Annotated in this window: 85 protein-coding genes, 1 tRNA gene and 2 pseudogenes; 45 read left to right on the plus strand and 43 right to left on the minus strand. The window is 72.9% G+C overall.

Annotation, left to right across the window (positions count from 1 at the left end; translation table 11 throughout):
* Window positions 1-48: 48 nt before the first annotated feature.
* The 10 genes from MXD62_RS06575 to uvrC all read right to left on the minus strand — a co-directional run bounded on the left by MXD62_RS06575 (window position 49) and on the right by uvrC (window position 11369).
* Entirely contained in the window at window positions 49-390 is a 342-nt protein-coding gene (locus MXD62_RS06575; protein ID WP_020572567.1) for an RNA polymerase-binding protein RbpA, read from the minus strand.
* 265 nt (window positions 391-655) lie between these two features.
* Window positions 656-2458 (minus strand): ABC transporter substrate-binding protein, encoded by a 1803-nt coding sequence (locus tag MXD62_RS06580; protein WP_248828532.1) that lies wholly within the window; start codon window positions 2456-2458, stop codon window positions 656-658.
* The gene (secG, locus tag MXD62_RS06585; RefSeq protein ID WP_018503306.1) at window positions 2455-2685 is read right to left on the minus strand and encodes a preprotein translocase subunit SecG; all 231 of its coding nucleotides are present in this window, start codon (window positions 2683-2685) and stop codon (window positions 2455-2457) included. Before secG ends, MXD62_RS06580 begins: the two co-directional genes overlap by 4 nt.
* A 260-nt stretch (window positions 2686-2945) precedes the next feature.
* Window positions 2946-3758: a triose-phosphate isomerase gene (tpiA, locus tag MXD62_RS06590; protein WP_248828533.1), complete on the minus strand. Its 813-nt coding sequence runs from the start codon at window positions 3756-3758 to the stop codon at window positions 2946-2948.
* Window positions 3759-3809: 51 nt separating this feature from the next.
* The gene (pgk, locus tag MXD62_RS06595) at window positions 3810-5012 is read right to left on the minus strand and encodes a phosphoglycerate kinase (RefSeq protein ID WP_248828534.1); all 1203 of its coding nucleotides are present in this window, start codon (window positions 5010-5012) and stop codon (window positions 3810-3812) included.
* Window positions 5013-5066: 54 nt separating this feature from the next.
* A complete protein-coding gene (gene gap / locus MXD62_RS06600; RefSeq protein WP_020459667.1) occupies window positions 5067-6074 on the minus strand; it encodes a type I glyceraldehyde-3-phosphate dehydrogenase in 1008 nt (335 codons plus the stop codon).
* Between the two features lie 237 nt (window positions 6075-6311).
* A complete protein-coding gene (whiA, locus tag MXD62_RS06605) occupies window positions 6312-7298 on the minus strand; it encodes a DNA-binding protein WhiA (RefSeq protein WP_041255728.1) in 987 nt (328 codons plus the stop codon).
* A 5-nt stretch (window positions 7299-7303) separates the two neighbouring features.
* Window positions 7304-8410 carry a uridine diphosphate-N-acetylglucosamine-binding protein YvcK gene (yvcK, locus tag MXD62_RS06610; protein ID WP_248828535.1) on the minus strand — a complete coding sequence of 369 codons (1107 nt, stop codon included), beginning with the start codon at window positions 8408-8410 and terminating at the stop codon, window positions 7304-7306.
* Window positions 8407-9276 (minus strand): RNase adapter RapZ, encoded by an 870-nt coding sequence (gene rapZ, locus MXD62_RS06615; protein ID WP_020459664.1) that lies wholly within the window; start codon window positions 9274-9276, stop codon window positions 8407-8409. Before rapZ ends, yvcK begins: the two co-directional genes overlap by 4 nt.
* On the minus strand, window positions 9273-11369 hold the full coding sequence (gene uvrC / locus MXD62_RS06620) for an excinuclease ABC subunit UvrC (RefSeq protein ID WP_248828536.1): 2097 nt from the start codon (window positions 11367-11369) through the stop codon (window positions 9273-9275). Before uvrC ends, rapZ begins: the two co-directional genes overlap by 4 nt.
* Window positions 11370-11773: 404 nt before the next feature.
* On the opposite strand from uvrC, the gene MXD62_RS06625 reads away from it, so the two are divergent.
* Entirely contained in the window at window positions 11774-12193 is a 420-nt protein-coding gene (locus MXD62_RS06625; RefSeq protein WP_020459662.1) for an SsgA family sporulation/cell division regulator, read from the plus strand.
* 35 nt (window positions 12194-12228) lie between these two features.
* On the opposite strand, the gene uvrA is transcribed toward MXD62_RS06625, so the two are convergent.
* Complete coding sequence (gene uvrA, locus MXD62_RS06630; RefSeq protein ID WP_248828537.1) at window positions 12229-15126, minus strand: excinuclease ABC subunit UvrA; 2898 nt, start codon at window positions 15124-15126, stop codon at window positions 12229-12231.
* A 459-nt stretch (window positions 15127-15585) separates the two neighbouring features.
* Here uvrA and MXD62_RS06635 point away from each other — a divergent pair, with 459 nt between their 5' ends.
* Window positions 15586-16254 carry an MBL fold metallo-hydrolase gene (locus MXD62_RS06635; RefSeq protein WP_071065520.1) on the plus strand — a complete coding sequence of 223 codons (669 nt, stop codon included), beginning with the start codon at window positions 15586-15588 and terminating at the stop codon, window positions 16252-16254.
* Between the two features lie 64 nt (window positions 16255-16318).
* Here the strand turns inward: MXD62_RS06635 and MXD62_RS06640 are convergent, their stop codons facing one another.
* Window positions 16319-17368 carry a galactosyltransferase-related protein gene (locus MXD62_RS06640; RefSeq protein WP_248828538.1) on the minus strand — a complete coding sequence of 350 codons (1050 nt, stop codon included), beginning with the start codon at window positions 17366-17368 and terminating at the stop codon, window positions 16319-16321.
* A gap of 344 nt (window positions 17369-17712) precedes the next feature.
* Here MXD62_RS06640 and MXD62_RS06645 point away from each other — a divergent pair, with 344 nt between their 5' ends.
* The gene (locus tag MXD62_RS06645; RefSeq protein ID WP_248828602.1) at window positions 17713-18237 is read left to right on the plus strand and encodes a YafY family protein; all 525 of its coding nucleotides are present in this window, start codon (window positions 17713-17715) and stop codon (window positions 18235-18237) included.
* Between the two features lie 25 nt (window positions 18238-18262).
* On the opposite strand, the gene MXD62_RS06650 is transcribed toward MXD62_RS06645, so the two are convergent.
* Together MXD62_RS06650 and MXD62_RS06655 are read right to left on the minus strand one after the other, a co-directional pair.
* On the minus strand, window positions 18263-19375 hold the full coding sequence (locus MXD62_RS06650) for a TerC family protein (protein WP_248828539.1): 1113 nt from the start codon (window positions 19373-19375) through the stop codon (window positions 18263-18265).
* A gap of 239 nt (window positions 19376-19614) precedes the next feature.
* Entirely contained in the window at window positions 19615-20910 is a 1296-nt protein-coding gene (locus MXD62_RS06655; protein ID WP_248828540.1) for a peptidase M50, read from the minus strand.
* 304 nt (window positions 20911-21214) lie between these two features.
* Between MXD62_RS06655 and MXD62_RS06660 the strand changes: the two genes are divergently transcribed.
* Window positions 21215-22894 carry a helix-turn-helix domain-containing protein gene (locus MXD62_RS06660; protein ID WP_248828541.1) on the plus strand — a complete coding sequence of 560 codons (1680 nt, stop codon included), beginning with the start codon at window positions 21215-21217 and terminating at the stop codon, window positions 22892-22894.
* Window positions 22895-22989: 95 nt separating this feature from the next.
* On the plus strand, window positions 22990-25116 hold the full coding sequence (uvrB, locus tag MXD62_RS06665; RefSeq protein WP_248828542.1) for an excinuclease ABC subunit UvrB: 2127 nt from the start codon (window positions 22990-22992) through the stop codon (window positions 25114-25116).
* A 77-nt stretch (window positions 25117-25193) separates the two neighbouring features.
* On the opposite strand, the gene MXD62_RS06670 is transcribed toward uvrB, so the two are convergent.
* Together MXD62_RS06670 and coaE are read right to left on the minus strand one after the other, a co-directional pair.
* Entirely contained in the window at window positions 25194-25934 is a 741-nt protein-coding gene (locus MXD62_RS06670) for a class I SAM-dependent methyltransferase (RefSeq protein WP_248828603.1), read from the minus strand.
* A gap of 7 nt (window positions 25935-25941) precedes the next feature.
* A complete protein-coding gene (coaE, locus tag MXD62_RS06675) occupies window positions 25942-26562 on the minus strand; it encodes a dephospho-CoA kinase (protein ID WP_248828604.1) in 621 nt (206 codons plus the stop codon).
* Window positions 26563-26655: 93 nt separating this feature from the next.
* Between coaE and MXD62_RS06680 the strand changes: the two genes are divergently transcribed.
* The 4 genes from MXD62_RS06680 (at window position 26656) to MXD62_RS06695 (ending at window position 30524) form a co-directional block, all read left to right on the plus strand.
* Window positions 26656-27408: a hypothetical protein gene (locus tag MXD62_RS06680; RefSeq protein WP_248828543.1), complete on the plus strand. Its 753-nt coding sequence runs from the start codon at window positions 26656-26658 to the stop codon at window positions 27406-27408.
* A gap of 245 nt (window positions 27409-27653) precedes the next feature.
* Entirely contained in the window at window positions 27654-28940 is a 1287-nt protein-coding gene (locus tag MXD62_RS06685) for an ABC transporter substrate-binding protein (RefSeq protein ID WP_248828544.1), read from the plus strand.
* Between the two features lie 64 nt (window positions 28941-29004).
* Window positions 29005-30066, plus strand: a complete 1062-nt coding sequence (locus MXD62_RS06690; RefSeq protein ID WP_248828545.1) for a M4 family metallopeptidase — start codon at window positions 29005-29007, stop codon at window positions 30064-30066.
* A 29-nt stretch (window positions 30067-30095) separates the two neighbouring features.
* Window positions 30096-30524, plus strand: coding sequence for a protealysin inhibitor emfourin (locus MXD62_RS06695; RefSeq protein WP_248828546.1), 429 nt, complete (start codon window positions 30096-30098; stop codon window positions 30522-30524).
* Here MXD62_RS06695 and MXD62_RS06700 read toward each other — a convergent pair.
* The gene (locus MXD62_RS06700) at window positions 30424-34020 is read right to left on the minus strand and encodes an EAL domain-containing protein (protein ID WP_248828547.1); all 3597 of its coding nucleotides are present in this window, start codon (window positions 34018-34020) and stop codon (window positions 30424-30426) included. The two genes, MXD62_RS06695 and MXD62_RS06700, sit on opposite strands and share 101 nt — an antisense overlap.
* A gap of 335 nt (window positions 34021-34355) precedes the next feature.
* Window positions 34356-37091 carry a DNA polymerase I gene (gene polA, locus MXD62_RS06705; protein WP_248828548.1) on the minus strand — a complete coding sequence of 912 codons (2736 nt, stop codon included), beginning with the start codon at window positions 37089-37091 and terminating at the stop codon, window positions 34356-34358.
* Between the two features lie 286 nt (window positions 37092-37377).
* On the opposite strand from polA, the gene MXD62_RS06710 reads away from it, so the two are divergent.
* A complete protein-coding gene (locus MXD62_RS06710) occupies window positions 37378-37872 on the plus strand; it encodes a PaaI family thioesterase (protein WP_248828549.1) in 495 nt (164 codons plus the stop codon).
* 206 nt (window positions 37873-38078) lie between these two features.
* Here MXD62_RS06710 and MXD62_RS06715 read toward each other — a convergent pair whose 3' ends face one another.
* From MXD62_RS06715 to MXD62_RS06745, 7 genes are all read right to left on the minus strand, one after another.
* Entirely contained in the window at window positions 38079-39017 is a 939-nt protein-coding gene (locus tag MXD62_RS06715) for an ABC transporter ATP-binding protein (RefSeq protein WP_308301205.1), read from the minus strand.
* A gap of 170 nt (window positions 39018-39187) precedes the next feature.
* A complete protein-coding gene (locus MXD62_RS06720) occupies window positions 39188-40024 on the minus strand; it encodes an ABC transporter ATP-binding protein (RefSeq protein WP_248828550.1) in 837 nt (278 codons plus the stop codon).
* Window positions 40021-41457: a branched-chain amino acid ABC transporter permease gene (locus MXD62_RS06725; protein WP_248828551.1), complete on the minus strand. Its 1437-nt coding sequence runs from the start codon at window positions 41455-41457 to the stop codon at window positions 40021-40023. The genes MXD62_RS06720 and MXD62_RS06725 overlap by 4 nt, the downstream gene beginning before the upstream one ends.
* 107 nt (window positions 41458-41564) lie before the next feature.
* The gene (locus MXD62_RS06730) at window positions 41565-42494 is read right to left on the minus strand and encodes a branched-chain amino acid ABC transporter permease (protein WP_020459642.1); all 930 of its coding nucleotides are present in this window, start codon (window positions 42492-42494) and stop codon (window positions 41565-41567) included.
* Between the two features lie 93 nt (window positions 42495-42587).
* Entirely contained in the window at window positions 42588-43799 is a 1212-nt protein-coding gene (locus tag MXD62_RS06735) for a branched-chain amino acid ABC transporter substrate-binding protein (protein WP_248828552.1), read from the minus strand.
* A 155-nt stretch (window positions 43800-43954) separates the two neighbouring features.
* On the minus strand, window positions 43955-45652 hold the full coding sequence (locus tag MXD62_RS06740; RefSeq protein ID WP_248828553.1) for a branched-chain amino acid ABC transporter substrate-binding protein: 1698 nt from the start codon (window positions 45650-45652) through the stop codon (window positions 43955-43957).
* Window positions 45649-46248 (minus strand): ANTAR domain-containing response regulator, encoded by a 600-nt coding sequence (locus tag MXD62_RS06745; RefSeq protein WP_020459639.1) that lies wholly within the window; start codon window positions 46246-46248, stop codon window positions 45649-45651. Before MXD62_RS06745 ends, MXD62_RS06740 begins: the two co-directional genes overlap by 4 nt.
* A 165-nt stretch (window positions 46249-46413) precedes the next feature.
* Between MXD62_RS06745 and MXD62_RS06750 the strand changes: the two genes are divergently transcribed.
* Window positions 46414-46489: transfer RNA gene (locus MXD62_RS06750), tRNA-Leu, on the plus strand.
* Between the two features lie 74 nt (window positions 46490-46563).
* A complete protein-coding gene (locus MXD62_RS06755) occupies window positions 46564-46938 on the plus strand; it encodes a hypothetical protein (protein ID WP_248828554.1) in 375 nt (124 codons plus the stop codon).
* A gap of 6 nt (window positions 46939-46944) precedes the next feature.
* Here the strand turns inward: MXD62_RS06755 and MXD62_RS06760 are convergent, their stop codons facing one another.
* Together MXD62_RS06760 and MXD62_RS06765 are read right to left on the minus strand one after the other, a co-directional pair.
* Entirely contained in the window at window positions 46945-48156 is a 1212-nt protein-coding gene (locus tag MXD62_RS06760) for an SDR family NAD(P)-dependent oxidoreductase (RefSeq protein ID WP_248828555.1), read from the minus strand.
* The gene (locus MXD62_RS06765; RefSeq protein WP_083391226.1) at window positions 48156-48533 is read right to left on the minus strand and encodes a nitroreductase/quinone reductase family protein; all 378 of its coding nucleotides are present in this window, start codon (window positions 48531-48533) and stop codon (window positions 48156-48158) included. Before MXD62_RS06765 ends, MXD62_RS06760 begins: the two co-directional genes overlap by 1 nt.
* 627 nt (window positions 48534-49160) lie before the next feature.
* On the opposite strand from MXD62_RS06765, the gene MXD62_RS06770 reads away from it, so the two are divergent.
* The 4 genes from MXD62_RS06770 (at window position 49161) to MXD62_RS06785 (ending at window position 54732) form a co-directional block, all read left to right on the plus strand.
* Entirely contained in the window at window positions 49161-50699 is a 1539-nt protein-coding gene (locus MXD62_RS06770) for a kelch repeat-containing protein (protein ID WP_248828556.1), read from the plus strand.
* Window positions 50700-50892: 193 nt separating this feature from the next.
* Window positions 50893-51630, plus strand: coding sequence for a DUF6629 family protein (locus MXD62_RS06775; RefSeq protein ID WP_248828557.1), 738 nt, complete (start codon window positions 50893-50895; stop codon window positions 51628-51630).
* Window positions 51631-51721: 91 nt separating this feature from the next.
* A complete protein-coding gene (locus tag MXD62_RS06780) occupies window positions 51722-54259 on the plus strand; it encodes an alpha-amylase family glycosyl hydrolase (protein ID WP_248828558.1) in 2538 nt (845 codons plus the stop codon).
* Window positions 54260-54276: 17 nt separating this feature from the next.
* Window positions 54277-54732 carry an NUDIX hydrolase gene (locus tag MXD62_RS06785; RefSeq protein WP_248828559.1) on the plus strand — a complete coding sequence of 152 codons (456 nt, stop codon included), beginning with the start codon at window positions 54277-54279 and terminating at the stop codon, window positions 54730-54732.
* Between the two features lie 43 nt (window positions 54733-54775).
* Here the strand turns inward: MXD62_RS06785 and MXD62_RS06790 are convergent, their stop codons facing one another.
* The gene (locus tag MXD62_RS06790) at window positions 54776-56044 is read right to left on the minus strand and encodes an ABC transporter substrate-binding protein (protein WP_248828560.1); all 1269 of its coding nucleotides are present in this window, start codon (window positions 56042-56044) and stop codon (window positions 54776-54778) included.
* Between the two features lie 839 nt (window positions 56045-56883).
* Window positions 56884-57855, minus strand: coding sequence for an alpha/beta fold hydrolase (locus MXD62_RS06795; RefSeq protein WP_248828561.1), 972 nt, complete (start codon window positions 57853-57855; stop codon window positions 56884-56886).
* 144 nt (window positions 57856-57999) lie between these two features.
* On the opposite strand from MXD62_RS06795, the gene MXD62_RS06800 reads away from it, so the two are divergent.
* Window positions 58000-58437, plus strand: coding sequence for a nitroreductase family deazaflavin-dependent oxidoreductase (locus tag MXD62_RS06800; protein ID WP_248828562.1), 438 nt, complete (start codon window positions 58000-58002; stop codon window positions 58435-58437).
* A gap of 79 nt (window positions 58438-58516) precedes the next feature.
* Here MXD62_RS06800 and MXD62_RS06805 read toward each other — a convergent pair whose 3' ends face one another.
* Entirely contained in the window at window positions 58517-59398 is an 882-nt protein-coding gene (locus MXD62_RS06805; RefSeq protein WP_248828563.1) for a LysR family transcriptional regulator, read from the minus strand.
* 514 nt (window positions 59399-59912) lie between these two features.
* Between MXD62_RS06805 and MXD62_RS06810 the strand changes: the two genes are divergently transcribed.
* Genes MXD62_RS06810 through MXD62_RS06825 form a run of 4 tightly spaced genes read left to right on the plus strand, consistent with a single transcriptional unit; the run spans window position 59913 to window position 65359 of the window.
* Window positions 59913-60749, plus strand: a complete 837-nt coding sequence (locus MXD62_RS06810) for a lysophospholipase (RefSeq protein ID WP_248828564.1) — start codon at window positions 59913-59915, stop codon at window positions 60747-60749.
* Between the two features lie 58 nt (window positions 60750-60807).
* A complete protein-coding gene (locus tag MXD62_RS06815; RefSeq protein WP_248828565.1) occupies window positions 60808-61992 on the plus strand; it encodes an acyl-CoA dehydrogenase family protein in 1185 nt (394 codons plus the stop codon).
* A gap of 53 nt (window positions 61993-62045) precedes the next feature.
* Complete coding sequence (locus MXD62_RS06820) at window positions 62046-63929, plus strand: rhodanese-like domain-containing protein (RefSeq protein ID WP_248828566.1); 1884 nt, start codon at window positions 62046-62048, stop codon at window positions 63927-63929.
* A complete protein-coding gene (locus MXD62_RS06825; RefSeq protein ID WP_248828567.1) occupies window positions 63926-65359 on the plus strand; it encodes an FAD-binding oxidoreductase in 1434 nt (477 codons plus the stop codon). Before MXD62_RS06820 ends, MXD62_RS06825 begins: the two co-directional genes overlap by 4 nt.
* Window positions 65360-65463: 104 nt before the next feature.
* Here the strand turns inward: MXD62_RS06825 and MXD62_RS06830 are convergent, their stop codons facing one another.
* The 3 genes from MXD62_RS06830 to MXD62_RS06840 are packed head-to-tail and all read right to left on the minus strand — an operon-like array spanning window position 65464 to window position 69321.
* Complete coding sequence (locus tag MXD62_RS06830; protein WP_248828568.1) at window positions 65464-66831, minus strand: NtaA/DmoA family FMN-dependent monooxygenase; 1368 nt, start codon at window positions 66829-66831, stop codon at window positions 65464-65466.
* Window positions 66832-66859: 28 nt separating this feature from the next.
* Entirely contained in the window at window positions 66860-68056 is a 1197-nt protein-coding gene (locus tag MXD62_RS06835; RefSeq protein ID WP_248828569.1) for an LLM class flavin-dependent oxidoreductase, read from the minus strand.
* Between the two features lie 5 nt (window positions 68057-68061).
* Entirely contained in the window at window positions 68062-69321 is a 1260-nt protein-coding gene (locus MXD62_RS06840; protein WP_248828570.1) for an LLM class flavin-dependent oxidoreductase, read from the minus strand.
* A 533-nt stretch (window positions 69322-69854) separates the two neighbouring features.
* Here MXD62_RS06840 and MXD62_RS06845 point away from each other — a divergent pair.
* Window positions 69855-70181 carry a hypothetical protein gene (locus MXD62_RS06845; protein ID WP_248828571.1) on the plus strand — a complete coding sequence of 109 codons (327 nt, stop codon included), beginning with the start codon at window positions 69855-69857 and terminating at the stop codon, window positions 70179-70181.
* A gap of 92 nt (window positions 70182-70273) precedes the next feature.
* Here MXD62_RS06845 and MXD62_RS06850 read toward each other — a convergent pair whose 3' ends face one another.
* Window positions 70274-70420, minus strand: a complete 147-nt coding sequence (locus tag MXD62_RS06850; protein ID WP_165938603.1) for a hypothetical protein — start codon at window positions 70418-70420, stop codon at window positions 70274-70276.
* Between the two features lie 209 nt (window positions 70421-70629).
* A complete protein-coding gene (ddaH, locus tag MXD62_RS06855; RefSeq protein WP_368862325.1) occupies window positions 70630-71586 on the minus strand; it encodes a dimethylargininase in 957 nt (318 codons plus the stop codon).
* Window positions 71587-71668: 82 nt separating this feature from the next.
* Between ddaH and MXD62_RS06860 the strand changes: the two genes are divergently transcribed.
* The 3 genes from MXD62_RS06860 to MXD62_RS06870 all read left to right on the plus strand — a co-directional run bounded on the left by MXD62_RS06860 (window position 71669) and on the right by MXD62_RS06870 (window position 74727).
* Window positions 71669-72565: an alpha/beta fold hydrolase gene (locus tag MXD62_RS06860; RefSeq protein ID WP_248828573.1), complete on the plus strand. Its 897-nt coding sequence runs from the start codon at window positions 71669-71671 to the stop codon at window positions 72563-72565.
* A 93-nt stretch (window positions 72566-72658) separates the two neighbouring features.
* Window positions 72659-73984 (plus strand): DUF427 domain-containing protein, encoded by a 1326-nt coding sequence (locus MXD62_RS06865; protein ID WP_248828574.1) that lies wholly within the window; start codon window positions 72659-72661, stop codon window positions 73982-73984.
* Window positions 73981-74727: a DUF427 domain-containing protein gene (locus MXD62_RS06870; protein WP_368862326.1), complete on the plus strand. Its 747-nt coding sequence runs from the start codon at window positions 73981-73983 to the stop codon at window positions 74725-74727. Before MXD62_RS06865 ends, MXD62_RS06870 begins: the two co-directional genes overlap by 4 nt.
* Before the next feature lie 250 nt (window positions 74728-74977).
* Here the strand turns inward: MXD62_RS06870 and MXD62_RS06875 are convergent, their stop codons facing one another.
* The 3 genes from MXD62_RS06875 to MXD62_RS06885 all read right to left on the minus strand — a co-directional run bounded on the left by MXD62_RS06875 (window position 74978) and on the right by MXD62_RS06885 (window position 78025).
* Window positions 74978-75808: a crotonase/enoyl-CoA hydratase family protein gene (locus MXD62_RS06875; RefSeq protein WP_248828576.1), complete on the minus strand. Its 831-nt coding sequence runs from the start codon at window positions 75806-75808 to the stop codon at window positions 74978-74980.
* A gap of 78 nt (window positions 75809-75886) precedes the next feature.
* A complete protein-coding gene (locus MXD62_RS06880; protein WP_071065561.1) occupies window positions 75887-76933 on the minus strand; it encodes a DUF2889 domain-containing protein in 1047 nt (348 codons plus the stop codon).
* 84 nt (window positions 76934-77017) lie between these two features.
* Window positions 77018-78025 (minus strand): LLM class F420-dependent oxidoreductase, encoded by a 1008-nt coding sequence (locus MXD62_RS06885; protein ID WP_248828577.1) that lies wholly within the window; start codon window positions 78023-78025, stop codon window positions 77018-77020.
* Window positions 78026-78262: 237 nt separating this feature from the next.
* On the opposite strand from MXD62_RS06885, the gene MXD62_RS06890 reads away from it, so the two are divergent.
* Both MXD62_RS06890 and MXD62_RS06895 read left to right on the plus strand, forming a co-directional pair.
* On the plus strand, window positions 78263-79222 hold the full coding sequence (locus MXD62_RS06890; RefSeq protein WP_248828578.1) for an HdeD family acid-resistance protein: 960 nt from the start codon (window positions 78263-78265) through the stop codon (window positions 79220-79222).
* A 130-nt stretch (window positions 79223-79352) separates the two neighbouring features.
* Window positions 79353-80195 (plus strand): enoyl-CoA hydratase-related protein, encoded by an 843-nt coding sequence (locus MXD62_RS06895; protein ID WP_248828579.1) that lies wholly within the window; start codon window positions 79353-79355, stop codon window positions 80193-80195.
* Here the strand turns inward: MXD62_RS06895 and MXD62_RS06900 are convergent.
* Window positions 80179-81150 (minus strand): GlxA family transcriptional regulator, encoded by a 972-nt coding sequence (locus tag MXD62_RS06900; RefSeq protein WP_248828580.1) that lies wholly within the window; start codon window positions 81148-81150, stop codon window positions 80179-80181. The two genes, MXD62_RS06895 and MXD62_RS06900, sit on opposite strands and share 17 nt — an antisense overlap.
* A gap of 271 nt (window positions 81151-81421) precedes the next feature.
* On the opposite strand from MXD62_RS06900, the gene MXD62_RS06905 reads away from it, so the two are divergent.
* Window positions 81422-81922, plus strand: a complete 501-nt coding sequence (locus tag MXD62_RS06905) for a hypothetical protein (RefSeq protein ID WP_248828581.1) — start codon at window positions 81422-81424, stop codon at window positions 81920-81922.
* Between the two features lie 19 nt (window positions 81923-81941).
* Here MXD62_RS06905 and MXD62_RS06910 read toward each other — a convergent pair whose 3' ends face one another.
* A complete protein-coding gene (locus MXD62_RS06910) occupies window positions 81942-82535 on the minus strand; it encodes a MarR family winged helix-turn-helix transcriptional regulator (RefSeq protein WP_248828582.1) in 594 nt (197 codons plus the stop codon).
* A 362-nt stretch (window positions 82536-82897) separates the two neighbouring features.
* Between MXD62_RS06910 and MXD62_RS06915 the strand changes: the two genes are divergently transcribed.
* On the plus strand, window positions 82898-84670 hold the full coding sequence (locus tag MXD62_RS06915; RefSeq protein ID WP_248828583.1) for a serine/threonine-protein kinase: 1773 nt from the start codon (window positions 82898-82900) through the stop codon (window positions 84668-84670).
* A 5-nt stretch (window positions 84671-84675) separates the two neighbouring features.
* Here the strand turns inward: MXD62_RS06915 and MXD62_RS06920 are convergent, their stop codons facing one another.
* Window positions 84676-87276, minus strand: coding sequence for a helicase-associated domain-containing protein (locus MXD62_RS06920; RefSeq protein ID WP_248828584.1), 2601 nt, complete (start codon window positions 87274-87276; stop codon window positions 84676-84678).
* Between the two features lie 406 nt (window positions 87277-87682).
* Between MXD62_RS06920 and MXD62_RS06925 the strand changes: the two genes are divergently transcribed.
* From MXD62_RS06925 to MXD62_RS06945, 5 genes are all read left to right on the plus strand, one after another.
* Window positions 87683-88810: a transposase gene (locus MXD62_RS06925; RefSeq protein WP_248828585.1), complete on the plus strand. Its 1128-nt coding sequence runs from the start codon at window positions 87683-87685 to the stop codon at window positions 88808-88810.
* A 157-nt stretch (window positions 88811-88967) separates the two neighbouring features.
* Window positions 88968-91622, plus strand: a complete 2655-nt coding sequence (locus tag MXD62_RS06930) for an acetate--CoA ligase family protein (protein ID WP_248828606.1) — start codon at window positions 88968-88970, stop codon at window positions 91620-91622.
* Between the two features lie 24 nt (window positions 91623-91646).
* Window positions 91647-92267, plus strand: coding sequence for a TetR/AcrR family transcriptional regulator (locus MXD62_RS40105; protein ID WP_368862327.1), 621 nt, complete (start codon window positions 91647-91649; stop codon window positions 92265-92267).
* Between the two features lie 181 nt (window positions 92268-92448).
* Window positions 92449-92865: a DUF4180 domain-containing protein gene (locus MXD62_RS39120; RefSeq protein ID WP_248828587.1), complete on the plus strand. Its 417-nt coding sequence runs from the start codon at window positions 92449-92451 to the stop codon at window positions 92863-92865.
* Window positions 92866-93651: 786 nt separating this feature from the next.
* Entirely contained in the window at window positions 93652-94458 is an 807-nt protein-coding gene (locus tag MXD62_RS06945) for a FadR/GntR family transcriptional regulator (RefSeq protein WP_248828588.1), read from the plus strand.
* A gap of 6 nt (window positions 94459-94464) precedes the next feature.
* Here the strand turns inward: MXD62_RS06945 and MXD62_RS06950 are convergent, their stop codons facing one another.
* A complete protein-coding gene (locus MXD62_RS06950; protein WP_248828589.1) occupies window positions 94465-94734 on the minus strand; it encodes a hypothetical protein in 270 nt (89 codons plus the stop codon).
* Between the two features lie 211 nt (window positions 94735-94945).
* Window positions 94946-95128 (minus strand): annotated as a pseudogene (locus tag MXD62_RS40110) (hypothetical protein); the annotation flags it as partial.
* 685 nt (window positions 95129-95813) lie between these two features.
* Here MXD62_RS40110 and MXD62_RS06960 point away from each other — a divergent pair.
* The 11 genes and pseudogenes from MXD62_RS06960 to MXD62_RS07010 form a co-directional block, all read left to right on the plus strand.
* Complete coding sequence (locus tag MXD62_RS06960; protein ID WP_071065578.1) at window positions 95814-96602, plus strand: SDR family oxidoreductase; 789 nt, start codon at window positions 95814-95816, stop codon at window positions 96600-96602.
* Window positions 96603-96719: 117 nt separating this feature from the next.
* Entirely contained in the window at window positions 96720-96929 is a 210-nt protein-coding gene (locus MXD62_RS06965; protein WP_248828591.1) for a hypothetical protein, read from the plus strand.
* A gap of 254 nt (window positions 96930-97183) precedes the next feature.
* Window positions 97184-98461 carry a DNA repair exonuclease gene (locus MXD62_RS06970; RefSeq protein WP_248828592.1) on the plus strand — a complete coding sequence of 426 codons (1278 nt, stop codon included), beginning with the start codon at window positions 97184-97186 and terminating at the stop codon, window positions 98459-98461.
* Window positions 98461-102498 carry a histone-like nucleoid-structuring protein Lsr2 gene (locus MXD62_RS06975; RefSeq protein WP_248828593.1) on the plus strand — a complete coding sequence of 1346 codons (4038 nt, stop codon included), beginning with the start codon at window positions 98461-98463 and terminating at the stop codon, window positions 102496-102498. Before MXD62_RS06970 ends, MXD62_RS06975 begins: the two co-directional genes overlap by 1 nt.
* A 192-nt stretch (window positions 102499-102690) precedes the next feature.
* Window positions 102691-103554 (plus strand): prephenate dehydratase, encoded by an 864-nt coding sequence (locus MXD62_RS06980; protein WP_020459592.1) that lies wholly within the window; start codon window positions 102691-102693, stop codon window positions 103552-103554.
* 6 nt (window positions 103555-103560) lie between these two features.
* A complete protein-coding gene (locus tag MXD62_RS06985; protein WP_248828594.1) occupies window positions 103561-104391 on the plus strand; it encodes a PhzF family phenazine biosynthesis protein in 831 nt (276 codons plus the stop codon).
* Window positions 104392-104544: 153 nt separating this feature from the next.
* Window positions 104545-104808, plus strand: coding sequence for a DUF2277 domain-containing protein (locus tag MXD62_RS06990; protein WP_248828595.1), 264 nt, complete (start codon window positions 104545-104547; stop codon window positions 104806-104808).
* Between the two features lie 102 nt (window positions 104809-104910).
* Window positions 104911-105810, plus strand: a complete 900-nt coding sequence (locus tag MXD62_RS06995) for a neutral zinc metallopeptidase (RefSeq protein WP_248828596.1) — start codon at window positions 104911-104913, stop codon at window positions 105808-105810.
* Between the two features lie 147 nt (window positions 105811-105957).
* Window positions 105958-107937, plus strand: a complete 1980-nt coding sequence (gene ftsH, locus MXD62_RS07000; RefSeq protein ID WP_308301204.1) for an ATP-dependent zinc metalloprotease FtsH — start codon at window positions 105958-105960, stop codon at window positions 107935-107937.
* Window positions 107938-107985: 48 nt separating this feature from the next.
* Window positions 107986-108888, plus strand: a pseudogene (locus MXD62_RS07005) (FAD-dependent oxidoreductase); the annotation flags it as partial.
* 20 nt (window positions 108889-108908) lie between these two features.
* Window positions 108909-109109, plus strand: a 201-nt coding sequence (locus MXD62_RS07010; RefSeq protein WP_248828598.1) for a hypothetical protein, incomplete at its 3' end; no start/stop codon positions are given.

Below are 109109 nucleotides of genomic sequence, written 5' to 3' on the forward strand. Positions count from 1 at the left end.
ACCCGCGGGGGGGGGCCTCGGCGGGCCGGGGGCCGGGGGGGGCGCCGGTCAGTTGACCGGCGCGCCCCGCAGCTTCGCCAGCGCCTCGGCCAGGATCGCCTCGCCGTCCTTCTCGTTGCGACGCTCCCGCACGTAGGCGAGGTGCGTCTTGTACGGCTCCGTCTTCGGCGGGGCCGGCGTGTTCTCACGGTCCCGCCCGGCCGGGAAGCCGCAGCTCGGACAGTCCCACGTGTCCGGGATGGAGGCGTCGGCCGCGAAGGCCGGTTTCGTCTCGTGCTCGTTGGCGCACCAGAAGGAAATCCGCTGCCGAGGGGCGGTCTCGCCCCGCTCGGCCTCCCCCATCGGCCCTGCCCCGACCCGGCTCCCCCGGATGGCGTTGCCACCTGCCACGGCCCGCGTGCTCCTTCGTCTCGTCCCATGGGTGGTAGCTCGGCGGTCGGCCCCCCGCGGCCGGACCACCCACGTCCGAACCGCCACCGTAGACGTCCTCAGCACCCCCCGGCACTTGTCGAGCACGTCTGTTCCGGAGTGTAGGCCGGGAGGTCCACCACGGGTTGCACCGACCACCCTCACCGGGGCTTCCTAATGCGTGAGGGGGCCCCTAGGGGCCCCCTCACGGGTGTGCGGCTGGTCCCCGCCGCCGGTCCGGAGACCCTCAGGGACCGAGCGAAACCGCTGTGGGATCGGCGGTTCCCAGCGACGGCACGATCGTGAACGCCTGTACCGCCGAGCTACGCAGCCGCGACGTGTGGGTGACCGCGAGGGGCACGACCGCGGCGTCGTTCAGCACCGTTCGCTCCAGCCCGGCCCAGTCCGTGGCGGCGTCGTCCTCGGAGGAGGCCGTCACGGCGGACTCGTAGCGGGCGAGGAGGTCCGGACGGCGGTAGCCGCCGTCAGCCGGCCGGGCGCCCACCCAGGCCTCGTCCAGCAGCGGCTCGTAGACGGTGCGACCGGCGTCGCCGAACCAGTCCGGGGTGATCGTGGTCAGGGCGAGGTCCCAGAACTGCCCGCCCGGGCTCGACGCGGCCGCCGTGTACTGCGCGCCGGTGCGGATGCGCAGGTCGAGGCGGATTCCGGCGCGGGCGAACGCGGCGCGCAGCGCCTCGGCCACCGCCGTGTCGGTGGCGCTGTCCGTGGTCAGCAGGGACAGCGCCGTCACCCTCCCGCCCGGGTTGTTCGCGAGGCCGTCGGCGCAGCGCCGTGAGTCCCCGGAGCCGTCCCCGGCCGGGAAGGGGCTGTACGTCTCGTAGCCGGTCATCGGCGACTGCAGGAGCTGGGCCGTCGCCGTGGCGAGCGTGGGGCCGCCCAGCGCGGCGGCCACCGCCGTTCGGTCGATGCAGTAGGCCAGCGCCTCCCGGGCCTGCTGGTCGCGCAGGGCCGCCGCGGACGGCCCGTTGAGTCCGACGACGAGGACGACGACCGGGCCGGTCGGAGCGACCACGAGCTTCTTGTCGGCACTCTCGACCAGTCGGGCCAGGTCGTCGGCGGGGATGTCGCCACCCAGGGCCATGTCCGCGTCACCGGCCTCGATGCGCGCCGTGATGGTCGCCGGGTCGAGCCCGTCGGTGACGGTGATGTGGTCGGGCAGCGCCCGCCGGATGCCGTCCGAGGAGCCGCTCCAGGCCGGGTTGCGGGACAGCCGGTAGCCACCGCCGGGCTCCGACACGAACCGGTACGGCCCGTCGGAGATCAGGTTGTCGAGGTACTGCTGGGAGTCCGGCGGGTAGGCCAGGGCCTCCAGCGGCACCGGCGAGCTGGCCGGCAGGGCCAGGACGTCCACGAAGTCGTTGACCGGCTTGATCAGGTGGAAGGCGAGGGTGTCGTCGCCGATGACCTCGATCCCGGGGACGGTGCCGCTCTCGATCAGCGCGGGGGCGTCGGCCACCGGCGCCGCGGCGAGCTCGGCGCAGTACTCGGCGAAGCCGACGACCGTCGCCGCGTAGTACCCGCGCAGCGGGGAGGGCGACGGCGGCGCGCACATCCGCTTGAGGCCGCGGGCGACGTCCGTCGCGGTGATCCGGCGCTGGTTCGGGGTGTTCCACCGGGCCGCCGAGCGCAGCCGCACGGTGTAGACGGTGCCGCCCATGGTCACCACGGGGGCGCCGGCCGCGAGGTCGGGGCGCGGGATCGTCGACCTGGCGGTGTCGGCGTCGGCGGGGTAGCTGTAGAGCTGGCGGGTCACCAGCCGGGCGAACGCCCGCTCCCCCGGCTCGTCGGCCCACCCGGGGTCGCCGGTGGGCATCCGCCCGGTCAGCAGGCGCAGCGTGCCGCCGGGCTTCTCGAGCGGGTAGGCGGTCGTCGGCGGCGTGGTCGGGCTCGCCGCCATCGGGCCCGGTGTCGGGTCCGACTCGCCGCTGCATCCCGCGACAGTGAGCAGTGCGACCGTGGTCAGGAGGGCGGTGAGCAGGGCGGCGATCCCTCGGGCATGACCGAGCCGCCGCCCCGGAGAGGCGTTCAATTCTTCAGGAGCAGACCGAGACCGATAATGCAGGTGATCCACAAGAGGGCCACCGCGACGGTGAGGCGGTCGAGATTCTTCTCGACCACGGACGATCCCCCCAGTGACGAGGAGACACCGCCCCCGAACAGTGTCGACAGACCGCCGCCCTTGGCCCGGTGCAGCAACACCAGCAGCACCAGCAGCACACTCGCGACAATCAGGGCGATCGACAGACCGACCGTCATCTAGACCAGCTCCCGCTCCTCGGGGACGTGGCAGGCGACCCGGTGGCCGGGTCGAGCCTCCCAGCGGAGCCTCGCCACCGTCCTACGCACCTCCTCCGCCTTTCCAGCAACGTGTGGTGGGCCCGTATCGTCGCACCCGATCGGGCTACTCGACGATCGTGCAAACGTACATGACGCCGCCCCGGTCGCCGATGTGGCACACCCCGGGACGGCTCGTGCGCGGCCGGCCGCGGGCGCGCACCGGTGGCGGACAGCCCCCGCTACGCCGCCGGACCGCTGCGGATGATGCCGACGAACTCCTCGGCGACCAGGCTCGCACCGCCGACCAGACCGCCGTCCACGTCGGGCATGGTGAACAGCTCGGCCGCGTTGGCGGCCTTCACCGAGCCGCCGTAGAGGACCCGGATGCCGGCCGCGATCGGCTCGCCGTACAGCTTCGTCAGCTGGCCGCGGACGGCGGCGCACATGTCCTGCGCGTCCTGGGCGGAGGCGGTGCGCCCGGTACCGATCGCCCAGACCGGCTCGTAGGCGACGACGAGCGTGGCCGCCTGCTCCGCGCTCACCCCGGCCAGCGAGCCCTCGAGCTGCGCCAGGACGTGTTCGACGTGGGTTCCCGCGGCGCGGATGTCCTCGTGCTCGCCGACACACAGGATCGGCGTGATGCCGTGTTTGTAGGCCGCCAGGACCTTCGAGGCGACCAGCGCGTCGTCCTCGTGGTGGTACGTGCGCCGCTCGGAGTGCCCGACGACGACGTACGAGCAGCCGAGCCTGGCCAGCATCGGCCCGCTGATGTCGCCGGTGTAGGCGCCCGAGCCGTGCGGGGAGAGATCCTGGCCGCCGTAGCCGACGGCGAGCTTGTCGCCGTCGATCAGCGTCTGGACGCTGCGCAGGTCGGTGAACGGCGGCAGGAAGACGACCTCGACCCGCTCGAGCTCGGCGGGCTTGAGGTCGAAGGCGACCTTCTGCACCAGCGCGATGGCCTCGAGGTGGTTGAGGTTCATCTTCCAGTTGCCGGCGACCAGCGTCCGCCGGCCGGTTCCGGCCGACCCGCGGGCGGGTGCCCCCTTCGCCACGTCCCTGCTTCCCTTCCTCGGTGAAAGTGTGGAGATCAGACTCGGTGGTGCTCAGACGTCGAGCGCGGCGAGGCCCGGGAGCGTCTTGCCCTCCAGGTACTCCAGGCTCGCGCCGCCGCCGGTGGAGATGTGGCTGAAGTCGTCCTCCGGGATGCCGAGGGTGCGCACCGCGGCGGCCGAGTCGCCGCCACCGACGACCGAGAAGCCGCCGCCGGCCGCGACCGCCTCGGCGACCCCGCGGGTACCCTCCGCGAACGGCGCGAACTCGAACACGCCCATCGGGCCGTTCCAGAAGATCGTCGCCGCACCGGCGGCCACGCGCGCGAACGCGGCGGTGGATGCCGGCCCGATGTCGAGGCCGAGCCAGCCGTCCGGGATCGCGTCGGCGGCGACGACGGCGGTCTCCGCGTCGGCGGCGAACCGGTCGGCGACCACCACGTCGGTGGGCAGCACGAGCCGGTCACCGGCCTCGGCCAGCAGGTCCTTGCAGGTGTCGATCATCTCGCTCTCCAGGAGCGAGGCGCCGACCGGGTGCCCGAGGGCCGCCAGGAAGGTGAAGCACATGCCGCCGCCGACGAGGAGCGCGTCCACCTTCGGCAGCAGGGCCCGGATGACGCCGAGCTTGTCCGACACCTTCGACCCGCCGAGCACGACGGCGTACGGCCGGGCCGGCGCCGCGGTCAGCGCCCGCAGCACCTCGAGCTCGGTCAGCACCAGCCGGCCGGCGGCGTGCGGGAGGCGCTTGGGCACCTCCGACACGCTCGCGTGGGCCCGGTGCACCGCGCCGAACGCGTCGCCGACGTAGAACTCGGCGAGCGCCGAGAGCTCGTCGGCGAAGGTCGCGCGGGCGACGGTGTCCTTGCTGGTCTCGCCCGGGTGGAAGCGCAGGTTCTCCAGCAGGGCCACCTGGCCCTCGGCGAGCTGCCCGACCACCTCCCGGGCCCGGTCACCGGCGATGTCGCCGCCGCCGTCCCCGGCGAACGCCACCGGGATGCCGAGCAGCTCGGCGAGCCGCTCGGCGACCGGGGCGAGGGAGTACTTCTCCTCCGGGGCCCCCTTGGGACGTCCCAGATGTGAGCAGACGATCACCTTCGCGTTCCGGTCCAGAAGGGCCTGGATGGTCGGCACGCTCGCGCGCACCCGGCCGTCGTCGGTGATGCGCGGCGCGCCCTTGGAATGGTCCAGGGGCACGTTGAGATCACTGCGGACAAGTACGCGGTGACCGGTGACCTGCAGGTCGTCGATCGTCCTCACGCTGGGCTGCTCCGGGGTGGGCGAAGGTGCGATGGACGGGCCGGTTCGCCGGTGTCAGATCCGGGCGGCGACGAGCCCGGTCAGGTCGACGAGCCGGTTGGAGTAACCCCACTCGTTGTCGTACCAGCCGACGACCTTCACCTGGCTGCCGCTGGACATCGTGAGCAGCGAGTCGAAGGTGCACGACGCCGGGGTGCCCACGATGTCGGAGGACACGATCGGGTCCTCCGTGTAGACGAGGTAGCCCTTCAGCGGGCCTTCCGCCGCCGCCTTGTACGCGGCGTTGATCTCGTCCTTCGAAGCGGGACGGGCCAGGTTCACGACAAGGTCGGTGACCGAGCCGTCAAGGACCGGAACACGCATCGCGATGCCGTCGAGCTTGCCCTTGAGGTGCGGGAGCACGAGAGCGGTCGCCTTCGCGGCACCGGTGGTGGTGGGAATGATGTTCTGCGCCGCCGCCCGCGCCCGACGCAGGTCGGAATGCGGGAAGTCAAGGATGACCTGGTCATTGGTGTAAGCGTGGATCGTGGTCATCAGACCACGCTCGATACCGAACGCCTCGTCGAGAACCTTCGCCAATGGCGCGACACAGTTCGTCGTGCAGGAAGCGTTCGAGAGGATATGGTGCTTCGCCGGGTCGTAGACGTCGTCGTTCACGCCCATGACGACCGTGAGGTCCTCGCCCTTGGCCGGCGCCGAGATGATGACCTTCTTCGCCCCGGCGGTCAGGTGCTTGCCGGCCGTCTCGGCCGTGGTGAAGCGGCCGGTCGACTCGATCACCACGTCGACGCCCAGGTCAGCCCAGGGCAGGGCGGCCGGGTCACGCTCCGCGAGCACCTTGATCGTGCTGTCGCCGACGCGGATGCCGTCCTCGCCGACAGAGACCGACTCGGGCAGTGTGCCCAGAGTCGTGTCGTACTTCAGCAGGTGCGCGAGCGTCTTGTTGTCCGTCAGGTCGTTGACGGCGACGATCTCCAGATCACTACGCCGGCTGGCTGCGAGCGCCCGCCAGAAGTTACGACCGATTCGCCCGAAGCCGTTGACACCCACCCGCGTAGCCACGTCCAGGACTCCCCTATGCTCGTGTGCCGTCGTGTGCCAGGAGCCTAGCGAGTCGGGACATCATCGGCGGGAATCCGAACCGATCCATGTCGGTCTCCTCACACCGAGCGACCCGGCACACTCGGCATTTGGTTGAATGCCTCGCCGTTTCGACAATCACCCTATCCCATGGGCTTCCACGGCCACGCCGCGTGCCGGGTCTCTCGCTGTGCCCCGTCCGTGGTAGCGATTGCGTGCTCAGGCGTTCTCGAACAGCTCCGGCGACACACTCGCCTCGGTGTTGGGGATGCCCAGCGCGTTGGCCCGTTTGTCCGCCAGCGCGAGGAGCCGGCGGATCCGCCCGGCGACGGCGTCCTTGGTGAGCGGCGGGTCCGCGAGCGCGCCGAGCTCCTCCAGCGACGCCTGCGCGTGCTCCAGGCGCAGGCGCCCGGCCGCGAGCAGGTGGTCGGGGGCGTCGTCCCCGAGGATGCGCATCGCCGCCTGCACCCGCGCTCCGGCGGCCACCGCGGCGCGCGCCGAGCGGCGCAGGTTCGCGTCGTCGAAGTTCGCCAGCCGGTTCGCCGTGGCCCGGACCTCGCGGCGCATCCGCCGCTCCTCCCAGGCCATCAGGCTGTCATGCGCACCGATCTTGGTCAGCAGGGCGCCGATGGCGTCGCCGTCCCGGACGACCACGCGGTCGACGCCGCGGACGTCCCGGCTCTTGGCCTGCACGCCCATCCGCCGGGCGGCGCCGACCAGCGCCAGTGCCGCCTCCGGGCCGGGCGAGGTGACCTCCATCGAGCAGGACCGGCCGGGCTCGGTCAGCGAGCCGTGTGCGAGGAACGCGCCCCGCCAGGCCGCCGCCGCGTCGCACGCCGAACCGGTCACCACCTGCGGCGGCAGGCCGCGCACCGGCCGGCCGCGCTGGTCGAGCAGGCCCGTCGACCGGGCGAGCTGTTCCCCGTCCCGCTCGACGCGGACGATGTAGCGCACCGACCGCCGCAGGCCGCCGGCCGCGAGCACGGCCACCGACGACGGGAAGCCGAAGACCTCGGCGATCTCACGCCGCAGCCGGCGCGCGGTGGCGCCGGTGTCGAGCTCGGCCTCCACCACGATGCGGCCGCCGACGATGTGCAGGCCGCCGGCGAACCGCAGCATCGCCGCCATCTCGGCCCGCCGGCAACAGGGCTTGGCCACTCGCAGCCTGCTCAGTTCGTCCTTGACGGTGGCCGTCATCGCCGCCACACCGATCACTCCTTGCATTCGCCGGAGGGGATCCGGTGGCCGGAGCCACCGGTGGATGAGCACCCGACACCCGAGGAGTCGGCACAGGCCGCTCCCGGCTGCCGGCCAGGCCAGGCCCGCTGGCCGTCCATCGGACGGGCCGCCGACGGCACCGCCACGGCGCCGTCCTGCGCGAAGACGGCGCGGAACGCGGCCGCGAGACGTTCGGGGTCGTGCAGCGCGGGTTCACCGGGAACCCGCACGGGTGCGAGGTGGAGCCGGGCGCCCAGGTCCGCGGCCGCGCGGGCCAGCGGGTCCGGGTCGCCGACCGCGGCCGGGTCCGCGATCACCACGTCGAGGCGCAGCCCCGGGACGTGCGTGGCCAGGGCGTGCAGGTGGGCTTCGGGGGTGTAGCCGGCCGTCTCGCCCGGCTGCGCCACGAGGTTGAGCACCATCACCCTGCGGGCGTCGGCGCCCGTGATCGCCGCGCGCATGTCAGGCACGAGCAGGTGCGGCAGCACGCTCGTGTAGAGCGAGCCCGGACCGAGGACGATCCAGTCAGCGGCGGCGGCGGCCGCGAGGGCGGCACCGCAGGCCGCCGGCTCCGCCGGGGCCAGGCGTACCCCGGCCACCCGGCCGGGGGTCGTCGCGACGGCCGCCTGGCCGCGGACCTCCGCGGACTCCCCGGCCCGGTTCGGGTCGAGGCCGGTCACATCCGCGACGATGTCGATGCCGGCGCATGACAGTGGCAGCACCCGGCCGTCGACGCCGAGCAGCGACGCCGCCAGGTCGAGCGCGGCCACCGGGGAGCCCGCACGCTCCGCCAGCGCCGTCAGCACGAGGTTGCCGACCGCGTGGCCGGCGAGCGCCCCGCCGCCGCCGAACCGGTACTGGAAGAGGTCGGCCCACGTCTGGGACCACTCGTCGGCGCCGGCCAGCGCGGCGAGGGCCATCCGCAGGTCGCCCATGGGCAGGGCGCCGAGCTCGGCGCGCAGCCGGCCCGACGAACCACCATCGTCACCCACGGTAACCACCGCGGTCAGGTGGCGGGTGATCCGGCGCAGCGCGGCCAGCGACACGGCCAGGCCGTGCCCGCCGCCGAACGCGACGATCGCGGGAGCGTCGGCGGTCACTCGCGGCCCAGATCCCGGTGCACGACCCGGACGCCGACGCCGTCGGCGGCGAGCCGGGCCCCGAGCTGCTCGGCGACGGCGACGCTGCGGTGCTTGCCCCCGGTACAGCCCACCGCCAGGGTCAGGTACCGCTTGCCCTCCCGCACGTACCCCTCACCGACCAGCCTGAGCAACGCCGTGTACTGGTCGACGAACTCCGTCGCGCCGGGCTGCGCCAGCACGTAATCACGGACCTGCGAGTCCCGCCCCGTGTAGGGGCGCAACGCCTCGACCCAGTGCGGGTTGGGCAGGAACCTGCAGTCGGCGACGAGGTCGGCGTCCAGCGGCAGGCCGTACTTGTAGCCGAACGAGATCACGGTGGCGTTGAGCCGGTTGGCGCGCGGCTGGCCGAAGGCGGCGTCGATCTTGGCCCTCAGCTCGTGCACGTTGAGGTCGGTCGTGTCGAGGACGAGGTCGGCCTCGCCGCGCAACTCCGCGAGCAGCGTCCGCTCCCGGTTGATGCCGTCCACGACCCGCTCGTCGCCCTGCAGCGGGTGCGGGCGGCGGACATGGTCGAAGCGGCGCACCAGCGCGTCGTCGGACGCTTCCAGGAAGAGCATCCGCGGGTGCATGCCGCGCGAGTCCAGAGCCTCCACCGCCGCGCGCAGGTCGGAGAAGAACGCCCGCCCGCGCACGTCGACGACGACGGCGATCCGGCTCACCGCCCCGCCGGAACGGTGCCCGAGCTCGGCCATCGTCGACAGCAGCGCCGGGGGCAGGTTGTCGACGACGAACCAGCCGAGGTCCTCGAGGCACTTAGCCGCCGTGCTGCGGCCGGCGCCGGACAGCCCCGTGATGATCGCGAGGTCGAGCGTCGCCGCTGTCACCGGGTCACCCCCGCCGAGTCGATGATCTCACCGGTCAGCGGGTCGACGGCGGGCGCCGGCGCCGCTTCCGTGCCCGGGGCCGACCGCGCCAGAGCGGCGACGATCGCCTCCGCCGTGCGCGGGCCGATGCCCGGCACCTGCGCGATCTCCTCGGCGCCCGCGGCCCGCACCTTCGCCACCGAGCCGAAGTGCCGCAGCAGCGCCTTGCGCCGAGTCTCCCCGAGCCCCGGGACGTCGTCGAGCGCCGAGGCGACCATCGACGTCGACCGCTTCTGCCGGTGGTAGGTGATCGCGAACCGGTGCGCCTCGTCCCGCACCCGCTGGAGCAGGTAGAGGGACTCGCTCGTCCGCGGGAGGATCACCGGCTCGTCCTGGTCGGGCAGCCAGACCTCCTCCAGGCGCTTGGCCAGCCCGCACAGTGCCACCCCGCCGGGCCCGGACTCGATGCCGAGCTCGTCGAGCGCGCGCGCGGCGGCGGCGACCTGCGGCGGCCCGCCGTCGACGACGACGAGGTTGGGCGGGTAGGCGAACCGCCGGGGCCGGCCGGTCTCGGGAGCCTCGTCGTCGCCGGTGGGGGCGCCCGGGTACTCCTCGAGCTCGCCGGTGCGGGCCCGCTCCGCCAGATAACGGGAGAAGCGCCGGTGGACGGTCTCGCGCATGCTCGCCACGTCGTCCTGGCCGTCGACCCCGCGGATGGAGAACCGGCGGTACTCCGACTTGCGGGGCAGTCCGTCCTCGAAGACCACCATGCTGGCCACGACGTCGGTGCCCTGGGTGTTCGACACGTCGAAGCACTCGATCCGCAGCGGGGCGTCAGGGAGCTCCAGCGCCTCCTGGAGGTCGGCCAGCGCGCGGCTGCGCGCGGTGAGGTCGCCGGCGCGCTTCGTCCGGTGCAGGGTGAACGCCTGCTTTGCGTTGCGTTCGACGGTCTCCATCAGGGTGCGTTTGTCCCCCCGGCGGGGGACGCGCAGGTCGACGCGGGCCCCACGGGCCCGTTCGAGGAGCTCGGCGACGGCCTCGGCGTCCGGCGGCAGCTCGGGCACGAGGATCTCGCGGGGGATCTGCGCGGCCGGCGCCGGGTCGGCGGTATCGGCGGTGCCGGAGGTATCAGCGGTGCCGGGGGTATCAGCGGTGCCAGCGGTGCCGGCCGGGCGCACGCCGTCGAGGTACTCCTGGGTCAGGAACTGTTCGACGAGGTCGGCGGTGGTGACGTCCTCGAGCTTGTCGACGACCCAGCCCCGCTGGCCGCGGACCCGACCGCCGCGCACGTAGAAGATCTGGACCGCGGCCTCCAGCTCGTCCTGGGCGAAGGCGATCACGTCGGCGTCGGTGCCGTCGGGCAGGACGACGGCCTGCTTCTCGACCGCGCGGCGCAGCGCCCCGATGTCGTCACGCAGCCGCGCGGCGCGCTCGTACTCCTGCGCCTCGGCCGCGGCCCGCATCTCGCGCTCGAGCCGGCGCAGGTAGCGGCCGGTCTGCCCGGACATGAAGTCGCAGAAGTCGTCGACGATCTGGCGGTGGGCGTCGGCATCGACCCGCCCGACGCAGGGGGCCGAGCAGCGGTCGATGTACCCGAGCAGGCAGGGACGGCCCACCTGGCCAGCCCGCTTGAAGACCCCGGAGCTGCAGGTGCGCGCGGGGAAGACCCGCAGCAGCAGGTCCAGGGTCTCCCTGATGGCCCACGCGTGCGCGTAGGGGCCGAAGTAGCGCACGCCGCGCCGCTTGGGCCCACGCATCACCTGGAGCCGCGGGAACTCCTCGTACAGCGTCACCGCGAGACTCGGATAGCTCTTGTCATCGCGGTAGCGGACGTTGAAGCGCGGATCGAACTCCTTGATCCAGGTGTACTCGAGCTGGAGCGCCTCGACCTCGGTGGACACCACGGTCCACTCCACGGAACCGGCCGTGGTGACCATGTGCTGGGTCCGGGGGTGCAGCGTGTGGATGTCGGCGAAGTAGTTGGCCAGCCGGGCGCGCAGACTCTTGGCCTTGCCCACGTAAATGACCCGGCCATGTTCGTCGCGGAAGCGATACACGCCCGGGGTCTCGGGGATCGAGCCCGGCGGGGGCCGGTAGGACGCCGGATCAGCCATGAGCCGAGCCTACGGCGACCGTCATCCGGCCTGAGCAGTGCCTGCACGTAGCTATTTCATCACGCTGAGCTTCCATGCTGTCGAGGGCCCCCGTCGCTCGCCGATTCCGGCCGTGCGCCGGCGCCGCTCCCGAGGAGCGCCGGGCGGCCGGCGGCGCCCGCGCGGAAGGCCCGCCGACCGGCCCGTCCGGGCGGGCCGGCACCCACCGACGGGCCGCTACCAGGGCCCGGACGGCGCCGTGTGGCCAATTTGTCGCCGGGCCGATCTCCCGTCCGCCTTCGGTCAGCGCCCGGTCGCCGTATGCTGAAGCGCGTCCACTCGGGTGGCGTCACGAGCGAACTGCTGCGACGGTGTAAACCTGCGAGGCAGTTGAACCGGGGAGATCGGGCCGAGGGAGCCGACGCGTGCAGGTGGAGGACGTCACGACGGAGTTCGTCGTTGACGACGCCCCCAGCCGCGGCAGGATCACCGTTCTGCAGATCACCTGGCGCAGCTGTGACCCGCTGGCGGTCGCGCTGGTACTCGTCTCCCGGCCGGATCATCCCGCGCTCCCGCAGGGCCACTGGGTGGCTCCCCGGGACGCGCTGCGGGCCGGCCTGGACGGCCCGGCACCCGTCGGCGACGGGGACGTCCGCATCACGCCCGAGCCGACCCGGGACGGCATCCGCCTCGAGCTGGCCGACGGCGAGCGCCGGTCGGTGGTCGTCCTGGACGCCGCGCCCGTCCGCCGCTTCCTCGAACGCACCGAGCGGGTCGTGCCCGCCGGCGAGGAGCACCCCGAGGTCGCTCTGGACGCCGTCCTCGACGACCTCCTCCAGACCTGACTCCTCCGGACCTGACCGGGCACGGCCGCACGCCGTCACAGCGCGGCCGCGCCGGCGAGCTTCGGCCGTGACTTCGGACGGGCGTCGACCCGATCGCCGAGGATCTCCCGCAGGAAGGCGCCGGTGTGGCTCTCGGGCACCGCGGCGACCGTCTCGGGAGCTCCCTCGGCGACCACCCGCCCGCCGCCCGTCCCGCCCTCCGGGCCCATGTCGATGATCCAGTCGGCGGTCTTGATGACGTCGAGGTTGTGCTCGATGACGATCACCGTGTTGCCGGCGTCGACGAGCCGGCCGAGCACGCCGAGCAGTTTCCGGATGTCCTCGAAGTGCAGGCCGGTGGTGGGCTCGTCCAGCACGTAGACGGTCCGCCCGGTGGAACGTCGCTGCAGCTCCGAGGCGAGCTTCACCCGCTGCGCCTCACCGCCGGAGAGGGTGGGCGCCGACTGGCCCAGCCGGACGTAGCCGAGGCCGACGTCGTTGAGCGTGCGCAGGTGCCGGGCGATCGCCGGGACCGCCGCGAAGAACTCGGCGGCCTCCTCGATCGGCATGTCGAGCACCTCGGCGATGTTGCGGCCCTTGAAGTGCACCTCCAGCGTCTCCCGGTTGTACCGGGCGCCCGCGCAGACCTCGCACGGGACGTAGACGTCCGGCAGGAAGTTCATCTCGATCTTGATGGTGCCGTCGCCGGAGCAGGCCTCGCACCGGCCGCCCTTGACGTTGAACGAGAACCGGCCCGGCAGGTACCCGTGGACCTTCGCCTCGGTCGTCTCCGCGAACAGCCGGCGGATGTGGTCGAACACGCCCGTGTACGTCGCCGGGTTGGACCGCGGGGTCCGGCCGATCGGTGACTGGTCGACCCGCACCGCCTTGTCGAGGTGCTCGAGGCCGGACACCGTGCGGTGCCGGCCCGGCACCTCGCGCGCGCCGTTGAGATGGTTCGCGAGCACGCTGGCGAGGATGTCGTTGACCAGCGTCGACTTGCCCGAGCCGGAGACGCCGGTGACCGCCACCAGGCAGCCGAGCGGGAACGACACCGTCACGTCCCGGAGGTTGTGCTCCCGGGCGCCGTGCACGGTCAGTGAGCGCGACTTCGTCGGCGCGCGGCGGATGTCGGGCACCGGGATCTGCCGCCGACCGGAGAGGTAGGCGCCGGTCATCGACTCCTCGCTGCTCAGCAGCTCCTCGACCGGGCCGGAGACGACCACCCGGCCGCCGTGCTCACCGGCGCCGGGGCCGATGTCCACCACCCAGTCCGCGGCACGGATCGTGTCCTCGTCGTGTTCCACGACGATCAGCGTGTTGCCGAGATCGCGCAGCCGGACGAGGGTCTGGATGAGACGGCGGTTGTCCCGCTGGTGGAGGCCGATCGACGGCTCGTCGAGCACGTAGAGCACGCCGACCAGCCCCGAGCCGATCTGGGTGGCGAGGCGGATCCGCTGGGCCTCCCCACCGGCGAGCGTGCCGGCGGAACGGTTCAGGGACAGGTAGTCGAGGCCGACGTCCAGCAGGAAGGCGAGCCGTGCGTCGATCTCCTTGAGGACCCGCCCGGCGATGGCCTGCTCCCGCTCGCTGAGCTCGACGCCGCGCAGGAATGCCGCGCACTCCCCGATCGACATCCCGGAGACCTCGGCGATGGAGCGGCCGCCGAGCGTGACGGCCAGCGACTCCGGTTTGAGCCGGGCGCCCCGGCACGCCGGGCAGGGCACGTCGCGCATGTAGCCCTCGTAGCGCTCGCGGCTGCTGTCGGACTCGGCGTCCGAGTGGCGGCGGCGCAGGAAGGCCATCACGCCTTCGAAGGACGTGTAGTAGGAGCGCTTGCGGCCGTAGCGGTTCGTGTAGCCGACGTGGATCTCGGTCTCGCCGCTGCCGTGCAGGATCGCCTTGCGGGCGCGCTCCGGCAGCCCCTCCCACGGGGTGTCCATCCGAAAGCTGAGGTCCTCGCTGAGCGCCGTCAGCAGCCGCTCGAAGTACTCCTTGTTGTGCCCGCCGGCCCACGGTTGGATCGCGCCCTCGGCGAGCGAGAGCGTCGGGTCGGGCACGACGAGGTCGGGGTCAACCTCCTTGCGGGTTCCCAGACCCGAACACTCCTGGCAGGCCCCGAAGGGCGAGTTGAACGAGAACGACCTCGGCTCCATCTCCTCGAAGGAGAGGTCGTCGTACATGCAGGCCAGGTGCTCGGAGTACATCCGCTCCCGGTCGGGGTCGGCCGGATCCCGGTCGACGAAGTCGAGCAGCACCAGGCCGCTGCCGAGCTTGAGCGCCGTCTCGATCGAGTCGGTGAGGCGGCGCTTGGCCGACTCCTTCACCGCGAGCCGGTCGACCACGACCTCGATCGTGTGCTTGCGCTGCTTCTCGAGCTTGGGGCGCTCGGTGAGAGCGACGACGGTGCCGTCCACCCGGACCCGGGCGAAGCCGGAGCTCTGCAGCTCGGCGAAGAGGTCGGCGTACTCGCCCTTGCGGCCACGGACGACCGGCGCCAGGACCTGGAAGCGGGTGCCCTCGGGGAGCTCCAGGAGCCGGTCGACGATCTGCTGCGGGGTCTGCCGGGCGATCGGGCGGCCGCACTTCGGGCAGTGCGGGTGGCCGACCCGCGCATACAGCAGCCGCAGGTAGTCGTAGACCTCGGTGATCGTGCCCACCGTCGAGCGCGGGTTGCGCGAGGTCGACTTCTGGTCGATCGAGACCGCGGGTGACAGGCCCTCGATGAAGTCGACGTCCGGCTTGTCCATCTGGCCGAGGAACTGGCGGGCGTAGGCCGAAAGCGACTCGACGTACCGGCGCTGCCCCTCGGCGAAGATCGTGTCGAAGGCGAGGCTCGACTTGCCCGAGCCCGACAGCCCGGTGAAGACCACCAGGCCGTCCCTGGGCAGGTCGAGATCGACGTCACGAAGGTTGTGCTCACGTGCTCCGCGGACGACAAGACGGTCAGCCATCGTCAGGTCCCTCGTGGTCTTCGGTCGGGTGTGGGTGACAGTCGGATACAGGTGACAGTCAGGTTTGGGTGACATCAGGTTTGGGTGACATCAGGTGTGGGTGACAACTGTCGCGGCCTGCGGCAGGCATGCTACGGACGGATTTGCGGCCCGTTACGCGGCCCCGCGGGCAGGCGCCGCGCCCCGGGCCCGGCTCCGCAGCGGCACCGGATCAAACGCGCGTTCGAACACGACCGACGCTACACGCCCGGGCCGACATGCCCGCACCGGCGGTGCCCGGCTCCGCGCAGGGGAACCCCGCGGGCCACATCCTTGTTCCGTCGAGGGCACACGGCGGTCACGCCGATCAGAATGGATGCGCTCCGCGGATCATTCCACGTCACCCGGCCGCCATCACGGCGGTCCGGCCACGGACGGATCCGCGCGGACCAGTCCACGGAGAGATCGAGGAGAACCGTGATGAACATCGGCGCCGGATACACGGGCGAGGTCACCGTCGGCGGGCCGGCGGACACCCGCGAGCTCCCGGACCTCACGATCACCAAGGTGGCGGTCGGCCCGTTCGACAACAACTGCTATCTCCTGCGCTGCGCCGCGACCGGCGAGCAGCTGCTCGTCGACGCGGCGAACGAGACCGACACGCTGCTACGCCTCGTCGGCGACAGCGGGTTGGCCACCGTGGTGACGACCCACCGGCACGCCGACCACGTCCAGGCGCTCGAGGAGGTCGTCGCCGCGACCGGGGCCCGCACCGTGGCGCACCCGCTCGACGCGCCCGCCATCCCGGTCCCGACGATGGACCCGGTCGTCGACGGCGACGAGGTGCACGTCGGCGAGGTCACGCTGCGGGTCGTGCACCTCGTCGGGCACACGCCCGGCTCCGTGGCCCTGCTCTACGACCAGGACGGCGACGCCCCGCACCTGTTCACCGGCGACTGTCTGTTCCCCGGCGGCCCAGGGAACACCTTCGGGGACGCCGCCGCCTTCGCCACCCTGATGGACGGCCTCGAGGCCAAGGTGTTCGGTCCGCTGCCCGACCGGACATGGATCTACCCGGGCCACGGAAAGGACACAACACTCGGCGCCGAGCGCCCGCACCTGGCCGAGTGGCGCTCCCGCGGCTGGTGAGACGGCGATCAGCCGCACCCTGCCCGGCGGTCGGCTGTACCTGACAGTCGGCTGTACCTGACGGTCAGCGGTACCCGGCGGTCACCTGTGGCGACTGGTCCGCGCGGGACACCCGGGGCGCCCGGGGCGCCGGCACCTGCCCGGGCGCGGCGGTGTCCATCCGGCCCAGGTCACGGCGGGTGGCGACCGGAACGGCCCGCCAGCGGGACCGGGTGGCGGGCTCCCAGCGAGGCTGGACCAGTCCCGTCGCGACGCCGGACAGGATCCTCGACGCGCGCAGCGCGTCGTGGATCCGGCCGGTCGCGAGCTTGCGCAGCGCCAGCGCCGCCAGCTGCGCCACGTGGACGGCGAGCCAGCCCCGCCCGAGCGTGTCGCCGTGGCGCCGCGCGTAGATGGCGGCCGAACGGCCGAGTTCGGCGTACATCAGGCCCGCGCGGCCGACGGTCCCGCCGCCGACGTGGGTGACATGGCAGCAGTCGTCGATCCACGCGATGCGGCCACCGGACGCGTGCAGCCGGGCGAAAAGGTCCGTTTCCTCGTAGTACATCCAGTAGGACGGGTCGAAACCGCCCATCCGGAGGAACGCCTGGGTACGGATCGCGAAGAACGCCCCGACGGGATAGCAGAGCTCGGGCCAGCGTTCCACCGCGGCGACCTCACCGCGCACCGCCGTGTACGCATTCGTACGGATACTCGGAAGCACCGCCGCGCTCCGGCCGGAGAGGCCGGTCTCGGCCCGCACCGGGAAACCCACCACGTCCGCGTCGGCGGGTATCGAGCCGAGGATATCGGGAAGCAGGTCCCTGGTCCGCTCAGGCATGGTCACGTCGCTGTTCACGACGAGCAGCCACTCGGGCGGGGACGCGGGCCGCGGTTCCTGCGCCGGGCCGGGCCGCAGCGCACGGAGCACGGCGATGTTCACAGCCGTGCCATATCCGACATTCCCGTGCCCCTCGTACAGCTCAACGCCCGCGGGCAGGTCTTCGTGCACCGTGCCGGGCCGGTTCTCGACCAGCGCGACCCGGCAGCCGGTAGCCCCGGCCAGGGTCGCCAGAAGACAGTGGAGCTGGGGTGATCCACCATAGGAGACAACAACGGCCAGAAGGTTGTGCATAGTCCGCCTTGAAGGAGAAACAGAGGGATTCGGGAAGCTCGGATGATCCCGGCAGCCTCAAAACACTAACGTGAGCGCCACACTGTCGCCCACATGACAATCGGCGCGTCGCCGAGTCATAAATTCGTATTAATAATAGGTAGCTCTCGCCGGCCGGTACGCCGCCGCCGGACCATGTCCGAGCGGGGCGGCCGGCGCTCCGCCCTGAAGCGTGTTGCGCCAGCAGCGCATGGGCTGGCTCAGCCGACTCGCTTCGATGGTCCGCGGACCCGGGCCGGGTCGACCTCGCCCCGGATCGGGTGATCGGCGGGCAACGGAGACATCGCCGTGGCACCGTGTTTGCCATGGTCCGCGCCCTGCTGCCGCCGGTGGCCCTCACCGAGAAGCAGGCCGCGGCAGTGATGGCGGCGCTGGCCGCGCTCCAGGACGGCCCGTTCGCCGCCGACGCCGCCGACGCGCTGGGCGCCGTCCTCGACGCGCTGGGCGTGACCGGCACGGCCGCCCGCGAGGAGCTCACCGAAAAGGCACGGCGGATCGGCACGGACCCGGTCCGCGCCCTGCGGGGGCCGGTGGCCACCGTTGTCGAGGCGGCTCTGCTCGACGGAGTCGTCATCACGATCGACTACGTCGACGCCGCCGGCGCGGTCAGCGAGGGACGTCCGGTGGAGCCCCGGCTGATCGGTTTCACCGGAGGCCACTGGTACCTGTTCGCGTGGTGCCTGCGCCGGAGCGGCCCACGCTGCTTCCGGTGGGACCGGATCACGCGCGCGGAGGCGACGCGGACCCCGGTCCAGGAACGCGACACGATCGCGGTTTTCGGGATCCCGCCCACCGGGACCCACCCCGCGCCCGCCCGTCGACCCGCCTGAACCAGGTCCGCCTCGCCGGCGGCGGCTAGCGTCCCGAGTCCGCCGCGTTGGCCGCCGGTGCGTCGGCCCGGGTGTCCGTGCCGGTCACCAGATGACCGCCATCGCCGGCCCCGCTGACTCCGACGGCCCCACTGAGCCCGCCGACCCCACTGAGCCCGCCGGCCTCGCTGGACCCGCTGAGGCCGCCGACCCCACCCTCGTGGCCGTCCTGGCCGCCGTCGCCGTTCTCGGCGGGCGGCTCCGTCGTCAGCGACCAGACGATCGCCCCGGCCAGCACGACCGCGATCACCGTGAGGGACAGCCAGATCGGCATGTGCCAGACGTCGGTGAGCAGCATCTTCACCCCGATGAAGGCAAGGATCGCGGCGAGCCCGGTCGCCAGGTGGTGGAACTTCTCCATCAGCCCGGAGAGGAGGAAGAACAGCGACCGCAGGCCGAGGATGGCCAGCGCGTTGGCGGTGTAGACGAGGAAGGTCTCGTTCGTCACGCCGAGCGCCGCGGGCACCGAGTCGAAGGCGAACAGAACGTCCGCGGTCTCGACCGCCACCAGCACGGCGAGCAGCGGCGTGGCGATCAGCTTGCCCGCGCGCCGCAGGACGAAGTGCTGCCCCTCGTAGGCGTCGGTCACCGGGATCACCCGGCGCAACAGCCGGACGGCCCTGCTCTGCCCGGGGTCCATGTCGACGCCGTCGTCGCGGACCATCTTGAACGCCGTGTACAGCAGGAAGGCGCCGAAGATGTAGATCACGAAGCTGAAGTTCTCGAGCAGCGCGATGCCGGCCGCGATGAACAGGAAGCGCAGCACCAGAGCGCCCAGCACGCCGTAGAACAGCACGCGGTGCTGGTACTCCCGCGGGACCTTGAAGTACGAGAAGATCAGCGCGAAGACGAACAGGTTGTCGACCGAGAGGCTCTTCTCGAGCAGGTAGGCCGCCGCGTACTCGCCGGCCGCGCCGGGGCCCTGCCAAGCCCAGAGGACGAAGGCGAAGGCCACACCGAGCGACACCCAGCCGACGCTCCACCACGCGGCCTCCTTGAAGCCGATGACGTGCGCTCTGCGGTGCGCGAGCAGGTCGATGGCGAGCAACAGGAGCAGGCCGCCAATGAAGGCGGCCCAGGCCCAGGCGGGCACATCCACGGAATCTCCTTCGGGTGGTACGGGGGGGCGCGGCCGGTGGCCGCGGTCACCGGCGGGGCTCACGGGCCCCGCCGGGAATGCTGTGCTCTGGTCCGCCGGGCGCCGTTGCCAGCAGCGTGACCAGAGCGGGTTCAGGACGGGCCGCCGAGCCCGCGCCGCGCGGGCCGCTCAGGCCCGGCGGCGGTGGGGACGTCCGCCGGGAACCCGGCGGGACCGGGCTCTCGGCGCGACCGGTGAGCTCACCGGCGACGGCGGCCGAAGCTGGCCGGGGTGACCACCCGGCCGTGCAGCGGCGCGGTCTCCAGCGCCCGGGCCAGTTCGCCCGGGCCCACGGTGCCCACCATCCCGGGCAGGCCGTCCGGGCCGTCAGCGACGACGACGATCACGCCCGCGGCGGGCCGGTGCGCCAGCCGCGACGCGACCACGGCGAGCGGCTCCTCCGGACGGGCGGTGGCGACCCGGTCCAGCGGGATGGTCACCCGGGCCACCCGGGCCAGGTCGCGGTCGTCCGCGGGCACCGCGGCCAGATCACGCAGCAGGGTGACGCCGATCAGCGGCCCGGCGAAGTCCCGGACCCCGAACACCGAGGCGCGGGACGGGAGCACGGTCTCGTCCAGCGCGGCGGCGACCGTCTTCCAGGACGGCAGCGCCTCCGGGGCGGGGATCATCACGTCACGGACGAAGACCCCGCGCAGCGCGGCGGAGGTGCGCTCCTGCGTCTGCGCGAGCCGGGACGTCCCGAGCGCGAGCCAGCCGAGGAGGATCGCCCACAGGCCGACCAGCCCGACCAGGAAGGTGGCCGCCGCACCGAAGACGATCAGGGTCCACCCGGTGATGACACCCGCGCGGGCCACGGCCGCACCCGCGGCCGCCTCGTCACCGGTGCGGCGCAGGACCCGGGCGGCGAGGATCCGCCCGCCGGCGCTGCGCGGTGCGGGCAGCAGGTCGACGACGGTGATGAGCAGGGCGAACGTGCCGACCCAGAGCGCCAGCTCGCCGACCAGGGCGAGCGTTCCGCCGGGGGCGAGCGCGCCGGCGGCGACCAGCACCATCCCGGCGAGGGCCGTCACCGTCAGGCCCGCACGGGCGACGGCGGCGTCGGCGAGTGCGTCACCGCTGGCCGGGGCGAGCGGGTCACCGGAACCGGCCGGGCCGGTACCGCCCAACGGGGCGCTACCGCCCAACGGGCCGGTACCGCTCAGCGGGCTGCCGTCGCCCCGGTCCGTCGAGCGGTCGCGTGCGGGTGCGAGGCCCAGCCGGCTCCCGAAGGCGCCGAGGGTGATCCCGGTGACCGTGATCCCGGCCCTGCGCGCGGCGGCGGCCCGGGCCAGGTCGGCCCCGAGCAGGATCGCGACGAGCAGACCCGCGCCGAGCACGCCCCCGCTGAAGTAGGCGAAGCCCGGACGGCCCGGCACGGTGGCGGGGAGGGTTAGCGCGCCGAGCAGCACCGTCACGACCGCCACGGACACGAACAGGCCTGGGCGCACCGCGATCGGCGGCAGCGCCGTGGGGCGGGAGCCGTCCTTCGTGGACATGTCTCGGGTAGATCCTTTGCCTTTCACCGTCAGTCACTTCCGTCGGGGGCTTCGTGTTGCCGTGGTGGCACCTGGACGGGGCGATGATCGCGGCGCCGGGCGGCCGACGGGCGGTGCGGGGATCGTCCCCGCGAGGGGCCGGATCCGCTCCGCGTCGGCCTGCCGTGGGCGCCCCGCAGGGCCCCGTACCAGGCTCAACGCTCAGCCTGCCCTTCGGTGTCCCGGCAGACACCGTCCGGAGTCCGCGACTTTGTCTACGATTTCCTTGCCGATACTCGGCAGCCGAGCGGGGGGAGATCATGAGGTGACGAAACGGGATCAAACACCCAGGCCGGTCTTCCCGGACGACGACCAGCCAGCCGGGCTGCCCGGTACCAGCCTCACCCGGCTCCCCCGGGCCGCCGTGCTCGCGGCGGCCGACGCCCGCCTGCACGCCGGCCTGCTGGGCAACTATCTGGAGGTGCTCGCCTCCGCGGCCGACAGCGGCCGGCGGCTGTCCCGCGCCGAGCTCGACGTCTTCCGGGCGCTCGGCCAGGCCGCCGCCGAGTCCGGCGCCTCGCTGCCGGCGCTCGTCGACCTCTACCTCTCCGCGACCTGGCGGATCTGGCCGTCGCTGCCCGTCGTCCGCCAGGCCGACCGGGACGCGCGCGACCTGGGACGGACGCTGCCGGCGGTCCTGGACGGGCGGGTGCCGGCCGTCGCCCACGCCGAGCACTCCCAGCACACCGAGGACGGCGGTGATCCCACCGATCTCAGCGGGCTGACCGTCGGGGCGGTCTCTCGAACCCGCGCGGCGGCGTCGGCCGTCCTGCGGGCCAGCGACGACGCGGTCGCGGCGGTGTGCGAGGGCTACGAACGGGCCCGCGCGGCGCGGGCGCGCTCGGAGGAGGCGATGCGCCGCGAGCTGGTGGACGACCTGCTCACCGGCACCTCCGAGCTCGGGCCGCTGCTCGAGCGGGCGGCTGCCTTCGGGCTCCGGCTGGAGGCGCCGCACGTCGTCCTCATCGCGGCGGGCGGGCGGCGCTTCCTGGACGGGCGGGCGGTCGTGCGCGGAATCGAGGAGGCGCTGCGCGCGCAGTGCGCCACGGAGCCCCTCGTCGCGACCAAGGACGGGCTGCTCGTCTGCGTCGTCCCGCAGGAGACCGACCTGATCCTGCCCGTCCCGCCCACGGCGGCGATCACGCCGGACGACGGCGCCGCACCGGACCGCCGCCCCGCCGCCGGCCCGACGGCCGGGTCGGCCAGGGCCGGGGTGACCAGCGTGAGCGATCCCGCGTCGGGACGCCACCATCCTGTGCATCACCCCGTGCACGCCCGGCCGGACGGCGGCTCCGGGCACCCGAGGGCCGACCGGCCGACCCTCGACCGGGAGATCGCACGCCCACGGGCCACGGCGCCGCGGGGCCGGCGCCGGATGGACCCGCCCGGCCCGGGCGACGCCGGGTTCGCGCCGCTGCCGGCGTTCTCCCCCGCGGACGCGGCGCCGTCCACCGCCATCAGGGCGGTCACCGGGCGGCTGGGGGTGGAACCGGAGCTCGTGTGGCGGCTCGGGGTCAGCCGGCCCCGCAGCGGCGTCGCCGGCGTGCGCATCGGCTATGAGGAGGCCCGCAACGCCGTCGAGCTGGCCGGGCGGATGCGGCTGGACGGGCAGGTCGTGCACGCCGACGACCTGCTCATCTACAAGGTGCTGCTCCGCGACCGGGAACCGCTGGAGGAGCTCGTCGAGGCGGTGCTCAGCCCGCTGCGGGCGGCGCGGGGCGGCGCTGGGCCGCTGATCGAGACGCTCGACGCCTACTTCGCGACCGGCGGCGTGGCGCTCGCGGCAGCCCGCCGGTTACACCTGTCGGTGCGCGCGCTCACCTACCGGCTCGACCGCATCCACGCCCTGACCAGGCATGACCCGACCTCTCCGACGGACCGGTACGTCCTGCAGACCGCGGTGCTCGGCGCCCGGCTGCTCGGCTGGGAGGGCACCTCGCGCTGAGGGACACCGCCGCGTGGGGCCGCCGGGTGCCACCGCCGAGGTGGCCGGGAACCGCCGCCGGGAAACTGTCGGAGGCGTGTGGTGTTCTGGAACTCGTGAGCACAACGTTCGAACGCCCCACCACGGACTTCCAGCGCTCGGCCGCGCCGTTCGAGGTCGTCTCGGATTTCGCCCCCTCAGGCGACCAGCCGGCGGCGATCGAGGAGCTGGCCCGCCGCGTGCGGGCCGGCGAGAAGGACGTCGTGCTCCTGGGCGCGACGGGCACCGGCAAGTCGGCCACCACCGCCTGGCTCGTGGAACGCCTGCAGCGCCCGACCCTGGTGATGGCGCCCAACAAGACACTGGCCGCCCAGCTCGCGAACGAGTTCCGTGAGCTGCTGCCGAACAACGCCGTCGAGTACTTCGTCTCCTACTACGACTACTACCAGCCCGAGGCGTACATCGCGCAGACCGACACCTACATCGAGAAGGACTCCTCCATCAACGAGGAGGTCGAGCGGCTGCGCCACTCGGCGACGATGAACCTCCTCACCCGGCGTGATGTGGTCGTCGTCGCCAGCGTGAGCTGCATCTACGGTCTGGGCACCCCCCAGGAGTACATCGACCGGATGGTCCGGCTGCGCGTCGGCGACGAGATCGAGCGCGACCGCCTGCTGCGCCGCTTCGTCGACGTCCAGTACGCCCGCAACGACCTCGCCTTCACCCGCGGAACGTTCCGCGTGCGCGGCGACACCGTCGAGGTGTTCCCGGTCTACGAGGAGCTCGCGGTCCGGATCGAGATGTTCGGCGACGAGATCGAGCGCCTGACCTACCTGCACCCGCTCACCGGGGAGATCGTCCGGGAGTCCCAGGAGGTCTTCGTCTTCCCCGCCACCCACTACGTCGCCGGGCCGGAGCGGATGGAGCGGGCGATCGCCGGCATCGAGGCGGAGCTCACCGACCGGCTGGCCGAGCTGGAGGGCCAGGGCAAGCTGCTGGAGGCGCAGCGGCTGCGGATGCGCACCACGTACGACATCGAGATGATGCGCCAGGTCGGCTTCTGCTCCGGCATCGAGAACTACTCCCGGCACATCGACGGCCGGGCCGCCGGCACGGCCCCGCACACCCTGCTCGACTACTTCCCGGACGACTTCCTGCTGGTCATCGACGAGTCGCACGTCACCGTGCCGCAGATCGGCGGCATGTACGAGGGCGACATGTCCCGCAAGCGGAACCTGGTCGACCACGGCTTCCGGCTGCCGAGCGCCATCGACAACCGGCCGCTGCGCTGGGAGGAGTTCCTGGAGCGCATCGGCCAGACGGTGTACCTCTCGGCGACCCCGGGCCCCTACGAGCTGGGGCGCGGGGACGGCGTCGTCGAACAGATCATCCGGCCGACCGGCCTGCTCGACCCGGAGATCGTGCTGAAGCCGACCAAGGGCCAGATCGACGATCTCGTGCACGAGATCCGGATCCGCGCGGAACGCGACGAGCGGATCCTGGTCACCACGCTGACCAAGAAGATGTCCGAGGATCTCACCGACTACCTGCTCGAGCTCGGCATCCGGGTGCGCTACCTGCACAGCGAGGTCGACACCCTGCGCCGGGTCGAGCTGCTGACCGAGCTGCGCCGCGGCGAGTTCGACGTGCTCGTCGGCATCAACCTGCTCCGCGAGGGCCTCGACCTGCCCGAGGTGTCGCTGGTGGCCATCCTCGACGCCGACAAGGAGGGCTTCCTGCGCTCGGACAAGTCCCTGATCCAGACCATCGGCCGGGCCGCCCGCAACGTCTCCGGCCAGGTCCACATGTACGCGGACAAGATCACTCCGTCGATGAGCAAGGCCATCGAGGAGACGAACCGGCGCCGGGAGAAGCAGATCGCCTACAACACCGAGCGCGGTCTCGACCCGCAGCCGCTACGCAAGAAGGTCGTCGACATTCTCGAGGACATGGTCCGCGAGTCGGCGGGCGAGGAGATGATCGGTGGCGGTGGCCGGGCGCAGTCCCGTGGCAAGGCCCCGGTACCCGGGATGAAGTCGAAGGCGGGGGACGCGGTCGGCCGGTACGCGGCGGAGCTCGCCGGCATGCCGCGCCATGAGCTCGCCCAGCTCATCCGCCAGCTCGACGACCAGATGCACGAGGCCGCCAAGGAACTGCAGTTCGAGCTGGCGGCCCGGCTGCGCGACGAGGTCAACGAGCTGAAGAAGGAGCTGCGCGGGATGGACGCCGCGAACGTCCGGTAGCCGCGCGAACGCCCGGCGCCGAAACCGGGCCGGGGGCCGGGCCACCGGCGGAACCCGGGCGCCTGGCCGGGCCGGGGTCAGGCCGCGCGGCGGGCGTGTACCTCGAGGCGGACGTAGTCGACGGCGGGCCGGGGCAGCCGCTCGGCGACCGCCCGGACGAAGGCCGCGCGCTCGTCGGCGCCCAGCCTGACCAGGTGCGCGCCGAGCACGACCGTCTCCAGGTAGTCGTGCAACGCAGCCGGACCGTCGAACTGGGCGGTCTCGGCGCGCAGCCGGGCCTCGATGTCGACGAAGCCGGCCGCGGCGAGACGCCGCTCCGTCTCAGCCGGCGCCGCGAAGTTCCACACCTGCGGAACCTCTCCGAGCACCGCCGCCAGGGCCGCCTGGACGGAGGCGATGTTGCCGTGGCCGCCGCAGTCGACCGAGAGCCGGCCCCCCGGCCGCAGGATCGCCGCGAGGTTGTCGAACACCCGCTGGTGATCGGCTATCCAGTGCAGGACGGCCACGCTCAGCACGGCGTCGACCGGCTCGGCGATCGGCAGCGGGTCGAGCAGGTCCGCCGCGAGAATGGTGAGCCGTCCGGTCTCAGGCAGCCGTGCGCGGAGCTGGTCGAGCATGCTCGCCGATGCGTCGACGGCGATGACCCGGCCGCGCGGGAGCGCCTCGAGCAGCGCCGCGGTGTCCCGCCCGGTGCCGCAGCCGGCGTCCAGCACGGTCTCGCTGCCGGTCAGCGCGAGCCGGGCGAGCGTGCGCTGTCCCCACAGCTCGTGCGGCAGCCGCAGCCGGCCGTAGGCGGCCGCGTCCCACTCCCAGGCCACGGCGCGCTCAGGAGCCGGGGCGGGCGGAGGGCTCGGCCAGCCCGGCGTCACGCCGGCGCAGCAGCTCCTCCCACACCTCGCCCACGCGTTTCCGCAGGTCGTCGAGCGACCCGCTGTTGTCGACCAGGATGTCGGCGACCGCCCGCCGCTGCTCGTCGGTGGCCTGGGCGGCCATCCGGGCCTCGGCCTGGTCGCGGGCGAGACCTCGCCGGGCGAGCCGCTCCAGACGCAGCTCGCGTGGTGTCTCGACGACCACGATCGCGTCGTAGCCGGGGCGCGGTCCGCCCTCGACCAGCAGCGGGATGTCGTGGATCACGACGGCGTCCGGCGGCGCGGACGCGATCCGGGCCGCCATCTCCGCCCGGATCAGCGGATGGGTGATCGACTCGAGCCGCCGCCGGCTCGCCTCGTCGGCGAACACCACGCGCCCCAGCGCCTCCCGGTCGAGGGCGCCGTCCGCCAGCAGCACGGACGGCCCGAACGCCTCGGCGACGGCGGCGAGGCCGGGCGTCCCGGGGGCGACTACCTCGCGGGCGATCCGGTCGGCGTCCACCAGATGGGCGCCGTGTTCCACCAGGAGTTCCGACACTGCGCTCTTGCCCGACCCGATTCCGCCCGTGAGGCCCACAATCAGCACCAGCCGAGTCTGCCAGGAGCCCCCCGTGCCCGCGACGGGTCCGCGCGGCGCCGGGCCGGCCGCGCGGGTTGGCACACTGGACGGGTGGCGCCCACCCGCAGCGAGCCCGGCCGTGCCGGGCCTGACCGCGCCGGGCCTGACCGCGTCAGGCCCGGCCGGGCAGAGTGGACGCGGGCGGCGATTGCCCGGGGCTGGCCGGCGCTGCTCACCGGCAGCCTGCTCGCCGCCGGCACGGTGGGCCTGGTGCTGCTGCCCACGCTCGCGAGTTCCGCTCCCCTGCTACTCATCGCGCTGCGGCCGACGGTCTCCGTCCTCATACTGGTCGGCGGCGACGTCGCGTTCCTGCCCGCACTGCTGATCGCCACGGTGCTCCGGACCCTGCTCGACCTCGGGTACTTCGGCCTGGCCCGCTACAACGTCCGGTCGCTCCTGCTGCGCCGGGTCGGCACCAGCCGGCTGGTCACCGTCCTGTCGCGGCACGGCGCGCAGCGGGGCCTGCTGTGGTTCTGCCTGATCAACACGAACGTGGCCGTCGACGCGGCGCTGGGCACCGGGTCGGTGTCGATGCGCCGGTTCCTGCGGTTCCTCGTCCCCGGTTCGATGACCTCCTCGGCGCTCTACCTGTCGGCGGGCAGCGCCCTCGGGCCGTGGACCAGCGACCTGGTCCGCTGGCTCGACAACCACGCGAGCCTGCTCATCATCGGCGGCATCGCGCTGGCCTGCGCCCACGCCGCGGTGGTCATGGTGACCCGCCGGGTGCGCGCCGGGCGACGTCCGGCCCCGGCCACCAGCCCGCCGGTCAGCAGCCCGCCGGTGAGCGTCGAGGACGTCCACTAGAAAAGGCCGGACAGGCACGAGGGACGGTTCGGCGACGGCGTATATCCGCGCCGATTTTCTCATTTTCTCCGGCGCCGGACGGATTTCCCGCGAGCACCACCTGAGCGGCGTCCGGGCGCGAATTTCCTCGCTGTGATCTAACACGGTTTTTACAGGCCGGACGACCATCCCGGGCGTAAGACGTCGTGACTGCCCGAGAACCCCGCGGCCTGTCGCGTGCCGGATCGGAGAGGTGGATCGTCCTGGTGTTTCGTTCGAAGTTGATCGGCACGGCGCTCGCGACGGCGGCGCTGGTGAGCGCCTGTGGCGCAGGAGGATCCACCCAGAGCGGAACGGCGACCTGGACCTGCGCGCCGGGTGTCACTGACGACGAGATCACGGTCGGCGTCCTCTACCCGGACAGCGGCGCGATGTCGGCCCAGTACACCGGATACCGCTCCGGTGTCGAGGCCCGCATGGCGGAGCAGAATGCCGCCGGCGGGGTCGGCGGCCGCCGGATCACGACGATCTGGCGTGATGACGAGTCCAACGCGGGCGTCAACCTGCGCGCGGCGAAGGATCTCGTGACCGCGGGCGCGTTCGCGATCCTCGAGCACACGGCGTACTCGGAACAGTCCGCGCCCTGGCTCGACCAGCAGCACATTCCAGTGGTGGGCGTGGCCGACCAGCCCCTGTGGGCGGACCACCCGAACATGTTCACGTACACGTACGTCACCGACGACACCGAGGCGACGACCACCCTGGGGCAGTTCGTCCAGTCCCGCGGCGGAACCCGGGCGGCACTGATCATCACCTCGGCGACCCGGGCTTCCCTGCTCTACGCCGAGAGCGCGCGACGCAGCCTGGCGGCGGCGGGCATCCCGGTCGTGTTCGAGGAGCCGATCGACGGCATCACCATGCCCGACGTCGTCGGGCGGATCGTCCGGACCGGAGCGGACACCCTGGTCGCGGCCACCTCGCTCGACATCTACATCGGCGCCCTGATCACCGCCGCCGAGCGGGGCCACCCGTTCGGGACGGCGGTCTCCCCCGCCGGCTACGACATGCGCGTGCTGGCCTCCGGACTGCGGCAGGCCCTGGCCGGCACCTACACGCCGCTGCCCTTCACCGCGCTGGAGCGGGGCCTGCCCGCCCACCGCGACTACCTGTCCGCGATGACCCGGCACGCCCCCGAGATCCAGCCGCCGAGCCAACAGAGCGCCGTCAACGGGTGGATCAGTGCCGACCTGTTCCTGCGCGGCCTGCGGACCCAGGGGCACTGCCCGACCCGCGACTCCTACATCCGCGGGCTGCGCGGAGTGACCGACTACGACGCCGGCGGCCTGCTCACCCAGAAGATCAACTTCTCGGCCGGACAGGGCCAGCTGGACCGCTGCGCCGACTTCGTCCGCGTCTCCGCGACCGGTGACGTGTTCGAGGTCGTCGAGCCGCAGCCGCGGTGCGGCGAGCTCGTCCCGGCGGCTCCGGCCGTCACCGCGGCGACGGCCGCGGCCCAGGACGGCGCAGGCCGGTCTGGACATCTACTCACGTAGCGGCCAAGGTCGGTGGCCCCGGGTCAGATCCGCCCGGGACGGCCCATACCTGGAGGAGTCGCCGATGACCGGTCACCGACGCTGCGCGCCCTGTGCCGTGCCGCCGCACATCCTCGAGCGCATCGCCCGGAACGGGAACGACGAGCAGCGCGCCCGCGCGCTGTCCACCATGGCCCAGGACTCCTCGCACCGCAGCGTGCGGGTGCACAACGCCCTGATGCGCTCCGTGCAGCGCCCGGCGACCCCGCCGCGGCTGGCCCCGACCAGCGGCCCGCGCCGCACGATCGGCGACGCGAAGGAGTCCGAGGACCTGCCGGGCACGACCGTGCGTGCCGAGGGCGACGCCCCGGTGGCCGACGTCGCCGCGAACGAGGCGTACGACGGCCTCGGCGCCACGTTCGCGTTCTTCCTCGACGCCTACGGCCGGGACTCCGTCGATGACGACGGGATGGGCCTGCTCGCGACCGTGCACTACGGCGATCATTACGAAAATGCCTTCTGGAACGGCCGGCAGATGGTCTTCGGCGACGGTGACGGCGAGCTGTTCAACCGGTTCACGGTCTCGCTGGACATCATCGGCCACGAGCTCGCGCACGGCGTCACCGAGGACGAGGCGCAGCTGATGTACCTGAACCAGTCGGGCGCGCTGAACGAGTCGCTGAGCGACGTCTTCGGCTCGCTGGTGAAGCAGCACCTGCGCGGCCAGACCGCCGAGGAGGCCGACTGGCTGATCGGCGAGGGCCTGCTCACCGACGCCGTGCAGGGCGTGGCGCTGCGGTCGATGAAGGAGCCCGGCACGGCCTACGACGACCCGGTGCTCGGCGACGACATTCAGCCCGCGCACATGGACGGCTACGTCCGCACGACGACCGACAACGGCGGGGTGCACATCAACTCGGGCATCCCGAACAAGGCTTTCTACACGCTCGCGGTGGCCCTCGGTGGCCACGCCTGGGAGCGCGCGGGCCGGATCTGGTACGAGGCGCTGCGCGCCCCCCAGCTCCGACCGAACGCGACGTTCCGGTCGTTCGCCGCCGCCACCTCACGCCAGGCCCAGGTGCTGTTCGGGCCCGAGGAGACCCAGGCCGTGCGGGACGCCTGGGCCTCGGTCGGCGTTCCGGTCTGACGCCCCGGCCGGGCGGGGAGAATCAAAGGGTGACCGGCGACCGGAACACCGAGTCCCGCCCGGACGACGGCGGGCCCGCCGACCTGGCCGGGCGCATCCGGGTGATCCTGGAACGCTCTGGCGGGATCATCGGCCGGCCGGTCCGGCGCGGGCTCGACACCGCCCAGCTCCCGGCCGACCAGGCGGCCACGCTGCGGTCGCTGGCGGCCTCGCTCACCGCCGGGCCGAACGGTACCGCCGGGCCAGGCGGCACCGGCGGCGGCCCGGCGGGGGCGGATCGCTTCGTCTACGTGATCGAGGTGGAGTTCCAGGGCGGCCGGGTGGAGCGGACGTTCCACGAGCCGGTACCCGAAGGGGTCAGACCCCTGCTGACGTTGCTGTCACGCGCGCCGCGGCTACCCGCTCGGCCCGGATCACCACCGCCATCGTCTCCAGCAGGCGGTTCTCCGCGTCGATGAGCGCGGCGCTCGACGGCTCGTGGCTCCTGGTCACCGAGATGCCGACGACGATCGGCACCGCCGACTCCCGGGCCCAGGAGCGGCGGACCTCGTCGACCATCGCCTCGGCCCGTTCCCGCCCGCCGGTCGGGACGGCCACCGCGAACCGGCTGTCCGACCAGCGGGCGAGATACGCGGACTCGTCGCAGACGGCCCGCAGGAGCTCGGCGAACCGCCTGGTCGACCTGTCCCGGCCCGCCTGGACGTCGAACAGGCACACCGCGGCGCCCGGCGACAGCCCCTGCAGGGTGGAGAGGAAGGCCGCCCGGCCGGTCAGCCCGGCCGTGCCGTCCGGACGGCGCTCCCGAGCCGAGGCGGCCCGCAGCCGGCCGAGGCCGTGCCCCGCCTGCCCGACCAGCAGCGCCATCGCGCGGTACAGCGACGGGTCGATCGCGGCCACCGGGGCCGGCCAGCGGGCGCACATGACGCCGAGCGCACCGCCCTCCCCCGGGATCGGGACGAGGAACGCGGAGGCCACACCGCTGGCACGGACGATGTCCAGGTTGAAGCCGGGGAAGGTCGGCGCGTCCGGGACGAACAGCGGGCTCTGTGTCCGCAGGACCTCACCGATGACCGTCTCGTCGTTCGAGCTGAACCGCTGCCCCGGCTTGATGAGGGAGGTGGCCCCGGGCGCGAGGGAAGCCCCGACGGAGCTGTAGACCGTCGAGCCGGGCGTGTCGGACATCAGGACGGTGACGACGTCGCCGCCCAGCATGTGCCGCGCGGCGTCACTGGCCAGGGACGCGGCCGCCGGGAGATCATCCGGGTAACAGAGCTGGTCCAGCGCCCGGGCGGTGTCGGTGACCACGGCGAGCAGCACGGCCTCCCGGCGGACGTCCATCATGACCGCGGCGTGCTGGGCGAGGCTCTCCAGCGCCTCGCGCTGGCCCGGGGTGAGCCGCCGCGGGATCCGGTCGCTGATCGTGACCGCGCCGATGGCGTGGCCGTCGGAGGTCCGCACCGGGACGGCTGCGATGAAACGGATCTGCCGGCCGGGGAACGCCCTGGTCCCGTGCGCGAACCGGGTGTCGAGTTTCGCGTCCGGGATCTCCAGCAGCTCGCCCGCCGCGACGGCGTGCGAGGCCACGCCGACCCGGGCCGGCACGTCCTTCAGTTCGTGGCCGTGGCGGCCCAGGTAGGTCTCCGAGTCGGCGCCGACCAGGAGCACCGACCCCACGTTGCAGCCGGTCATCGCGGCCGCGAGGGCCGCCATGTCGTCCAGGGGGTAGGTCCGCGGCCGGAACGCGATCTCGTAGCGCCGGGTCGCGGCGACCCGCGCCGCCTCGTCCGCCACCGGCGGGGCCAGGACACCGAACCGCCGCGTCTGCGACACCGTGAAGGGGGCATCCGGGCCGACGATCGGCTCGGAACGCGCCGCGTCCACCGCGTCGGCCACCGACCCGGCGCCGCCCACCGGCGCGCCGCTGCCGGCCGGCACAACACCACCAGCCGGCACAGCGCCAGCCGGCACAGCGCCATCAGCCGGCACAGCACCATCAGCCGGCAGGGCGGCAGGGGCCGCCGCACCGGCGGCGCCGGGGCGGTCGGCGGGTGCGGCCCGCTCCACCAGCAGGTCCTCGAGATGCGACGGCGGGCGCGGCCGCGAGATCGCGTCGCCCTGCAGGATGTCGCAGCCGAGCTCGGTCATCATCCGCAGCGTCCGGTCGTCCTCGACGCCCTCGCCGACGACCCGCAGGCCGAGCCGGTGGCCGAGGTCCAGCACCGAACGCACGATCGCCGCGTCCAGCAGGCTGCCGCGGACGTCCGCGACGAACCCGCGGTCGATCTTGACCTCGTCGAACGGCAGCGCCTTGAGGATCTCCATCGAGCTGTAACCGGTGCCGAAGTCGTCCAGGGCGAGCTTGACGCCCTTGCTGCGCAGCTCCCGGAGCATGGCGGCGGCCCGGCCGGGCTGGGTCACCAGGGCGCTCTCGGTGATCTCGAGGGTCAGTACGTCCGGGGGGAGCTGGTGGCGGGCCAGGCTCCCGGTCACCAGGCTGGGCAGGTCGTCCAGGACGAGCATGCGGGCGGAGAGGTTCACCGAGACGGGCACGTGCAGCCCACGGGCGGCCCACGCGGCGCACTGCCGCAGCGCCTCGTCCAGCACCCACCTCGTGACGTCGACGATGAGCGCCGAACGCTCCGCCATCGGCAGGAACGCGCCGGGCGGCAACAGCCCGCGGGTCGGATGGCTCCAGCGCACGAGAGCCTCGACGCCGACGATCTGCCCGGTCGCCGCCGCCTGGAGTGGCTGGTAGAAGACGATGAGCTCGTCCCTGGCGATGGCCGCGCGCAGCTCCGCGTACAGCGCGATCTCCCAGGAGCGCACGCCCGCGATGCCCGCGTCCCACAGCCCGACCCGCTCGCCCTCGCGCTTGGCCCGGGACAGCGCCGCGTCCGCGCAGGGCAGCAACGACCCGATCGTCTCCCCGTCGCGCGGGGCGACCGCCAGCCCGGCGCTCGCCTCGACCTCGACCTCGACGCCGTGCACGGTGAACGGCCCCTCGATCTGGCGCAGCACCGACTGGCCGAGCTCGCGCAGGTCGCTCTCCCGACTCGCCGCCGTCGACACGGACCCGCCCTGGTGCGGGCCGCCGTGTGCGGACCCGCCGCGGTCCGGATCTCCGCGGCTGGCATCACCACCGCCCAGCTCGTCGTCGTCACGCCGGTCCGCGCCGGGCGGGCCGGGGATGACGAGCGCGAACTCGTCGCTGCCGAGCCGGCCGACGAAGGACGGCCGCGGCGTCACCGTGGGAAGAGCGCGGGCCAGCTGGCGCAGCAGCTCGTCACCGGCCTCGTGCCCCAGCGCGTCGTTGACCTCCCGGAACCGGTTGATGTCGAGCAGGAGCAGGACCGCCTCGCGGTCCTTCTTGACCGCCCGTGCGATCGCCGGGTCCGCGGCGCGGGTCAGCCCGCTGCGTGCCACCAGGGACGTCAGCGGATCGGAGTAGGCCTGCTCCCCGCGCCACTGGAACAGCACGTACATCACCAGGCAGCCGCCTGCCGAGCTGACGGCCGCCGTGATCAGCAGCGCCGGCGAGCCGGCGAGAGCGGAGTTGACCGACGCCGCCAGCAGCAGTGTCAGGGCCACCCAGGCCGCCATGGCCAGGCTCCAGCCGAGCCTGAGCACACCGCAGTAGCTGGCGATCCAGGGGAACCACAGCAGGAACAGCTGGCTTTCCTCGCCGGGTATGGCGTCCGCGGCCGCGGCTCCCATCCCGGCCGCCATCGAGGCGGCGGCGAGCGCGGCCAGCCACGGCCGCCGCTCGTGGGCGGTGACGAGCCGCTGGATGAGCGCCAGGTTGACCAGTGCGATGGCCAGTGCGATCCACGTCCCGGCACGCAGCCGCCCCGGGGATCCGGGGACGGTCAGGACCAACAGGAAGAACCCCACCATCCCGACGGTGAGGACCACTAGCAGGCGGCGGCGGTCGACGACTACGGGACCGCTGGTCACGACCCGTCCCCCTCTCCCTGGCCGCGGCAGGTCCCCGGCGCTGGGCGCTGACCGGCGCCGTTGTGGCGGCCAGTGGCCGACGGGGCCCGGGCGCGCCGGACCACCCACACGGACGACAGAGACCTGACGTAGTCAGAACATAACCAAAAACCGAATGAATCTAACGTCCGCGACGATGCTTTACCAACCACATTTCGGACAGGCAGCGTAAATTCCGGACGATTCAACACCGACGACGATGACCACGGCCAGGATTGTCGACTCCATCGCCGGAAAGGCGAAAAAGAGGTGGGAAAGAGGCGGAAAGCAGGGAAGCCGGGCTCCGGTCGCCGGTGTCAGTGACCGGCTTCGTCCCAGGTCCGGCCGGCGCCGACGCTCACCTCGAGCGGCACGGACATCTCGTACGCGCCGCCCATCTCGGCTCGGACCAGCGCCTCGACCTCAGCCCGCTCGCCGGGGGCGATCTCCAGGACGAGTTCGTCGTGCACCTGCAGCAGCAGCCTGGAGCTCAGGTCACGCGAGCGCAGCGCCCGCCCCACGCCCAACATCGCGATCTTGATGATGTCGGCCGCCGATCCCTGGATGGGGGCGTTCAGCGCCATCCGCTCGGCCATCTGCCGGCGCTGGGTGTTGTCGCTGGTCAGATCGGGCAGGTAACGGCGGCGGCCCATGATGGTCTCGGTGTAACCATCACGGCGGGCCTGGTCGACGACCCCGCGCAGAAAGTCCCGAACGCCGCCGAAACGGGCGAAATAGGCGTCCATCTGCTCGCGTGCCTCATCGGGGGCGATTCCGAGTTGGCCGGCGAGCCCGAAGGCGGACAGGCCGTAGGCCAGCCCGTAGGACATCGCCTTGATACGCCGGCGCAGCTCGGGATCGACCTCGGAGACCGGCAGCCCGAACGCCTGCGCGGCCACGAAGGAATGGAGGTCCTCGCCCGACGCGAACGCCTCGATGAGGCCGGCATCACCGGACAGGTGCGCCATCAGCCGCATCTCGATCTGCGAGTAGTCGGCCGTCAGCAGTGTCTCGTACCCCTGGCCGACCACGAACGCCTGCCGGATCTGCCGGCCCTGCGGGGTGCGGATCGGGATGTTCTGCAGGTTCGGGTCGGTGGACGACAGCCGGCCGGTCGCCGCGATCATCTGGTTGAACGTGGTGTGGATCCGGCCGGCGTCGTCGATCATCGGGATGAGCGAGTCGACGACGGTCTTGAGCCGGGCGACGTCGCGGTGGTGCAGCAGCACGGGGATCAGCGGGTGGTCGGACTGGGTGGCCAGCCACGCCAGCGCGTCGGCGTCGGTCGTGTAGCCGGTCTTGATGCGCTTGGTCTTCGGGAGCGCGAGCTCGTCGAACAGGATCTGCTGGAGCTGCTTGGGTGAGCCGAGGTTGAAGGTGCGCCCGACGATGCCGTGCGCCTGCGCGGCGACGTCGGCCACCTCGCCGCCGTAGTGCTTCTGCAGCTCGAGAAGATGATCCTCGTCGGCCGCGATGCCCGCGCGCTCCATCGTCGCCAGGACGGTCACCAGCGGGAGTTCCATCTCCCGCAGCAGGCGGGCCGCGGACCTGCGCTCCAGGTCGCCGTCGAGGGCGTCGGCCAGCTCGAGCGCGGCCCGGGCGCGGATCGCGTCGGCCTCCGCCTCGTCGGCCTCGCCGGAGCCGTCGAGGGTGAGCTGGCCGTTGCTCGGGGCGTCCGACTTCAGCTCGCGGTGCAGGTAGCGCAGGGCCAGGTCGGCGAGGTCGAAGGAGCGCTGGCCGGGCAGCGCCAGGTAGGCCGCGAGCGCGGTGTCGCTGGTGACACCGGCCAGGGTGAAACCGGCCTCGGCCAGCGCCAGCATCGGGCCCTTGAGGTCGTGGCCGGCCTTCGCCCTGTCCGGGTCGGCCAACCAGTCGCCGAGGGCCGCGGAGTCGCCGGCGGTGAGCTGGGTCGGGTCGATCCAGGCGGCGGCGCCGTCGGCGGCGGCGAGGGCCACCGAGACGATCACCCCGGTGCCCCGGCCCCAGGTGCCGCGCAGGTGCAGGCCCGTGCGGCCGGCGCCGGAGGCGTGCTCGGCGAGCCACGAGGCGAGTTCGTCCGGCCCGAGCATGCTCAGCTCGATCTCGAAGCCCTCGTCGGCGGCCGGCGGCGCCACCGACAGCGCCGCGTACAGCCGCTCCCGCAGCACCCGGAACTGCAGCGTGTCGAAGAGCTGGTGGACGGCCTCGCGATCCCAGGGGTGCAGGCGCAGGTCTGCCGGCGTCAGCTCCAGCGGCACCTCACGGGCCAGCTCGGTCAGCGAACGGTTACGGATGACGTTGGACAGGTGCTCCCGCAGCGACGCGCCGGTCTTGCCGCCGATCTCGTCGGCCCGGTCGACCAGCTCGGCCAGCGAGCCGAACTGCTGGATCCACTTGGTGGCCGTCTTCTCCCCCACCCCGGGCACCGAGGGCAGGTTGTCGGACGGGTCGCCGCGCAGCGCGGCGAAGTCGGGGTACTGCGCCGGGGACAGGCCGTACTTGGCCTGCACCTCGTCGGGGGTGAAACGCGTCATGTCGCTGATGCCCTTGCGGGTCATCAGCACCGTCACCCGCTCGTTCACCAGCTGCAGCGCGTCGCGGTCGCCGGTCACGACCAGGACGTCCATCCCCTCCGCGGACGCCTGGGTGGCGAGGGTGGCGATCACGTCGTCGGCCTCGTACCCGGCGGCGCTCACCCCTGGCACCGCCAGCGCGTCGCAGACCTGGTGGATCAGCGCGACCTGGCCGACGAAGTCCGCCGGCGTCTCCGAGCGACCGGCCTTGTACTCGGCGTACTGCGTGTGCCGGAACGTCGGGGTGGGCAGATCCCACGCGACGGCGACGTGTGTGGGCGTCTCGTCGCGCAGAACGTTGATCAGCATCGAGGTGAAGCCGTAGACGGCGTTCGTCGGCTGGCCGGTGGTGGTCGAGAAGTTCTCCACCGGAAGCGCGAAGAAGGCGCGGTAGGCCAGCGAGTGCCCGTCGAGCAGCAGCAGCCGCGGACGGCCCGCGGACGTCGACGGGACGCCGGACGCCGACGAACCGCGGGACGGGGACGAGGTAGTCGCAGGCACGCGGCGAGTCTAGGCCGTGGGTACGACAGGTCCGCGCATGTCCGGCGGAGGGCCAGGAGGAGATACAACCGGGACGCGCCACGAGCCCTACGCCGAGCTGTTCGTGGTGGTCGCGGTTTGTCGGAGTTCCGAGGTTCCGCGGAACTCCGTGATCGGCCGTGGCCCGCGGCGGCCGCGCGGTCGAGCCGGCGGCGTGCGCAGGCCCTGCACCGCCCTGGCCAGCCCCAGCCCCGTGCCTGCGCCGGACGCCGACCGCGCCCGATGACCAATGAGGAATTGAACTAATGTGCTCGACGTGTCCAGAACGGCGACGAGTACGGACGATCAGATCAACATGCTCAATGAGCTCAACGAGCACCGCGGTGAGCTCGGCGAACGTCTGGGGATCGTGCTGACGGAGGCGAGCGCGCAGCGCGTGGTCGCCACGATGCCGGTCGCCGGGAACCGCCAGCCCTACGGCCTGCTGCACGGCGGTGCCTCGGTGGCGCTCGCGGAGACCGTCGGCTCGGTCGCCTCGATGCTCTCGGCCGGGGCCGACCGGGTCGCCGTCGGGATCGAGATCAACGCCACCCACCACCGCGCGGTCACCGACGGCGTCGTGACGGCGGTCGCGACTCAGGTGCACGGGGGGTCGACGCTGGCCACCTACGACATCCGGGTCACTGACGAGGCCGGCCGGGCGGTGTGCACCTGCCGGCTGACCTGCATGCTGCGCGACCGCCCACCGGCCGGCGGGAAGGTCCCGGCGCCGGGATCGGGCGACGCGGACCGCAAGCCGTGACCGGTACGCGGTGAACGGCGCGCGCAGCCGCCCTGCTACCGTCGACTGCAGGTGGACGCCCGGGGCGGACGAGTAGAAAACGCCGGGCACGGGGAAGGTTCGGACGGCACCAAAGTCCACCCCGGGCATTCGCCAAAGCGCCGGTCACAGGCCCCGCGAGCCACATCCCCGGCACTGGTGCCACTTCGGTGCCACGGCGTCGGAATCTAGGGTGCCACGGCGTCGGAATCGCTCGGGCTGCCCAGGTAGGCGTCGCGCACCCGGGGGTCGCGGGCCAGCTCGTCAGCACTGCCCGCGAGTGCCACCTGGCCGGTGTCCAGGACGTAGCCCCGGTGCGCGATCCGCAGCGCCGCCGCCGCGTTCTGCTCCACCAGCAGGACGGTCACCCCGTCCGCGTTGATCTCCTCGATCACTTCGAAGATCGTCGCAACCAGTTTCGGGGCCAGCCCGAGAGAGGGCTCGTCCAGCAGGACCAGCCGGGGCCGGGCCATCAGCGCCCGCCCGATCGCCAGCATCTGCTGCTCCCCGCCGGAGAGCGTGCCCGCGGGCTGGCGGTCCCGCTCGGCGAGGCGTGGGAACAGCGCGTGCACGCGGTCGAGGCCACGGCGGACGTCCCGGCGGGCTTCTCGGCGGGTGTCGCGGCCGGCACGGCTCCAGGCCCGGCGACGGTCGGTGTAGGCGCCCATCGCGAGGTTCTCGGCCACCGTCATCGCCGGGAAGATCCGCCGTCCCTCGGGCACGTGGCTGATGCCGAGCGCGGCTACCCGGTGCACCGGCAGCCCCGGTGAGTCCCGCGTGCCGTCGGACCAGGCACCGGCGCCGCCGTTCCCACTGGTACCGCCGTTCCCGCTGGTACCGCCGCCGGTGCCAGCGCCGCCGAGCCCGGTGCCGCTGCCGGGGCCAGCCAGGCGGGTGCCGTCGAACCAGACCGAGCCGCGAGTGGGCGGGAGGAGTCCGGAGATCATCCGCAGGGTGGTGGTCTTCCCGGCTCCGTTCGCGCCGAGCAGGGCCACCACCTCGCCCGGGTCCACCCGCAGCGAGATCCCCCGCAGCGCGGTGACGGCTCCGTAGGACACCTCGGCGTCTCGCACGTCCAACAGCGGCCGCTCGGGGACGGTCAGGTCGACCAACGTCCCGGCCGGAATCGTGCTCCTGAACGCCGAGACGCTCCCGACCCGCGGCGCGCTCCCGACCCGCGAGGCACTCCCGGTCGGCGGCGTGCTGTCGACCGGCGGCGTGCTGTCGACCGGCGAGATGTTCTCCAGCGGCGCGATGTTCTCGAGTGGCGATCCGTCGAGGGGGTTCCCGTCCGGTGTCACGGCCCGTCCCGCCTCTCGTCCGGTTCGCCGAGGTAGGCCTCGACGACGGCGGGGTCGGCCCGAACCTCGTCGGGACGTCCCGCGGCGATCACCCGGCCGAAGTTGAGCACGACGATCGCGCGGGCGACCGCGGCCACCAGCCGGATGTCGTGCTCGATGAGGAGCACCGAGATCCCCCGCCCCGCGATGGCGCGGATGAGCGTGACGAGGTCCGTGCGCTCCGCGGCGGTGGCACCGGCGGCCGGCTCGTCGAGCAGAAGCAGCGAGGGGGACGTGCCGAGCGCGCGGGCGATCTCCAGCCGTCGCTGCTCCCCGTAGGCCAGGGCGGCCGCCGGCCGCTCGGCACGGTGGCCCAGCCCGACGAAGTCGAGCAGCCCATGGCAGCGCTCGAGGGTCTCCCGTTCCTCCCGTCGCACGGCCCTGGTCGGCAGCAGCCCGCGCAGCGCCCCCGTCCGGGCCCGCACCTCGACGCCGACCTGCACGTTCTCCACCGCCGACATCTCGGGAAACAGGCGGATGTTCTGGAACGTCCGGGCCACGCCGAGCCGCGCGACCCGGTGCGGGGACCGCCCGACCAGCTCGACGCCGTCCTCCGCCGGCCAGAAGCGTGCGCTGCCCCGCTGCGGCCGGTAGGCACCGGTCAGGCAGTTGAACAGGGACGTCTTCCCGGCCCCGTTCGGGCCGATGACGGCCAGCACACTTCCCCGGTCCTGGCGCAGCGAGACGCCGTCCAGGCTGGTCAGCCCGCCGAAGCGCAGGGTGACGTCGCGGACGTCCAGGACCGGCCCGAGGGTCGTCGACGGCCGCGGGCCGGGGATGGGCCGGTCGGTCACCGCGCCGCCTCGGTCGACGCTGCGGGCCCGGCTGGTCCCGGGGCTCCGGCGCGCTCGGTGGGAACCGCCGGGTGCTCCGGGGCGGCGGCCGGGCCGGGGCTGGCGGGTGCCCGCGGGCCCCGCGGCGGCAGCAGGCCCTGCGGACGGAAGATCATCATCAGGATCACCACTGCGCCGAAGTAGATGTAGCGGTCCGCGGGCGGGACCGTGTCACGCAGGAGGAAGGCCGTCCCCTGCAGGACCAGCGCCCCGAGCACCACGCCGAGCCGCGAGCCCATACCACCGAAGATCACGATGGTCAGCACGAGGAGGGAGGACTGCAGGCCGAACGTCTGCGGGTTGAAGAACTGCTTGGTCGCCAGGACCACGCCGGCGAAGCCCGACACGGACGCGCCGACGGCGAAGGCCAGCAGCTTCATCCGCATCGTCGCCACGCCCGTGGCCTCGGCGGCCACCTCGTCCTGGCGGATCGCCGTCCAGGCCCGGCCGGTCCGGGAGCGCTCCCACCGGCCGAAGACCACCATGACGAGCACGATCAGGACGACGAGGAGGTAGTAGTAGGGCAACGGCCTCAGGCCCCAGGAGTAGTGCACACCCGGCAGGTCGACCGACAGCGGCGGCAGGCCGAACACGCCGCGCGGGCCGCCGGTGACGCCGTCGGCGTTGTTCGCGAGCAACTGGACGATCTCGCCGAACCCGAGGGTGACGATGGCCAGGTAGTCCCCGCGCAGGCGCAGCGTGGGGCCGCCCAGGACGACACCCGCGACGGCCGCCACGACCAGTGCGACGGGTAGCGCGAAGAACGGGTTGACCTGCCAGAGCGCGTGCCAGGGCATCGCGTCCGCGGACGTCACGTAGGCCGTGGTGTAGGCGCCGATCGCGAAGAAGGCGATGTAGCCGAGATCAAGCAGTCCGGCGTAGCCGACGACGACGTTCAGGCCGAGGGCGAGCAGGGCGTAGATCCCGATCTCGCTCACCAGCGCCTGCTGGGCCGCCGTGGACAGCAGCGGCGGGACCGCCACGGCGACGGCGAGCAGCGCCAGGTTGCCCGCCGGCGCCGCCCAACGGCCGCGGCGGAACGACGCCCACGCGGCACCGGCCGGCGCCACCCGCGCCCCGCCGCCCAGCGCGGCCAGGCGACCGCCGCCCAGCACGGCGCCGTGGCCGGCGGACCGGAGCCGGGTCGTCAGCCGGTCGGCACCGATCGACAGCGCCCACAGCGCGAGTCCCCCGGCAGCGAACCCGGCCGCCCGCGCGGGCGTGAACGAGCCTTCGATCCCCGCCAGTGGGCGGTCGGCGTCCCCGGACGGGCCCGTCACCACCGCGGCGATCACGGCCAGGAACAGGCAGGCACCCAGCCGCCGGGCCGCCGGCGACCTGGCCACGACCGGCCAGGGCACACCCCCCGGCCGGGCCGCCCACGGCCGGGCCATCCGCGACCGCAGTTCTCGCAGCTGGGCCCGCCGCGACTGGGCCTTCCGTGCCCGGACGGAATGCGACCGGACCGCGGGCGACCGCCGCGGCGCGGGCCGGCGGAGCTTCACGCCGGCCGCCCCAGCCTGGTCCCGAGCAGACCGGACGGGCGCACCAGCAGCACCAGCACCAGCACCGTGAAGGCGATGACGTTCTTGTAGGAGGCGTCGAACAGGTAGCCGCCGAAGCTCTCGACCAGGCCGAGCAGCAGCCCGCCGAGGACCGCGCCGCGCACGTTGCCGATCCCGCCGAGCACCGCCGCGGTGAAGGCCTTGATCCCCGGGACGAACCCCATCGTGTACGAGGCGTTGAAGGTCATCGCGTAGAGGAACCCGCCCGCGCCGGCCAGCAGCCCGCCGAGCACGAACGTCACGACGATGACCTTCTGGACGTCCACGCCCATCAGGCCGGCGCACTCGGCGTCCTGGGCCACCGCGCGCACGGACTGCCCCAGCCGGGTTCCGGCCACGAGGTGGTCCACGGCGAGCAGCATCGCCAGCGCCGTGCAGGCGATGACCAGCGACTGCGTGGAGATCTCCGCGCCGAACACCGTCACCACGGTCCCGTTGGTGAACAGGTCGGGCACCGGGATGCTCTGCCGGCCGAACTCCTTGCCGGCCAGGTTGAAGGCGAACAGCGAGGCCCCGATCGCGCTGATCAGGTAGGCGAGCCGGGGCGCGCCGCGACGGCGCAGCGGCCGGTAGGCGCAGCGTTCCAGCGCGTACGCGGCCGCGGCGCCGGCCAGCGCGCCTGCCACCAGCCCGAACAGCACCAGCCCGGCCGACGTGAGACCGGACGGGGTGGCGCCCGCCGGGACCAGCGCCCGGCTGGCGAAGAGCCCGCCGAACGCGCCGAGCATGAACACCTCGCTGTGCGCGAAGTTGATCAGCTGCAGAACCCCGTAGACGAGCGTGTACCCCAGGGCGATCACCGCGTAGAGCGCGCCCACCATGAGACCGTCGATCGTGAGCTGGCTGATCTGCTCAGCCGAGCCCATGCCCCACCCTCCGCCGCGGCTCCGGCCGGACCAGGCCCCGCGGGCTCCGAACCCGCCGGGCCCGGCCCCGCCGGGAAGGTGCTCGCCGGCCGGTCACGGCTTGACGAGCGAGCTGACCGGCCCGAGCACCACTCGCTGGCCGTCCTTCACCTGGTACACGTAGACGGTCGAGCCCTGGACGTCACCGTTGCGCTCGAAGCGGATCCGCTTGGTCACCCCGGGGAGGTCGACCGAGCCGAAGTCGGCGAGCACCGACTCGCGGCTGGCGCCGGTCCCGAGCTTGCGCAGCACCGAGATGATGGCGTTGGTGGCGTCGTAGGCCTCGCCGGAGTACGTGCCCGGCTTCAGGCCGCTGTTGACCTTCTTGTACTCGCTGACGAAGCCGGTGGCGGCCGGGTCGGTGTTGGCGTCCGAGCATGGGCAGGTGATGAGCGTGCCCTCGGCGTTCGCCGCGCCGGCCTGGCGGATGTACTGGTCGTCGTTCGAGCCGTCGCCGCTGAGGATCGCCCCGTCGTACCCCTTGCTGCGCAGCGCCTTCGTGAGGAGCGCGAAGTCGGAGTAGTACCCGGAGTAGTAGACGGCGTCGGCGCCGTCCGCCATGATCTTCGTCGCCTGGGAGGTGTAGTCCTTCGTCGGGTTGATCCCGTCGTGGGTGTAGGCGACGCCCGCCTGCTTCAGGCCGCGCTCGACGGCGCCGGAGAGGCCGGTGCCGTACTCGCTGCGGTCGTCCAGCGAGTAGACGCGCCTGGCCTTCACGACCTTGGCGAGGTACTCGGCGGCGCCGGCGCCCTGCACGGTGTCCGGCGCGATCACCCGGTAGAAGCTGGTGAACCCGAGGTCGGTGAGCACCGGGGCGGTCGCCGACGGGCTGACCGACAGCAGGCCTGTCTGGCTGTACAGCGGCTCGCTGGCCTTCGTCGGCGCGGAGAACACCGGGCCGACGACCGCGACGACGTCCGGGTTGTCGATGAGCTTCTGGGCGGCGGTCGGCCCCTGCTCGGGCACGCCCTGGTCGTCGGAGGCGACGATCCGCAGGGTGAACGGCAGGCCGCCGGTGCGGTTGGCCAGGTCGACGGCGGTCAGCACGCCGTTGTAGGCGTTGATGCCGAGCTGCTGGTTCTCCCCGGACAGCGGCCCCTGGAAGCCGATGAGGAACTCCTTGGTACCGGCCTCGTTCGAGTCACCACCGCCGCAGGCGGTCAACGCCGCGCCGACCATCGCCAGGCCCGCGACCACCCCGGCGACCGGCCGCAGGACCCCGGCCCGTCTGGTCCTGGGTCGAGGGGTGCGTGGGCTGCCCGTCATGCCACGTCCTTCCGCTGCTTTCCACCGGCGCGCGGGCGCGCTCCGCGCAGCGGAAACCTAGCGGCTCCACCCGAGCGATGAAAGCTGAAAGTGAGCGTGTCGTGACTTCAAGTGGCACTAGGCGTGCTTTGGCACCCAGACGTCACGGGAAGCAATCAGGGTGAGTCGACCTGCAACGGGACGAAGTTTCCACCGAGCACCGAGTACAGCACCACGCGCGGATCGATGACGTCGCCCTTCGTGTCGAAGGCGACCTGGCCGGTGACTCCGGCGAAGTCCCCGGCACCGACCGCGCGGACCAGCGCCTGGCGGGTCGCCACGTCCACCTCCGTCCGGCCGGGCAGGACCGCCGCCGCCGCCCGGATCAGCGCCCGCGCGGCGTCGTAGGCGTAGGCCGCCACCGGCGGGATCGCCGCCTCCCGCAGATCCGTCAGGGCGGCGTCCCGGGCGCGGCGCACCTCCAGCTCACGCTCCGAGGGGCTCGCCGTACCGGCCTCGCTCGCGCCGGATCTGCTCGCGCCCGACTCGTCGGCCGCGGACCCGGAACCGGACGTGTGGCTCGGGTCCACGGACGCGGACGTGGCCGTGGCGCGACCCGGAGCGCCGGAAGCCGTCGGCTCCGGCTCCGGCTCGGTGGACGTCCCGTCGGGCAGGAGCCCGTCCGCGCCCACCGTTGGCCCGCCGAACCGCTCCGAGTAGGCCGTCACGAACGCACCGGCCGCCGGGAGGCGCGACAGCGGCACCGACAGGTCCGCGACGACGTCACCGTCCGCCACGGAGTCCGAGCGCTCCACGTAGTCGCGGTCGAGCAGACCGTCCGCGCCCATCACCTGGACGGCCACCCCCTCGTCCGCGAGCGCTCCACGCAGCTCGCCGGCGAAGCCGGCACCCGTCGCCAGGTACACCAGATCGGGCGCCTCGTCCTGGATGGCCTTCGCCGTCTCGCGGACCTGCTCGCCGGCGGTCGACGCGCCGTCGACCCGGTGCACCGTCGGCACGGTCGCCCCCGCGTCCCGCGCGTGCCGGGCGAACCGGTCCGCGAGCGTGATCGTGCCGTAGTCCGGGCCGCCGTCGACGACGCTGATCCGCGAGCGCCCCAGCGTGTTCACGGCGTAGTCGGCCGTCACCTGGGCGAGCAGTTCGTCGGTGCCGCTGAGCCGGAAGTAGGTGGGATACGGGCGGGTGTTCGACGCGGTCTCCGGCGCCGTCAGCGTCGGCTCCGCGTTGGACGGCGAGATCACCGGGATGCCCGCGCTGCTCAGCCCGTCCAGGGACACCATCGCCACGCTGGAGCTGAGCGGGCCGACGACCCCGATCACCCGGCTGTCGTCGGCGAACAGATCCGCCCCGGCCGCGCCGCCGTCGGGGCGGGCGAGGTCGTCGTGGGCGGCCACCTCGAGCTTCCAGCCCGGGACGGCCCCCTGCCGGTTGGCCTCCTCGACCGCGAGGGTGACCGCGTCGCGCACACTCACGCCCGCGTCGGCCGACCCCCCCGACAGGGGCGCCATCACGCCGATCGTGGCGACCTTCGTCGCCGACGCTCCAGAACCAGCACCGCCCAGCACCGCGGCGAGCCCCAGGCCGAGCCCGGTCGGGACAGCGAGCACCAGCACCAGCACCGCGGCGAGAATGACCCGCCCCCGGGTGTCACGCGCCGACCTGCGGGCCCAGTGGTCCAGCCGGCGCGCGGCGGACGGCACCGCCCGCGACACCGGACGCACCCACCCGGCGAGTGTCACCCCGGCAGCCGGCCGCGCCGGCTCCGGACCGGTGGCCGCGTCCGGACCGGTAACCGCGTCCGGACCGGTGGCCCGCTCCGGCCTGGTGGCCGGGTCCGGGTCGCGCGGGCTCACGAGCTGGGCAGCGCCTCACCGGAGAGCACAGCCTCCGCGACGGCGCGCATCGTCCGGCGCTGGTTCATCGACGTCCGCTGGATCCAGCGGAACGCGTCCGGCTCGGTCATCCCGTGCTCGGTCTGCAGTACGCCCTTCGCCCGCTCAATGATCTTGCGAGCCTCCAGGCGCCCCTGCAGATCCTCGACCTCGGCCTCGAGGCTGACGATCTCGGTGAACCGGCTCATCGCCATCTCGATGGTCGGGAGCAGGTCCTTCTTCTGGAACGGCTTGACCACGTAGGCCATGGCCCCCGCCTCGCGCGCCCGCTCCACGAGCTCGCGCTGGCTGAACGCGGTGAGGATGACCACCGGGGCGATGCGTTCCTTGGCGATCCGCGCGCCCGCGTCGATGCCGTCCATCTTCGGCATCTTGACGTCCAGGATCACGAGGTCGGGGCGCAGCTTCCCCGCGAGGGCCACGGCGGTCTCGCCGTCCCCCGCCTCACCGACGACCTCGTAGCCCTCCTCCTGGAGCATCTCCCTGAGGTCCAACCGGATCAACGCTTCGTCCTCAGCGATCAACACCCGACGCGGCGTCGAGGAAGGCTGGCTCATCGAGTTGAACTCCTGGATTGTGCGGTCGTCACGTTCGGGTGGCTGACGCGGGCTGCGACCGGCCGGCCCGTAATCTGACCGGGCCGGGAGGTCGAATCGCACCCTACCCGGCTAGAGTCGTCCACGAGAGGTTCCGCATCGGTTCTCCCCGCGCGGACCAGGCCGGCCCCGGTACTCCAACGGCAGAGAGACGGTGCTCAAACCACCGACAGTGTGGGTTCGAATCCCACCCGGGGTACCACAAGATCATCATGTGCACCATTCCCATCCTCGGGAACCCCTGGTGACCACGAACTTTCCACCCCGCCATCGCACATGCGTTCGAACACCTCCAAAGGCCGCACGCTGGTCCGAGCCCCAGGGCCGACAGACCGCTCGCCCGAGGTATCCAGCACTTCCTCGGCCGCCGCATTGCCGGACGCCTCGCTCCGCAACGCGGCAATCACCTCCACCGCCGACCTCCGCCAGCAACGCCGCGAACAGCTCGGCCAGTGTCGCCCGCTCCACGCCGCCATCACCACCGATGAACAACTTCGCAAAGAACCCTTGGTCGATCAACCGCCGTACCGCCGGTGGCGCCACCGGATCGGGACGTTCGACCTCGTCGGCGCGATCGGGGCCGCGGTCGGCGCTCTCGTGGTGTTCGTCGGGTCGATACCGACCCTCGGCGGCCTCAGCCTCGGCCTTTGAGGGTCGTCAGGCCCGCGACGGCGACGGCCGTTCGAGACTGCGGTGGAAGTCGTAGCTGACCCCGGTGAGCCGCTCGGACTCCACCCACAGCCGGTGCTGCAGATGGGTGTCGCGCGAGTGGGCACTGGAGCGCACGGCGACGGGCAGGCCCGTGCTGTGGAAGAGGCCCGCCGGCCCGTAGTAGTCACCGGCGCGCGCCGCAGGGTCGAGGGCGGCCCGGACGGTGGCGAGCGCGCCGATCTCCGGGTTCTGGACCAGCCACGACATCAGCGGCGCCAGGCGCTGGCCCATGAACACCCGCGCCGGGGGCATGAGGTTGCGGGTGAGCCCGGTCCGGGCGATTCCCGGGTGCGCGGCCACCGCGATCGTCGACGCGCCGGTGGCCGCGAGCCGGCGCTGCAACTCGAAGGTGAACATCAGGTTCGCCAGCTTGGATGTCGGATACGGCAGGCGCTGCCGGGGCAGCCGCCGACCCATGCCCCGCATGCCCGGCATGCCCGGCGAGCGCCGCAGCCGCTGGTGGGCCGGGCGCCCGCCGTCCAGGGCGGCGCTGTCCAGGGCGGCGCTGTCCAGGGCGGCGCTGTCCAGGGCGGCGCTGTCACGCTCGCCGCGCGCGGGTACACGCGGCCCGGACGACGACCCGGCGCGCTGGTCGGGCACGACCACCGGTCGGCTGTCCCCCGGTCGGTCAGCGCGCGGCGGGAGGCGGCGCAGCTGCTCGAGGTCGAGGCGGCCGACCAGGTGGGCGAGGCTGCTGACCGTGACGATCCGCGAGTGCGGCGTCGCCAGGATGCGGTCGAGCAGCAGGCCCGTCAGCGCGAAGTGCCCCAGGTGGTTGACCCCGAACGTCGGCTCGATGCCGTCGCCGCTCGGGCCGGGTGGGGGCAGCATCACCCCGGCGTTGTTGACGAGCAGGTCAAGCCGCGGGTGGGCGGCCCGGATCCGTTCGGCGGCCGCGCGCACGGAGGTCATCGAGATCAGGTCGAGCGGCTCGACGTGGACGTCCGCCCGCGGCGCGGCGGCCCGGATGCGCGCCGCGGCCTGCTCGGCCCGGGCAGGCTCGCGGCAGGCCAGGACGACAGTCGCGCCGCGCTCGGCGAGCGCCTTCGCCGCCTCGAAGCCGATGCCGCTGTTCGCACCGGTGACGACGGCGGTTCGTCCCCGCTGGTCCGGCACGTCGGCCAGGCTCCAGCCCGCGTCCCGGGCGCCGGGCCGCATCAGCGCGGCTCGAGCAGGACGAGCGGGATCACCCGCTTCGACTTGGCCTGATAGCTCTCGTACCAGCGGCTGTCCGCCACCACGCGGGGCCACAGCCGCTCCCGTTCCGGCGGTGTCGCCACCCGCGCGCGCATCGGCCGCCACGACCCGCCCCTGACCCGGACCTCGACGTCCGCGGTGGCGCAGATGTTCAGGTACCAGTCGGGATGTCGGTCGTCGCCGGCCCGCGACGCCACCAGGACGATGGCGTCGCCATCCCGCAGCGGGGAGGTGAGCATGACGGTGTGTGCCCGGCCGCTGCGCCGCCCGGTCGTGGTGAGCTCCAGGACGGGCATGCCGCCGGCCCGCCATCCGAGCCGGCCGCGGGTCAGTCTCATCAGGCGCCTGTGCGTGGCGTTCAAGGTCTTCAGACTGCGGTCGCTCACCATGGCTTCGCCCCCGATCCCCTGCTGCTCCGCCGCGCGCCGACCCGTCCCGAGGCCGGCCCGCGGATCGCGACGCGGGCACCGGCACCACCCGGCGCCGGTACGTGGGCGGGCCACCGCCATGCCGGTCCGGCGACGGCCGGACGGCGTCCCGCGGAGCAAGACTACGGGTGTTCGCCGGCCCTGCCCTGGTCAGGTCGCCGACACCCGGTGACGGCCGCGGAGCGTCTGGACCCGGCGACGGCCCGGCGACGGCCCGGCGACGGCGCGGCCCGGCGCGGTGCGGTGCGGCGAGGTGCGGCGAAGCAGGTGAGGGCCGGCAGCCGGGCGACCGACGGCACCGCGGCCGTGGACACCTCGACCGGGTGACCCAGCGATGTCACCCACAGCGATGACTACTCTGCGAAGCAGCGGGAAGACAGTGCGTGCCCATCGCTACCACCGGCATGGCCTCGACCCAGACCTCGACCGAGACCCTCGAGCACCGACCGCCGCCGCGCGCCAGCACTCGCGGTGGTGGTCGCCCACGCCCGTCCACCCAGTGGTCCGGTCCCAGCCGGGGCCGCGGAGGGGGAACCCATGAGTTGGTCACGAACGTCCCGCAGATGCGCCTCACGCGCGTTGGTCCTGAGCACCGCGCTGGCGGCGGCTCTGGCGACACCGGCGCTGCTCGCGCCGGGCGCCGAGGCCCTGCCGACCGGTACGCCCAGCCCCACAAGCCCGACCAGCACGTCCCCACAGCCGTCCGCGGGCGCGGCCGGTGCCTGCCCGGCGCTGCCCAACATCGCCGGCCCGCTGCGCACCTGGGAGACCGCCGCCGACCTTCCGGCGCCGCGCGCCCATGTCGCGGCCACCACGGGATGCGACGGCCGGATCTACCTCCTCGGCGGCGAGGCGACCGCCGCGGGCGGTGGTGGGGTCGGCGGGGGCGTGCCCGCGACGCCGTCCGCGACGCCCACCACCCGCTCACCGGCGACGTCGACGCCCAGCGGCTCGGCGACCCCCAGCAGGACAGCCACCCCGACGCCGACCCCGACGCCGACCACAACCGGGTCACCCGGCAACGAGGGCGGTTCGACGCCGAGCCCGGGGGTGCGGCTGACCCCGGCCGCCTTCAACAACGGGGCTGTGCCGACCAGCACGCCTGGCGAGCTCAGCCCCCTGTCCCCGACCGGGTCCGCCACGGACGAGCCCACGACGACGCCGACGACACCGAGCACGCCAACGACACCCACGACGTCCCGCACGCCGACCGCCTCGCCGACCTCGCCGGCCGGCGGCGGCACGCCGACCGCCACGCCGACCGGCGCGACGGGCGGCGGGACGACTGGCGGTACGACTGTGGCGGGCGCCCCGGTTGACACCGTCCAGGTCTACGACCCGAAGCGGGACGCCTGGTCGAACGCCCCGGCCCTGCCGACCGCGCGCGACCACCTGGCCGCCGCGACCGACACCGACGGCCGGATCTACGCGATCGGCGGCCAGACCGGTGGCGGCACCCCGACCGACACCGTCGAGGTGTACACGCCGTCGAGCGGTGACTGGACGGAGGGCCCGTCGCTGCCGCGCCCGATGGGCACGCCGAGCGCCACCCGCGGCACCGACGGGAAGATCTACGTCCTCGACGCGACGACCCTGGCGGTCTACGACCCCGACTCCGGTGACTGGACGACGGGCGGTGCGCCGCCGTCCGGTGCCGGCGCACCGGTGCTGGTCGGCCTGCCGGACGGGCGGATTCTCGCCGCGGGCGGCAGCGACGGCAGCTCCGGTTCCGAGGCGTCGTCCGACGCCTACGCCTACACGCCGGGCTCGGGTTCGGCGAACGGCTCCTGGACGAAGGTCGCCGACCTGCCGACGGGTGTCTCCGAGGCCGCGGGCGCGACCGGGCCGGACGGCCGGGTCTACGTCGTCGGCGGGCGGGACAGCGACGGCGACACCGTCGGCTCCACCCAGGTGTTCACCCCGGACGACGACCGCTGGTCCGCGGGTGCGAGCAGCGCCCTCACCGCGCGCTCCGGCCACGGCGCGGCCACCGGTGGGGACGGCCGCGTCTACGTGGCGGGCGGGACGTCCGGTTCCGGCGCCCCGCTCGACTCGGCCGCGGCCCTGGGCGAGTAGCGACCGCGCCAACCAGGCGTCACGTGACGTGACGTCGATCTGATCAGCACCAGCCGTCGGCGCTGTTCCCCGTGGAGATCCACGGGGAACAGCGCCGACGCGTGCGCGCACAACCGTTCCCGGGACAGCGGCGGGCCGGACCTGGTAATAGCCGTTCAAGAGCGGACAAACACCGGCCTTCCGGCCGGACCGGATGAGCGGGGGCCCGATGTGCTTCTCACCCGAGGCGGACGTGGCGGCGGCGGCGATCATCGGAGCGGTGGGGGTGGACGCCCTGCGCCACGTCCCCGAGCGCGCCGCCTGGCCGATGGCGGCACTCCCCGTGCTGTTCGCGGCGCACACGCTGACGGAGGCGTTCGTCTGGTGGGGCGTGCGCGGTGAGCTCGGTGGCGCCGAGACGAACGCGGCGGCGCTGACGGCGGCGACCGCGGTATACCTCGCGTTCGCGTTCGTGATCCTTCCCTTGTACGTCCCGGTGGCGGTGCTGGCGCTGGAGCGGGTGCCCGCCCGCCGCCGCGCCGGGGCGGCGGTGCTCGCGGCGGGCGCGGTGTGCGCCGGCTGGCTGGCGTTCGCGCTGGTCACCGGCCCGGTCCGGGCCCACGCCGACGAACGCCACATCACCTACACGGTGCACCTGTGGAGGGGCTCGGTGCCGATCGCGCTCTACCTGGTGAGCACCTGCGGGGTGCTGCTGCTCTCCGGGCGGCCGTTCCTGCGCTGGTTCGGCGCGGCGAACCTGTTCGCGGTCGCCGTCCTCGCCTGGGTCTCGACCGAGGCGGTGACCTCGCTGTGGTGCGCGTGGGCGGCGGTGACCAGCGTCGCGATCGCCGCCCACCTGCGCGGGCGGACCCCGGCAGGCGCACCGGCGGACGCTCCGGCCGGCGCCCCCCGGCCCGGCCACCAGATGACGCCGCGTCATCCGGACGGGTGAACCCGCCACGCCGTTTTCGGCACGAAACGTGACATTCTTGGGCAGACATGGCAGGCCGCGAGCGCCGGCCGAGGTCTACCGATGGGACGACGTGACGACAGAGCATGGCGCCGACCGGCATGTGGGCCCGTCACCCGCCACCGGCGCCGTCCGCGTGGACGTCGTCTACCACACCGGCGTCGGCCGGCGGATCACGAACGGGGCCCGGCTGGTCGGGAGCTGGGACGAGCACGGGCTGCAGGCGGGGAGCTGGTCGTCCACGCCGATGGAGGAGTTCACCGCCGAGGACGGCTGCGCCGCCTACTGGGCCACCGTCACGGTGGACGCGAGCGTCTCCCGGACCTTCGACTGGGGCGTCTGGCTGACCCGTCCCGACGGCTCGCAGGTGTGGGGGATCCCCGCCGAGGTCCCGGATCCCGGGGCGACGGAGCAGGTCCGGCGGTTCGAGGTCGGCCCGGGGTGCGGGCCGGTGGTGCGCGCGGAGTTCCGCCTGGCCGCCCACCGGCACAACGGCGCCCGGCGCGTCCTGCCCATCGGCTCGAGAGACCCGGTCAGCACGGGCGGCGGCTCAGGCACCGCCGTCAGCTCGGACGCCCGGGAACGGATCCGGTTCCGGGTCTGGGCGCCGCACGCGCTCGCCGTCGAGGTGGCCTTCGCCGGGCCCGGCGGCTACATCGCCGACGACGGCCACGGTGAGGACGAGCTGATCACCAGGCTGCCGATGCGCCAGGTCGGCGGCGGCTGGTGGGAGGCGGCCGCACCCGGCTTCGCCGACTGGGTCGGACGGCGCTACCTCTACCGCGTCACCCGCGACGACGGGTCCGTCGCCTGGCGCTCGGACATGTACTCGGCGCAGCAGTGCGGCACCGGGGACGTCGACCCCTGCGGCGCCCACCACGACGGCCCGGCCGAGGACCTTGACGGCTCGGTGAGCTGCTCGGTCGTCGTCGACACCCGGGACGACGAGCGGTTCTGGACCGACGAGTTCGACCCGGCCCGGCCCGTCCCCCGGCGGGTCGAGGACCTGGTCATCTACGAGCTACACGTGGGCGCGCTGGGCTTCGGGCACACCGGGGCCGGCACGTTCGCCGACGCGCTCGCGTTCGTCGACCACCTCACCGACCTCGGGGTGAACGCCGTCGAGCTGCTGCCCATGTTCGAGTTCGCCGGGACGAGGTCCTGGGGTTACGGCAGCTCGCACTTCCTGGCGGTGAAGCAGAGCGCGGGCGGGCGGGCGGCGCTGCGCCGGTTCGTGCGGGCCTGCCACCAGCGGGGCGTGGCCGTCCTGATGGACGTCGTCTACAACCACTACACGCCGAACGCGCAGCGTTCCGCGTGGCAGTACGACAGCACCGCGCCGAGCCGCAACATCTACTACTGGTACGAGGGCGCCGAGGACGACCACCCGCACCCGGACGGCGGATACCTCGACAACGTCTCCTCGGGCTGGGCGCCGCGCTACTCCGACGAGAACGTACGTGCGCTGTTCGTCGCGAGCGCGGTGGCGCTGCTCGACGAGTTCCACATCGACGGGCTGCGGGTGGACCAGACGACGTCCATCCACGCCTACAACAGCCTGCACGCCGACGGGCGGCCCGTTGCGGCGGCGAACATCGCCGGCCGCAAGTTCCTGCGGGAGCTGTGCCAGACGCTGCGCCTGGTCGACCCGGACGTGATCCTCATCGCCGAGGACCACTCCGGCTGGGCGGAGGTCACCCGCCCCGCCGAGTCCGGCGGCCTCGGCTTCGACGCCCACTGGTACGTCGACTTCTACCACCACCTCGTCGGCGACAAGGGCGAGGGACCGGAGTACGCCAAGCTGCTGCACACCGCGGGGCGCGACCCCGCCGGCCCGCTGGCCATGAGCCTGTTCGCCAAGGCGTTCACCGCCGCCGCGGACCGCACGGTCGTCTACACCGAAAGCCACGACGAGGCCGGCAACTCCGAGCACTCGGCCCGCAACATCCTCGTCGCCGTCGACCACGCGCCGCTGCACGGGGACACGGCCTGGTTCGCGTTCGCGCGGCTGCGCTGCGCCGCGGCGCTGACCCTGCTTTCGCCCGGCACGCCGATGTTCCTCATGGGCGACGAGGTGGGAGCCCGGCGGGCCTACACCCACGACGGGTTCGCCGAGGCCAAGGAGGACCTCGCCGGGCTGCGCGCGGGCGAGGGCGCCGAGCTGTTCGCCTGCTATCGGGCGCTCGTCACGCTGCGGCTGGGCAGCCCGGCGCTGCGCTCGCGCGCGGTCGAACTGGTCGGCGCCGACGACACCGCGCGGGTGCTGGCGTTCCGCCGCTGGGACCGCGGCGAGGAGATCCTGGTCGTGGTCAGCCTGAACAACGATCCGCTGCCCAGGTTCGGGCTGTCGCATCCGTCGCTGGCCGGCCGGCGGTGGAAGCCGGTGCTGGACACCGACGCGCCACGGTTCGGCGGACGGGCGGGCGGCTCGCGCCGGTCGCTGTCCCCACGGGGCGACAGCGTGCGGGTCGATCTGCCGGCCGCCGGTGCCGTGGTGTTCCGCCGCCGCCGCCGCCGGCGCGGCGCCGGCCTGGCCGACGGGCCGTCGGACGTCCCGGCCCGCCCCCGCCGCCTGCGCCTGCCCGGCGTGCGCCGACGAGGCGGGCGCTGACGAGGCAAGCTTGGGCGATGGAACGCTTTGTCTTCTGCTCGCGCGGCTGCGAGCACTGGGGCGCGCTCGGCGCCGCGGGAGTACTGCTGCGTGCCGCCGCCGACGGCGATCCGCGTTACCTGCTCGTACTGCGCCATCCCCGGTCGCACCAGGGCGGCACCTGGGCACTGCCCGGCGGGGCGCTGCATCCCGGGGAGTCCGCCCTGGCCGGGGCGCTGCGGGAGGCCGAGGAGGAGCTCGGGCCGCTGCCCGCCGGCGTCTCCCGTGAGGCCGTCCCGGCCCACGAGTACGTCGACGACCACGGCGAGTGGTCCTACACGACGCTGGTCCTGAACGTGGTGGACACGTTCGAGCCGGCGGCCGCCAACTGGGAGACCGCCGGCTGGCGCTGGGTGTCGGCGAGCCAGGCGCTCACGCTGCCGCTACTCCCGGCGCTACGCGCCGCCTGGGCCGCACTGACCGGAACGAGCTGACCGGCAGGGGCTCACCGGCAGGGGCTCACCGTCGCCGCGGGAGTCACCGCCCCCGGGCTGGCACGGACGCCCCGGCGCCTCCCTGGGCCGCGCCGCTGATCACCTGGCCGCACAGCGGCTTCGCGCCGACGGGCTCGAAGGCGTTCCCGGCGGCGGAGACCCGGACGAAGTCCGTGCACAGGTCGACCGTGCGCCTGCCGGCGGACAGGTCGACCGGCTGGTTGAGCAGCCCGCCCCCGTCGTAGTCGGTCACCCCACGCAGCCCGCGGATGTACGACTCGCGGGTGGGGCAGCCCTGCTGCGCCTGCAGGCCCCGCAGGAACAGGTCCGCGGTGATGTAGCCGTAGATGGAGCTCAGCTGCGTCGGCGGCTGGATCTCCGGCGCGTAGGTGGTCATCGCGGCCAGGTAGGCGCGGTGCGCGGGCAGGTTCCGCTCGATCGCGCTGAAGCCCACGGTCGAGTAGGTGCCGGCCAGAGCACGCGCGATCGGCGTGTTGAGCAGGTGCGCGTCGTAGGTGATGGGCGAGAGCGCCACCTTGAACGGCCTGTTCGCCGCGGCCGCCGCCGTCACCGCGCCGGAGTAGAGGTCGAGCGAGGCGAGCGAGATCAGCGTGTCGGCGCCGCTGCCGACGATCCGCTGCACGGCCTCCGGTGAGCTCGCCGTGGCGTTCGTGTCCGCGAAGACGACCGGGATGCCGGCGGCCTCCAGGCTCCGGCGGGCGTTCTGGGCGTACATGACCGAAGACTCGGTGATCGTCGTCGTGATGAGGGCCGCGCGGGTGCCGCCCTGGGCCCGGACGAAATCCCCGAGAGTGCTGGTCGCGTCGGTGTCGTCGACCTGATACGCGAGCGGGAACATGTTGTCGTTGTCGCCCCACGCGGCCTGGTCCGCGACGCCCACCACCGGAATTCCCTTGTCATGCAACAGCGGCGTGGACTGTTCGGAATGCGCGGTGTACTCGAGAACCGCGAACACATTCTCGCGGAGAAGCTCGCGGGCCGCCTGCAGGTTGCCGGCGGAGTCGAACTCGTCGTCCCGCCAGATCGTCGAGATCTGCCGGCCACCGACGCCACCGGCGGCGTTCGCCTCGGCGAACCGGGCCTCGACGCCGAACCGGTAGCCGGTGAACTGTGCCGAGAGCACACCGGTGTCCGGGTAGACAATACCGACGTTGACCTCGTCGTCCGTGACTCCGGGAGCGCAGGGCGACGCCGCCGCGTCCACGCCGGAGGACTCGCTGGAGCCGCAGGCCGCCGCCAGGGCGGCCGTCACGAGCGCCGCGGCGAGCAACCTCGTACGAAATACCAGCACAAAGCCACCTTCCAGATTCCACGACATTCGGCGACATGGCGACAATCGGTGGCCGCATGCCCAGGCACGCCCGCGCCGCCCACAGGCGGCTGAACCGGGTCACTCGTGTTCCGGCGACAACCATGCCGCCGCCGATCAACACCCGAAACAGGTATCGATCAGGACGAAGCACCGATCCGGAACGCAAAGGCCGAACGGATGACATGGCGAACATACCGACCACTGGACTGCCCCCGGACGGGCCTGGCCGCCTAGCCGACCGGCCGGCTAGGTGACCTACCGAAGCACACCGGAGCAAGGTGGCCGACACACAGCGGGAAGCGATGAACCAACTTCGTCAGGACAATTTATGGCCAACCATAGCTCTTGATGAATCTATCCACGCGAACCAGGAGGCCTTACGTAGTCAAAGACTACATACGAACAATGATCACATCTTCTCGACCCCCCGACGGTCACGTTCCGTGACAGATGCGAGGAGGACACCGGCCGCACACGGGCGCGCGACTCAGAGCCTGTCACCGTTGTGTCTGCACACCAGCACATCCCGCCAAACTTCCCGCCACGCCTCCGCGCGGGCCGATGGTAACCCGCCGTGCCATCCGGAAGATCCGATGATTGTCTCTCCGTTGCTTCAAAGCGGTCGAGACAGTGATCGCTACAGGTCACCGGGCCCGACTCGAGGCGCTGATTACCAGCCGCCACAGGGGAAGATGCGACCGGCATCACGTCACCGGGCCCGGCGGCGCCGGGCGGAACAGCCGGGGCGATGGGAGAAAACCCACACGACAACCCCTCGGCCGGCCAGACCCGATCCTCGGCCCGTCAGTTCCGCGGCTTCACGCCACTGCTTTCCGCGCGCCGCCGCCGGCGTCCCGCGTCTGCTCCCACCATCCCGTCAGGAGCTCGGCTGTCCCGGCCGCGTCCTCGAGCTGGGGCAGGTGCCCGCAGCCGGCGACGACCGCCAGCCGCCAGTCGGGACGCAGGCCGGCGGCGTCCCGGGCCAGCGCCACCGGGATGAGCCGGTCGTCCGACCCGTGCACGAGCAGCGTCGGGACGTCCACCTGGCGGATCAGCCGCCGCAGCGGGCCGCCGCGGACGACCCGGCGCACCACGGACCGGGCGGCGGCGACATAGGCGCGCTCGACCCCGTCCATGCCCGCCCGCTCGTGGCCGAGGTCGACCAGTGCCTCGACCGCGACGGACGGGATCCGGGCGGGATCCGTCGTGCAGAGGCGCAGGGTCTGGGCCACGATGCCGGCAGGGCCGACCCGGGCGCGGCGCCGGGCGAGCGCCCACGCCCCGAGTCCCGGGAGGACCACGGCGGCGAACGACGCGACGACCAGCGGCTCCGGCCAGCCGCCGCGGCGCAGCGGCAGCGCGGGATCCAGCAGGACCAGCCCGCACACCGACTCCGGGCGACGGACCGCCTGCAGCATGCTGATCAGACCGCCCATCGAGTTCCCGACGAGGATCACCGGCTCCCCCACGACCTCGGCCAGGAAGCGGTCCAGCAGGAGGTGGTTCGCCGACACGTCGGCACCGCGGTTGCCGAGCGGGGTGCGGCCGTGGCCGGCGAGGTCGGGCGCGAGCACGCGGGACGTCGAGGCGAGCAGGGGTGCCAGCGCGAGCCAGTTGGTGTACGACCCGCCGAGGCCGTGGACGCACACCACCGGCGGGCTCCCGCCGATGGTTCCGGGCGCGCCGAACTCCGCGTAGTGCACGGGGCCGTCCAGGTCGACCCACTTCGAGACCATGCCAGCCTCGCCGCTCGCGCCCGCGTTTTCACCTGTGCCCGTGCTGTCGCTCATGCCTCGGCAAGCCCCCATGCTCGATCACCGGTCGGAACGACGTTAGGCGCCTCGTGCGCCGTCCGGACCCGGAACCGGCATCGCCGGTGGACGACACCCGCCGCCTCGGGCATGGCGCCGGGCCCACTGGTGTTGACTCGCGGCATGCCTCTCATTGGTGAATACGAACCGAGCCCGGCCGAATGGGTCCGCAAGCAGGTCGAGGAGTACGAGAGCTCCGGCGGGACCAAGGGCACCGAGCTGCGCGGTGTGCCCGTGGTCATCGTCACCACCCTGGGCGCGAAGTCGGGCAAGATCCGAAAGAGCCCGGTGATGCGGGTCGAGCACGACGGCCGCTATGCCATCATCGCCTCGCTCGGCGGTGCGCCCAAGCATCCCGTCTGGTATCACAACGTCCTCGCCCACCCCCGGGTCGAGCTACGGGACGGCACGGTCAGCCAGGACATGATCGCCCGCGAGGTGACCGGTGACGAGAAGGCGCTGTGGTGGGAACGCGCCATAGCGGTCTGGCCCGATTATGCGGACTACCAGAAAAAGACCGACCGGGTGATCCCCGTCTTCGTTCTGGAACCGGTTTCCTAGCAGTCGCTTCCACCACCCCGGCCCCTCTACCTGGCGGATTCGCCATCCCGCTGCGACCGTGAGCGGCCCGCGGGGGTGGTCAGGCGGGGGCGCGGCCGGCGGCGAGGGTGCATGCGACCGCGTCGGCGATGAGGCTGGCCAGCCGTGGGGAGGCTCCGCGGCGTAGCCGGACCTGCATGGGCTCGGGGTCGACCGCGGGAAGGTCAGCCCGCCGCTCGAGACCCTGCGGCGGCGGGCCGACGTCCGCCAGCAGGGCGACTCCGACGCCGGCCCGCGCCGCGTGCAGGACCCCGGCCAGGTAGCCGGACTCGCCGACGACCGACGCGACCCGGCCGGCGCGGGCGAGGGTCGTCAGGGCCTGGGTGCGGATCGTGCACGGGTCGTCGACCGCGACCAGGGGCAGCGGGCGGTCCGGCGGCGGGACGAGCCAGCCGGGGGCCGAGTACCACGCGAGCGGGAGCAGCCCGGCCGGGCGCCCCGCGGGGCTGCCGCCCGTCCCGACCAGGACGGCGACGTCCAGCGTGCCGCGGTCGAGGGCGTGGGCGAGCCGGGCGCCGCGGTCGAGGCGGAACCTGACCTCGACGTCCGGGAACTGCTCGGTGAGCACGGCCATCACCCGGGGGATCAGGTGGTCGGCGGCGTGCTCGGTCGAGCCGACGGTGATCAGGCGCTGTAGGACGGACGCACCCACTCCAAGCAGCTCCAGCGCGTCGTCGTGGGTGGCGAGGATGCGCCGCCCGGCGGAGAGCAGCAGCTCGCCGTCGGGGGTGAACCGGGAGCCGCGGCCGACCAGCTCGACCAGGGGGCGGCCCACCACCTTCTCCAGCCGGCGCACGTGCTGGCTCACCGCCGACTGGGAGATGCACAACGCCTCGGCCGCGCGGCGGAATCCACCGCAGTCGGCGATGGCCACGAGACTGCGCAGCGCCGTCAGATCCAGCGTGTTGGACACGGCAGCCATTCTATGTGATCTATCATGTTTTGCGATCGGTTTGATCGCTCGGGGCGGCTTTACACTGCCCGATTTTCCAACCATCCTGATGCACATGCTGGGGAATGTGGGCGGGAGCGCGCCGGGACGAGCGAGTGCCACCGGCCGACACCCGGCAGGCGTCGCGGCAGCGCCGCGGGTCCTCACCCGCCGACGTTTCGTCGACTACGGAACCCTCGCCTCGGCCTGCTGTCGCGCTCACTGACCGGCCGCGCGTCCGCGCCGCGCCGGTCGGGACGGCGGCAGACCGGGGCCGGTCCCGGCGGGCCGGTTCCTGCCTCTCGGCCCGGCACCGAGGCCCCGCGGCCGCCCGGCCCCGGCCGCCCGACGTACCTCTCGGGGCACAGGCCGGCGCCCCGGTATCCACCCCGCGCCGTCAGATCCGGCTGCGTGGGCGGGGCATGCCCCAACTCACCACGCCACGCGCCGCCCGCGGATCGACGTCCGTGGCGGCCACCCGACCGCACACGACAGGACTTCAGCGATGACCTCCTTCCAAGCCGTCCAGGACGCCCCGGCCAACGCGGTGGCCGGGTGGGACAACCCGCAGCCCGTGGCCCCGCGCGGCACGGTGATCCTGGTCGCCGGCCGCGGCGAGCACCCTGGTGTCTACGAGCGGTTCGGCACCCGGATCGCGGCCGACGGGTACAAGGTCAGGGTGGTCGCCGACGCGACCAGCGACGAGGACGGGGCCCGGGCCCGCGTCCGCGAGCTGCTCGACGACCCGGACCTGCCCGGCCCGCGGGTGCTCGCCGGCTCCGACGCCGGTGCCGCGTTCGTCGCGGCCCTCGCCGCGACCGGAACCGGCGCGCGCAACGAGGTCGACGGCGTCATCCTGGCCGGCCTGCCCACCGCCGGCGAGCCGGCGGACAGCAGCGCCGGGGACAGCGCGCCGGTCCGGGCGGACTCCTGGGAGAACGAGCTGGCCGAGCGCACCGCCTGCCCCACCCACCAGTCGCGGCTGAGCAACGACCCGCGGGTTCGGCGCGGCGCGCTGCTGGACCCGGTGCCCGCCGGCTGGCTCGCCGCCGCCGACCTGGGCCTGGTAAGGGTGCCGGTGCTCGCCGTCCACGGTGAAGCCGACCTGGTCAGCCCGGTGCGGGCGGCCCGGGCGAGCGTCGCGAAGGCGCCGTCCGCGGAGTTCGTGACCATCGCCGGCGGCCGACACGACGCGCTCAACGACGCCACGCACCGCACCGCCGCGGCCGTCATCGTCCTGTTCCTCGAGCGGCTTCGGGCCCTTCCTCCGGCGGAGAGTGGCCCGGCCGGGCTCGCCGCCCCGGCCGCCGCGCTCCCCCGGATCGCCGAGTGGACGAGCTGAGCATGATGACTCCCACGTCCACGCCGATGATGCCCGTCCCGCGCCGCGGAGGAACGCCATGACCGTCGAGCTCGGTACGACGACGCCGACCGTCGACGCGCGGTCGGCCCTCCCGCCGGTGGACGTTACCGACGACGCCCTCGCCACGGTGACCGCCCAGCTCGCCGCCACCGCGGAGGAACACGACCGCTCGGCCGAGTTCCCCTGGCGGGGCCTGCGGGTGGTCCACGACGCGGGCCTGCTGCGCCTCGGCATCGCCCCGCGCTACGGCGGCGCCGACCTGAGCGCCGTCGACAGCATCCGGGTGTTCGGGGCGTTGGGGCAGGGCGACCCGTCCGTCGCCCTGATCACCGCGATGACCGTGTTCCAGCACGTCCTGCAGAGCAAGGACCCGTGGTGGCCCGACGAGCTCTACCGCACGGTCGTCCGCGGCTCCCTCGAGCGGCCGGTGCTGGTCAACGCGATCCGCGCCGAGCACGAGCTGGGCGCGCCGGCCCGCGGCGGGCTGCCGGCCACGACGATCCGGCGGACGGCGTCCGGCTGGGTCCTCAACGGGCACAAGGCGTACGCGACAGGCTCGGAAGGGCTGAGCTACCACCTGGTGTGGGCGGCGACCGAGGACGCCGATCCACTTCAGGGCCACGCGATCGTCCCCGGGGACTCCCCCGGGATCAGGATCGTGCGCACCTGGGACCATCTCGGGCTGCGGGCCAGCAGCACCCACGACGCGATCTACACCGACGTGGAGATCCCGGCCGAGAACTTCCAGGGGGCGCCGGCGTCGGAGCACCGGGGCGACGCGGCGTTCGCCGGCGTGGCGCTGGGAGCGTCCGCCCTGTACGTCGGGGTCGCCCGGGCCGCGCGGGACTTCTTCGCCCGGTTCGCCCAGGAGCGCGTCCCGACCGGGCTGGGACGTCCGATCGCCACCACCGAGCGCATCCAGGCCGTGGCCGGGGAGATCGAGGCCCAGCTCGTCCTGGCCGAGGAGCTCGCCTTCGGGCTGGGCCGCCGCATCGACGCCGGTGAGTCGATTCCCCCGCAGCGTCTGGTGCTCGCGAAGCCGCTCATCGTCCGGGCCGCCGTCACGGCGGTGCAGACGGCCGTCGCCGCGATCGGAAATCCCGGGCTGACCAGGCACAACCCGCTCGAGCGCCACCTTCGGGACGTGCTGTGCGCCCGGGTCCACCCGCCGCAGGAGGACACCGCGCTGCTGGTGGCCGGCCGCCGCGCGCTCGGCCTCTGAGAGCAGGCACTCGCCACGTGATCCCGGCCGCCCAAACAATCTACGGAGACCGCATGACCGCCAGATACGTGATCATCGGAGCGGGTGCCGTCGGGGGGACCGTCGCCGCCCAGCTGCACGATGCCGGTGTCGACGTCGTCCTCGTCGCCCGCGGGGCGAACCTGGCGGCGCTGCGCGCCGACGGCCTGCGCTACCTCCGTCCCGACGCCGACCGTCCCGACTGGGACCGGCGCCTCCCCCTGCCGGTGGCCGGCGGCCCCGACGAGGTCGACCTGCGCCCCGGCGACGTGCTGGTGCTCTCCGCCAAGTCCCAGGACACCGAGGCGCTCGTCGCCCAGTGGGCGTGGCGGCCGGTGCACCCGGGCGGCACCGCCGCCGAACAGCTGCCGATCCTGCTGCTGCAGAACGGGGTGGAGAACGCCCGGGCCGCGCTGCGCCGGTTCGACACCGTCATCGACGCGGTCGTGATCATCCCGTCATCCCATTCGACGCCCGGAACGGTGGTCTCGCCGGGCGCCCCGCTGGCGGGCGCCTTCTACCTGGGACGTGCCCCGCGCGGCGAGAGCGAGGCGGCCGAGCGGATCGCCGCCGACCTGCGGCGCGCGCAGTTCGCGGTGAAGGTCGTTCCGGATGTCGAACGGTGGAAGGTCGGCAAGCTGCTCGGGAACCTCGCCTACAACCTCGACGCCGTCTACCCGCCCAGCGCGGCCCGCGACCGGCTCGGCGCGGCGCTGGTCACCGAGGCCCGCACGGTGCTGGCCGCCGCCGGGGTCGAGGTGACCGACGTGCTCACCGGCGACACCGGTCTCGACCTGTCCGGCCTGGTCCTGCACGACATCCCCGGCCACTCCCGCCAGGGCAGCTCGACGTGGCAGAGCCTGGCCCGCGGCGCCACGGTCGAGTCCGACTTCCTCAACGGCGAGATCGCGCTCCTCGCCCGCCTGCACGGGACGTCCGCGCCGCTGAACGCGGGCGTTCAGCGGCGCATCGCCCTCGCCGCTCTGGGCGGGTCGAGCCCCGGCGGCCTCGGCGAGGACGACCTCACCGCCCTGCTCGCGTCCGCGTCACCCGCCGACGGCGACAGTCTCCGTGAGGTGCTCGTCGACGCCAAGCGGCTGCACGACCTAGTGGCGACGGGGCCGGCGCCGGTGCTGCTCGACGTCCGCTGGGCGCTCGGCGACCCGCACGGGCGGGAGCACTACCTGGCCGGTCACCTCCCGGGCGCCGTCTACGTCGACCTGGACACCGAGCTGGCCGCCGCGCCGGGCGGGACCGCGGGGCGCCACCCGCTGCCCGCCGTCGAGGACCTGCAGCGGGCGGCCCGACGCTGGGGTGTGTCGGCCGGCCGGCCCGTCGTCGTGTACGACGACAACGGCGGGCTGGCCGCCGCGCGGGCCTGGTGGCTGCTGCGCTGGGCAGGCCTCTCGGACGTCCGCATCCTCGACGGTGCGCTCGGTGCCTGGCGCGAGGCCGGGTTCCCGCTCGCCACCGGCGACGTCGTCCCCGCCCCGGGCGACGTGGTGCTCAGTGCCGGTCACCTGCCCACCCTCGACGCGGACGGCGCGGCCCGAACCGCCCGCGACGGCGTGCTGCTGGACGCGCGCGCCGCGGAGCGCTTCCGCGGCGAGGTGGAGCCGGTCGACCCGCGCGCGGGCCACATCCCCGGGGCGGTCAGCGCGCCCACCGGCGACAACCTGGACGAACACGGCCGTTTCCTCACCCCGGACCGGCTGCGGGAGCGCTTCGCCGCCCTCGGGACGTCCGCCGGCGGCCAGCCGGTCGGTGGCCAGCCCGTCGGCGTGTACTGCGGCTCCGGGGTGACCGCCGCGCACGAGATCGCGGCCCTGGCCACCGCCGGCATCGAGGCCGCGCTCTACCCGGGCTCGTGGTCGGCCTGGTCCGCCGACCCGCAGCGCCCCGCCGCCACCGGGTCATGACCGGCGGGACGGCGGGCGCGGCGGCCGCGGGCGCGGGCGCGGCGTTCGCCTCGGCGCTGCCGGCCGGGCGGTGGAGCCAGGACGGCGCGGTCGTCGACGCCCACCGGCTCGACCGCTCCGGGTGGCGGCCGCCGGGGCGTCCCCTCGGCGTGGCGTTCGCCGGCGGCGTCGACGACGTGCGGGCCGTCCTGCGCACGGCGCTCGCGTCGGGCACCCCGGTGACGGTCCGGGGCGCCGGGACGGGGCTGGCCGGCGGCGCGGCCGCCCCGGACGGCGCGGTGATCCTCGACGTCAGCAGCATGAACCGCATCCGCGAGCTGTCGGTGCCCGATGCCGTCGCCGTCGTCGAGCCCGGGGTGATCACCGACGATCTCGACCGGGCCGCCCGGGAGGTCGGGCTGAGCTACTCCCCCGACCCGGCCAGCTCGGCGATCTCCACGATCGGCGGGAACATCGCGACCAACGCGGGTGGCCTGCGGTGCGCCAAGTACGGCGTGACCCGGGAGTCCGTGCTCGGCCTCGACGTGGTCCTCGCTGACGGGGAGCTGGTCAGCACCGGGCGGCGCACTGTGAAGGGCGTCGCCGGCTACGACCTGACCGGCCTGTTCGTCGGTTCGGAGGGCACCCTCGGCGTCGTCGTCGGCGCGACGCTGCGGCTGCGGCCGGCGCCGCGGCGAACGGTCACCCTCGCTGCCTTCTTCGACTCCTTCGGCGCCGCGGTGGACGCGGTCACCGCGATCATGGCCACCGGAATCGTGGTGGCCATGGCGGAGCTGCTCGACGGGCCGACCGTGCGGGCCGTGGACGCGGCGACCGGCGGCGATCTCGCCGACGCCGGCCAGGCCCTCCTGCTCGTCCAGACCGACGGCGCCGGAGCCGACGACGAGGCCGACGCCGTCGAGGCGGTGCTGCGCGGGCCGGCCCGCGCCGTGCGCCGCGCGGCGGACCCGGCGGCCGCGGCCGAACTGCTCGCGGCCCGCCGGGCGGCCCTGCCGTCCCTCGAACGGATCGGCCGGGTTCTGATCGAGGACATCGCCGTGCCCCGCTCCCAGCTGGCGCGGGCGGCAGCGCGGATCACCGAGATCAGCGCCGCCACCGGTGTACGGATCTTCACTATCGCGCACGCGGCCGACGGAAACCTGCACCCGATCATCGTCGTGAACGGCTCCGACAGGCTGAACGGAACTGACGGCACCGACGGGCCGGACAGGGCCGCCGACGAGATCCCCGCCGACGTCTGGAAGGCTGCCGACCTCATCTTCCAGACCGCGCTGGACCTGGGCGGCACAGTCACCGGTGAGCACGGGATCGGCGCCCTCAAGCGTCGCTGGCTCGGCGCGGAGCTCGGGACGGCGAACCACTCCCTGCAGCAGCGTCTGCGGCACCTGTTCGACCCGACCGGGATCCTGTCCCCCGGCCGCGGCCTGTGACCGGGTCCAGCCGGGTCAGGTAGATCTCCGAGATCAGCAGTCAGGAGACCGGGCCGAGCCCGGCGAATCGCGAACGAGCCGATGTACACGCCGTGAGGAAGGCCTCAGACCGCGTGAACCGGCCATCCTGGTACCGGGGCGAGACCGAGATGGTCACGCAGCGTCGTCCCCGTGTAGTCGGCCCGGAACACGCCACGTTCCTGGAGCAGCGGGACGACCGTGTCCGCGAACTCGTCCAGGCCGGCGGGGGTGATGTGCGGGACGAGGATGAACCCGTCCGCCGCGCGGGCCTGTACGAACCGGTTGATCGTGTCCGCGACGGTCGCCGGGCTGCCGACGAACGCCTGCCGCCCGGTGACCTCGATGACCAGCTCGCGGGTGGTGAGCTTCCCCGCCTCGGCGATCTCGCGCCAGCGGCGGGCGGTGGCCAGCCGGTCCTCGTACATCCGCACGCTCGCCCTGCCCTGGGCGACGGTGTTCTCCCCGGGTACGGGGTCGACCTCGGGCAGCGGCCCGTCCGGATCGTGGTCACCGAGGTCGCGGTTCCACACCTGCTCGAGGAACTGGATCGCGGTGGCGCCGCTGACCTGCTGGCGGCGGACCTCCTCGGCCCGCTCCCGCGCCTGCGCGTCGGTGTCGCCTAGGACGAACGTCGCCGCCGGCAGGACGAGGAGATCCTCGGGCGCACGGCCGTAGCGGGCGAGGCGGCGCTTGACGTCCGCGTGGAACGCCTGCCCGGCGTCGAACGTGCTGTGCCGACTGAAGATCGCGTCGGCGGACCGGGCGGCGAACTCCCGGCCCGCGTCGGAGTCACCGGCCTGGAAGATCACCGGCCGGCCCTGCGGGCTGCGGGGCACCGTGAACTGCCCGCTGATGTCGAAATGGGCGTCGTGGTGCTCGAACGCCCCCGCCTTGGCATCGGCCAGGAAGACGCCGGACTCCTTGTCCGCGACGATCTCGTCCCCCCGCCAGGAGTCGAACAGCTCGCTGGCCGTCCGCAGGAACAGCTCGGCGCGCTCGTAGCGCTGCTCCTCGGCCAGGAAGCCACCGCGGCGGAAGTTCTCCCCGGTGAACGCGTCCCAGGAGGTGACGACGTTCCACGCGGCGCGCCCGTCGGAGAGATGGTCGAGACTGGCGAACTGGCGGGCCACCTCGTACGGCTCGTTGAACGTCGAGTTGATGGTCCCGGCCAGGCCCAGCCGGTCGGTCACCGCCGCCAGCGCCGCGAGCACGGTGAACGTGTCTGGACGCCCGACGACGTCCAGGTCATGGATGCGCCCGCGCTGCTCCCGCAGCCGCAGCCCCTCCGCCAGGAACAGGAAGTCGAACTTCGCCCGTTCCGCCGTCCGGGCGAAATGGACGAACGACTCGAACGCGATGTGGCTGCCCGAACGCGGGTCGCTCCACACGGTCGTGTTGTTCACGCCCGGGAAGTGCGCGGCGAGGTGGATCTGCCTGGTCGGGCTGCTCATCCGGTTCCTCCCGGTCGGGACGGACGCGTCAGGTTGCGGCGGGTTCGGGTGGGGCGGCGGCGTAGCGGTTGGCCGCCCGGGGGAACCCGAGCAGGCCGCGCAGCGTGCCCGCGCCGTACTCGGGCGGAACCAGGCCACGACGCCGGAGCTCCGGCACCAGCCCGCGGGTGATCGCGGTCAGATCGGTGGGAACCCCCGCCGGGCGCAGCTGAAATCCGTCGATACCCGCCCCCGCCCACTCCTCGAGGACGTCGGCGAGGCCGGCCGGCGTGCCGGCGAAGACGGCGGCATCCGACCGGAACTCCCGGCCCGCGAGCTCGTCCAGGCGGCCCCTGCGCGCGGCGGCCCGGCCCTCAGCGTCGTCGAGGAACACCACCAGGTCGGCGAACACCCGCAGGGACTCCGCGAGCCGCCCGGCCGCGGCCTGCTCGGCCCGCAGGTCGCGCAGGATCCGCGCCGCGTCGGCGGCGTCGCGCGGTGTCACGTGGACGAGGTCCACCGAACCCGCGGCGAAACGGTACGGGACGGCCGCGTGCGCGAGCGCGGTGACCAGCGGCTGCCCCTGCGGCGGGCGCGGCACGATCGACGGCCCCCGCACGCTGAACCACCGGCCCGCGAAGTCGATGTGGTGCAGCTTGTCGCGGTCGATGAACCGCCCCGTGGCCACGTCGCGGATCTCGGCGTCGTCCTCCCAGCTGTCCCACAGCCGGCGCATGACCTCGACGTAGTCCGCGGCCTCGTCGAACAGGTCCGCGGGCCGCGCCGGCGGCAGGTCACGACGGCCGAAGTGGGCGGCCTCGTCCCGCCCCGCGCGGACCCTGACCCGCACCCCGGCCCGCCCGGAGCTGGCATGGTCGAGAGTGGCGACGGCCTTGGCCACGTGGAACGGCTCGGTGTGCGTCACGACCACCGTCGGGACGAGGCCGATGGCCCGCGTGCGCGGCGCGGCGCGGGCCGCCACCAGGACAGCGTCAAGCCGGCCGCGGACCTCGTCGACCCGGCCGTCCGGGCCGTCATACCGGGACGACTGCAGCGCCAGCGTGTCCTCGATCGTCACGAAGTCGAGCCGGCCACGCTCGGCCTCCTGGACGAGCTCCGTCCAGTAACGGCCGGAGAACAGCTCGCGGGGACGGGCGTCGGGCTCCCGCCACGCGGCGGGGTGCCAGCCGCAGCCGTCGAGCGCGACGGCGAGCCGCAGCTCGCCCGGGGCGGTGGGACCGGTCATCGATGTCAGCCCACCGCGCTCGACCGGGACCAGGCCTCGGCGAGCAGCTCGTAGGAACGCACGCGATCGGCGTGATCGTGGGTGATCGTGGTGATCAGCAGCTCGTCGGCGCCGGTGGCGTCCCGCAGGACCCGCAGCCCCCGCACGACCGTCTCGGGCGACCCGACGAACTGGGTGTCCACCCGGTCGGCGACCAGCGCCCGCTCGGCGTCGCTCAGCCCGCGCGCCGCCACCTCCCCGGGGCTCGGGTACGGGATGGCGCCACCACCCGCGCGGATGCTGGCCACCCACGGACCGTAGCCGCTGGCGAGCCGGCGGGCGGTCTCGTCGTCCGGCGCGACGACGACGTCGGCGGAGACCATCACCCGCGGCTCGTTCAGCACGCCGGGCCGGAACGCGGCCCGGTACGCCGCGATCGTCTCGAGCACCGTGGACGGGACGATGTGGTAATTCGCGCCGAGCGGCAGGCCGAGGGCCGCGGCCGTGAGCGCGCTCCCGCCCGCGGTCGCCGCCAGGATCCAGATCTCCAGATCTGCGCCCTCCGCGGCCGGCGCGGACAGCGCCGTACCGTCAGGCGCACGGTAGGTACCACCGACGAACGCCTGGATGTCGCGGACCAGCGCGGTGTAGTCCTCCTCGGGTCCGTCCCGGAAACCGACCAGCCGCAACTGCCGGCCGAGGCGCTCCACGTCGAAGGTGACCGCCGGTGGCTCAGGGAGGAGCAGGCCGTCGACCACCCGCGCCGAGGGTCGAGGCGGCGACTGCGCTGTCCCGTTCAGGGGCTGCGCTGTCCCGTTCAGAGGCTGCGCTGTCCCGTTCAGAGGCTGCGCTGTCCCGTTCGGAGGCTGCGCTGTGCCGTTCGGAGGCTGCGCTGTGCCGTTCGGCGTGGGCTTGGCGGCCCGGTCGACCAAGCGGCCCAGATTGGATCGACCAAGCCCCAGGTCGACCCGCCCGGGGTGAAGGTGCGCGATCGTGCCGAACTGCTCGGCGACGACCACCGCCGTGTCATGCCCGGTCTGGACCGCCCCGGAGCCGACCCTGATCCTCTCCGTCGCCGCTGCGACCAGGGCGATCAGAACGGCGGGTGCGGCGGAGGCGACCCCCGGGGTCAGGTGATGCTCGGCGAGCCAGTAGCGGGCGTAGCCGAACCGCTCGGCCTGCCGGGCCAGATCGAGCGTGTTGCGCAGCGCGTCGGCCGCCGAGGATCCCGAGGGGAGGGGGGCCAGGTCGAGCACCGACAGCGGGACTGAGCCTGCTGGGGGCATGGGAGCCACCACCCTTCGACCACCGCCAGTAACCCCACTTTGTTCAGTTAATTAGTGAAGATATGGCTGTCGCCGCACGCTGTCCAGCCCCCTGACCACTCTGCCGGCCCGCGTTCCGCCCGGATCGTTCAGCTGGGACCGTTCCGCCCGGGCAGTTTCGCCCGCGCCGGTCGGTGCGCGGGATCGCGCCGGGTTCGCCCGCCCGCCGCCCCATCCGCGACCGGCGCTCCCACGACTGGCGCTCGTACGACCGACGCTCCCGCGATCGGCGGCGAGCGGCAATGCCGACACGCGCGCCCGCGCCGCAACAAAGCCGTCGAACATCCCGCGACCCGCCGACCAGACCGCAGAATCCGAACTATTTCGAACAGCTCGAAATTCAGGATTCGCCCGACGGAGATGGACGCCACACCCACCCTGCCACCAGCCCACATAATTAGTCCTCGGCTTTGCCTGGAAGCGCTTCTGAGGTAGCGTCATGGGCGCCGCCTAGCGGGAAATAAAAAGCCCGACCGAAAGGAGTCTCCCGAACCATGGAGCAGCAGCAGGCACAGCAGGTGGAGCAGCAGCTTCGGCAGAACTGGCGCCAGATCCGCTACCGCATCCTGGACCAGTTCGGTCAGGTGAGCACCGCCGACCTGGACGCGTCGACCAGCGTCAACGACCTCGTTGCGCGGATCGCGGACAAGACGAACCACAGCGAGCGGTACGTCGAGAACCGTATCCAGGAGCTTGTCGGAGCCGGCTCGGCCCTGGGCGGCGCCTCGCGCGACCGGCTCGGTTCCAGCCAGTACAACCAGTTCAGCCAGGGCGGCCAGGGCGGCCAGCAGCAGGGCCAGCCGTTCGGGGCGCAGCAGTGACCCGATGAGGTCTCACCGGACGGCGTCACCTGCCCGGTAGGGCGGAAACACCGTCCGGCGTAGCCGGGTTCCGGTCGCTTCGGAGCAGCCGCTCAGACGGCGGCGGCGAGGAGCGACCGGAAATCCAGCAACTCGTCGATCAGATCGGTCACCACCGGATCCCGCGGAAGCCGGTTCAGCTCGACCAGCATTGCATCTGTTTCTTCTATGGTCGGCAGGCCGTCCACGGCCGCGACCATCGTAACAATTTTAGTCATAGGTTGTCCGACGTCGTCCCGATGATTCGCTCCAGAGTGGTTCATGCCGCGATAGAAAGTACCTCCACAGCGCATCAGGCGAAAGTCGTCCTGATTGCCACGCCCGGCGCGCCCACGGAACGTGCATGATCTTCGCCGAAACGGCGCGGCGGTCTCGCTTGGTGAGCACTCCCGAGCGCAGTCGGCCAGGCTCAGCCGGCCGGACGCAGTTCCAGCGTGCAGCATTTCGCGCCGCCGCCACCCCGCCGGATCTCATCCGTGGCCACGCCGACCGGGATGAATCCATGGTCACGCAGAGTGCTCGCGAACCCGACAGCATCGGCCGAGATCACCACGTGCAGCCCATCACTGACCGCGTTCAGCGCGAACGCGACCGCCTCCCGCTCGGACACCGTGAGAGCCCCCGGAAACGTCTCCCGGAGCAGGGCGTTGCTACGCGCGCTGAATGCCGCCGGGTAGTACGCGACAAGGTCCTCGGTGAGGACACAGAGCGCGGTGTCGAGATGGTAGAAACGCGGATCGACCAGCTCCAGGGTCAGCACCCTGCGGCCGAGAACGCCCGCCACCTCGGCGTGCGCACGTGGCTCGGTACGGAAACCCGTCCCGGCCAGGACAACGCCGCCGACCGGCAGGAAGTCTCCTTCACCCTCGTTGACGTACGACGGGGCGTGCACCCGCCGCATTCCAGCCCCGCGGAACCAGTCGAGGTAGTGGTCAGCCTCGGCCCGCCGCTGCGGGTACCGGAAACGCGCCCCGACCGCGACGCCGTCGACGACCAGGCCGCCGTTGGCCGCGTAGACCATGTCCGGTAGCCCGGGAACCGGCTCGACCAACTCGACCTGGTGACCCAGCCCCAGATACACGGCCCGCAGCGCCTCCCACTGGGCGTGTACCCGGGCGAGGTCCGTCGGTACCTCGGGGCGCATCCACGGGTTGATGGCATAGGTGACGTCGAAGTACTCCGGTGGACACATGAGGTACCTGCGGGCAGAGGCTCGACGCGAGACAGTCGAATCTCCCGGGGCAGCGTCCACGCACCCCAGGATGCCAGCCCGCCACCGCAGGCTCCGCGGACGAGACAACCGCGGAATCACGGGAACATCGGACGGACACGGATCGTCGGTCTGGCAGGACTTCGTCCGTGCCATGCGCAGGCCCTCCGGGGCCGGACGCGGCGTCCTCACCCGAGTCCATTGTCAACGAACGTCGTCTAGCGAACGGGGGCCACCGATGCCGTACTTCGACCTCGGGGTCGAGACCAGGCTGTTCTTCACCGATGATCCGGCCCGGGACGGGACCGCGATCCTCGGTGAGAGCCCAGGCCCGGTGAGCCTGAACGGGACGAGAGCGCCCAGCGCACCCCCGCCCCTGGTGCTCGTCCACGGCTGGTGTTGCGACTCGCACGACTGGAACTTCCAGATCCCAGCCTTCCTCCGGCGCCACCGCGTGATCGCCGTCGATCTGCGTGGCCACGGTCGGTCCACCGGTTCGAAGGGGCTGCGGCCACGGATCCTGGCCGCCGACATCGCGGCCCTGCTTCGTGAGTTGGGGGTGACCGCGAGCAACCGCGGGGTGGTCGCCGTCGGACACTCGCTGGGCGCGATGGTCGCCAGTGCGCTGGCCGTGGAACATCCCGATCTCGTCCGCGCCGTCGTCGCGGTGGAGCCCGCCTACGGCCTGCCCGAAGCGGACGTCGAGAGATCCGCACGGTCGCTGGCGAACCTCGGCGAGCCGGGCGGGGTCGAGCGCCTGCTGAGGTATCTCGCGGCGCTGGCTGGCCCCGACGCCCCCGAGCACCTGACGACCTGGCACCGACGACGCGCGCTGGGCGTACCCGTCGACGTGGCCCAGGCGGCCTTCGCCGGCATGTGGCTGGACGTCGACCAGTTCGGCCGCCGGGAGCAGAGCGACGACTACCTGGCCAAGCGGACCTGCCCCGTGCTGTCCGTGTACGGGGAACGGCGCGCCGACCAGGCAGAATGGGAAAGCGGCTTGTCCGCGGGCCCGTCCGACGAGGTTCACGTGCTGCCGGGCGGCCACTGGCTGCATCAGGAGCACCCCGAGGTGTTCAACTCACTGGTCCTCGGGTGGCTGACCCGCCTGTCCTCGACGGCGGGCACCCACTGAACGGCCACCGACGGCTCGAAACAGTCGGGTCCGATGTCCCTCGACTCCGGATTCCTCGTCCCAACCCCGGGCACAGTGTTAGCTTCCTGTGACGTGCAGCCTGTAACGGCCGACGCGACGTCGGCAAGCGATCCGGCCTTAACTCGGCAGCCATGCCTCTACCCGGCCCGAGCGTGGTGGGGTGACACCCTGGTCGCGGAGTCGACAGCCGCCGTCCGGGTGCAGGAACCGGGACAGGTCCCCGTCCTTTACTTTCCACGCTCCGACATCCGGTTCGACTCCTTCGGAGACGAGGGCCGGACGGTGTCGTGTCCGGTGAAGGGCACGGCGCGCCTGTGGTCCCTCGAGGGGAAGGTCGACGCCGACTCCGTCGACTGGCACGACCCCGCCAGCACGACGACGGTCGACGGCCGGGACGCGCTGTGGGCCTTCACCCAGCCGGCTTCCGGCCTGGAGTGGCTGACCGACTTCGCCGCCTTCGACCACGACCGGGTCCGGGTGGAGATCGTCGACGAGCTCCCCGGCGAGCAGCCCCGCGACAGCACGATCAAACGCTTCCCCACCTGGGGCGACGCCTCAGATCTCATCGACATCATGAATGTCCGCCAGGCCGGCGACCGCAGATACGTCAGCGTGGCCCTTGCTGATCCCCGGCGGCCTGTCGTCGAAGGCAGCCAGATGCTCGGGCAGGCCGTGGTGGCCGGCGGCCGCCACGCGCCCGGGCGGCGGGTTGTCTCGGCGCACATGGTGTTCTACCGGGCAGCGGACGCGCGCGAACCGCTCGAGTTCGAGGTGGACGAGCTCAGCTCCGGCCGGAGCTTCACAACGCTGGCAGTACACGTCTCCCAGCGCGGAAAACGGCGCGCCAGCGGCACCCTGCTGCTCGATGTCACCGCACCGGACGTCGTCCGCCACTCCGCGGCCCCGCCGCCATCCGCGGGCCCTTACGACAGCAAGCCCTACGACATGTCCGTGACAGGACGCGACATCCGCATGGTCGACGCGGCGTACACCGACGACCCGGCCGCGCCCGTGGGTCCTCCGGTCATCGACACATGGGTCCGGTTCCGCACGGTGCCGGACGACCCGTGCCTACAGGCCGGGCTGCTCGCCCAGTTCACCGGGCACATCTCCATCGCCGCCGCCCTACGCCCGCATGAGGGGGTCGGCCAGAACCAGGCCCATCGCACGCTGTCGATGGGGATCAACGCGATTGGCATCTCCTTTCACTCCAATGTCCGGGCCGACCACTGGATGCGCTATCACCACCTGTCGACCTTCGCCGGCGACGGAATGACCCATTCCGAATGCCGGGTCTACGACGAGGCCGATGCACTGATCTCGTCGTTCACCGTCGACGCCATGCTGCGGGGCTTCAGGAATGACGGGCGCGCGGTCGACGACAGGACCGCACTGTGAGTCTCACGACCGGACGAGGCCCCCTGTCCACGCGGCCGGCCGGCCGCTTCAGCGCGCCTCTCCCGGCACCGCTCGTCTACGTCGAGCCCTTCCAACGTCGGGTACGCGGCCGTTCCGACGGTCGGACCGTGGTCGACAGCGAGCGAGTGCTGCTGGTTCACGCACCGGGACAACCTCCGACCTATGCGTTCCCCTCCGAGGATGTCCAGGCGGCTGTGGCAGCCGAACCCGAGCCCGCCGTCGCAGGACACGTACGGGTTCCATGGGACGCTGTCGACGAATGGTGGGAGGAAGAGGAACGGATGCTCGGGCATCCGCGCAACCCCTACCACCGGGTCGACTGCCTTCGCTCGACTCGGCGCCTGCGCGTCGAGGTCGGCGACGCGGTCCTCGTCGACACCTCGGACACCGTTGCCCTGTACGAGTCCGCGCTCGCACCACGGCTGTACGTTCGCCGCCAGCAGGTCGACATGGGACTTCTCCGCCCGAGCACGACGACGACCTACTGCCCCTACAAGGGAGCCGCGTCCTACTGGTCGGCGATCGTCGGGGACGTCGTCGTGGAGGACGTCGCCTGGTCGTACGAAGATCCGCTCCCCGAGAGTATCCCGATCTCCGGCCTGCTGAGCTTCGACGGATCGCGTGTGACGGTGAAGCACGATCTACCCACCCCGACCCGCGCCTTCGAGGACCTCGAGCCGCAGCCGGACGGACCGACCTGCAGTAACGGCGGACGGTGCTGACCGGGTAAGTCGCCGTTCCCAGCAGCTGGGGTGCATCGCGGCTGGGCCGCCATCGGCCGACCCAGCCGCGATCACCGCGCGGCCACCCAGGGCACGATCTACGGGATGGCCGGAGTGCGGATGTACACATCCAAAACCAACCGGCCCGACGACAGGGACAACTTACCCTCCTGAGGCGAACCACGAGGAGGGATTCGGTCTCGTGCAGGACGGGATTCGACAGGACACTCGGATTCGGACGACGGCGCCGTCAGATATCCGAGGTCGACGGGAGATCCGGGTAGCTCGGGCCGCGCTTCTCCATCCGGGCCTGAATCGACTCGGTAACGTCTACTGGCTGGAGTGCCCCAGCCTGCCAGGTTGCCGTGTGTGCCAGGGCGTCGGCGACGGGGTGATCGCGCGAGTAGAGCAGCATCTCCTTGCTCCCCCAGACCGCCATTGGGCTGTTGGCGGCAATTTCCTCCGCAACCTCGCGCACGCCGCGCAGCATCGCTTCCTGATCCGGGTAGACCTCGTTCACCAGGCCGACGGCGAGCGCACGGTCGGCGGGAAGTCGACGACCGGTGTAGACGAGCTCACGCGCAACTCCGTCCGGAATTATCTTGGGGAGTCGCTGCAGTGTGCCGAGATCGGCGGTAATTCCGATCTTTGTCTCCTGAACAACGAAAAACGCGTCCGCGGTGGCATAACGCATGTCGCAGGCCGTCACAAGGTCGAGGCCGCCCCCGACACAACCGCCCTGCACCGCCGCGAGAACGGGGAAGCGCGCCCGTTCCAGCGCAGTGAGAGCGCCCTGCATGCGAAGAATAAGCGAGCGGCGGGCCATGTTGACACGAGCCGGCTCTCCGTCCGGAAAAAGCTCCGTGCCGCCGAAGACATTCAGGTCCAGGCCCGCGGTGAAGTGTCGACCGGTCGACGAGATCACGAGCACCCGGACGCCTCCGTCCTGGTCAATCTTCGAAACGGCCAGGGGGAGATCTCGCCAGAAATCTGGTTGAAGTGTGTTGAGTTCTTCCGGCCTGGAGAGAACGAGCCACGCGACCTTGTCGACCACGTCTATCTCGAAACTGCGGCTACCCACGAAAGTCTCCCGAAGAAACTGTGTCCCGTCCGAATCCGTCCACCTTCTCCCATCGACACACTCGCCGCAAGATCACGCCTACGGTGCCGAGCGCCCTGGCAGCATGGCCGCCAGGGCAGGGACATCGCCGAGCGATCGCAGTGTGTCGTTCAGGTGCGTGCAGGTGGACGTACCGCGGAAGGTTGTGCCCACGACCTGCCGGACGTCTGCGGCTGCGGCGCCAGCCAGCCGGGCGGCGCTCGCGGCCGCGCTCGGGCACTCGACCCACGGCAGCGCGCGCGGAGTCGACTCGATCTCGGTGAACGTCATTGTCTCCGGGTCGAGCAGCGCGTTCACCGTGTACTCGTGGATGACGGCCTCAGGTCCACTGTCGGACTGGTAGCTGTCCCGGAAAAGCACGTCCACCTGCAGTGCGTCGACGCCGGCGGGCAGCAGGTCAAGGCGGCGGGCCCGCCGCATGCCGTGCGGAGGCAGTCCGGTCAGCGCATGCCATGCCATCGGATCATCGGGCACCAGCAGGGACGGCGCCCGTGGGCCGGTGACCATGGGTGGGCCGTTCCCGTCCTCGATCGAGTTGATGATCGTCGCGCCGCGCGCCCAGCCTGCGCATTGATCGGCCTGCGCCAGCATGATCCGTCCATCGCCGTGAACGAGGCCCATGCGAGCTGTCGCGTAGCCGGAGACGAGCGAGGTCACCGGGGCGTCGTCGAACAACGCGGCAAGCAGCGGATGGGTGGCCCGGAGCTCCGGCACGATCTCGGCCAGGTGACGACGGAAGCCGGATGTGGAGCTCACGCCGATGAGGCCGGCCAGCTCGGGGACCTCTGGAGCGGTCTCGACGCGCAGGATTTCGCGACGGCTCTGGAAGGCGATCTCGAAGCGGAACATCGCCTCGGCGATCACGGAGGCGGCGCCCTCGGGGCCGGTGGCCAGGTCCCGACCGCGGCCGATCAGGATCAGGTTTCCGGTCGGGCCGTCCGGGCGGAGCGAGTCGAGTGTGATCGTTCGCCGCACCGAACCGGGACGGCGCGGGGGGCTGCCTGCGGTCGGCTCGTGTATGCCGCGTCGCGGGTGCAGCGGCGGCTCCGCAGGCGGTGGGGGCACAAGCTCCCAGTTCGAGGCCATCCTCATCCCCCTTTGTCACTCGGGGCTCGCCCAGGAGGACACCTGGCGACGGCTACCCATTCCCGCTGGGGCGTGCCGGGCGGGTCACCGGGCCGCGTCGAGCACCGCGGGCCAGTGCGCCGGGTCGGAGCCGCCCGAGTCGTAGAGCGTTGTCCGGGCGTAGACGCCGCCGATCTTCTCGCCGAGTGCGCGGCCGACCTCCTCGGGGGTGCCTACGACGGAGAACTCGGCCATCATCTCGTCGGTCACCAGGCCGGTCATGTCATCCCAGCGGCCCTGCTTGGAGAGGGCCGTCAACTCGGGCTGCACCTCGCCCCAGCCGTGCATGTCGAAGACGGCGCGGTAGGCGGGGGTGGAGCCGTAGAAGGCGATCTGCTTCTTGGTGGCGGCCACCGCGCGGTCCATCTCCTGCGCGGTCCGGCCGATGGTGACGAAGGAAGGCCCGCAGATCGTGAAGCCCTCCAGGTCGGTCTTGCCGGCCTTGGCCCGGCCGCGCAGCAGCGCGGGAATCGTCACCTCCTCGACGTAGCGCATGGTGCTGAAGGGATGGACGAGGAACCCGTCCGCGACCTCGCCGGCGACCTCGGTCATGCCGGGTCCCACCCCGGCGAGGTAGATCGGGGGCGGGCCGAAGGAGTGCGGCTTGGGGGTGAAGAACGGGGTCATGAGCGTGTGGGTGTAGAAATCGCCGCGGAAGTCCAGCTTTGCGCCGTTCTGCCAGCAGTCCCAGATTGCCCGGATCGCCAGGATGAGCTCACGCATGCGGGCAGCGGGGTGCGACCACGGCATCGAGAAGCGCTTCTCGATGTGCGGCTTGATCTGTGATCCGAGGCCGAGGACAAACCGGCCCTCGCTGTACTGCGCCAGGTCGTATCCCAGATTCGCCAGTGTCATCGGCGTGCGGGCAAACGCGATCGCGATCGATGTCCCGACCGTCAGGGAACTGGTCGCGGTCGCGGCCTGAAGACACTGCATGAACGGGTCGTGCCGGGTCTCCCCGACCCAGGCGCCGGCGTACCCCTCCTTCTCGACGCGGGCGGCAGTGGTCGAGGTCGAGGCGATGTCGTCAGACAGAGTGAAATCGATCTTCATCGCGTCTCCTCGTTGCAGTCCCGGGCATGCCGCCGGCCATCAGGTTGGTGCCAGCGGACCGACGCAGGCAACCGATCCTGCCACCACGTCCGTCGTGTGCACCGATCAGACCGATCTCGTCACGCACGGTATGACATGCCCGTACCCAGGGCACGTGAGAGACCGGAGGACACGTGAGGAGCACGTGCGAAGGAGGACAGGCGGCACAACCACCACTCCACTGGAGGGGATGACTTCATGAGTGCATCTACTGGCGCCGGCGGTCCGCGGCGTGAACGACGCGGCGGGCGCGCCGGTCCGGAGCTGCCCGACGACTTCTCCACCCGATCAGGTGGAGATTCCGCATCGGGTAGGGGGATCGCGGAGCCTCCGAACGCGGGTACGGACGACCAGACAATCTTCGCCGATCGCTCCCGGACACCCGACCGCACCCACCAGAACCAGTCTGATCACCTGCGTGATGAGCACGCGCACGGCGGTCGGACGGGCGCTGGCGGCAGCGGCGCCCTCGGTGGCCCGGGACTGGCGGCCAAGGCTGGTCCCGCGCTGCTGATGCTCGGGATCGGATGGATCCTGTTCGCGCTGGCCATACCGATGTTCGGCCTCACCACCGGGAAGTCGATCGCCATCCTGCTCGGGATCATGCTGTTGGTCGCAGCGGTCAGTGAGCTCGCCGTTGCGATGACGGCTGAGGCGGACTGGCGGCCCACGCATGCGTTGCTGGCGCTGCTGTTCGTCATCGGCGGCATCGTCGCGCTCGCCTGGCCGGCGCCCACGCTCACCGTGGTGGCCCGCATGGTGGCGTGGTATCTGCTGGTCGCGGGCATCCACGCCATCGCGACGTCGTTCGCGCACCGACGCGTCGGCCGCGGTGGTCCGGCGTTCGGCACGGCGGCTGGGAACCTGCGTGGTGGGGCTCCGTGGTGGGCGCCGCTGGCGATCGGTGCCTTCTCGATCGGCATCGCCTTCTGGGCGGCGGCGCACCACCACCCGACCTACTCGTTCGTCGTCCTGTGGGTCGCGCTGGCCGCGCTCGTCACCGGTCTGACGAAGGTGGCCGCGGCGTTCCGGTCCAGTGGTCGGGCCGACGAGCAGGGGGTGGACACGCTGGCCGAGAGCGGCTTCAGCGGACGCGCCACCGCCGAGTCCGCGCGGTCGCAGGCACGCGGCGACACCCGGGTTCGCGGTGGAAGGTAACCGAGTGGAACGTAATTGATCAGAAGCAGAAAGTGGCGGTCGGGGTTTCCCGGCCGCCACGAACAAAGCATGTCACAAGCGGGCGCATCGCCTGCCCGCGGTCGCCTACGCTCACGGACGACGACAAACGATGACGGAGGCGGGCACGGTGACGGAGGCGGGCGCGGTGACGGCGGAGACCGATGAGAAGGAGATCCTGACCGAGATCCGCGACGGCGTCTGCGTCATCACGTTCAACCGGCCGCAGGCACGCAACGCGGTGACCAGCACGATGGCGCTCGCGTATGCGGCCGCCCTGCGTGCGGCGGATGACGACCCGCAGGTCCGGGCAATCGTGGTCACTGGTGCCGGTGCGGGCTTCTGCGCCGGAGCCGATCTTGCGGTGCTGCGCGACGGCGCCGAAGCGATCAAGAAGTTCGTACCGGCTCGCGAGGACCTGCCGGCCCTCACGATGCGCCTGCGCAAGCCGGTGATCGCCGCGGTGAACGGCGCCGCGGTGGGCATCGGTTTCGCCTACATGATGGGCAGCGACATCCGGATCGCCGCCGAGTCAGCCAAGATCGCGACCGCGTTCTCCCGGCTCGGTCTCGCGGCGGAGTACGGCGTCTCCTGGCTGCTGCCACGGGCCATCGGCCTCCAGCCGGCGCTGGACCTGCTTCTCACCGGGCGGACCATCGGCGCCCAGGAGGCTGCGAAGCTCGGGCTCATCCAGCAGGTCGTCCCCGACGGGACCGTTCTGGAGGCCGCGGTCGCCTACGCGAAGGACCTGGTCGAGAACTGCTCGCCGTTCTCGCTGGCAATGATCAAGGAACAGGTCTACCTGGACCTCGATCGTTCCCAGGACGACGCACTGACCGACACGCTCCGCCGGATGGACATCGCCTTCGAGGGCCCAGGGCTCGCGGAGGCGCTGACCGCGCGCACGGAGAAGCGGCCCGCCGTCTTCGACGCGCTCCCTACCCGGGAGGCGTGACAGCGTCACGGAAGGCCCGGCGGTAGGCCTGGGGGCTGGTGCCGACCAGCCGGCGGAACCCGTCCCGGAAGGCGGTGGGCGATCCGAAGCCGACCTGCGCGGCGATCCGCTCCACCGAGTGCCCGGTGGTCTCAAGCAGGTACTGCGCCTGCCGCAGGCGCACCCGGTGCAGCCACTGGGACGGGGTCGTGCCCGTCTGTTCGCGGAAGCGGCGGTTGAGCGTGCGTGAGCTCGTCATCGCCTGGGCGGCGAGGTCGTCCACCGTCAGCGGGCGGTGGCAGTTCGCCTCCATCCACCGCAGCAGTGGTTCGAGGACGGAGCCGTCCGGCGGCGGGCGGTCGCGGACGATGAACTGGGCCTGGCCCCCTTCCCTGGCCAGCGGGACGACCGACAGCCGGGCGACGTCCGCGGCCACGGCGACCCCATGGTCGGAGCGGATCATGTGCAGGCACAGGTCGAGGCCGGCCGCGGCGCCGGCCGAGGTCAGGATCTGCCCGTTGTCGACGAACAGCACGTTCGGGTCCACCTGCACGGCGGGATGACGGCGGGCGAGCTCCTCGGCGGCGATCCAGTGCGTGGTCGCGCGCAGGCCGTCCAGCAGGCCGGTCTGCGCGAGCAGGAACGCGCCGGCGCAGACGGAGGCGATGCGGGTGCCGCGCGCGGCGGCGGCCCGCAGCGCGGTGACGGACTCCGGAGGCAGGGGTCCGGCCTGCTCGCCGACGCCGGGGACGACGATCGTGTCTGCCTCGGCGAGCGCGTCCAGCCCCCAGGGGGCCCGCAGGGAGAACGCCCCGCCGTCTGCTTCGACGGTGCCGCTGATGCTCCGACCAGCGCAGATCTTCACCCGATAGGCCGCCCGGCCGTCGGGGAGCCGGGCACGGCCGAAGGTGTCGACGGGCACCGCGAGATCGAAGGGGACCACGCCCTCGAGGGCGAGAACCGCCACGGTGTGCATGGCAGGACGATAACCAGGCAACTGTTTCCCGCCAACGGGCGATCCCGCCGATCCCATCCCTGACCTGAGCCCAGCCTACGGGGATATTACGCCATGAACAGGAACTATTGACCACCGCCAGCTGTGGGTGTCAAGGGCCGAAGGGGAGGAGTCCTCGTGGCGGGAATCCGCCGGTAGATGGCACTCCCGCCACTCACGAAAGCGGTGGTTCGGCGCCTACCGTGGCGGTTGCCGCATCCTCCGGCTGCCTCCGCAATCCCAGGACGGACCCGTGACCACATTCCTGTTGAGCGTCCACGTTCTCGTAGCGATCATCGCCATCGGCCCGGTGACGGTCGCGGCGAGCATGTACGCGCCGGCGGTGCGGGCGGCGCTGCGTGACCCGGGCGATGTCAGGACGGCGGGAGTGGTCGGCACGCTGCACCGCATCTGCAACGTCTACGCGGCGATCGGCATCACCGTGCCGATCTTCGGTTTCGCCACCGCCGCGAGCATGGACGTCCTCGGCGACCCGTGGCTCGTCACCTCGATCATCCTGACGGGGCTGGCCGCGGTGCTGCTGGCGGCTGTGGTCCTCCCGTGGCAGCGGCAGCTTCTGGAGGAGATCACCCCAGGCGGGGCCACCGTGCCGGCCGGCGCCGGGCACGCGAACCCGGCGGCCGTCGCCGCCCGGACGAAGCGGCTCGCGATGACCACCGGCATGTTCAGCCTGCTGTGGGCCGTGGTCACGGTGCTGATGATCGCCCGTCCGGGGTCGACCACAGGCGCCTGACCAGGCCCGGGCCGGCGGTTCAGCGGGGCCGGGGAGGCGGCGCGGTGTCGAGGCGGTCGAGGATCTGGCCGCAGATGGCCGCGAGCTGGTCGAGCTGGTCGCGCGCGAGCGCCTCGACGACCAGGTCGCGAACGGTCTCCACATGGCCGGGAGCGGAGTCGGCCAGCTTCGCGAAACCGGTGTCGGTCAGCGTGGCGTTCGTGACTCGTCCGTCGGCCGTGCACGGGGCGCGGCGCACCCAGCCCTTGTCCTCGAGGCGCTTGACCGCGTGCGAGAGCCTGGACAGCGAGCCGCAGGTGAACTGGGCGAGCCGAGCCATCGCGAGCGTCCGGTTCGGTGCCTCCGAGAGCCCGACCAGCACCGAGTACTCGAAGTGGCTCAGTCCGGCGTCCCGGCGGAGCTGGGTGTCGAGGGCGGCGGGCAGCCGGGTCATCACACCGATCAGACCGCGCCAGGCCGCCCGTTCGTCGGCGTCGAGCCAGCGGGGCTCGGCGGCGGTCTCCCCCGCTCGGCCGCTCCCGTGGTCGTGCTCGCGACCGGCACCCTGGCCGGGGTCGTGGCCCGATCCCCGGCCCCCCGCGCCATCCGACCCGTGACCTGCGTGCGCGTTCAAGCTGTCTGCCTGTGCCTTCCGACTTGATGTACCGACCGGTGGACGGCGGGCCGGACCTGCGTGCCGGCCGGCGGCGCGGACGTCCGCCGCCCCCTTGTCTACGACTTCAGCGGGTTCGGACCGCCGCCGCTTCCGGATGACCTGCGACACTCCGGGAATCGGCCACCGCGGGCCCGGGCCGGAGCCGGACCCGCCGCGGCCCGAGGCGCCGCTCATCGTCCCGGCCGAGGGTTACATGATGGGACTACCCAAACGATCGTTCCAGGTCGCCTGAGTCGCGCGGCGGCGGGACGGGGCCGGCCGCGTGGGACGGCCGGCGGCCCCGACCGGCAGTCCGCGACAGGCGGGAGGAGTCGTCCCGGATGGAACCCCTCCGCGCGGATGATCCCCGGACCACCGGCGGATACCGCCTGCTCGGCCTGCTCGGCGCCGGCGGGATGGGCCGGGTGTACCTGGCCCGCGGCCCGGGCGGGCGCACCGTCGCCGTCAAGGTGATCCGACCGGAGTTCGCCGGCGATCCGACGTTCCGCGCCCGCTTCCGCCGCGAGGTCGAGGCCGCCCGCCGGGTCGGCGGCGCCTGGACCGCGCCGGTGATCGACGCCGACCCGGACGCCGGGCAGCCCTACCTGGTCACCGGGTACGTCCCGGGACCGTCCCTGCTGGAGGCGGTGCGCCGGCGCGGCCCGCTTCCAGTACCGACCGTACGGGCGCTGGGTGCCGGCCTCGCCGAGGCGCTGAGCGCCGTGCACGCCGCCGGCCTGGTGCACCGCGACCTCAAGCCCTCGAACGTGCTGCTCGGCCTGGACGGGCCGCGGGTCATCGACTTCGGGATCTCCCGCGCGTTCGACGCCACCGTGCTCACCCATTCCGGGTCCGCGATCGGCTCGCCGGCCTTCATGTCACCCGAGCAGATCGGCGGGCAGGACGTGGGGCCGGCCAGCGACGTCTTCGCCCTCGGCTCGGTGCTCGTCTTCGCCGCGACGGGATCAGGCCCGTTCTCGGGCAGCGGGATGCCCGCGCTGATGTACGGCATCCTGGCGGGCGAGCCGCGGCTCGACGCCGTCCCGGCCGAGCTGCGCGGCATCGTGGACGCCTGCCTGCGCAAGGCGCCGGGTGAGCGCCCGGGGCCGCTCGACGTGCTCGCGGAGCTCGTCCCGGGCGGCGGCGCCGCCGAACTGATCACCGCCGGATGGCTGCCGCAGGACCTGGTCACCGGGCTGAGCCGGCAGGCCGTCGCGCTCCTCGACCTGGACGTCCCCGCCACCACCACCGTGACGAACGACCACGCCACACCGGAAGATCACAACCGGGCACTGCCATGGCCGCCGGAGCCGGCCGCGCCGCCAGCCACAGCGGCCGCAGCGGCCGCAGCGGCCGCGCCATCGGGCGTAACGCGGGCCGCACCACCGGGCGCACCGGCCGCACCATCAGGCACCCCGGTCGGGCCCGACGCCCCGCCGGCCGGTGGGCGGCGCGCCCTCGTGACCGTGGCCGCCCTGGGTGTCGTGTGCCTCGCCGTGATCGTGACGGCCGTCCTGCTGGTCGCCCTGCGCGGCTCGGACGGCGGCTCGGACGGCGGCGGCGCGGACGCCGGCGCGAGCCCCGGGGCCACCGCCGGGATCGGCTCCCTGACCGACCTCCTCGACCAACCGACCTCGAGGCCGACCGTCGGCGGGCCGCCGGCGAGCTCGGGTTCGGCGCCCTCGGACGGGTCGGGTCCCACGGTGCCGGGGGCCCTGCCGGCCGGGTACACCGGCACCTGGGAGGGACGCATCACCTCGCGGCTCGGGGTCGCGCAGGACGTCGTGATCACGCTGCGGCCCGGCGAGAGCGGTCAGACGGTCGGCCACGCCGAGGTCACCCTCGTCGGGCTGGGGGCGTTGGGAGGTGACGCGCCGATCCGGTGCGTCGGTGACCAGCAGCTCGTGGGCATCAGCACCGCGGCGGGCTCCGGGCCCGAGGTGGTCCTGCGCGACATCGGGGGCGCGGGCGACAACCCCACCCTGCTGGGTCTGCCGGTGTGCACGAGCGGCGGCACGACGAGGCTGCGCCTCGCGGCGGACGGCGCCCTCGACTACCAGTCCGAGGACGAGGCCGGCGGGCGCCCGGCGGGAAGCCTGCGCCACCGCCCCTGACCCGCTCAGCCGGGTGTGACCCCCTCGATGCGGGCGACGGCGAACTCGCGCTGCGCCTCGCGGAGGTGGCACCAGGAGTCGAGACGCCCGCCGAGCAGTTCCACCGGGGCGATCAGACGGCTGGTCCGCCGCTCGAACCGGTCCCGGTAGATGATCGTCACGATCTCGCCGTGGTCGAGCGCGGCGGCGAGGAGCTGGCGCTCGACGAGGGTGAGCCGCGGGTTCAGCCGGCCGAGCTGGCGTACGACACGCGGGTCGGCCCGGGCGGCGTCGCCGGCGCCGGCCCGGTTCGCGAGGATGCGCCGCGCCACATCCGCCGGAGCCGCCCACGTTCCGGACTCGCCCGCGCTCCCCGCGCTCCCCGCGCTCCCCGCGCTCCCCGCGCTCCCCGCGCTGCCACGCTCCGAAGCCGCCCCCGCGGCGGCGTCGCGGCCCGAGGCCGGCGGGCCGCCCGGCCGCCGGCGGATGACGACGGTGCCGTGCTCGTCCTCGACCACCGGAGCCATGCCCGCGGCGCGCAGGCGTTCGGCCACATCCTCGGCGTCCGCGCCGCACGCCGCGACGGTCGGTGCCAGTCGCCGCAGGTCCAGCGACCGCAGCGCCCGGGTCGCCAGGATCTCGTTGATCGTCGCCTCGTCCGCGACGACCGCGGCCCGCACCGCCCGCGCGCGGATGTGGCCGTGGCGGCGGGCGACGTCCGCCACGAGGTACTCGAGCCCTTGAGGCACCTCGTGCGCCGCGCCGGCGCGCAGCTCGTCGAGCAGCTCCTGCGCGCTCCAGCCGACGTCCAGCGCGCCGCGGATACTCGCGGAGGTGAACCGCCACATCCCGGCGGCGCCGCGCGACTCCGGCACGGCCGCGTCGGCGAGCAGGCGGGCGATCGCGTGGTTGGGCTGGCCGGCCACGGTCGCGGTCAGGTCGGACTGCAGGATCATGGTGGACGCGTCGCGCGGCAGGGCGGGGCCGCACCGGCGGGCCAGCTCGTCCACCAGCGGCCCGAGGGTTCCGGTGACGAACCCGGCCAGCGTGGGCGTCGGGGAACCGTACTGGTGGGCCCGCATCTGCCCGGTCGGGTCGAGCGGCGCCGCCGCGAGGACCTCGCAGACCGCGGCACCGAGATCGGAGACGGTGTCCTCGGCGGCGACGCCGAGCAGCTCGGCCTCCCGGACGGCGGCCCGGCGCTTGTTCGCCAGCTGGGGCCGGTCGTAGCCATGCAGCGGCAGGAACCACTCGAGGTGGCTGCCCGCGGCGGCCAGCGACCGGCCGGGGCTGGCCGTGGTGAGCAGCGTCCGGCGCACCCGGCCCGCGCCGGAGGCGAGCGGGAGCGGCGGCGGCTGGTCCCGGCCGCTGTCGATCTCACGGTGTGTCGGGGACTGGTCGAGGAGGAACCAGGCCAGGGCGAGCACCGCCCAGCGACGTCCGACGTCCGACCCGCGCCAGCCGGGATACTCGCCGGTCGGCGCGTAGCCGCCCTCCTCACGGGCCAGCAGCCCCGCGGCGTGGGCGACGTCGATCCAGAGCGGGAGCTCGCCCTCCGCGAGCGCGAGGGTCCGGGCCAGCCGGGCGCGTTCCCGGGTGCCGATGCCGCCCTTCTTCAGCGCGGCGAGGGGCACCCGCTCCGCCTCGGCGAGCAGCGCCGCCACCGACCGCAGGGCGTGCCCGGCGGCGGCCTGGATCCCGGCGGCGAACGTCTCGTCCGCGCGATCCGCGCCCGCCGGGCCGAGGCTCGGCGGCCCGGTCAGCCGGACCTCCGGGTCTGCCGCCCACAGAACGGTCACGACCTCCCGGGGCACCTCGATCTCACCGCCGACGAGCAGGAGCAGCCCGGACTCGACGAGTATCCCGGCCGCTTCCTCCCGGTTCGACCCGGCCGGGAGCCGCCCACGGGCCCCGACACCGAAGCCGTTCGTACCGAAGGCACCTGTATCCAGGGGGTCGTCGGGCTCGTCGCCGGTCACCAGACCCGTCGGGTCGCGGACCAGTTCGGCCAGCAGGTCGCGGGCCGGTCGGGGCAGCCGTCGCACCGCGGCGGCGACGCCGTCCGGGTCGGCCATCAGCTCCCCGACGACGCGGGCGGACCGCTCCCAGGTCGTGGACGAGGTGACCCGGGCCCCGGGAACGAGCCCGCGGGCGGCACGGCGCAGGTCGGTGACGGCGATGGCCGGGATGAGCTCCGCGGCCGGGTGCCACACCGCGACCTCGTCGTCCCACAACCGCCGGAACGGCTCGAAGGCGTGGACGACGCCGTCGCTCTCCCAGAGCAGCGCCCGCCGGGCGACCGGGCGCAGCGCCGCGCGGATCCCGTCCCTGGACCCGCCGAGCAGCAGCACCAGCCGGTCCAGCGGGACGGGCGGGCCCAGCATCATGACCGCGTCGCACAGCAGGAGCCCGTCGCGGTCCAGGTCGTTGACGGCGGCGAGCATCGAGTCCGCGTCCCCGAGCAGGCGCACGAGCTCACCGACTCCGCGCGGCGGGTCCTCGAGGACGTCCTGGCGGGCCCGCAGGACGGCGGTGAGGGCCGCCTCGTCCAGGCCCTGGACGAAGTCGAGGTAGCTGTCGGCCGACCTGCGCGGTTCCCGCAGGGCCGCCGCCCGCCGTCCAGCCATGTGACGCTCCCGTCGTCGGTTCGACCATGCCGGACGCACCCCGCCGCGACCGCCGCGTGTGTCGGCAACCTGCTCGTCGGACACCCCCCGCGGCATCCGCCGGCCGCCGCCGGGTCTGCACCATTGTGCAGTCCGATGCCGGACGGCGACCGATACGGTGCGAGCGACAGGCTCGCATCGGGCGCGGCGGGTCGCACCACGGCGGGTGCGCCGCGGGGCCGGTGGCGGGGACCGGGCGCCGGCGACCGAGGCGGCGCGGTCCGGCACGGAATAGCGTCCACAGGGTGACCCATGAAACGTAGCGCGCAGGCCCCGTCCTTCAGGGCGAGGTTAGCGCGTCAACTCCGCCGTCAGGGTGACAGTGGAATGATGTATTCTGTCAGCTGTGGGGAGTTGGAGTCGGGTTGTGAAGCGGGCCTACAGGTATCGCTTCTACCCGACTGCCGAGCAGGCAGAGCAGTTGGCGAAAACGTTCGGCTGTGTGCGCTATGTGTACAACCGGGCGTTGGCGGAGCGGCATCGGGTCTGGTTCCAGGAGCAGCGCCGGGTCACGCATGCCGAGACGGACAAGATGCTGACGGCGTGGAAACGCGACCCGGAAACGGCGTGGCTGGCCGAGCCGTCGAAGGGGCCGTTGCAGGCGACGCTGAGGCATCTGCAGACCGCCTACGTGAACTTCTGGGAGAAGCGGGCCGGTTACCCGTCCTTCAAGAAGAAGGGCAGGACCCTCGACTCGGCGACCTACTTCCGGAACTGCTTCAGTTTCCGCGACGGGCAGGTCAGGCTCGCGAAACAGGATCTGCCGCTGGACGTCGCCTGGTCGCGTCCGCTGCCCGAAGGCGCGGCGCCGTCCCAGGTGACGGTGTCGCGCAACGCCCGCGGCCAGTACCACATCTCGATCCTGGTCGAGGAGACCATCACCAGCCTGCCTCCGTCGCCGGAACAGGTGGGGGTCGATGCGGGTGTCGCGTCCCTGGTCGCCTTGTCGACGGGCGAGAAGGTGACCAACCCGCGGCACGAGCGGGCCGACCGTGCCCGGCTCGCCCGCGCGCAGCGGGGGCTGTCCCGCAAGCGGAAGGGTTCGGCGAACCGGGCCAGGGCCCGGCTCGCCGTGGCGCGTGTCCACGGGCGGATCGCCGACCGGCGCCGGGATCATCTACACAAGCTGTCCACGAGGATCATCCGCGAGAACCAAACGGTGGTCATCGAGGACCTGGCGGTCCGCAACATGGTCCGTAACCATTCGCTGGCACGGGCGATTTCCGACGCTTCCTGGTCGGAGCTACGGCGGATGTTGGAGTACAAGGCCGACTGGTATGGCCGCACGGTGATCGCGATCGACCGTTTCTACCCGAGCAGCAGGACCTGCTCGGCCTGCGGGTCGATCGTCGAAAAGCTGCCGTTGCACGTGCGGGAGTGGGAGTGCCGCTGCGGCGCGCACCACGACCGGGATGTCAACGCTGCGAAGAACATTCTGGCCGCGGGGCTCGCGGTGTCTGCCTGTGGAGACGGAGTGAGACCACCTCGCTCCTAGAGCGAGGAGGCGTCCGTTGGTGAAGCAGGAACCCGTATCGCAAGGTGCGGGAATCCCCGGCGGCCTTCAGGCCGGGGAGGATGTCAAATCTCGCTACCCGGCGCACTGGGCTGCGGACGGCATTCTCGCCGACGGCGCGCCCGTCCAGCTGCGCCCCGTGCTGGGCACCGACGCCCTGGGCCTGGCAGAGCTGCGGGCCGGCCTGTCCGCGGCGGACGTCACGCGCCTGCCCGCGCGGTGGGCGGAGCGCTCCCCCAACGAGCTGGCCGGGCATCTCACCGCCGCCGGTAACCCTGCCGCCACCCGTGGCAGTGGGCGGCTCGCCGTCGCGGCCGTGCTGCGCGGACGTCTGGTCGGCACGGCGGACTACGAACGGATCGCTGGCTCCGACGACGCGGTGGTCGCCCTGGTCGTCGAGGCTGCGCACCGTGGCCGTGGGCTCGGACTGCTGCTGCTCGAGCATCTGATCGCCGCCGCGCGCGAACGCGGGGTGAGCCACCTCGTCGCCGATCTGCGCGCGGGCGACGACCGGGCGCTGCGGGTCTTCCACGCCGCGGGCTTCGCCGGCGCCGAGACCCGCCCGCGCACCCCCCGGCAGGACGGCGCTGGTCAGGACGGCGCTGGTGGCGTGCGGGTGGTGTTCCCGACGGCGCAGACTTCGCGCACCCGGGGCATCTCCCGGGCGCTGGAACAGCGGGCGGAGGCGCGGAGCATCGCGCGGCTGCTCACACCGCGCGCGGTCGCGGTCGTCGGCGCGAGCCGGCAGCCCGGCAGCGCCGGCCACGAGGTCTTCCGCCGGCTGCTGGCCAGCGATTTCCATGGCCCGGTCTACCCGGTCAACCCAGCGGCGCGCCAGGTCGCCTCGGTCTACGCCTACCCGGACGTCCGCGAGATCCCGGACGCGGTCGACCTCGCCGTGATCGCCGTCCCGGCGCCGGCCGTGGCCGACGCGGTGCGGGCCTGCGCGGAGAAGGACGTCCGTGGCCTGATCGTCGTCTCGGCCGGGTTCGCGGAGGCCGGGCCCGACGGGCGGGCCCGGCTCGCCGAGGTCACCCGGCTGGCCCGGGAGTCCGGCATGCGGCTGATCGGCCCGAACGCGATGGGCGTGATCAACACGGACCCGGCCGTCCGCCTGCACGCCACCTTCGCGGCCGGCGACCCGCCGGTGGGACGGGTCGGCGCGTTCACCCAGTCGGGGGCGCTGGCCGGGACGTTCCTCACCGAGGCGTCGCGGCGCGCGATCGGCCTGTCCACGTTCGTCTCCACCGGTGACCGCTCAGACGTCTCGGCCAACGACGTGCTGCAGTACTGGCAGTCGGACCCGCACACCGATGTGATCATGCTGCACCTGCAGGGGTTCGGCAACCCGCGCAAGTTCGCCCGGATCGCCCGGCGGGTGGGCCGACGCAAGCCGGTGATCGCGCTGAAGAGCGGGCGCAGCGCCGCCGACCCGGCCCTGGACGCCCTGTTCACCAGCGCCGGGGTCATCCGGGTGGACACGTTGAGCCAACTGTTCGACCTGGCCGCGCTGCTGGCGTCCCAGCCGCTGCCCGCCGGGCGACGCGTCGGCGTCGTGGGGACGTCCAGCGCGCTCGCCGCCCTGGCGACGGACGCCTGCCGGACGGCCGGCCTGGAGGTACCGCCCTTCTCCACCGCCACGGCGGAGGCGTTGAGCGACACGCTCGGCCGCCCGGAGCCGGCCAACCCGGTGGACCTGGGCGCGATGGCCGCGCCCGAACGGTTCGAGCGCGCGCTGCGCGCGGTCGCCGCCAGCGCGGACGTCGACGCCGTGCTGGCGCTGATCACCCCGCACCCGGCCGTCGAGGAGCTCGCGCGGGCCGTGCGGGCCGTGGCGGGCTCCGGCCGGGTGCCCGTGGTGGCCTCCTACCTCGGGTACGACGGGATGCCGTCCGCGCTGGCCGCCCCGGGCGACGGCATCGCGACGCCCGCGCCCGGCTCCGTGCCGTCGTTCGCCTCCCCGGAGTCGGCCGCGCTCGCGCTCGCCCGGGCGGCGGGCCACGCGGCGTGGCGCAGCCGCGAGCAGGGCACCGTCCCCACTCTCAACCGGCTCGACCTGGACCGCGCGCGCCGCGCGGCGGCCGCCGGCCCGACGGACGGGACGTGGCTGCCCCAGGAGCTGGTCGGCGACATCCTGGGCGGGGTGGGGCTGGCGGTCTGGCCCAGTGAGCCGGTGACGACCGCCGCCCAGGCCCTGGACACGGCCGAACGGCTCGGCTGGCCCGTCGCCCTGAAGATCGCCGACGAACGCTTCCGCGGGCGGCTGGACGTCGGAGCCGTCCGGCTGGGCGTCGAGGGGCCCGGCGCGCTCGCGGAGGCCTGGCGCACGATCCGCGCCGCGGTCGGGCCGGGCGACATGGTCGTCCAGCCGATGGCGCCGGCCGGGGTGTCGACCGTGATCCGGATGACCCAGGACCCGGCGATCGGGCCGCTGCTGTCGCTGCGCCTCGGCGGGGCCGTCGCGGACCTGTTGGTCGACCCGCTGGCCCGGGCGCTGCCGATCACCGACCGGGACGCCGCCGAGATGGTGCGGGGCATCCGCGGCGCGGTGCTGCTGGTCGGCGGCGCCGGCACCCCGGCGGCGGACACGGCCGCCCTGGAGGACGTGCTGCACCGGCTGGCCCGCCTCGCCGAGGAGGTGCCGGCGGTCGCCGAGGTGCTCCTGGATCCGGTGCTCGTCGGCCGGCCCGGCGTGGTCCTACTGCATGCCGGCGTCCGCCTGCTCCCGCCGGGAACCGATCCCGAGTCACTGCCCCGGCGGATGACGGGCTCCGGCGTCGAGTACTTCCGCTAGTACCGCCACGGCATTCGTACCCGGGTGCGGCGATGCTCGGCGACGGCCGCTTCAGTTTCGTCGACGGGCGCTCCAGAACGAGCTGACCACCTGGACCAGCCTCGACAAGGAGGTCGTCGACGCCGCCGGCCGCCAGGCCCAGGCCCAGACCCGGGAGAACCGCACCGGGCGATCGGTGCGGCCACCGAGCTGTTCGTCCGGCTGGGCTTCGCGGCGACCTCGACGGCCCAGATAGCCGCGGCTGCCGGAGTCTCCACGCCGACCGTCTTCGCCTACTTCTCCTCGAAGATCAACCTTCTCAGGGCGGCCGTCGACGAGGCGGTCGCGGGCGACGACGAACCGGTCGCCCTGCACGAGGGGCCGGCCATGCGGGCCGTCCACGACGGCGCCACGGCCGGCGAGGTGCTCGGCGCGTTCGCGGTGGCCGCGACGGAGATCGCGCAGCGCGCCTTCCCGCTGCTGTCGGCACTGCGCCGGGCCGCGGACGTCGATCCGCAGGCCGGCGAGCTCGTGCGCGACCTCGAACACCAGCGGCGGGCGGTCCCACGACGCCTACCGCGAGTGGGTGACAGGCGCCGCGCTCGGCGCGCTGACCCCCGACGGGCCAGTCGACGCGCACCGGCGACGTGCGCTATCCTTCCCTAAACTTCCATAAAGGGATCAGTCATGCCGTGAAGTCGGCATCAATAAAGAACTATAGGGATGCCGCAGGTCGAGGGGGCCCAGTGGGCGAGGATTACCGCTGACGACGGACAGCGTCTGGGTCGCCACCGTGAGCTTCGACGCGCTCCTCGCCAGCGCGCGCTCACGAGAAGAGGGAGAAACCGTGGCGGAGGACCTCACGATTTCCAACGGGGCGATACCCGACGAGCTCGAACAGGTGGGCGCCGTATCCGTCCTCGTCTGCTCGCCGGAGGGTCCTCTGGTCCGGGTCGAGCAGGACGCTCTGGACATCATCGGCACCGCGATGTATTTGCGGGCCGCGTGGGCGGCGGTCCCGGTCACGCGGCTCACGCCGGAGTTCTTCGAGCTCCGCAGCGGCCTGGCCGGCCAGATCCTGCAGAAGTTCGTCAACTACCGGGTCGGGCTGGCCGTGGTGGGGGACATCTCGGCGTTCACGGCGGCGAGCGGCGCCCTGCGGGACCTGGTGCGCGAGTCCAACCAGGGAGTGCACCACTGGTTCGTCCCCGACCTGGACGCCGTCCGCTCCCGACTCGCCCCGCCCGACAGGAGCGGTTCCTGACCAGTCTCCTCACGTGCCCGCCCGCTGCCCGCTCGCCGTTCGGTGTCCTGCTCGCCCTTCCGCGACGAGATCCGGCCGCGTTCGGCCCGGAGGGGCGAGGCGAACATCAAAGACTCATCAGGGCGAGTCAGATGCCAAAGTGCGAGCCCCACCTCGGCCCAGGGTGCCGGGGTGCCGGGGTCACCGCGGACGAGCCGGACGCCAAGGGATCTTAGATACCAAGGTCCTTGGCCCGGGCGATGAGCTGCTTCTCCCGGTCGACCATGTGGTGGGCGGTCGAGACGTCGTGGATGTCGGCGTTGAGCCGCAGCAGCGGCTCGCGCAGCTTCTCGACGGCTTCCGGCTCGCGTTCGCGGCGCTGGGCCTGCTGCGCCTGACCGGGATAGCGGCCACGCTCGCCCCCCGGATCCAGTCGCGATTCGGCCGCCCGGCTGGACGCGCGTTCGGGCGCTTGTTCGGACGGCCGCGGCCCGACCCGTGGGCGCCCCCGCCGCGACGGGCAGGACGTCCACCGTCACCTTCCGTGGAGAATGCGCCGGGCGCCTCGCGGGAGAAGCGGCGGATCTCGCGAGAGATAAGGCGCCACTTTCTCGGCGCGCTCCCCCGGCAGATGTCGCACAAGACAACCTCTGCCCGGGCGGGCCTCGGCAGACTCACGGTCCAGCCACCCCACCTAAATCGTCTGATGTATAGTGGCCTCGCTGACTGACAACTTCTGGCGGCTGTTCTTCGAGACGGTCGTTGCTTCGACATCCGCTGTGGCGGCCGCGAGACGGGTGGACTGGGATGCTCAGCGTGGAGCGGGTGCGCCCCGCCTACGTCCAGGTTGCGGCTCAGCTACAGGAGCTGATCGTGCGCGGCGATCTGACCGCCGGTCAGCGCCTGCCCGTCGAGGCCGAGCTGTCGACGATGTTCGGCGTCAGCCGGTCCACGGTCCGCGAGGCGCTGCGGCTGCTGTCGTCCCAGCACCTGGTCGAGACGCGGCGGGGAGTCCACGGCGGCACCTTCGTCGCGGCGCCGGACACTGGCCTGATGGGCGATTTCCTCGAGACCGGCCTCGGCCTGCTCTCGGGCGCCGACCTGGTCAGTGTGGATCAGCTGATCGAGGCCTGTGACCTGCTCGAGGTCCCGGCTGCCCAGCTGGCCGCCGTCCGGCGGACACCCACCCAGCTCGAGATGATCCGGAAAGCGACCACGGCCACCGAACGGATCGAGGATCCGGTCGAACGGTACGAGGGCAGCAACGGATTCCACGCCTCGATCCTGGCCGCCTGCGGCAATCCCCTGCTGAATCTGGTGGCGACACCGGTCTTCAGCGTTCTACGGACCCGCTTCCAGCGTTCGAGCGTCGACGCCACATTCTGGGAACGCTCCGCCCGGCAGCACCACGAGATCTACGAGGCCATCGAACGCGGCGACGCCGAACAGGCCGGAGTTCTGATGCGCGCCCACATAGACGAGTTGCGCGTTCTCGTTCCCGGCGGGGTGGAGGCCGTGCGACGGCGGACCGTCGGCACCGGATCGGTTGAGGCCGCGAGTGCGATCGCCGCGGCCACCGAATCGCCGGCGGCCGCGGGCTCGGCCACCGTCTGATCGGGTTCAGGTCACGGCGCGGCCGGTCGTCAGGACACGACGGGTCACGAAGTCGAGAAACGCCTCGTTGAAGACCTCGGGACGTTCCAGGTAGGGAACGTGGGCGGGCCCGGTCCACGACCACCAGCTCCGAGCCCGGCAGGGCCGCATGGGCGGCGTGCGCCATCGAGACGGGGAAGGGCCCGTTTTCGCGCCCCAGACGATCTGGACGGGCAGCCCGGGGGCGAGCTCCGCCAGCCCGGCCAGCACCAGGTTGTCGTCGACCCCGGTCTCCATGTACCGGCCGAGCCGCTCGAGGACGTCCCGGCCGGCCGGGCCACCATCCCGTGACTGAGCAGGACCGGCGGCGCTGCCACACCGGCGCTGGCTTCGGTGGGTGGCGTTGCGCGGCGGGTGGTAGCACCGTCACCAGTCGCAAGGTCTCCACCTCCATGCCCACGATGTCGGCGATGCTGGCCTCGGCGGCCTCGAGCGCGCGGCTGATGTTCGCGAACGTCGCCCGGGTCTGCTCGGCGACGTCCTCGCCGCCGATGACCTTGAAGTTCTCGTCCACCGGCGCCTGGCCGGCCAGAAAGATCAGCCCGTTCGGACTAATAATCTTGACGACGTGGCGGTAGCTGCGCCCCGCCGTGTCCCACGCGCCCGCCGGGTTCAGGTACTCCCGCTCCATCGCACCGCTCCTCGCCTCGACTCCACTCAGCCCGGACGACCCCGGCCGAACTCGCGAACCACTAATGTCCGACTTTATACGTCGCGACTAGATTTCGACCCTTGTCCGTTGCGTAATAGCATCTTGGACGGCCGAATAGAGTGGGAGACTTATTATCCGACTTAATTTGTATCGAGCCTTGGGACGACCTAGGCGAACATGAGGAGCAAGGAGCGGATCACGGATATCCTCTTCCGTAGCGCGACCGTCGCGGACGGAACCGGCGATCCGCCGCGCCAGCCGGACGTCCGAATCTCCGGAAGCTTGATCACCCAGGTCGGGGAGCGGCTACCCACCGGCGGCGCAAGCGGCTCAACGTCGGCACGTTCCCGGCTACGCGGCCGACCTGGTCGCGTTCGCCCCCGACACCGTCGGCGACGACGATCCCGTCCGGGTCTGGGACCTCCCCGCCGGCAGCGACCGGCTGATCGCCGGGACCCACGGCATCGCCGGAGTCCGGGTCAACGGCGTGGCGATCTCCTGCGACGGCACGGACGTCGACGGCGCCTATCCCGGCGTGCTTGTCCGGCCCACCGCACAGGGCTTCGGGTCCGCGGAGGTCGCGGGTCCGAATAGGGTTGCGGGCAGTGGCGGAGCGGGCGCGCTGGGCTGGACTGGGCGGACCGCTGGTGGCAGAGGAGACGGCGTGGATCTCGAGCTGGCGGGCAAGGTCGTCCTGATCACCGGCGGCTCGGACGGGCTCGGCGCCGCGTTGGTGCGCACTCTCGCCGCGGAGGGGGCGCGTGTCGCGTTCTGCGCCCGCGACGCGGACCGCCTCAACCGCCTCGCTGCCGAGGTGGCACCGACCGCCGCGGCCGGCGCGGAGTTCCTGCCTGTCCCCGCGGACGTCACCCGCCTGGCCGACCTCGAGCGGTTCGTCGAGCAGGCCGTCGGCCGCTGGGGGCGGATCGACGGCCTGGTGAACAACGCCGGGCGCAGCGCCGCCGGGCCGTTCGCGTCGCACACCGACGAGGTCTGGGACGCCGACCTGCAGCTCAAGGTGCACAGCACCGTCCGGCTGACCCGGTTGGCGCTGCCGCACCTGCGCGCGGCCGGCGGCGGCTCCGTGATCAACACGCTGGCCATCGCCGCGAAGACCCCCGGCGCCGGATCGACCCCCACCTCGGTCTCCCGGGCGGCCGGGCTCGCCCTCACCAAGGCGCTGTCCAAGGAACTCGGCCCGGACGGAATCCGGGTGAACGCAGTGCTGATCGGGCTGCTGGAGAGCGGCCAGTGGGACCGCCGCGCAGCCGAGCGAGGCATCGGCGTGGACGAGCTGTACGCCGAGCTGAGCCGGGGCTCCGACATCCCCCTCGGACGGGTCGGCCGCGCCCAGGACTTCGCCGACCTCGCGGCCTTCCTCCTCTCCCCCCGCGCCGGTTACCTGACCGGCGTCGGCATCAACCTCGACGGGGGCCTCTCGCCCGCGCCCTGATCCTCGCCACCAGGGTCCTTGTCGCCGGGAAAAAGCGGCGATCGCACGCTTTAACACGCTCGGTCCGGGCAGCAGACGTACGAACCCCGAGATCGCCCCGAAGCGTGGAGGAACATCGTGAGCCTGATACACAGCCTGCTCGAAGGCCTCGACGACGGCGACCGTGACCGAACGGTCGGGCTCATCAACAGCAGCATCACCACCGACCTGGAGAACGTCGCCGCCGGCGCCGGCCCCGCCCGGCAGGTGGACGTCGGCACGCGCTCGCGGGCCCGCCGCTCCGGCGGCGGATCGCGCTCCGGCTCCCGTTCCAAGTCCGGGCGCTGAACCGCCCGAAGCTCCGCCCCCACGACGACAACACTCCAAAACGGGGACAACGCACCAAAAACTCGACGAGATCACCGGATCCTCCGGCGTGGACAGTTCGAGATGTCCGATTGCGGTACTAGGTTCTGGTCGTTCGGCCCGCTCCCTCCTTCCGACGGGCCGTCCGCGTCTCACGGCAACCGCCCGCGGGACGCTCCGACCGCCCGGAACCACATGCCCTCCCTGGCCTGTGGCGGCCCGACGCCAGGGGGAAGATGCGCCTCGTCCACGCCGCGGACATCCATCTCGACAGCCCCCTTCGGGGACTGACCCGGCTGGGTGACGGCGATCTGGCCCACCTGCTGCGGCAGGCGACCCGGCGGGCCCTGGCGAACCTCGTCGACCTCAGCGTCGACCGGGCGGCGGACGCGCTCCTGCTCGCCGGGGACGTCTACGACGGAACCTGGCGGGACTACGCGACCGGCCGGTTCTTCGTCGAGCAGATGGGCCGCCTGCGCGACGCCGGCATCCCCGTCTACATGATCTCCGGCAACCACGACGCCGAGAGCGAGATCACCCGGTCGCTGACCCTGCCCCCGAACGTCCGGGTGTTCGCCTCGGACCGGCCGGGCACGCATGTGGCGGACGACCTCGGGCTGGCCGTGCACGGGCAGAGCTACGCGACCGCCGCCGTCCACGACAACCTCGTCCAGCGCTACCCGGACGCCCTGGCCGGGCTGGTGAACGTCGGCCTGCTGCACACTGCCGCCGACGGCGCCGAAGGCCATGCCAACTACGCCCCGTGCTCGGAGGACGACCTGGCCCGCACGGGCTACGACTACTTCGCCCTCGGCCATGTCCACTCCCATCGCGTCGTTCACGGCGGCCCACTTCCCGGCGGCACGGCGACCCGCGGGGACGGGCCCGGGGGCCGCCAGGTCGCCGCGTTCAGCGGCAATCTCCAGGGCCGCACCCCGCGGGAGAGCGGGCCGAAGGGCGCCCTCGTCGTCGAGATCCCCCAGGGCGGCCCCGCCCGCATCGAGCACGTCCCCTGCGACGTGGCCCGCTGGGCTGTCCTCACCGTCGACACCGTCGGCGCCGACACCCTCGACGACGTCCTGGGCCGGGTCACGGCCGAGCTGCGGGCGGCGCGGGACTCCGCGGGGGACCGTCCGGTCGTCGCGCGCACCGTGCTCACCGGCGCGTCGCGGGCCGCCGCGGGTCTTGCCGACGCCGAACGGCTGCGCGAGGAGCTCCGCACGGTCGCCGACGGCCTGCAGGTCTGTCTGGAGAAGATCGTCAACCGAGTGACCGACCCGCGCCCGGCCGGCGCCGTCGACCCCGAGCTGGTCTCCGCCGTACGCGCAGCCTGCGACGATCTGGGCACCCGCCCCGAGGACCTCGCGCGGTGGATCGGCCCCCTGGACCGCGAGGTCGGACGGCTGCTGCGCGGAGCCGACCTGCTCGACCTGGGCGATCCCCTCACACTCGCCGACCTCGCCCGCCGCGCCGGGGACGGTCTGCTCGCGCGCCTCTCCGGAGACGACGCCTGATGCGGGTCCGCGCGCTCGGCCTGGATCGCTACGGTGCCTTCGAGGACCGGCGGATCGAGTTCGGCCGTGGGCTGACGGTGGTCGTCGGCGCGAACGAGGCCGGCAAGTCGACGACGCTCGACGCCCTGTCGGACCTGCTGTGGACCTTCCGCGGCACCCGGCGGAGCTTCCAGTTCGGCCAGGGCGCGCTGAGCCTGACGGCCGACCTCGAACTGCCCGCGACGCGTCCGGCCGAGCTCCCGCCGCCGTCCCAGGAGACGGGGCCGGCCCGGCAGGCGCCGCCGGCCAGGGTCGAGGTCAGGCGGCGCAACAGCGGTCTGCAGACCGTTGACGACGGCGCGATCTTCCTCCCCCCGTGGGGTTCCGGTGGCGCCGACGCGCGTCGGCGCTGGCGGCAGGCGTTCGGGCTGTCCCACGCCGAGCTGCGGGCAGGTGGTGCGAGTGTCTTCGAGGGCACCGGCGACCTGGCCGAGCTCGTCTTCACCGCGCGCAGCGGGCGGGCGGTCCGCGGCCTGCTCGACACGCTCGCCGCGGAGATGGACTCCCTGTACAAGGCCCACCGCAACAACAAGAGCGTCCGGGTCCGCACCGCGCTGGCGGACTACGAGCGGCTGGCCGAGCAGGCGGCGTCCGCCATGACCCGCGCGGCCCATGTCGACGATGCCCGCCGGGAGCAGGCGCTGCGCCGCCGCGACGCGCAGGCGGCCGCGGTGGCGACCCGAGCCGCCGCCGACCGCCGCTCCCGCCTGGAACGGTGGGTGCGCGCAGCCCCACATGCCCGGGAGCTGGTCGTGCTCCGGGAACGCCACGCCGCGCTGCTCGCCGCGGGTGTGGCCCTCACCGCCGAGGAGACGGCGCTGTTCGACGCCAGCGTGCGGGAGGCAGCGACGGCCGAGGCCGACCTCGACCGGCTGACCGCCGATCTGCTCGACCGCCGGGCCGCGCGGGAGGCGCTGACGACCGACGAGTCCGTGCTCGCCGACGGCGAGATGATCACCCGGCTGGAGCAGTCCCGCGTGGCGCGGCTCGGCGACGGCGCCGACGCCCACGCGCTCGAGAACGAGGCCGCGCGCCACGCGGACTCCGCCCGTGCGCTCCTGCTCGACCTGGCTGGTCCGAGCGACCCGCGCACCGCCGCCGAGCTCCTGGCCGACCTGCACGTGCCGCGTGACCTCGCGGCCCAGCTCGACGCGCTCGCCGTGACGGTCGGCGAGCTGACCGACGAGCTGCGCCGCGCCGAGGACGCGCTCGCCGCCGCCCGCCTGCGCCGCGACGGCACCGACCAGTCCCCGGGCCACGACCCGGCGTCGATCAGCCAGCTGAAGGCGGTACTCGGCGCGATAGCCGGCGCGGGCTCGGCGACCGCGCTGACCAGGGCGGCCGTCGACGAGGCGGCCCGCGCTGTCCGCGACCGCCGGGAGGCGCTGCGCCGCGCCGGCGCCCGCGACCCGGACGGCCCGCCGCCCGGGATGCCCGGGCGCGACGAGATCCGGCTGGCGCGCGACCGGCTCGACGCCGCAGAGGTGGCCCTCGCCCGCCGCGAGGAGGAGCTCGTCGGCGCCACCCGGGACCTCGAGCTCACGCAGAGCCGGGTCGCCGACGCCGACGGCCGCGACCTCCCGGACCAGGCCACGCTCGACCGGGCCCGCGCGACCCGCGAGGAGCTCTGGAACCTGCTGGTCGACGCGGCCGGCGGCCTGCCGCCCGCGACCGGCGGCCGGACCCCCGCCCCGGCCGTTGGCGGGGTGCCACCAGTCGGCGGCCGGCTGACGCCGGAGCGGGCTCGCGAGCTGCTGCCGGTCATCGCTGCCGGAATCGCCCGCGCCGACGAGGTCGCGGATCAGCTCATCCGCCACGCCGATCTGGCCGCCCGGCGGGCCCAGCTCCACCGGGACGCCGACCTCGCGCACGAACGGGCCACCGCGGCGCTCGCCGCCACCGCGGCCGCCGCCGAGGCAGCCGATCAAGCCCGCGCGGCGTGGGAGGGCCACTGGCACGAGCCAGGCCTGGCCGTACCCTCTCGCGCGGACGCGGACGACGTCCAGCGGGCTGTCGACGAGGCGCACCGGGCGCACGCGGAGCTGCTCGCCGCGGAGACCCGCATCGCCCTGCTGGGTGCCCAGGCCGACGCCCAGCGGACCGCGCTCGCCCAGGCCCTCGCCGAGGTCGGCCTCGCCCGGGTGGACGCCGACCTCGACAGTCTTCTCACCTGCGCGCAGACCGTGCTCGCGGACGACGACCTCGCACAGGTCCGGCGGGCTGACGCCGCCCACTTCGGGCGGGCCGTCGAGGAGGCCGAACGCGAACGGGACAAGCGGCGCGAGGAGCTGCTCGGCGCCGAGGGCGACTGGGACAACCTCGTCCGGGCGGCCGGGCTGGCTTCGGTCACCGACCCGCGGGGCTGGACCGAACGGCGGGGCGTGCTCGCGCAGGCGGTGGCTCTGCACGAGCAGGCCGACCGCGCCGCGCGGGACGCCGAGCGTGCCGCCGGCCGCCATCGGGCGTTCGCCACGGACGTCCGCGAGCTCTCGGCCCGTCATGGCCTCCTGCACCGCTCGCGCGGCCAGCGCCCCGACTCGCCCGGCACCAGCACCAGCGGTGGGGCTGGGGCTGGGAGTGAAACCGGAACTGGCGGCGAACGTCTCGCGGCGGGCCCAGTCGCGCCCGACGGGCCGGGCGATGAGGCCGACGAGCTGGCCGATCTGCTCGATCGGCTCAGCGCACGGCACCAGGCGAGCATCGAGAGCCGTACCCGCCGCGCGGAGATCGACCAGGCGGTCGCCACCCTGAACACCCGGGTCACCGCGGCGACGCTGCTGCGGGACAGCGCCGTCGGCCGCCTCGACGAGTTGCGCGCGCAGGTCGTCCTCGCGCCCGGTCAGCAACTGGCCGACGCGGCGGACCGCGGCCGGGACCTCGCCGGGATCACGGCGGCGATGACCGCCGCCGAAGGCCTGCTGCGCGCCGCGGCACCCGGCGACGAGCTCGAAGCCGTCGTCCGCGCGCTGGCCGCGAGCACCGACGAGGACCTCGCCGCCGACCTCGCCGACGCGCGCGACGAGCACGAGCGCCGCACGGCCGCGCAGACAGAGGCGTGGACGGCCGTCGGGACGGTCGAACGGCATCTGCGGGATCTCGAGAGCGGCGCGGCCACCGGCGAGCTGCACGCCCGCGCGCAGGAGTCCCTGGCGCTCGTAGCCGAGACGGCGGAGCGCTACGTCATCGCGCGCATCCAGTACGAGACGCTTGGCCGTGAGCTGGAGTCCTACGAGCGCCGTCACGCGTCCCCCCTGCTCGCGGACGCGGGACGCCTGCTCGAACGGCTCACCGAGGGCCGTTACGTCGCCCTGCGGGCCATCGATCGCGGCGACGGCGCCCGGACGCTGCGGGTCGTCCGCGCCGACGAGGACGAGCTCGGCCCGGGCGAGCTTTCCGAGGGCACGGCCGACCAGGTGTTCCTGGCCCTGCGCCTGGCGGCGATCGACCAGCTCCAGCGGGAGCGGACCAGCCGCGGCGAACCCACGCTGCCGGTCGTGCTCGACGACGTCCTGATGACGTTCGACGACACGCGCGCCGAGGCGGCACTTCGCGTGCTGGCCGAGATCGCCGGGCGCTGGCAGATCATTCTGCTGACGCATCACGAGCATCTCACCGACCTGGCACGAGCGGTGGGCGCGCAGCTGCGCGCCGACGGACCAGGACAGGCGGACCGCGCCCTGACCCCACCCGGCGACGCCGAGCTGGTCACGATCAGCTATCTGCCGGGGGCGAACGTGCTCACGCCCACCAGAGATGCGGAGCAGATCCGGACGCTGGCCGCGCACGTCGTCCCGCCCGACCCCGGCGCCGGTGAGCCCGGCGGAGCCCCGGCTCTCACCGTGACGGCAGCGAGCGGGGGTGGGAACGGAAGCGCGGCCGCCGGCCGGGACGCCGGGAGGATCCGCGTCTGGGCCCGCCAGAACGGATTCGAGGTCGGTGACCGCGGCCGCATTCCCCGGGAGATCCTCGACGCGTTCGCCGACGCGCACTCCGCCTGATCCCCGCCCGGATGCCCGGACCGGCACCAGCAGACCCGGCGGCCGAGGGTGCCGGGGTGGCGGGCCGGTACCGTCGGATACGGCGGCCGGACGTCCAGGCCGTGCGCCGACCAGCCAGCCACGGCGGGCCCGGCGGGGCCGCCCGTGCGACGGCTTTGCGGCAGAACCACAGACCGGAGGCAGGAACCCGCGATGACCGGGAGTCAGAAGATCGCATATCAGGGCGAGCCGGGAGCCAACTCCCACATCGCCTGCCGCGACGTCTACCCCGACTTCGAGGCGGTACCGTTCCAGACCTTTGAGGAGTGCTTCACCGCACTGGAGGACGGCACGGTCGGTCTGGCGATGATCCCGGTGGAGAACTCGACCGCGGGCCGGGTCGCCGACATCCACCATCTGCTGCCGAACTCGTCCGTGCACATCATCGGTGAGTTCTTCCTGCCCATACGCCATCAGCTCCTCGGGCTGCCGCGGGCGACCATGGACGATCTGAAGACCGTGCACAGTCATCCGCAGGCCCTGGCCCAGTGCCGCAACGCGATCCGCGGGCTCGGGCTCACCGCCGTGCCCGCCGCGGACACCGCGGGCAGCGCCCGCGAGGTCGCCGAGTGGGGTGACGTGACGAAGGCTGCCGTCGCCTCGCGGCTGGCAGCCGAGGAATACGGCCTGCAGGTGCTCCGGCCCGACCTCGAGGACGAGGATCACAACACGACCCGCTTCCTCATCCTGTCGAACGAGCGCCTGCGGGCCGCGGCCGGCGTCGGACCGATCGTGACCACCTTCGTGTTCAAGGTGCGCAACATGCCGGCCGCGCTGTACAAGGCTCTCGGCGGTTTCGCCACCAACGGCATCAACATGACGAAGCTCGAAAGCTGCATGATCAGCGGCGAGTTCGTGGCGACGCAGTTCCTCGCCGACATCGAGGGCAGCCCGGAGGATCCCGCGGTGGAACGCGCCTTCGCCGAACTCGGCTTCTTCGCCGACTACCGCATCCTCGGTGTCTACCGCGCCAGCCGATACCGCGAGCGGTTCGACCCCCTGCGACTGAGCTCGTAACCGGTCATGCGGCGAGCGTTCCAGCAGGTGGACGTCTTCACGTCCGGCAGTTGCCTGGGCAATCCCGTCGCGGTCGTCCTCGACGCCGAGGGGCTGCCCAGTGCGGCGATGCGCCGCTTCGCCGCCTGGACGAACCTTTCCGAGACAACGTTCGTCCAGGCCCCGAGGGCACCCGGGGCCGACTACCGGGTGCGCATCTTCACGCCGACGGCCGAGCTTCCGTTCGCGGGTCATCCCACCCTGGGGACATGCCACGCCTGGCTGACATCCGGCCACACGCCGCGCGATCCCGACCGGATCGTGCAGGAATGTGAGGCGGGGCTGATCACCGTCCGTCGCGACGACGCCTCGGGACTGGCCTTCTCGGGACCGCCGCTGCTGCGTTACGAGCCCGCCGACGCCGAACTCGTGCGGCACCTCGCCGAGATGCTCCGCCTCGACCCGGCGGACATCCTCGCCGCGCAGTGGGTGGACAACGGCCCGGGCTGGGTCGGCGTGCTGCTCGACTCCGCCGCGGCCGTGCTCGCGATCCGCCCGGGCGCCGTCGACCTGGCCGTGGGGGTCGTCGGGCCACACCCGCCCGGCGGGCCGGGCGCCTTCGAAGTCCGCGCCTTCACGCCCCAGATCACCACTGTCGAGGACCCGGTGACCGGCAGCCTCAACGCCTCCCTCGCGACCTGGCTGTTCGACATCGGCAAGGCGGACGGGGCGTATGTCGTCAGCCAGGGGACGCTGCTCGGGCGGGAGGGCAGGGTCCGTCTCTCCCGTGATCCGGACGGGTCGGTGTGGGTCGGTGGCGACACTGTCACCTGTATCTCGGGGACCGTGGACCTCTGACAGACGCCGCCCCCCGGCCTGTCCGGGAGGCACCCGCTCGCGAGCCGCAGCCATCCGAGTCACAGCCACCCGAGCCACGGCGACGCAAGTTACAGACCCGCGAGCCACGGGCACGCCGCCGAGACGGCACGGGAGCCGGCCTACCGTGGAGTCATGTGTCGCAACATCACTGAGCTGCGCGGACTCGCGCCTCCCGCGACCGACGAGGAGATCGAGGCGGCTGCCCGGCAGTTTGTCCGGAAGGTGAGCGGCCTGCGCCAGCCACCGCCCGCCGCGGCCGGGGCCTTCGAGGCGGCGGTGGCCGAGGTGTCCGCGAGCGTCCACCGCCTGCTCGGGGAGCTGCCCGCGCGCCGCCAGCCGCCCGGGACAGTGCCGCCGCTGCGCCGACCAGAGGTACGGGCCCGCCTCGAGCGCTGAACCCCCAGGCCCGCCCGATGTTCGCCCTTGCCACATCATGGACATATCCCGTATGACGTCTGCTCCCGGACGGTATCCACGAGGCGCGTCGAGAGGCAGGCCATGCGGTTCGACGATTCGTCGGTCGACACGTCCCAGCTCGAGGACAGACGCGGCGGCGGCCTGGGCCGCGGTGCCGCCATCGGCGGCGGCGGCGCCGGCCTGGTCGGCCTGCTCATCTACCTGGTGGTGGCCGTGCTCGGCGGCGGCGACGGAACGGGCGCGAACGGAACGGGCATCGACGGGTCGGGGGGTGCGCAGCCGGGCACCGAACAGGGCACGACGGGCAGCGACATCGCCACCCGTTGCAACACCGCCGGCGCCCTGGACCAGTACGACGACTGCTTCGTCCTCAAGGTCTTCAACGAGGTGAACGAGGTCTGGACGGCCCAGTTCGCCCGGGCCGGCCAGCAGTACTCCGACCCGCGGCTGGTCTACTTCTCCGACGCGGTCTCGACCGGATGCGGAACGGCGTCCGCGCAGGTTGGGCCCTTCTACTGCCCACCCGACCGACGGGTCTTCCTCGATCTCGGGTTCCTCGAGCAGCTCCAGCGGGACTTCGGGGCGCAGGGCCGGTACGCGCAGGCCTACATCGTCGCTCACGAGGTCGGGCACCACATCCAGACGATCACCGGAACCGAGCAGCGGCTGCGCGAGGCGCAGAACGCCGACCCGTCCCGCCGCAACGCGCTGTCGGTGCAGCTCGAACTGCAGGCCGACTGCTACGCCGGGGTGTGGAGCACGCTGGCGAACTCCGCCGGCAACGTCACGATCAACGAAGCTGAGCTCGACGAGGCGCTCCGGGCGGCCGAGGCCGTGGGCGATGACCGGATCCAGGCCTCGGCCGGCGGCCGCGTCGACCCGGAGTCGTGGACCCACGGCTCGGCGGAGCAGCGACGTGAGGCCTTCCTGAACGGATACCGGGGCGCCTCGATGGCGGCGTGCGGCACCGTCCCGGCCTGAGTCGGCACGGCGCGTCCCCGCGACGGGACGTCCACCCGGCCCGATACATCGCAGCAGAAATCGCTGATAGAAAGGGCGAATGGGCGTCAATTCACCGGCTGCCAGCAGCCGGTATCCGGACCGATCTGTGGACGCCAGGAGAAGATCGTGATCTCCCGTGTGAGCATCGGCCATATTCATGCCTCCGCGCCGGCGAAATCCGGGCCGCCGAAGGACACTCCCCCGAAACCCGCGCCGCCGCCGATGCCGGGCTGGCGCAGGTTCCTCATCCCGGTCGGGCTGCTCGTCACGGTGATGCTGCTGATCGCTCCGAGCCTGTTCGCCACCCAGCCGGATTCGCTGACCTACTCCGATTTCGTGGGTCGGGTCGACAGCGGCGTGGTGCGCTCGGTCACCATCGACGACCGCGGTGGTGTCGACGGCACGCTGACCGACGGCACTGACTTCACCACCCAGATCCCCACCGCACTCGACACAACCGCGCTCGAACGTCAGCTCGCCGCCAAGAAGGTGCAGATCACGGCCACCAGGACGGGCACGTCGTTCTGGTCGGTGGTGCTGAGCTTCCTGCCGCTGCTGCTCCTGATCGGTTTCTTCGTGTGGTCCGGCCGCATGGCCCGGCGCCAGCTCTCCGGCGGCGGCGCGCTCGGAATGTTCGGCCGCTCCCGGGCGAAGATCACCGAGGCGGACCGGCCTGACACTCGTTTCAGCGACGTCGCGGGCTACGAGGGTGCGAAACAGGAGATCAGCGAGGTCGTCGACTTCCTGCGCAATCCCGACCAGTATCTTGAGGTCGGCGCACACGGCCCGCGCGGCGTGCTGATGGTCGGCCCGCCCGGCACCGGCAAGACCCTGCTCGCGCGCGCCGTCGCCGGCGAGGCCGAGGTGCCGTTCCTCTCGATCACCGGCTCGGGCTTCGTCGAGATGTTCGTCGGTGTCGGCGCATCCCGGGTGCGGGACCTCTTCACCGAGGCCCGCAAGCGGGCGCCGTCCATCATCTTCATCGACGAGATCGACGCCATCGGCGGCCGGCGCGGCTCCAGCGCGTTCGGCGGGTCCAACGACGAACGCGAGCAGACGCTGAACCAGCTCCTCGCCGAGATGGATGGGTTCGAGTCCACGTCGGGCGTGGTCGTCCTCGCCGCCACGAACCGCCCCGAGATCCTTGACCACGCGCTGCTGCGCCCGGGTCGATTCGACCGCCAGGTCACGGTGCCGCTGCCGACCCAGTCCGAACGGGCCGAGATCCTCGCCGTGCACACCCGCGGCAAAGCACTCACCGATGACGCCGATCTCACCCGGATCGCCCGGGGGACGCCCGGATTCTCCGGCGCGGACCTGGGCAGCCTCGTCAACGAGGCGGCGATCAACGCCGTCCGCGACGGACGTTCGGTGGTCAGCGCCGCCGATCTCGACGCCGCGCGTGACCGCATCCTCCTTGGACGGCGCGACGCCTCGAACGCCCTGCTTCCGGACGAGAAGCGGTCCGTCGCCGTGCACGAGTCGGGCCATGCCCTGGTGGCGGCGCTCTGCGACGACGCCGACCCGGTCGAGAAGGTGACCATCCTCCCCGCAGGAATGGCGCTCGGCGTCACCCAACAGCTCCCCGAGGCCGAGCGGCACCTCTACTCCGAGGCCTATCTGCTGGACAGCCTGGCCGTGCGGCTCGGCGGTCGGGCGGCCGAGCTGGTGGTGTTCGGCCACGGCTCCACCGGTGCCTCGAACGACCTGGCCGGCGCGACCCAACTCGCCACCCGGATGGTGCGTGAGTTCGGGCTGTCGGAGGAGATCGGACCGGTGGGCTACTCGTCCGACGGGCCCAACTTCATCGGCGGGGACGACCTCATGGCCCGCCCCTACTCGGAGCAGACGCAACGAGTGATCGACGCCGAGGTGGCACGGCTGCTGCGGGAGGCTCAGGCGCGAGCCGTCGACCTGCTGCGCATGCATCGGAACGCACTCGACGCCCTGACCGCGCGCCTGCTGGAATGGGAGACCGTCGATGGCACGGTGGTAGAGGAGCTCGCCGCCGCGTCGATGGCGAGCTTCACTCGCAGCCCGAGCGGAGACGGCTCCGGGGAAGGTCCGGACGGCGGCATCCCACCGCAGATCTCCCTGCAGACCTGATCCCCCTGGCCCGCGCTCGGGTCTCGAGGCAGTGGGTACTGCATCTGCATGACACCTGACGCCGCGGGCCCCGCGTTCGACGTGTGTGTGGTGGGCGCAGGCCCGGCCGGAATGATGCTCGGCCTGTTGCTCGCCCGCGACGGCCTCGAGACCTGCGTGTTGGAGAAGCACGCCGACTTCCTGCGCGACTTCCGCGGGGACACCGTGCACCCGTCCACGCTCGATCTGCTGGATTCGATCGGCCTTGGCGAACGCGTGCGCGACCTGCCCGGACGCCAGGTCACCGGGCTGAGATTCACCTTCGCGGACGGGACCTACCAGGTCGCGGACTTCTCCCGGCTGCGGGTGAGTCATCCCTACATTTACTTCGTCCCGCAGTGGGACCTGCTGGAGATGCTCGCGCAGGTCGGCGCCGGCCTTCCGACCTTCACACTGCTGCGTGAGCACGAGGTGACCGGCCTTGTCCGGGATGGCGATCAGGTGGTGGGCGCCGAGGCTCAGACCGCCCAGGGCCACCGGGTGCTGCGGGCGCGTCTCACGGTCGGTGCCGACGGCCGCGGATCTGTCGTCCGCGCGTCGCTTGGCCTGCCACTGCGACGTTTCGGCGCTCCGATGGATGTGTTGTGGTTCCGGCTCCCCCGCCGGGCGAGTGACGGGGATGGCCTCGGCGGTGTGGTCGGCCCGGGACGGATGCTCATCCGCATCGACCGGGGCAGCTACTGGCAGACCGCCTATCTGATCCGCAAGGGCGGCTACGACGCCGTACACGCGGAGGGACTCGACCGCCTCCGCGACAACGTCGCGACGCTCGCTCCGGACCTCGCCGACCGTGTCGATGAGATCAGGAGCTGGGAGGACGTCCACCTGCTGAGGGTGCAGGTCGACCGGGTGCGGCGCTGGCACGCTCCCGGCGCACTGCTCATAGGGGACGCCGCTCACGCGATCGGTCCCTAGGGCTAGGGGTCGGCCGCGTGGACACGCGCGTCTCCGACAGGGGGATCATGACCCGCACCGACCCGCCCAACCCGCCGCCCGGCACCGCCAGGCCGCCGCTCACCGACGCCGAGCACCAGGCCCTCACCGAGCACCTCGCCAACGTCGCCGGGGGCGCGAACCTCGCCCTCGTCGCGCTATCGCGCACCGTCGGCCAGCCGCCGCGGATCAGCCGCGCG

Origin of the sequence: Frankia sp. Mgl5 (assembly GCF_023242985.1) — a bacterium.
Lineage (GTDB): Bacteria > Actinomycetota > Actinomycetes > Frankiales > Frankiaceae > Parafrankia > Parafrankia soli.

Coding starts and splice junctions, on each gene's coding strand:
- MXD62_RS06885 (WP_248828577.1), bottom strand. CDS start 78,025: ATGAAGATCGATTTCACTCTGTCTGACGACATCGCCTCGACCTCGACC.
- MXD62_RS06810 (WP_248828564.1), top strand. CDS start 59,913: ATGACCTCCTTCCAAGCCGTCCAGGACGCCCCGGCCAACGCGGTGGCC.
- MXD62_RS06830 (WP_248828568.1), bottom strand. CDS start 66,831: ATGAGCAGCCCGACCAGGCAGATCCACCTCGCCGCGCACTTCCCGGGC.
- MXD62_RS06820 (WP_248828566.1), top strand. CDS start 62,046: ATGACCGCCAGATACGTGATCATCGGAGCGGGTGCCGTCGGGGGGACC.
- MXD62_RS06645 (WP_248828602.1), top strand. CDS start 17,713: ATGGTCCGCGCCCTGCTGCCGCCGGTGGCCCTCACCGAGAAGCAGGCC.
- ddaH (WP_368862325.1), bottom strand. CDS start 71,586: ATGGCACGGACGAAGTCCTGCCAGACCGACGATCCGTGTCCGTCCGAT.
- MXD62_RS06970 (WP_248828592.1), top strand. CDS start 97,184: ATGCGCCTCGTCCACGCCGCGGACATCCATCTCGACAGCCCCCTTCGG.
- MXD62_RS06980 (WP_020459592.1), top strand. CDS start 102,691: ATGACCGGGAGTCAGAAGATCGCATATCAGGGCGAGCCGGGAGCCAAC.
- MXD62_RS06850 (WP_165938603.1), bottom strand. CDS start 70,420: ATGGTCGCGGCCGTGGACGGCCTGCCGACCATAGAAGAAACAGATGCA.
- secG (WP_018503306.1), bottom strand. CDS start 2,685: ATGACGGTCGGTCTGTCGATCGCCCTGATTGTCGCGAGTGTGCTGCTG.
- uvrC (WP_248828536.1), bottom strand. CDS start 11,369: ATGGCTGATCCGGCGTCCTACCGGCCCCCGCCGGGCTCGATCCCCGAG.
- MXD62_RS06760 (WP_248828555.1), bottom strand. CDS start 48,156: ATGCGGCCCGGCGCCCGGGACGCGGGCTGGAGCCTGGCCGACGTGCCG.
- MXD62_RS06745 (WP_020459639.1), bottom strand. CDS start 46,248: ATGAGCCAGCCTTCCTCGACGCCGCGTCGGGTGTTGATCGCTGAGGAC.
- MXD62_RS06860 (WP_248828573.1), top strand. CDS start 71,669: ATGCCGTACTTCGACCTCGGGGTCGAGACCAGGCTGTTCTTCACCGAT.
- MXD62_RS06880 (WP_071065561.1), bottom strand. CDS start 76,933: ATGGCCTCGAACTGGGAGCTTGTGCCCCCACCGCCTGCGGAGCCGCCG.
- MXD62_RS06785 (WP_248828559.1), top strand. CDS start 54,277: ATGGAACGCTTTGTCTTCTGCTCGCGCGGCTGCGAGCACTGGGGCGCG.
- MXD62_RS06635 (WP_071065520.1), top strand. CDS start 15,586: ATGAACATCGGCGCCGGATACACGGGCGAGGTCACCGTCGGCGGGCCG.
- MXD62_RS06895 (WP_248828579.1), top strand. CDS start 79,353: ATGACGGAGGCGGGCACGGTGACGGAGGCGGGCGCGGTGACGGCGGAG.
- MXD62_RS06945 (WP_248828588.1), top strand. CDS start 93,652: ATGCTCAGCGTGGAGCGGGTGCGCCCCGCCTACGTCCAGGTTGCGGCT.
- MXD62_RS06690 (WP_248828545.1), top strand. CDS start 29,005: ATGACCGGTCACCGACGCTGCGCGCCCTGTGCCGTGCCGCCGCACATC.
- MXD62_RS06755 (WP_248828554.1), top strand. CDS start 46,564: ATGCGTTCGAACACCTCCAAAGGCCGCACGCTGGTCCGAGCCCCAGGG.
- MXD62_RS06915 (WP_248828583.1), top strand. CDS start 82,898: ATGGAACCCCTCCGCGCGGATGATCCCCGGACCACCGGCGGATACCGC.
- MXD62_RS06845 (WP_248828571.1), top strand. CDS start 69,855: ATGGAGCAGCAGCAGGCACAGCAGGTGGAGCAGCAGCTTCGGCAGAAC.
- MXD62_RS06985 (WP_248828594.1), top strand. CDS start 103,561: ATGCGGCGAGCGTTCCAGCAGGTGGACGTCTTCACGTCCGGCAGTTGC.
- MXD62_RS06735 (WP_248828552.1), bottom strand. CDS start 43,799: ATGACGGGCAGCCCACGCACCCCTCGACCCAGGACCAGACGGGCCGGG.
- MXD62_RS06730 (WP_020459642.1), bottom strand. CDS start 42,494: ATGGGCTCGGCTGAGCAGATCAGCCAGCTCACGATCGACGGTCTCATG.
- MXD62_RS06795 (WP_248828561.1), bottom strand. CDS start 57,855: ATGAGCGACAGCACGGGCACAGGTGAAAACGCGGGCGCGAGCGGCGAG.
- MXD62_RS06640 (WP_248828538.1), bottom strand. CDS start 17,368: ATGCACAACCTTCTGGCCGTTGTTGTCTCCTATGGTGGATCACCCCAG.
- MXD62_RS06900 (WP_248828580.1), bottom strand. CDS start 81,150: ATGCACACCGTGGCGGTTCTCGCCCTCGAGGGCGTGGTCCCCTTCGAT.
- MXD62_RS06805 (WP_248828563.1), bottom strand. CDS start 59,398: ATGGCTGCCGTGTCCAACACGCTGGATCTGACGGCGCTGCGCAGTCTC.
- MXD62_RS06815 (WP_248828565.1), top strand. CDS start 60,808: ATGACCGTCGAGCTCGGTACGACGACGCCGACCGTCGACGCGCGGTCG.
- MXD62_RS06920 (WP_248828584.1), bottom strand. CDS start 87,276: ATGGCTGGACGGCGGGCGGCGGCCCTGCGGGAACCGCGCAGGTCGGCC.
- MXD62_RS06950 (WP_248828589.1), bottom strand. CDS start 94,734: ATGGAGACCGGGGTCGACGACAACCTGGTGCTGGCCGGGCTGGCGGAG.
- MXD62_RS06975 (WP_248828593.1), top strand. CDS start 98,461: ATGCGGGTCCGCGCGCTCGGCCTGGATCGCTACGGTGCCTTCGAGGAC.
- MXD62_RS06800 (WP_248828562.1), top strand. CDS start 58,000: ATGCCTCTCATTGGTGAATACGAACCGAGCCCGGCCGAATGGGTCCGC.
- MXD62_RS06765 (WP_083391226.1), bottom strand. CDS start 48,533: ATGAGACTGACCCGCGGCCGGCTCGGATGGCGGGCCGGCGGCATGCCC.
- MXD62_RS06825 (WP_248828567.1), top strand. CDS start 63,926: ATGACCGGCGGGACGGCGGGCGCGGCGGCCGCGGGCGCGGGCGCGGCG.
- MXD62_RS06840 (WP_248828570.1), bottom strand. CDS start 69,321: ATGCCCCCAGCAGGCTCAGTCCCGCTGTCGGTGCTCGACCTGGCCCCC.
- uvrA (WP_248828537.1), bottom strand. CDS start 15,126: ATGGCTGACCGTCTTGTCGTCCGCGGAGCACGTGAGCACAACCTTCGT.
- MXD62_RS06890 (WP_248828578.1), top strand. CDS start 78,263: ATGAGTGCATCTACTGGCGCCGGCGGTCCGCGGCGTGAACGACGCGGC.
- MXD62_RS06770 (WP_248828556.1), top strand. CDS start 49,161: ATGAGTTGGTCACGAACGTCCCGCAGATGCGCCTCACGCGCGTTGGTC.
- MXD62_RS06835 (WP_248828569.1), bottom strand. CDS start 68,056: ATGACCGGTCCCACCGCCCCGGGCGAGCTGCGGCTCGCCGTCGCGCTC.
- MXD62_RS06655 (WP_248828540.1), bottom strand. CDS start 20,910: ATGTCCACGAAGGACGGCTCCCGCCCCACGGCGCTGCCGCCGATCGCG.
- MXD62_RS06995 (WP_248828596.1), top strand. CDS start 104,911: ATGCGGTTCGACGATTCGTCGGTCGACACGTCCCAGCTCGAGGACAGA.
- MXD62_RS06990 (WP_248828595.1), top strand. CDS start 104,545: ATGTGTCGCAACATCACTGAGCTGCGCGGACTCGCGCCTCCCGCGACC.
- MXD62_RS06775 (WP_248828557.1), top strand. CDS start 50,893: ATGAGCGGGGGCCCGATGTGCTTCTCACCCGAGGCGGACGTGGCGGCG.
- MXD62_RS06725 (WP_248828551.1), bottom strand. CDS start 41,457: ATGGCCCGGCCGTGGGCGGCCCGGCCGGGGGGTGTGCCCTGGCCGGTC.